Source organism: Aeromonas sp. Lyrl_2 (assembly GCF_051948815.1).
Lineage (GTDB): Bacteria > Pseudomonadota > Gammaproteobacteria > Enterobacterales > Aeromonadaceae > Aeromonas > Aeromonas veronii.
The window spans coordinates 1-115,343 of record NZ_JAYJLJ010000011.1 but is presented as its reverse complement, the minus strand read 5'-3'; the positions used below and the strand labels follow the sequence as shown (position 1 = coordinate 115,343).

Here is a 115,343-nt window from a genome sequence, read left to right as displayed (position 1 = left end):
CACAGAGATGCGGTCAACGGCGCGGGTAGAGTGCCACACCACCGCAGAGAAGAGCGCCACGAACAGCACGGACGCGAGCTTGCTGTCGATCCCCAGTATCCCCTGCAGGATGGCACCGGAGGAGGTGATATAGGCGTAGAGCAGAATACCGCCAACAAAGTAGACCGAGAGGTTGTTGAGGAGATTGAGCTTCTCCCCCAGCAGCTCGCGAGTCACGGTATTGAAGGAGACCCGCATATCGTGGTGCTGGAAGGATTCCAGCAACATCCAGCCGGAGAGGGTCATCATCACCATGGTGACGGTCAGCGCCAGCACCGACCAGAGGGTCCAGGCCCCCGCCCCCGAACTTGGCAGACCGAGCATGCCGGCCCCCACGCAGACGCTGGCAATGATGCAGGCGCCCCCCAAAATTGACGGTTTTTTCTTCATAATCCCTTCTTTTTCTGACTGATTATCTATCCGCGGTAAACAAGACCGCGGCATGATGCCAGCCTTTGCCATGAGACGCCTACCACTATCTGCCATAACCGGGCATGGCCGCCGCATAAAAAATGCCCAAAACGGGGCACTCTATAAGCGGAAATGGTGTGAAGAGGGGTTAATCCATCACCGGGATACCTGCCCTGGCTTCGGCCTGACGGGCGATGGCCTCGGTCATCCCCTGAAAAATGAAGAGGTGGAACGGCAGCATGGCGAGCCAGTAGGCCAGCCCCCAGGCGCCCTGCGGGTGCCAGTGAGCGGTGACCCGGATGCGGGTCAACCCGGACTCCTCCGGCAGGATGTTGAACTCCAGCCGCCCGACACCCGGGGCCTTCATGTTGAACAAGAGATCAAGCCTGCGCCCCTCATCCACCCCGAGGATCTGCCAGGAGTCGAGCATGTCCCCCTTCACGAAACGATCGGGATTGGTGCGGCCACGGGTGCGGGCCGGGCCGCCGATCAGATGATCCATCCATTCACGCACCACCCACAGCTCGTTCATGTAGAAGTAGCGCTGCTCACCCCCCAGCTGCTGCAACACCTGCCACACCACCTCGGGCGAGGCGAGGCAGATGGCCTCGCCGCTGGCGGTACGGTCGTAGAAGCCATATTCGGGATGGCGCCAGCGCAGGCCGAGCGGCGTCTCCTGCCCCTGCTGTTCGGCACCCAGCTTCTGCTCCAGCGCCAGACTCTCCGCCAGCGCCTCGTCGAAGCTGAGCAGAGTCTGGGGCAGCAGGGCACGCAGCGGGCCATCGTCGGCCGGAATATCGTGCTTGAGACCGCCCACCAGCGCCTTGGCCACCGGCTGCGGCACAGAGGTGACAAACTGCAGCCACCAGGCGGAGAGGCGCGGACTCAGAAACGGGATGGGAATGATGGGGCAGCGCTTGCCGATATGGGCGGCAAACTTCTGCAACTGCTGCTGATAGCTGAGCAGCTCGGGGCCGACCGCATTGAAAATGCGGCCATCCACCTCGTCGGCCTCCACCAGCCCGCCCAGATAGTGCAGCAGATTGGACAGCGCAATGGGCGGCGTGCGCGAGCGCACCCACTTTGGCGTCACCATCAGCGGCAGGTTGAACACCAGATCCCGCATCACCTCGAACGCCGCCGAACCGGGCCCGATGATGATGCCAGCGCGCAGCTCCACCGTCGGCACACCGGAGTCACGAAACAGCTCGCCGCAATGGCGGCGGGAGTTGAGATGGCGGCTGTTGCACTGCTCGGGCTGGATTGCCCCGAGATAGATGATGCGACGCACCCCTGCAGCACGAGCGGCGGCGGCGAAGTTCTTCACCCCCTGCTGCTCCAGCCGGTGAAAATCGGCCCCCGCCCCCATGGCATGCACCAGATAGAAGACTGTGTCTATGTTCGCCAGCGCAGGCAGCAGTGTGATCGGCTTGAGGCTGTCGGCGAGGCGAAACTCGACCCCCTCAGGCAAGCGGCAGGGACGGCGCGCCCCGGCAATAACCCTGTAGCCCAGGGTTTGCAGGTGAGGCACCAGATAGGAACCGATATATCCTGCCGCTCCCATCACCAGACAGTTACGCATGCGTGCAGCCCTCAGCATCATTGATGCAAGGGGCGCCAGACAGGAATCCACCATAGCCCGCCTCGCCCATCACCAGACAATTTCTCATGTAATTCTCCCTATCCTCACCGATGCAGCTTGTCAGTCAGCCAGCGTGCGCCGCGTTACCTGAAAATGTTCAGCTACAGCGCCACTATCCAGTCTTTTGCCATCCTGCCACGCCACCACCTTGCAACCTAGTACTAACCACTTCCCTGATTAGTCCGATTTGGTGTTAAGCCTTGCTCATTGGCTGGTCGATAACTGACCAGATGTATAGCGCCGAGGGCGAACGTATGCGCATCGATCACTACGACCTCCAGGGGGAGGTGCAATACCGGCAACAACAGGTCCAGAGCCGCAAGGTGCGCAACCTCGGGCCAGTGCCACCCGTCGTCAATCCACCGGAAGGCAACAACGCGGCAGTGGCCGGCGAACGCAGCAGCACCCTGACCCTCACCAGCGCCCTGACGCTGCAAACCGCGAGGCAATCCGCCGCCAGTCAGCAAGCAGCAACACCTCCCGCCCCGCCCGCAGCGGACGTCGGCAAAGAGCAGGATGGCATTCCCGACGATGGGCTGGATAACCGCCAGCGACTGATCAAGCTGATGATCGAGGCGATGCTGGGCCACGAAATCGAGCTGCCCAAGCCGATCAAACCCTCCGAAGAGGGAGGCGATGGAGTGACCCAAGGAGACGCCGCGGCTCAAGCCGCCGAGCCGGATCAACTGGTGGAGGTGACTGACACCCTGCTGCAACAGGAGCAGCTCAACGTGGTGGCATCGGCCAGCGTAGCGACTCGGGATGGTCAGACTATTCAGCTCGATCTCGGCTTTGTGCTCGACTGGCGCCAGCTGGAGGTGAGCCAGCGGCGCACCACCCTCAATGCCCTCAAAGATCCGCTGGTGCTCAGTCTGGATGGCAAGATTGCCGATCTGACCGAGGCACGGGTCACTTTCGATATCGATCAGGATGGCAAAGAGGATAGCCTGCCGGGCTTGAGTGAAGGGAGCGGCTTTGTGGCGCTGGATCGCAATGGCAACGGCACCATAGACGATGGGGGCGAGCTGTTTGGTGCACGCTCCGGCAATGGCTTCGGCGAGCTGGCAACCCTGGATGAGGATGGCAACGGGGTGCTGGATGAGGGGGATAGCCAGTTTTCAGCCCTGCAGTTCTGGCATCCCGAGCACGCCCCTATCGCTCTGGTGGAGCTGGGGATCGGCGCCATCCTGCTACGCCCCCTCGACACCCCCTTCAACCATCTGGGGGAGAGCGGCAATCAGGGGGTGCTGCGCCAATCCGGCCTCTATCTCACCGAACAGGGTAAAGGAGGCTGGGTGCAGCAGATCGATCTGCGGGTCTGAACCCCGCACCCGCATGGCAAACCCGGTCGCTGACGAGAGCTGCCAGCGACCGGCTCCGGCACCATCAACTCAGCTCGGTGGGGTCGATATCCAGACTCCAGCGCACCCTTTTGGTCTCAGGCCAGCCTTCCAGCTCCTTTACCGCCCAGTCCAGCAGTTGGGCCAGCGGTGCCCGGTTCGGCCCCTGCACCAGCAACTGCATCCGGAACTTGCCCGCCTTGCGCTCCATAAAGCCGCTGATGGGCCCCAGCACCTGAACGTGGGGATAGCGGGCGCTGAGCAGGGTATCGGCGAGGCGGGCGAGGAACAGCTGCACCTCGTCACGGCCATTGGCCTCGGCGCGGAACAGCCCCTGATAGCTGAACGGCGGCAGCCCCAACAGGCGGCGCTCTTTCAACGCCGTATCGGCGAAATGGCCATAACCGTTCTGGGTCAGATCCTGCAGCAGGGCATGTTCCGGATGGTGGCTCTGCAGCACTACCAACCCGGGTTTGCTGGCGCGACCGGCGCGGCCCGCCACCTGGGTGTAGAGCTGGGCCAGCTTCTCAGCTGCGCGAAAATCGGCGCTGAACAGGGCACCATCCACATCCAGCAGACCCACCAGCGTCACATCCGGGAAGTGGTGGCCCTTGGCCAGCATCTGGGTGCCGATCAGGATCTTGTACTTGCCCGCCTTGATGTCGCCGAGATGGGCCTCCAGCTCCCCCTTGCGACGGATGTTGTCCCGATCGATGCGCACCACCGGATATTGCGGGAACACCGTCGTGAGCAGCTGCTCCAACTGCTCGGTGCCCACTCCCGATCCGATCAGCTCGTTGCTGCCACACTCGGGGCAGTGGTGGGGCAAGGGGCGCACGCTGTCACAGTGGTGACAGTGCAGCCGTCGTCCGGCCTGATGCCAGGTGTACCAGGCATCGCAACGCTCGCAAGCGGCGCTCCAGCCGCACTGGTGGCAGATCAGAGCCGGGGCATAGCCACGGCGGTTGAGAAACAGCATCACCTGATTGCCCGCCGCCAGATGCTCCGCCATCAGCTGCTCCAACTGGGGGGAGAGCCCGGCCTGCAGCCGCACGCTCTTGATATCCAGGATCACCTGACGGGCGGTCTGGGCGTTACCGGCGCGACGGGTCAGGGTGAGATGGTGATACTTGCCGGTGCGGGCGTTGTGCAGCGTCTCCAGCGAAGGGGTGGCCGAGCCAAGCAAAATGGGAATACCGGCACGATGGGCCCGCATCACAGCCAGATCCCGCGCGTGGTAGCGAAAACCGTCCTGCTGCTTGAAGGAGCCGTCGTGCTCCTCGTCGATGATGATGATGCCGAGGTTGTGAAACGGGGTGAACACCGCGGAGCGGGTACCGATCAGGATGGCGGCGGCGCCGTCGCGGCAGGCGAGCCAGGCGTCGAGCCGTTCCCGATCGTTCATAGCAGAGTTCATCGCCACCACCGGCACGTTGAAGCGGCGCCGGAAGCGGTTGATGGTCTGCGGGGTAAGACCGATCTCCGGCACCATCACCAGCGCCTGTTTGCCCGCCTTGAGCAGGGGCTCGAGGATGCTTAAATACACCTCGGTCTTGCCAGAACCTGTGATGCCATCGAGCAGGAAGGCACCGAACTTGTTGCTCTGGCTGGTAACGGCAGAGACGGCCAATGCCTGTTCGCCGTTGAGGCGCAGCCCCTCCCCCGGCTCGAAACGGGCAGCCCAGTCACCATCGTGGCTCGGCTCCAGCGAGCGCTTCTCCAGCAGCCCCTTCTTCTCCAGCGCGGTGAGAGCTGCGCTCTGGATCTCCTCCTGCTTGAGGGCGGAAGGGGTCTGCGGCCCCTTGCGCAGCAGGGCGAGCGCTTGCTGCTGCTTGGCCGCCCGCTTGAGCTCGTTGATGTCGATAGTCATGCCCGCCTCGGTGGCAAACCAGAACTCCAGTTCACGATAAGCGGCAGGCTCCCCCTTGCGCACCAACACCGGCAGGGCGTGGGGCAGCACTTCCCCCAGCGGATGCTGATAGTAGCTGGCGCTCCAGTTCATCAGCGCCAGAATATCCGGCCCCAGCACCGGCGTCGCATCGAGTACGCGCTTGATGGGCTTGAGCTTGTTGCGGGGCACCTGGCTGTCGGCCGGATGATCAACCACCAGCCCGACCAGGGTCTGGGGACCGAAAGGGATCTCGACCCGGCAACCGGGGGCAGGTAACGGCAGGGGAGAGAGATAGTCGAAGTGACGGCGTAACGGTACCGGGACAGCGACACGAACCAGATCCAGCGTTTGGGAAGAATTCACCAGGGGTTGCCTATTTTTTCTGCGAAGCCACTTGCCTGATCTCAGGCATTTCCTATATTATTCGCAGCCTTTGAAACTGTGTTCAACAATCGTGTGGTGTCCGACAAGAGATCGGATGGCGACACGGCCTATTAATTGAGGTTGTCCATGAAAGCTGGTATCCATCCTGACTACGTAGCCATCACCGCCAAGTGCTCTTGCGGTAACGTCATCAACACTTTCTCTACCATCGGTAAAGATCTGAACCTGGACGTGTGCTCCGAGTGCCACCCGTTCTACACCGGCAAGCAGAAAGAAGTTTCTAGCGGCGGCCGCGTAGACAAGTTCAACAAGCGTTTCGGTGCGATGACCACCAAGAAGTAATTTTACTTCTGAAGAATTCTGAAAAAGGCGCCCAATGGGCGCCTTTTTTACGATCCCTGTTTTTCATCCTTCATGTTCCCACAGCCAGACGCACTCTCCCCTACTGGCCAAATCCTTTGGAACGACGCAAATAGACATACCCCTCACCCGGGCTGCCCCAGCGCGGGCTCCCTGCGTTGTCATAGGCGCGATCCAGCAATCTGACGCTATCGGGGCCAATCCAGATATGCTGCACCAGCGTCGTGGCACCGCCAAAATCGGTGGAGCAATGGCCCACCCGGGTATGACCGGCATATTCGCCGGAGGGGGTGCGGGTCAGCCAGATCTCGCAACCGTGGCGCAAGGAGAGCTGCTGCGGGGTCAGACTGTCGAGCAGGGCGGGATCATGCCAGGCACCGGCAAAATCGGTGGCACGGGGCATGGTCAGCTCTGCCATCAGGATCCTCCCGTCAGGGGCGGGTGAGAAGCGATAGATGCGCTGGCGGAAGGGACGGACGGAGCGCATGCTCAGATACTGCTCGGCATAGACCCAGCGATAGCCCTGATAGCCGGGCCAGATCTCCATCAAGCGCAGCTCGGCACTGGTAAAGCGGCTGTCGTAACTGGCCTGCTCCCGGCTCGTAAAGGCCCCGTTGAACCAGCTGAGTAGCGGCTCCATGCCGAGCTTGAGTGGGGTAGCCTGAGGCGCCGAACCTGCCAACACCAGACAGGAACAGAGCAGCCCGAATACGGCCACCAGCAACTTTGCCATCGAATCCTTCCGAATCATCATAGTGGCGGCGATTATATGAGCGAATTACCCCAATAACAGCCATTACGATCAAATCATTGCCACTCTGGTGCAAAAACCTCACAAGGATGCCAGTCCGCTCACTAAACCCGATATTTTGCCACCGCCTTGTTGAGCAGCTGGGCCTGCTCGTTGAGACCCTCGCTGGATCTCGCATTTTCCTCTGCCATGATGCTCGACTCCTGGGCGATGTCGCGGATGTTGTTGACGTTGCGGTTCACCTCGTTGGCCACCAGACTCTGCTGTTCGATGGCGGCGGCAATCTGGGTGCTCATGTCCATGATGTTGGTAACATCCTGAGTGATCTGCCCCAGCAACTCCCCTGCGGTACTGGCCTGATCCGAGCTGCGGTTGCCCTGCTCGCGGCAGGTCGCCATTACCTCGACGATGCTGCCGGTCTGTTTCTGCAGCGAGCTGATGATGCCGGCAATCTCCTGGGTCGATTTCTGGGTACGGATGGCCAGATTGCGCACCTCATCGGCCACCACCGCAAAGCCGCGCCCCTGATCCCCTGCCCTGGCTGCTTCTATAGCCGCGTTGAGGGCCAGCAGGTTGGTCTGCTCGGCAATGCCACGGATCACGTCAAGCACAGAGCCGATGGTCTCGCTCTCTTTTTGCAGCTGGCTCACCTCGCGGGATGAGCTCTCCAGATTGCCCGCCAGCGAGCGGATCTGCTCGACAGTATTCTCGACCGCAGCCCGCCCCTCCATCGCCTTGTTGTTGGTCGCCTGCGCATTGTTGGCCGCCTGCTCGGTGTTGCGGGCGATCTCTTCGATGGTGGAGCCCATCTCGGTGGACGCGGTCGCCACCATGTCGGTCTCCTGTAGCTGGCGCGCCGCCCCTTCACTGGTGCGTTTGACGTTGGCCGAGAGGTGATCCGCCGCTTCGGTCAGGGTGTGCACGCTCTGCTTCACATCGCCAATCAGGTTGCGAAACCCGCCCAGCATCACGTCGAGATTGCCTGCCAGCTGGGCCATTTCATCTGCCCCGCGCAGCTCTATCTTCAGGCGCAGGTCATTATCCTGACGAATGCGGTTGACGGTATCATTCACCTGAGTAATGGGACGGTCGATGCTGCGCCCCAGCAGCACGCTCATGATGCCGATCAGCACCACAATCACCCCGCCACAGACCAGCATCAGGCTGTTGAGGCGAGCGCTCTGCCGCTCCAGCTCAGCGACAATGTGCTGATCGACGGCGGCAAACCCCTGTTCGGTCTGATGCACCAGATCCCGCATCTGGTTACGCAGCCCTTCATCCTCTTTCAGCCCCAGTACCTGCATCCCCTGCACCAGCGCCACAAAGTCCTGCCGGTACTGCTTGCTGGCCTGCTCCAGCTTGCCGCGATCCGCCTCCGGCAAAGTGGCAAGGCTATCCTGAAAACTCTTGTGCAAGGTCTCGAAACGCTCCAGATACTGGATATCGGAGCGCAGCATAAAGTCTTTCTCCGCCCGCCTCAGTTGCAGCATGGTGATGAGCAACCCCTGCTGATCCAGCTGCTTGAGCCCATTCTCCACCTCATGCACCGCCGCCCGCAGCTTGCCATAGAGCCCCTCCTCTGGCCCCAGACCAATCTTCTGCTGCTGGGCCACCAGATCGTTGAAGGCTTTGCCATAACCGCTGATCTGCTGATCCAGTCTGGTCAGCTCCCCCTCGACGGCCGCCAGATTGTCATCAGTCACCAGCTCCCGGTTGTGCTGGTGAAAGTCAGAGAGCCCCTGATTGAAGCGCTCGACGAAGGTCATATCCTTGCGGATCAGAAAATCCTTCTCGGCCCGCCGCAGGTTGAGCATGGCGATCTCCAGCTGGTCGATATTGCGCTGAGCTTCGGTCAGGTGACGGTGCACCTGGCTGGAGTAGATAAACAGGCCGCTCAGTACCAGCATGGCAACGGCAACCAGCACGGTATTCAGGATCAACTTATGACGGATAAGCACGATGGACCTCTCGCAAACAGACAGTGAACTGCATTGAGCTTATGCAGAAAAGCGGCGACAGGTGATCTGTGCAAGGAATATTCATTGAAATGCCACACCCACTCCTTATACTGGTTGCACCTGTTTCCAGCCGTGGATTTGACACTATGGAATACAATACTTCTGAACTGTGCGACATCTATCAGGACATGGTGGATGTGCTTGAACCCATGCTCTGCTCCTTCGGCGGCCGTGCCTCTTTCGGCGGCGTCATCACCACCGTCAAATGCTTCGAATCGAATGGTCTTATCCGTGAACTCGTCAAAGAGAACGGACTGGGACGCGTCTTGCTGATCGATGGCGGTGGCTCCATGCGCCGCGCCCTGATCGACAGCGACATCGCCACCACGGCGGCCGAGAATGATTGGGAAGGGATTGTCTGCTACGGCTGCGTCCGCGAAGTCGATATTCTGGAAGATCTGGATATCGGCATTCAGGCACTGGCAGCCATTCCGGTCGGTGCCGACAGCAAGGATGTGGGGGAGACCGATCTGCCGGTCAACTTCGGTGGCGTGACCTTCCTGCCCGACGACCACTTATACGCCGATACCACTGGGGTGATCCTCTCCCCCGAGGCTCTCGATATCGAGTAAGCCACAGACAGCGTGATGACGGGAGCCTTGGCTCCCGTTTTTTTATGCCTACAACTTGCTGAAAAATGGCAAAAAAAGAGGGCCAGATAAACTGGCCCTTAACTGGAAGCAATGTGAGCAATGTCGTGCCTTCACAAGAAGTCCATCACGTTGGAACGAATGAAGTCTTTCCCGGAAAACAAGTTAACAATAATCATTCTCATTTAAGTAGGCAAGCGCTATTTGCAGAAAGTGCAAAAAAATTGACCACCGCGAAGGGTGGTCAATCTGGTCAGGCTTGCCGGGTGGCCGTTTGCAGGCTGGATAATCCGGCCTCGCCCACCAGCTTACGGCTGAGGTAGCGCAACAAGACACCGTAGAGCGGCACGAATAAACCAAGGCTTATCAGCAACTTGAATACGTAATCAACGGTTGCGATCTCGACCCAGTGCTCAGCCATGAAAGGATCTGTGGTGCGCCAGAAGGCCACACTGAAGAAAGCGATGGTATCAACCAGATTACCGAACAGGGTGGAGGCCGCAGGTGCAATCCACCACTGCTTGAGCAGACGCAGCCGGTTGAACACCACCACATCCATGAACTGCCCTACCAGATAGGCCATAAAACTGGCCAGCGCGATACGTGCCACAAACAGATTGAATTCGGCCAGATGACCAACGCCCTGGAAGCTCCCTTCGAAGAAGAGCACAGAGAGCGCATAGGAGACCGCCAGCGCAGGCAGCATCACGGTCTGGATAATCTTGCGTGCCAGACCGGCACCGAAGATCCGCACCGTCAGGTCAGTGGCCAGGAAGATAAACGGGAAGCTGAACGCGCCCCAGGTGGTATGGAAGCCAAACACGGTGATCGGCAGCTGCACCAGATAGTTGCTGCTGGCAATGATCAGGATGTGGAACAACGACAGGCGAACGAGCGCCGTTTGGTACTGCGCAGGGGTCAGATTCATCTTGTGACCTTTTTGGTTAATGGGGTTAGGGAACCCATATCGCCACCATTGGCGATAATCGAGGGGCGAGATTATACGCCCCCAAACCGATAGTTCAATCTTTATGCGATTACGCTTGTCCAGGTTGGCCAGCGGCAGAGCAGGCCTTGTGGGCGATAGTCACGCCTTGTGCTGTCTGGCGAGCCAGAGCAGCGCCTCCCGATCCGCCGGGCGCACCGCCTCCAGCCAGCAACCGCTGTAGTGTTCATACTCCAGCCGAAACTGGCTCCCTTCAAACTCCAGCAACCAGCTATGGCGGTCAGCCCCCGCATCCTGATCGAGCGGCTGCAGCTCCCACTCTCGCAACAAGTCCTGCGCCAACAGCGGGAACGTGTCCCAGTCGAGCGCCGGGCAATCCAGCGTCACCACGCCAGCTTCGCTATCTACCTGTTTGATTTGCCAACTCATTCCCTGTCTCTCAGCTACTGCAGGAGAGCTCACCACCGCAATACCATGCCGGAGTCGGGGTGGCGAGATCCTCATATTCGGGTTGTTCATCAAAGGGGCGCTGCAAGGCGGCGAACAGCCGCTCGAACGGCCGCATATCCCCTGCGTCGGCGGCGTCTATCACCTGCTGAGCCAGCGCATTGCGCAGCACATACTTGGGATTGATGGCATCCATCTGCGCCTTGCGCACGGCATCCTCGCTGCCTTCGCGCATTAGCCGCGCCCGATAGCGCTCCAGCCACGCCTGCCAACCCAGTGGTTCAGGCAACAGGACCAGCAGAGATGCGGGCCACGCCCCCTCTTGCGTCACCTCACCGAGACGGCGCAGGAACAGGTGGTAATCCACTTTGTTAGCCGCCAGCAACCGGAACAACTCGCGGAACAGCGCTGGGTCATCCTCCTCCCACACCGCCAGCCCGAGTTTGACCCGCATCAGCTCGGAGTAGTGCAGCATCAGCTGCTGCTCGTACTGGGCCAACGCCGCAGTCAATGCATCACCGTCTACATGGCCAGCCAGCGCCTGCGCCAGCTTTTGCAGATTCCAGTAACCGACCGCGGGCTGCTGATCCAGCGCGTAGCGGCCCGCCGGATCCGAGTGGTTGCAGACAAAATCGGGCACGTAGGCATCGATAAAGCCGTAGGGGCCGTAATCCAGCGTCAGGCCGAACAGCGACATGTTGTCGGTATTCATTACCCCGTGACAGAAGCCCGCCGCCTGCCATTTGGCAATCAACCGCGCGGTGCGGCGCACTACCTCGGCAAACAGTTCGGCACCACTCTCCAGTTCGGGGAAGTGGTGGCGCAGCAGATAGTCGATGAGTGGCGGGATCTTCTCTCCCTGCCCGCTCCAGGCGAAATACTCGATATGGCCGAAGCGCAGATGGCTGGGGGCGGTACGCAGCACGGTCGCCCCGGTCTCAACCTGCTCGCGATAAACGGGCTCCTGGCTGCCCACCAGCACCAGCGCCCGGGTGGTCGGTATGCCGAGGGCATGGAGCGCTTCGGAGGCTAGATATTCGCGAATGCTCGAACGCAATACAGCGCGGCCGTCGCCAAAGCGGGAAAACGGCGTCTTTCCTGCCCCCTTCAGGTGCAGATCCCAGCGCTGACCATCCGGCGCCAGCTGCTCACCCAGCAGCAGCGCGCGACCATCTCCAAGCCGGGGGCTATAACCCCCGAACTGATGGCCCGCATAGACCTGCGCTACCGGCTGCATGCCTAGCAGCACTTTTCCCTCGCCACAACAGGCGATCCAGTCAGCCTCGCTGACGCCTCCCAGCCCCAACTCATCCAGCAAAGCCCGGTTGAGATGAAGCAACCGGGGTTGCTGCAGCGGCTGGGGGGCTACAGGTTCACAGGCCCAGGGCAACTCGGTCGCAAAAGTGTTGATCAACTTCATGGTTGTGCCATTCGTCCCTGCGTATGCTCGTGTCACTCTTTATACTGCCGTCAGCCATGCTTGCGCTAACTGGCGACCATCATTTTTCAATTCAAGGAGAAGAAGATGCAAAAATGGGTATATGCCCTGCCCTTGCTGGCACTGGCGTGGGGTCATCAGGCCAAGGCTGCAGATATCGAGGCAGGCAAGGCCAAGGCGGCGGTCTGTGCTGCCTGTCACGGGGTGGAAGGCAAGGCGATGATCCCCAACTATCCCCATCTGGCGGGTCAGAATGCCGCCTATCTGGTGAAACAGTTGAAAGCGTTCAAGGATGGCACTCGCAAAGAGCCCTTGATGGACCCCTTCATGGCGCCGCTGACCGATGCGGATATCGACAATCTGGCGGCCTTCTACGCCAGCCTGAAATAACCTCGCGTCTGACCCCAAGTTCTTCCGAGCCGTGCTTGCCGTGGTCGATTAGGCTGCCTAATCGACCCTACCGGCGGCAGTAATCGATGATCAGGTCCATAAAGGCTTCACCGAAGCGTTCCAGCTTGCGGTGACCAACGCCGTTGATAGCCAGCATCTCGTCTTCGGTCATCGGCATCAGTTGAGCCATCTCAACCAGGGTCGCATCGTTGAATACCACGTAGGGCGGCACCTCTTCATCCTCGGCAATCTGCTTGCGCAGGCCGCGCAGCTCCTTGAACAGCCGTTTGTCGTAGTTGGCGTTGTCGAGCAGGCCATTGCGCTTCTCCTTGCGGCTGGAGATGGGCTGCAAGCGGGGCACCGCCAGCTCAAGCTTCACCTCGCCACGCAGCACGGGGCGGGCCGCTTCGGTCAGCTGCAGCACCAGATTGCGAGTGATGTTCTGGGTCAGCAGCCCCTTGTGGATCAGCTGGCGGATCACGCTCATCCAGTATTCGTGGCTCTGATCCTTGCCGATGCCATAGGTTGACAGCTTGTCATGGCCGTGATCCTTGATGCGCTGGTTGAGGGAACCGCGCAGCACCTCCACCACATAACCCACCCCGAAATTCTGCCCCACCCGCCAAACGCAGGAGAGCGCCTTCTGGGCATCTTCGGTACCGTCATAACTTTTGGGCGGATCGAGACAGATATCGCAGTTGCCGCACGGCTTGTCGTTGTACTCGCCGAAGTAGTTGAGCAGCACCTGACGGCGGCAGGTCTGCGCTTCGGCAAATGCGGCCATCACGTTGAGCTTGTACTGCTCCACCTGCAACTGCTGCGGGTTCTCGATGTTGTCGAGCAGACGGCGCACCCGACCGATGTCGGCGGGATCGTAGAGCAGCAGCGCCTCGGCGGGGGTGCCATCGCGCCCAGCGCGGCCGGTCTCCTGATAGTAGGATTCGATGTTCTTCGGGATGTCGTAGTGCACCACGAAGCGCACATTGGGTTTGTCGATGCCCATACCGAACGCCACCGTCGCCACCACTATCTCGATGTCGTCCTTGAGGAAGGCATCCTGGGTCTGCTGGCGCTGCTCGAGCGGCAGCCCCGCATGATAGGGCGCGGCCTTGCAGCCGTGGCGGGATAACCGCTCGGCCACCTCCTCCACCCGGTTGCGGCTGGAGCAGTAGACGATGCCGCAGTTGCCCTTCTGGCTCTGCACGTAACGCAGCAACTGCTCAGCGGCCTTGAACTTCTCCACCAGGCTGTAGCGGATATTGGGACGATCGAAGCTGGCAGTGTGGATGAAGGGATCGTTCAGCTCTAGGCGGTGCAGCATGTCGCTGCGGGTCGCCTCGTCGGCGGTGGCGGTGAGCGCTACCACCGGCACCTGTGGGAACCACTGTTTTAGCCGCCCCAGCGCCGCATACTCAGGCCGGAAATCGTGGCCCCACTGGGAGACGCAGTGCGCCTCGTCGATGGCGAACAGCCCGAGCGGCAGTTCGGCCAGCCGATCCATAAACTCGTGCTGCAGCAAGCGCTCGGGGGAGACATAGACCAGCTTGATCTCGCCGCGGCGCATGGCGGCGAAGTTCTGAATCATCTCCTCCCGACTGAGGGCCGAGTTGATGTAGACCGCCGCCACACCGTTGGCGCGCAGGCTGTCGACCTGATCCTTCATCAGGGAGATCAGTGGAGAGACCACCACCCCGAGCCCGGGCCGCAGCAGTGCCGGGATCTGGTAGCAAAGCGACTTGCCGCCACCGGTGGGCTTGAGCACCAGCGCATCGCGCCCAGCGACAATCTGCTCGATGATTTCGAGCTGGCCCGGCCGAAACTGCTGATAGCCGAAAACCGCCTGCAGCAGGGCAAGCGGACTCTCTGGCTGAGGATCTGGCAGGGTTTCGGCAATCGCGGTCATGGGCTCTCCTTTGGGGTCGCCATTCTAAAGCAGCCGCCGCCCACAATAAACCTGCCATTGCGACTGTTAAGGAACTGTTGCAGACTGGCTGGAGTTTTTACTCGGCTTTGATGACAAGGATTGGGATCAGAGAATGAAACAGATGCTCAAGAAGATGGCGCTCAGTGGCATTGCCAACCTGTTTGCCGAGAAGATGCCGTTCAACAAGCTGATCGGCATGCAGGTGACCCACTACGACTTCGACAAGGTGGAGCTGCGCATCAAGATGGATGAGAAGCTGATCGGCAACCCTTTCCACAACATCCTGCATGGCGGCGTCACCGCCACGCTGCTGGATGTGGCGGGTGGCATGATCGTCGCCGCCTCCTGCATCGACGAGCTGGAGGAGTTCTCCCCCAGTTATCTCAAGGAGCGCTTCGCCCGCCTAGGCACTATCGATCTGCGGGTGGATTACCTGCGCCCGGGGCGCGGCAACGAGTTTATTGCCACCGCCCACATCATCCGGGCCGGTAGCAAGGTCGCGGTAGCCCGGATGGAGCTGCACAACGAAGAGGGCACCCACATCGCCTTCGGCACTGGTACCTATCTGGTGGGTTGAACCAAGTTAGTGCATAAAAACCACGCGGCTAATCCACTTTTAATCATTAGATTCCTTACCCCCTCAGGCCGAACAAGGTCCATACTGATAGTCGGGATTGTGTGCAGAGGGAGGATTGCAGGCGATGAGTGCGAAACTGGCCATCAAACCATCCAGAGCCTTGTTGACACAGCTCGAGTCCATGCTCGACGAGGTGCAGACACCCGAGTGTCGCCACTGGTTGGAACAGGAGCTTGAGGGGTATTCTCTCTCCTCACCCCTGCCTTGGTATCGCATCGTTCCCTGTCGGCAACGCGGTCACTTTCTGGATCTGAAAACGGGAAAATATTTGACCTGTCACATCAACAGTCAAACGCTATGCCAACGCGATCTGGCCCAAATTCAGTTCATTTATGCCCGTGAACCCGCCGCCCACTATTTGCTGCAACGCAATTCCGGTATTGAACCCTGGCCAGAACAGCTGCTGGAAGATTATCAGGAGCAGTTGATCCCCGGCCATCTATGCCTGCAAGCCTGGCATGAGCCCGTGATTTCATTACGTGCACAACTGATGGAGGGAATAGAACATTTCATTAGTGAGTACCCCAAGCACGCGGCCTTGCTGCCTCAACACAGTTTCAAGGCTTTGCGGCATCAGCACTGGCATATCTGAGTAAGCGCCTGGCGCGCAAGGAGGGCACCATAGACAAGACCCATAGCGAGATTGCCACAATCTAGAGTGCCGGAGTCAGGATCAGACTCCACCGATGGGCCACCGAGCGGTGGCCCTTTTAATGTCAGTGGGCTTGCTTCGACCCTGCATACATCAAGTCAGATCACTTGGCCAGGTAACAGGTCAGCAGCTAATGAAAAACCTAGTAACTGGAAGGAAAATGCAAAAAGGCCGCTCTATTGAGCGGCCTTTTCAAATTTGGTCGGTGTGAGAGGATTCGAACCTCCGACCCCTTCGTCCCGAACGAAGTGCGCTACCAAGCTGCGCTACACACCGATGTCTGCGGGACGGGAATTTACCGAAAGCCCAGACCCGACACAAGCCTTTTTTGCATTTGGCAGGAAAAAAAGTGTCGTTCGCTCAACTATTCAGCACTCTTTTCATCCGTTTACCGAGCTGCAGCCAGCTGGTGACATTCCGGTAACCGGCTGTCAGGCCAGGCGCGGGGAGGCTGGCCCCAGCAGACGGCGCTGCCAATCAGCCACAGTGCCATGCTCCAGCCAGTCGGCTGCATGCTGGCGCCAGTTGGGGGAAAGGGCCGGATTCTCCAGCAACATCAGCAGATCCGCTTCATTGCGCACCTGATTGAACAGGATATCCGCCGTGCGCTTCACCGTCAGTTCGGGATAGGGTCTGTCTACCAGCTCCATGGCCGACTCCGGCGACACCATCCCCTCCTCCAGCACCCGCAGCAGCCAGCCACAACGACCATTCAGTTGCATCACCTGCGACATCTGGCCATAGCCAAAGCGCTGGTTGAGCTTGAAACAGGGGGATCTCGGCTGGCTGATCTGGATCAGCGCCTCGCCGAGTCGATAGACATCGCCAATGCAGGCTTGCGCCTCGGTCAGCCCGAGACCGGAGAGGTTCTCGCCAAAGGCGGCAGGTTGCCAGGGTGTGTGTGGCGCAGGCAAGTCCAGCGCGGTTTGCCAGGTCCGCCACCAGATATAGTGATCGGCAGGATAGTAGTGGAGCGCCCGATCCGGGCCACCGTGGTGGCGTTGGTCACACTGCTCATCCCCTTCCAGACCGGCAAAGGTACAGCGAACTGGTGTAGAGATCGGTTGCTTGTGAATAGCGCTGGTGAGGCCGGGCACCAGCTCGGTGCCACGACCGCTAAAAAGGGAGATCCGCATACTCATCCTCCAGGTTGACGAGAGTAGGCGGATCTTATCATGCCGTCAGACCACGGCCTGCATCTGGGTGGTCATGGCGATCTCGGCACGACGGCGCTTCTCCGCCCTGGCCATCAGATACCAGCTGCCGAAGGTAAAGAGCGATACCGACAGCAGGATCAGGCTGGCCACCGCGTTGATCTCGGGTTTAACCCCGAGCCGCACCGCCGAGAAGACCTCCATCGGCAAGGTGGTCGAGCCCGGGCCGGAGACGAAGCTCGCCAGCACTAGGTCATCCAGCGACAGGGCGAACGACATCATGCCACCTGCCGCCAGCGAGGGGGCGATCATCGGGATAGTGATCAGGAAGAACACCTTCCACGGCTTGGCGCCAAGATCCATCGCAGCCTCCTCGATAGAGAGATCCAGCTCCCGCAACCGCGCCGACACCACGATCGCCACGTAGGCGGTACAGAAGGTGGTGTGGGCGATCCAGATGGTCAGCATGCCCCGCTCGGCGGGCCAGCCCACCAGCTGGGCCATCGCCACGAACAGCAGCAGCAGCGACAGACCAGTGATCACCTCAGGCATCACCAGCGGCGCCGTCACCATGCCGCCGAACAAGGTGCGACCACGGAAGTGGGGAATTCGGGTCAGTACGAAGGCTGCCACCGTCCCCAGCGCCACCGCGGCGATCGCGGTGTAAAAAGCGATCTCCAGCGAGCGGAACACAGATCCGATCAGCTGCTTGTTGTCGAGCAGGCCAAAGTACCACTTGAGCGACCAACCGCCCCACACCGTCACCAGCTTAGAGGCGTTGAAGGAGTAGATCACCATGATGATCATGGGCAGGTAGATAAACAGCAGCCCCAGCCAGAGCATCAGTTTGGCAAAACCGAAACGCTTCATCATGCCTTGCCCTCCAGCTCTTTGGCCTGGTTACGGTTGAAGAGGATGATCGGAATGATCAGCACCGCCAGCATCACCACCGCCAGCGCAGAGGCAACCGGCCAGTCGCGGTTGTTGAAGAACTCCTGCCACAGCACCTTGCCGATCATCAGGGTCTCCGGGCCGCCCAGCATTTCCGGAATAACGAACTCCCCCACTACCGGAATGAACACCAGCATGCAGCCGGCGATGATGCCGTTCTTGGAGAGCGGCACCGTGATCTGCCAGAAACGGGTCAGGTTGCGCGCCCCCAGGTCGGAGGCCGCCTCCAGCAGGCTCTGATCGTGTTTGACCAGATTGGCGTAGAGCGGCAGCACCATGAAGGGCAGGTAGGAGTAAACGATGCCGATATAGACCGCCAGGTTGGTGTTGAGGATCTGCAGCGGTTCGTCGATCACCCCGATACCCAGCAAGACGCTGTTGAGCAGGCCGTTGTTACTGAGGATCCCCATCCATGCGTAGACCCGGATCAGAATGGCGGTCCAGGTCGGCATCATGATCAGCAGCAGCAGCACGGTCTGGGTCTCCTTGTTGGCCCGGGCGATGGAGTAGGCCATCGGATAGCCAATCAGCAGGCAGAGCAAAGTACTGACAAAGGCCATCTTGAGGGAGCCCAGATAGGCCGCGATATAAAGCTCATCCTCCTGCAGCAGCAGGTAGTTGCCCATGTTGAGCAGAATGGTGAGCTGATTGTCGGCCCAGCTCACCACGTCGGTGTAGGGCGGGATCGCCACATCCGCTTCCGCAAAACTGATCTTCACCACGATGACGAAGGGCAGCAGGAAGAAGAGGAACAGCCAGAAGAAGGGGATGCCAATCACCAGTCGGCGCCCCCCGACCCGCTTCAGTCGTTGCAAGAACTTCATGATTGCAGCACCACGCCGCTGTCATCTTCCCAGTAGAGGAACACCTGGTCATCCCAGGTTGGCCGCTTGCCGTGGCGTTCGGCATTGGCGATGAAAGCCTGAACGATTTTGCCCGAGGGCAGCTGGATGTGATAAACCGAGTGACCGCCCAGATAGGCGATGTCATAGACCTCACCCTTGGTCCAGTTGAAATCCGGGTGCTCGATCTCCTCCGGCTTTTGCAAACTCATCAGCAGTTTTTCCGGCCGCAGGGCGTAGGTCACCTTCTTGTTTTCGGCGCGGGAGCTGATGCCGTGGCCCACATAGATGGGCTGCTCCAGATCGGCGCAGGCGATGGTGGCGTGGTCCTGTTCATCCTCCACCAGCAGGCCGTCGAACAGGTTGACGTTGCCGATGAACTCGCACACCAGCCGACTGGCCGGAGTCTCGTAGATATCCATCGGGCTGCCGATCTGCTCGATGCAGCCGAGGTGCATGATGGCGATCCGCTCCGCCATAGTCATGGCTTCTTCCTGATCGTGGGTCACCATGACGCAGGTAACCCCGACCCGCTCGATGATCTCAACCAGCTCCAGCTGCATCTTGGAACGCAGCTTCTTGTCGAGCGCCCCCATGGGTTCATCCAGCAGCAGCAACTTGGGACGCTTGGCCAGGGAACGGGCCAGCGCCACCCGCTGGCGCTGGCCACCAGAGAGCTGATGCGGTTTGCGGCGGGCATACTGGGTCATCTGCACCAGCTTGAGCATCTCCTCCACGCGGGCATCGATCTCGGCCTTGGGCAGGCCATCCTGCTTGAGGCCAAAGGCGATGTTTTGGGCCACCGTCATATGGGGGAACAGGGCGTAGGACTGGAACATCATGTTGATGGGGCGTTCATAGGGGGGCATATCGGTGATGTCGACCCCGTCGAGGAACAGCCGCCCCTCGGTCGGGCGCTCGAAACCGGCCAGCATCCGCAGCAGAGTCGATTTGCCGGAACCGGACCCGCCGAGCAGGGCGAAAATCTCTCCCTTGTGAATATTGAGAGATACGTTATCGACCGCCAGCGTTTCGTCGAACTGCTTGCTTACCCGATCAATTTTCACCAGCACTTCTTTGCGCTGCTGACTGCCCTCGAGGGCTTTCTTGTAGGCACTGGAGGCTATCGCCATTACCAAACTCCCCAACGTGATACCGGCCTTGCGGCCGATCCATAAAAGCGATTTGGCGCCCCCGAACGGGCACCAAGGTTAGGTACCGGACTTGATCTTGGTCCAACTCCGGGTGATTAGACGCTGTACCGAGCGGGGATGTGCTTCCTGCACATAGAGTCGCTCCAGCACGGCCTGAGGGGGATAAACCTCCTCATTGTTGCGCACCGCCTCATCCATAAACTCGCCCGCCCTTGAGTTGGGATTCGCGTAGCCCACATAGTCGCTGACCTTGGCGATCACTTCGGGCTGCAGGACGTAGTTGATGAGGGCGTGCGCCTCTTTGACATTGGTGGCATCGGACGGGATCGCCATCATGTCGAACCAGAGATTGCCCCCCTCTTTCGGAATGCCGTAGGCAATTTTCACCCCCTTGCCAGCTTCATCGGCGCGGGCAGCAGCTTGCAGGATGTCGCCGGAAAAACCGGCCGCCACGCAGATGTCGCCATTGGCGAGATCGCCGATGTATTTGGAGGAGTGGAAGTAGGCCACATAGGGCCGCACCTTGAGCAGCAGCGCCTCGGCCTGCTTGATATCCCCCGTCGCATGACTGTTGGGATCGAGCCCGAGGTAGTTGAGGGCAGCAGGGATCATCTCGTCGGCAGAGTCGAGGAAGGCGACGCCGCAGCGAGAGAGTTTCGCCATGTTTTCCGGTTCGAAGATGGTGGCCCAGGAGTCAATCTTGTCGACTCCCAGCACCGCCTTGATTTTGTCGACGTTGTAGCCGATGCCGTTGGTCCCCCACAGATAGGGCACCGCGTACTGATGACCCGGATCCACCTTGTCGAGCTGCTTGAGCAGCACGGGATCCAGGTTGGCCAGATTGGGCAGCAGGGATTTATCCAGCTTCTGGAAGGCTCCCGCCTTGATCTGCTTGGCCAGGAAATTATTGGAGGGCACCACCAGATCGTAACCGGTCCGCCCCGTCAGCAACTTGCCTTCCAGGGTCTCGTTGGAGTCAAACACGTCATAGACGGTCTTGATCCCGGTCGCCTGCTGGAAATCGCTGAGGGTGGTCTCGCCGATATAGTCAGACCAGTTGTAGAAGTGCAGCACAGGGGCAGCCTGAGCCACATTCGCCAATCCCATGGTCAGCGCTATGGTTAGCAATCTGGTTGTATTCACGGTGTCAGTTCTCCTGTTTCAGTGGTTGACCGTCTGCGCATCCATTCGCGCGGCCCATCCGGATGGATGGCATCACTACCCTCCCGGCCGAACTGCGGACCGGGAGGGGCATTCGTTACTTACTTGCCGGACTTGATCTTGGTCCAGCTGCGGGTCATCAGACGCTGCACCTTGGCCGGCAGATCCGGGAAGGTGTAGATCTTCTGCAGGGTCGCCGCATCAGGGTAGATACCCGGATCGGTACGGATCGCCTCATCCACCAGCGGGGTCGCCGCCTTGTTGCCGTTCGGGAACTGCACCACGTTGGTGATATTGGCGATCACCTCCGGCTTCATCAGGTAGTTGATGAAGGTGTGGGCCGCCTCGACGTTCTTGGCATCCGCCGGAATGGCGATCATGTCAAAGAAGCTGCCTGCCCCCTCTTTCGGAATGGTGTAGGTGAGCGCGACGCCATTCTTGGCCTCGGCTGCCCGCGCCTTGGACTGCTGCAAGTCACCGGAGTAACCGACCGCGACGCAGAGGTTGCCGTTGGCCAGATCCGAGATGTACTTGGAGGAGTGGAAATAGGCGGTATAGGGACGGATGGAGAGGAACAGCTCCTCAGCCTTCTTCAGCTCGGCCGGTTTCTGGCTATCCGGTTTGAAGCCCAGATATTGCAGGGCAGCCGGCAGCATTTCGGTCGGTGAATCGAGGAAGGAGACGCCACACTCTTTCAACTTGGCCATGTTCTCCGGCTTGAACACCAGATCCCAGGAGTTGACCGGGGCATCGGCCCCCAGCACGGCTTTCACCTTCTCGGCGTTGTAGGCATAGCCGATGGTGCCCCACAGATAGGGGATGGAGTACTGGTTGCCCGGATCACTCGGCTCGAGCGCCTTGAGCAGGTCGACATCCATGTTTTGCCAGTTGGAGAGCTTGGACTTGTCCAGTTTCTGGAACACGCCCGCCTTGATCTGCTTGGCCAGGAAGGGGTTGGATGGCACCACGATGTCGTAGCCCGAGCTACCCGCCAGCAACTTGGCTTCCAGTACCTCGTTACTGTCGAACACGTCATAGACCACCTTGATCCCCGTCTCCTTCTGGAAGTTATCCAGGGTATCCGGCGCTATGTAGTCGCTCCAGTTGTAGACGTGCAGCACCTTCTCTTCAGCCATTGCTCCGGCACTTGCCATGACCAGAGCCACAGAGGCAGCGATCACTCCTGTTTTGAAAGACATCATCCTTGTCTCCTAAGCAAATTGTATGCGCATGCCAACCTGCCCGACCCACCTCAACCCTTCAGCTTTGCGGCTGTCAGATCCAGACTGCGCCTGGCCAGATCGACCAATTCATCAACCTGTTCCTCGGTGATGACCAAGGGGGGCGATATGATCATGGTATCGCCTACCGCCCTCATCACCAAGCCATTGTTAAAGCAGAACTCCCGGCAAGTCATCCCCGCATTTGCCTGAGCCGGGAAACGCCGGTTGGTCTGCTTGTCCTCAACGATTTCCAGCGCGGCGACCAATCCTTTGCCACGGGTTTCTCCCACCAGCGGATGATCGGCCAGCTCCGCCCAGCGGCGCTGCAAATAGGGGCCGATAGTATCATGCACTCGCTTAACTATGCTCTCTTTCTGCATAAGCTGGATATTGGCCACCGCCACAGCGCAAGAGACCGGATGACCCGAGTAGGTGAAGCCGTGGTTGAACTCGCCCCCCTCCTCCACCAGCCCCTTGGCAACCCGGTCGCTCACCATTACGGCGCCGAGCGGCAGATAACCGGAGGTGATCCCTTTGGCCAGACACATCAGATCCGGCTTGATGCCAAACCCTTCGCTGGCAAACCAGTGGCCGGTGCGGCCAAAGCCGCAGATCACCTCGTCGGCGATCAGCAGGATGCCGTAGTGATCGCAGATGCGCTGGATCTCCGGCCAGTAGCTGTCAGGCGGAATGATGACGCCGCCCGCCCCCTGGATCGGCTCGCCGATAAAGGCAGCCACCTTGTCCACCCCCAGCTCCAGAATCTTCTGCTCCAGCTGACGGGCCCGCTCCAGCCCGAACTCGTGGGCACTCATCCCCTGCCCCTCACCGAAGTGGTAGGGCTGATCGATGTGCACTATGCCGGGAATGGGCAGTCCGCCCTGGGCATGCATCCCCTTCATGCCACCCAGACTCGCCCCCGCCACGGTGGAGCCGTGATAGGCGTTATGGCGACTGATGATCACCTGTTTGTCAGGCTGACCCTTGCTGGCCCAGTAGTGGCGCACCATCCGCAGCACGGTATCGTTGCACTCGGAGCCGGAGCCAGTAAAGAAGACGTGGTTGAGATGGGCTGGCGTCACCTCGGCCAGCAGGGTCGCCAGCTCGATCACCGGCGGGTGAGCGGTCTGGAAGAAGAGGTTGTAGTAGGGCAACTGCTGCATCTGACGGGTAGCGGCATCCACCAGCTCCTGGCGGCCATAGCCCATATTGACGCACCACAGGCCCGCCATGCCGTCGAGAATGCGTTTTCCCTCGGAGTCTTCCAGATAGACGCCGCTGGCTTTGGTAATAATGCGCGAACCCTTCTTGTTCAGGGCCTGAAAGTCGGTAAAGGGGTGCAGGTGGTGGCTGGCATCCAGTTGTTGCCACTCACGGGTTGTCTGCTGCATTTGTTGCTCCTCGGTTCCTTCGATTTAGCAATATTCAGTCGTCAAATAGTCAGGTGCGTTGGCACGTTTGCAGCCACAGTCACTCACGGCGTGTCTGCTGCATTCGTTACTCCCCTGCGCCTTCGATTTGGCAAGATTCAGTCGTCAAACAGTCAGGTGGGTAGCCAGGTAGGCTTGCATGCTCGCAGCCACAACCACTCACAGGTGGCTGCCGCCACCTGACTCGCGTTCCGGTCTCTTCGATACAGGGATCGGGGAGGCCGACTCCGACCTCCCCGTTACAGGGGGATCAGACGTTCAGCAGCAGGAACTCCCGCTCCCAGCGACTGATCACCCCGAAGTAGGTCTCGTACTCTTTGCGTTTGACCGCAACAAAGGCGCGGGTGAAGCGCTCCCCCAGCATCTCCTTGATGGGCTCGCACTGTTCGAGATGGCTGAGCGCCTCTTCCAGCGAGCGGGGCAGGCTGTAGGGCAGGTCATAGGCGCTCGACTTCATCTCCGGCAGCGGCTCCAGCTTCTCCATCATGCCGAGATAGCCACAGGCCAGAGTGGCGGCCAGCGCCAGATAGGGGTTGGCATCGGCACCGGCGAAGCGGTTCTCCACCCGGCGGGCACTGGGATCGGAGAAGGGCACGCGCAGGCCGCAGGTGCGGTTTTCCACCCCCCACTGGACGTTGCGCGGCGCGCTCTCGCCAAAGGTGAGGCGGCGGTAGGAGTTGACGTTGGGGGCCAGCAGGGCTGTCACCGCCGGGGTGTATTTCTGCAAACCGGCGATGAAGTGCATGAACTGTTCGCTGTTGCCGCCGTTCGGGGTACCGAACAGGTTGTGGCCGTTCACATCTTCCAGACTCTGGTGGATGTGCATGGCCGACCCCGGTTCGTCGCTCATCGGCTTGGCCATGAAGGTGGCATAGATGCCGTGGCGGTGAGCGGCTTCACGCATGGTGCGCTTGAACAGGAACACCTGATCCGCCAGATCGATGGCATCACCATGCAGGAAGTTGATCTCCATCTGGGCGGCGCCGGACTCGTGGATCAGGGTATCCACCTCCAGCTCCTGCGCCTCGCAGTAGTCATACATGTCTTCAAAAATGGGGTCGAACTCGTTGACCGCATCGATGCTGAACGACTGGCGGGCGGTCTCCGGGCGGCCGTTACGACCCACCGGCGGCACCAGCGGATAGTCGGGGTCTTCGTTGCGGGTGACCAGATAGAATTCCAGCTCGGGCGCCACCACCGGCTTCCAGCCCTGCTTCTCGTAAAATGACAGAACCCGACGCAGCACGGAGCGCGGCGCGATATCGATCAGCTTGCCGTTGACGTCGAAACAGTCGTGGATCACCTGTGCAGTGGGCTCCAGCGCCCAAGGGACAAAACGGATGGTGTTGGGGTCGGGATAGAGCTGCATGTCCCGCTCCAGCGGGTCGATCATGCTGTCGTCATCCGGGTATTCACCGGTCACCGTCTGGGTGAAAATCACCTCGGGCAGACGCATGCCCCCTTCGCGCAAAAACTTGTTGGCTGGGATGATCTTGCCCCGGGCGTTGCCGGTGAAATCCGGGAACAGGCACTCCACTTCCGTGATGCGATTGCTCTCCATCCAGCCTTTGATACTGTCCATGTTAAACCCCGACTTTACGGTTGCCATTGGCAAGGGTGTCTAATATATGGAACACCCTTGTTATAAAATTGTAATCAACATCACCATAAAAGCCCGCCATCAAGGGCAATGTCAAGCGGGCGTGTTTAAAAAACTATAAATAACGGCGCATATAATGACCAAGGCGGCACCAAATACTAAACACTCAAATCCGTACGAAGCCCCCCCTCTCATCGTTGCAAAGGCGATGCCAACAGAGGGTGAAGCAGGCGCCAGATCCCGACCAATCCCCCGCAGGAACGGACCATTTTTTTGCAAGGGCGCACAATCCTTATCCTATTTGCTTTGCTTGGCTGCATTTTTTTGGTACAAGGCCCGCCCTGATTTGCACTCTCTTGCATGAAACAGGTGCAAATCGGGATACAAGGGCTTGGTCTGTAGGCAGACAGCCCCCATAAACAGGGATAATTGGGTTAGTAAACTGACTGGTAGTTAATCGTATGTGTGATTTCATGACTGAAGACCAACTGGCCTTTTACAAGGGGCAGATCGAGCGACAGATCGTCGAGCTCGAAGAGCGCCTGAACTCCCAGGCCAGCCAGGCCATCGCCACCGACACCAACGAGATGGCTGATGAAATTGACCGTGCCAGTATCGAGGAAGCCCGCCGTCTGGAGCTGAACCGCATCGAGCACGACAAGCTGCACCTGCGCAAGCTGCGGGGCGCATTGAAGCGCATCAGCGAAGGGGATTTTGGTTACTGCGAATCTTGCGGTGACGAGATCTCCCTCAAGCGGCTGCATGCCCGTCCGGAATCCCGTTTCTGCGTCGAATGCCAGAGCACCAAGGAATTTAACGATACCCACGTGTTCCGTCGCGTCGCCTGATTCTTCGAAGAACCGTCACCATTCTGGTGCAACAGACGCCAGCAAGGCAGGGCACCGCGCTCAAACCTTGCACAACGCCTCGCAGCAAGATGGTGACAAGTTCTGTTAGACTCCGGACACCTTCCGGAATCTACAGGAGAACAGAGAGTGAAATGGCTCATCAAGCTGTGTTTGTGCCTGCCACTGCTGGCACAAGCACAGGTTCTGACGGTCAAGGTCCCCAGCCGTCCCGTCAACAATCTTGACCAGGAGTACCAGTACAAGCTGCTGGAACTGGCCCTGACCCGCTCCGGGCAACCCTTTCGCATCCAGCCTGTCGAACTCGACCTCACCCAGTTCACCCTCCAGCAGCAGCTGAGCAAGGGCAAGACCATCAACGTCTTCTGGATGGGCACCTCCAGCGCACTCGAATCCTCCCTGATTGCCGTCCCCATTCCGCTGTTTCGCGGGCTGGAAGGATTCCGGCTGTCATTCATCCACGCAGATGCCCAAGAAAAGTTCAACCAGATCAATACCCTGGCTGACCTCAAACAGCTGAAGGCGGCACAAGGGGTCGGTTGGGCCGATAACAAAATTCTGGAAAATGCGGGCATCCCGACCTTCTCCGGCCGATACAGCAGCCTGTTTCGCCTTATCAACGACGGCGACAAGATCGACTTCTTCCCCCGCGCCCTGGTGGAGATCTTCGCCGAGCGCAGCGAGCTGGTGGCGCAGTATCCCAACCTCGCCATCGAGCAGCATCTGCTGATCCGCTACCCCTTCGCCCAGTTCTTCTTCGTCAGCCCCGAATCCCCCAAGCTGGCCAAGGCGATTCAGACCGGGTTGGAGCGTGCCTATGCCGATGGCAGCTTTATGAAGTTCTTCCATGACAACCCCAAGATCCGCGAAGCGCTCGCCAGCGCCAACCTCGATCAGCGGGTCACCATCGCCCTGCCCAATCCGAACATGACCCCGTTGCTAAAATCCATTCCGGCCCAATATTGGGAGTATCCACCGCAAGGATAAGCATCACGAACGCCTGACCACGAAGGTCAGGCTGCGAGAACACAGTGCGCCAGGGAGGTGCCATGAAGGGAATCCAGGAGTGGTTTGCAGAGTACGGCCAGAGTCATCGCCATCCGGTCAACGTCGCCATCCACAAGCTGGCAGTGCCGGGCATCTATCTCTGCTCGCTGGCGCTGCTCTGGTGTCTGCCACACGGGCCCTTGCCAGAGCCCCTCAACTGGGCAGCAGTGGCGGCCATTCCGGTGCTGCTGTTCTATCTGCAACTGTCGTTTTCGCTGTTCGCGGGGATGGCCGGGCTGACCGCGCTCGGGCTGGCCTTCTGCCACCAATGGCAGGGGCCGCTGTTGTGGCCAGCCGTGGCAGCGTTCGTGCTGCTCTGGATAGCCCAGTTTGTCGGCCACAAGATCGAGGGCAAGCGCCCCTCCTTCCTCGCCGACCTGCAATTTCTGCTGATAGGCCCCGCCTGGGTGCTTGCCAGCCTCTATCGTCGCCTGGGCATTCCCTATTGAGGAGTGCCGGGCCAACAGGAGAGACCATGACACATAACCACACGCGACATAATGCCCTGCGCCGCGCCCTGCCCCTGCTGCTGGGGGCCCTGTTTGCCGGCCCGGCACTGGCTGACAAGGCCGACCCGGTCGGTGAAGTGAGCACCGCCTTCAAGCTGTTTGGCCCCAACCACAAGATCCTGGTGGAGGCGTTCGACGACCCGCGCATCGACGGCGTCGCTTGCTATCTGGCTCGCCCAAAGACTGGTGGCGTCAAAGGCGGACTGGGCCTGGCGGAAGATCCCTCCCACGCCTCCCTCTCATGCCACCAGATTGGCCCCATCACCCTGCCCGAAAAGCTGAAAGCGGGAGAAGAGGTGTTCGATGTCAGCACCTCGCTGGTGTTCAAGGAGCAGAAAGTGGTGCGTTTTTACGACAAGAAACGCAATGCACTGGTTTACCTGACCTACAGCACCAAACTGGTGGATGGTTCGTACAAGAGTGCAGTCAGCGCCGTTCCCATTATGCCCTGGGGACAATAACCAGCCGGTTTGTCCGGTGATAGCTGACCCATTTTGTTGTAATTTGACGACACACACGCTGCGGAGCACATACCATGAAAGTCGCCGTATTCAGTACCAAGAGCTATGACAAAGAGCATTTCAACCAGGCCAACAGCCAGTACGGCTTCGACCTGGAGTTTTTCGATGTGCGGCTGGAGGCCAAAACGGCCCGACTGGCTCACGGCTTCCCAGTGGTGTGTCTGTTCGTCAATGACGAGGCCGACCGCGAGGTATTGACCGAATTGGCCGCCAACGGTACCCAGGTGATTGCCCTGCGCTGCGCCGGTTACAACAACGTGGATCTGGCCGCTGCCAAAGAGCTGGGGCTGAAAGTGGTGCGGGTGCCCGCCTACTCCCCCGAGGCGACTGCAGAACACGCCGTCGGCATGATGATGTGCCTCAACCGCCGCATCCATAAGGCTTATCAGCGCACCCGCGACGCCAACTTTTCGCTGGAAGGGCTGGTCGGCTTCAACATGCATGGCAAGACCGTTGGCGTCATCGGTACCGGCAAGATCGGTCTGGCCGCCCTGCGTATCCTCAAGGGCTTCGGGGTTCGCCTGCTGGTGAACGATCCTTACCAGAATCCGGCAGCCATCGAGCTGGGGGCCGAGTACGTGGATCTCGATACTCTGTTCCGCCAATCCGACATCATCAGCCTGCACTGCCCGCTGTTCAAAGAGAACTACCACCTGTTGAACAAGGAGGCGTTCGCCAAGATGAAGGACGGGGTGATGATCATCAACACCAGCCGTGGCGGCCTGCTCGACTCCAACGCGGCCATCGAGGCACTCAAGACCTCCCGTATCGGCGCGCTGGGGCTTGATGTCTACGAAGAGGAAGAGGATCTCTTCTTCTCCGACAAGTCCAACGAAGTGATCACCGATGACGTGTTCCGCCGTCTGTCCGCCTGCCACAACGTGCTGTTCACCGGCCATCAGGCATTCCTGACCCGCGAGGCGCTGCACGCCATCGCCGATACCACCCTCGGCAATATCCGCGCCATCGAGAGCCAGGGCCGCTGCGACAACGAAGTGGAATAAGGGCTCGCCCTCTCTTCGTCACGCGCCGGGTTGTGAGACCCGGCGCCTTCGGGTAGGCTAGCCCCCCTTTTTTATTCAGGAGTCTGGCGCCCATGTTTATCGGATTTGATTACGGCACCTCCAACTGTGCCGTGGCCGTGATGGAACAAGGTAGCCCCAGGCTGCTGAATCTTGGTGCATCCCGCTACCTCCCCTCCACCCTGCATGCTCCCCACCGGGATGCTATCGCCGGTCTGTTGGCCGAAGGGCTGGCCCCCGCCCAGCAGGCGGAATACCTCAAGCTGCGTGGCCCCGTGGTCACCCGCGCCCAGATGGTTCGCCGCCAGATGCGCGAAGAGGGACTGATCGACGAGCTGAGCTTTGGCGGTGCCGCGCTGGAGCGCTATCTGGAAGAGCCGGACGACGGCTACTACATCAAGTCACCGAAATCCTTTCTCGGCGCCTATGGCCTCAAGGCTCCCCAGATCGCCCTGTTTGAAGATATCGTCTGCGCCATGATGCTCCACGTTCGCCAGCAGGCGGAGCAGCAGCTCGGCGCCCCGATCCGCCAAGCGGTGATCGGCCGTCCGGTCAACTTCCAGGGTCTGGCAGGGGAGGAGAGCAACCAGCAAGCTATCGCCATCCTGACCGAGGCGGCCCGTCTGGCCGGTTTCGAGCAGGTGGAGTTCCTCTATGAACCGGTGGCCGCCGGGTTTGAATTCGAGGCGCGCCTCACCGAAGACGCCGTGGTACTGGTGGTGGATATCGGCGGCGGTACCACCGACTGCTCCATGCTGCGAATGGGCCCGAGCTACCGCGATCAGCTGGATCGCAGCGGCGATCTGCTCGGCCACAGCGGCCAGCGGATCGGCGGCAACGACTTCGATATCCGCCTGACGGTGGAGGGGATGATGCCGCTGCTCGGCATGCACGAGACCCTCAAGACCGGCAAGCCGCTGCCCCATCCGCTGTTCTGGGATGCGGCCGCCATCAACGACGTCAGCGCCCAGAGCCGCTTCTACAGCCTCGACACCGCCCGCCAGCTGCAGGATCTGCAGCTCGACAGCCAGCCCGGCAGCAAGCTGGGACGTCTGGCCAGCCTGCGGGCCCACAAGCTGAGCCACCAGCTGGTATGGCGTGCCGAGCAGGGCAAGATCGCCCTCTCGGAGCAGGAGCTCAATTGCCAGTCGCTGGCCGAGCTGGAAAAAGGGCTGGAAGCCGAACTGACCCGCGAACAGCTGGCCAACGCCTCAGCCCTGCTGCTGGAAAAAATTGGCGAGCTGATGGACGAAGCGATTGCCGCTGCCGGTGTGCAGCCGGATCGCATCTTCGTCACCGGTGGTAGCGCCCGCTCGCCGCTGATCGCCAGCTTTATCCGCCAGAAGCTCCCCTCCATCCCGCTTGAGGGGGGGGATGACTTTGGCTCGGTGGCTGCGGGTCTTGCCCGTTATGCCGAGCGGCTGTTCGCCAACTGAGCCCTGAGATAGCATAAATCGATGGCAACATCACCAGGGTGTTGCCATTAAGCGACAGTCTCTCGGGACAAGGGGCGACAGAAGCGGTCGGTCGTCCCCTCTCCCGCCCTGCTCCCGACTGCCTAAAAAGGGTATTCTTGACGCTCCCCCAACCGGAGCCCCCTCATGCCCAGATTGCCCTTTTTGCTGATCCCCCTGTTACTGCTCGCTGGCTGCAGCTCGACCGCCTTTGTTCAGCAAGATCTGCAACACCACCACTGGGTACTGAGCAAACTGGATGGCGAACCGATCAAGGCCCCCCGCGACAATCCCCCCGATTTCGAGATCGGCGAGCACTTCACCGTCAACGGCATCGCCGGTTGCAACCGCTACTTCGGTCAGGGCCATCTGGAAGATGACAAACTGTGGGTCACCAGTCTGGGCAGCACCGAAATGGCCTGCATGCCGCCGCTCGACACTATCGAACAAGCTGTACTGACCACCCTTACCGAGGGTGCGACCCTGAGCAGCACTAGTCAGAACCTGATCTTGCAGGGCAAACAGCACCGTTTGGAATACACCTTGCGCGACTGGGTGTTCTAGCGCTCACAAAGCCGCATCACAAACAGGAACATGTTGTCCGGCTGTGGCACAATATGAGGCAGAGTTCGCAACGGAGGCTGCCTCAGCCATGTCGATGGATCGCCTGTTTGACAAGATCAAACAACTCCCCACTATTCCCAAGCTGCTGCACGAGTTGATGCAGAGCTTCAACGACGAGAATGCCCGCATCGACGAGATTGCGGCCAAGATCGCCATGGATCAGGTGATCAGCGTCAAGGTGCTGCGGATGGCCAACTCGGCCGCCCTGCGCCGGGGCAACGAAGTGACCTCCATCGAACAGGCGGTGATCCGGCTCGGCTTCAACCGGCTGCGCTCCGTGGTGGTCGCCTCCGGCATCATCGGCACCTTCAAGGCCCCGCCCAGCTTCGACAAGAACAAGTTCTGGACCGAGACCTTCCAGGTCGCCACCATCGCCAAGACCCTGGCGCAGGAGGCCAAGGTGATGGATCCCGAGACCGCCTTCACCTGCGCTCTAATCCACAACATCGGCGAACTGCTTATCCAGAGCACCTTGCCGGAAGAGGCCGAGCTCATCAACATGGCGATCCAGAACGGCAGCAGCCGGGTCGAGGCCCAGCGGGAGATGCTGGGCTACGACTATGCCCAGCTCGGTGCCGAGCTGGCGCGACGCTGGAACCTCTCCGAGGCCTTCGTCGATGCCATCTCCCAACAGCTTGACCCGCTCTCCCACGATCCGGTCAGCAAGGAGGCAGTACTGATCCGCCTCGCCGTGTTTATCTCCTTCGCCTGGAACGCGGGAGTGCCTGCCCAGGCCATCATCGCCCGCTTCCCCAAACCGCTCGCCGACCAGTTGGGACTGGATCCCAAGTCGCTGGCAGGCCAGCTCGAAACACTGCATGAACAGGGTAATGCCCTCGCCGATCTTCTGACTCAATAAGCATCATGACCCATCCGTTTCTGTTTCATCCCCAGGTGGCGCCCTGGTTCAAAGAGAGCGCCGACGCACTGCAATTGACCCTTTTTAGCGAGCTGGATGCGCCGATCCGCGAGGTATGGCTGCGCCACGAGCCGGATAACGAGGAGTACCTGATCCCGATGACAGCGGTCTCCACCCGCGATCGGCTGCAGGTATGGCAGGCGACCCTGCCGCTCATCAAGGGACAGGATATCCACCTCTACAGCTTCAAATGCCTCGCCGACGAGGAGCAGTGGTGGCTGCACGGGGCGGGCGTCAGCGCGTCCATGCCGCCACGGGAACAGCATTTTCGCTTCAACAGCCTGCACCAGCCACCGGCCTGGGTGCAGGATCAGGTGTTCTACCAGATCTTCCCCGACCGCTTCTGCAACGGCGATCCGTCGCTGAGCGTCAAGCATCACGAGTACGAGTACCGTGGCAAAGCGGTGATCAGCAAGGCGTGGGGCGAGCCGGTCAGCCGTCATGAAGAGGGCCACGGCGCCTGCGAATTCTATGGCGGCGATCTGGCGGGGATCGATGCCAAGCTGCACTATCTGCAATCTCTCGGGGTAACGGCGCTCTACCTCAACCCCATCTTCGATTCGCCGAGCAACCACAAGTACGACACCCAGGACTACTTCAAGGTGGACGCCCACCTCGGCAGCAACGAGCAGTTCGCCGAGCTGACCCGCAACCTGCACCAGCGTGGCATGAAGATCATCCTCGATGCGGTGGTCAACCACACCTCTACCGAACACCCTTGGTTCTGCCCGCCACTGGGCGCCCAGAGCAACCCGGATTCGCCGTGGCGCAGCTTCTACACCTTTGATAAAGAAGGGGATTACGTCAGCTGGAAGGGCATTCGCAGCCTGCCCAAGCTCGACTTCTCCTGCGAGAAGGTGCAAGACGCCGTCTATCGGGCCGACGACGCCATCCTCCGTTACTGGATGCGCGCCCCCTACCAGATCGATGGCTGGCGCTTTGACGTCATCCACATGCTGGGCGAGCGCGGCACCGCCGAGGGCAATCGCAGTCACGTGCGCGCCATTCGCGGGGCAGTGAAGCAGGAGAACCCGGACGCCTATGTGCTCGGCGAACACTTCTTCGAGGCGAGCCAGTGGCTGCAAGGGGATCAGGAGGATGGCGCCATGAACTACTACGGCTTCGCCCATCCGATCCGCGCCTTCCTGGCGGGGCAGGATATCGCCTACCACCCCATCAAGATCAGCGCCGAAGAGCTGGATCGCTGGCTCAAGCTGGCGCGGGCCCACATCCCGTTCAAGAACCAGCTGGCCCAGTTCAACCTGCTGGACAGCCACGATACCGCCCGTTTCCTCCACCTGCTGGGTGAAGACAAGCAGCGGATGCAGCTGGCCGCCACCCTGCTGCTCACCTATATCGGCGTGCCGTCCATCTACTACGGAGATGAAGTGGGACTCTCCGGCGGCAACGATCCGGACTGCCGCCGCTGCTTCCCGTGGGATACCACAGACTGGGATCATGTGCTGCACGACCACTATCGTCGGCTGATCCAGATCCGCCGCCAGCGCCCCTCCCTGCGCCGTGGCGATATCCAGACCCTCTACGCTGGGCCCCACAGCTATGTGTTCGCCCGTACCCTGCAAAGCGATCAGGTGGTGGTGGCCTGCAACCGCCACCCGAGCGAGCCGCGCACCATCAGCCTGCCCCTGTGGCAGACCGCGAGCCCGGCCAGCCGCTTCACCGACGCCTTCAACGGCGAGAAGTTTGAAGTGGTGCAGGGCGAGGTCCAGCTGACCATTCCAGCCAACTCGGCACGGGTGCTGATCTCCAGCTGAGCGGGCAACTGACGCGCTGAAAAGCAAAACCGGAGCCCAAGGCTCCGGTTTTTTATTCCGTTCAATCCGCCATGACGTCTGGCCCCTAACCAGCCGCCATCAGTAGTTGATGCTGACGTAGGGCACTTCCGGCACCTGCCAGCGCTGCTTGAGGTAGACGGTGAGCACGAAGAAGAAGTTGGCCAGCAGGTTGGCGAAGCGATAGAGAATGGGATCGAAGGCCACCTCGCTCTCTTCCAGCCGGACCAGCAGCCGCACCACCTTCTTGCTGCCGCAGCGGCACAGATGGAGGGTGGGAATGGGCTGTGGCCCCTGTGGCAGCACAAAACCTGTGACGCTGCCGCGACTCGCCTCGTTATAGTGGTCGTAACGGGCCTTGAGCCACTCAAGATCTGCATCGAAGATCCCCAGCTTGCCGCGCACCGAGCCGTTGAGATTGTAGATAAGCCGCTGCAACGCCGCGAGATCCGCCAGCATGGGCTCGGTATCGGCATCCGGCGCAAGGTGTGACAGCACGGCCCCGACCTGACAGCAGAGCTCGTCCGTGGCGATTTCAAAATCACATTTGAACGAGGTTTCGAAGATAAAGGGGTAGCAGAGCTCGCGCTTGTCTCTTGGCTTCTTGGGGTTCATGGGGCAACCGGATTGGAGAAAAGGCCAGTTTGCCAGCCCCGGGAAGGGCTGGCAAACGGCAGCTCATTACTTGCGTTACGCGCTGTGGCTCAGGCGTTCTTACTGGTGGGCTCGGTGGAGGGCTGGAATTGGTTGATCATCCGCAGCGCCTCCAGCATCCGCTGGTTGAAGCTGGTGAAGCGATCGACCTGTACAGGTTCCCCTTCCCCTCTCGCCGCCAACACGGCCGGGGTCAGCGCCTGTTGCTGGGATGGTGGCAGCAGGCTATCCGCCTGTTTCTGCACCTGATCCAGCTTGGGCAGGTAGTCGGCAAACGGCTTGATCAAATCCTGCAGGGAGTGCGCCCCCTGATAGGTCTGGCTCAGCTTGACGCTCTGCTTGAGCTTGAGGGAGTAGGAGGCCAACTGGCTGTCATCCAGTTTCAGCTCGCCCGCCTTGTCCAGCAGATCCTCGAAGTTGCCGGAGAAGAAGCTCCCCGCCAGCTCGTCGATCCCCTTGACCAACTTGCCGATGGACTCCATCTCGTCGCTGCTGAGGTCCCCCTCCAGCGAGAAGCTGAAGCTCTGGCTCGACTTGAGGCTGAACTGGCTGCCGCTCTCGCTGGTCTGGGACTTGGTCTGCCAGCTGTCGTTGAATCGCAGCACCACCTTGTCGCCATCCTTGGTCTGGATCTCCAGATACCCCTGCTGGCGACTGGCCATCTCGGCCTGTCCCATGTCGGTCGGAGAAATCTTGCCGAAGAACTCCTTCTCGAACTCCTCGAGCCCTTTCTGGATCAGCTTGTAGCTCTGATCGATACCGGTTTTGATATCGTCGTTGTCGGTCGCCCACTTGCCGAGCTGCTTCTTCGCCTCGTCAAAGCCCTTGTCGACCCCCTTGCGGGCCTGCTCCATCATCCCGGTCAGGTCGTCGTCAGATTTGCCATCGGCCCGTGCGGCGCCAAGCCGCCCGGTCACAAACTGCAGCACGTTTTCAGCCACCGACTGGAAGTCGAACAGGGTCTCCGGGGTGATCTCCTCGGGCTCTTTCACCTTCGGCGCCTGATAGCCCTGGCCGTTGATCTCCAGCGAGAACTGCAACGCCTGCTGGATCAGCACTTGCGCCCACTTGGGCGGCTTGTGCAAGGAGACCGCCTCCTCGCTCTTGACCTGTTTCTGCTCCGCCTGTTGGGGCGATTTGGGAGAAACACCCACTCCCTTGGGTTGGGCTGCGCCCACGCCTTCGATCTGCATAATGTGTCCTCCCACCATGCCTGTAGATCAGCTATCGGCCTGACTGAACACTTCTTGACCACAAAATGCTGGACAATCTGCGGCTGGCTTTTAAAATCGGGCCCCTTTGGGTGGCCTGTTGCCTTCCCCCGATTTCGACCCGGCCCGGCCGGTGTGCATGTGAGGTATTTATGACCCAATCCCAACAGCCTTCCGCGAACGCTCCGGCGCCCAGAACCGCGGCCGACTATCAGGCCCAACTCGACGAAAAGCGGGCTTGCCTCACCGAGCTGTTTGCCGGCTTCACCCTCCCGGCGCTGGAAGTGCACAGCTCGCCGGCGGAGTACTACCGGATGCGCGCCGAATTTCGCATCTGGCACGAAGGGGATGACCTCTTCCACTGCATGTATGCCCCGGCGACCAAAGAGATCATCAAGATAGACCACTTCCCTACCGCCAGCCGCCTCATCAACCAGTTGATGCCGCTGCTGCTGGAGGGGCTGCGCCCACACCCGGTGCTGCGCCGCAAACTGTTCCAGATTGACTACCTCTCCACCCAGTCCGGCCAGATCATTGTCAGCCTGCTCTACCATCGCAAGCTGGAGAACGAGTGGCAGCAGGCCGCCGAGGCGCTGCAGGCCGATCTGCGCGCCAAGGGGTTCGAGCTGCAGCTGATTGGCCGCGCCCACAAGCAGAAGATCTGTCTGGGGGATGACTTCGTCATCGAACAGCTCAACGTGGCGGGTCGCCAGCTAACCTACAAACAGGTGGAGAACAGCTTCACCCAGCCCAACGCCGCCATCAACGAACAGATGCTGGCCTGGGCGCTGGATGTGACCAAGGGGAGCGAAGGGGACCTGCTGGAGCTCTATTGCGGCAACGGCAACTTCTCCATCGCGCTGGCGCAGAACTTCCGCAAGGTGCTGGCCACCGAAATCGCCAAGCCGAGCGTCGACTCCGCCCAGTTCAACATCGCCGCCAACGGCGTCGACAACCTGATCATCCTGCGTATGTCGGCCGAGGAGTTCACCATGGCGATGCGTGGTGAACGGGAGTTCAACCGCCTCAAGGGGATCGACCTCAAGAGCTACCAGTGCAACACCATCTTCGTCGACCCGCCCCGCGCCGGTCTCGATGATGCCACCGTCAAGCTGGTGCAGGAGTACGACAACATCCTCTACATCTCCTGCAACCCCGAGACACTGCAGGCCAACATGGCCGTGCTGGGCGAAACCCACGAAATCGCCCGTTTCGCCCTGTTCGACCAGTTCCCCTGGACCCATCATATGGAAGCCGGGGTCTATCTGCGCCGCAAGGCCGGTTGATTCAGGCAGACAGGAAAACAACAACAGGGCCGGATGGCCCTGTTTTGTTATTGACTGAACACCGGCCTCACTCCAACCGGAAGTGGCCCACGATCTCCCGCAGCCGGTCGTAGGTCTGCTGCATCGCCACGGAGCTGGCAACCGTCGCTTCGCCATTGTGGGTCAGCTGGCGGATCACTTCAGCGATGGCGTTCATGTTGCGATTGATCTCTTCGGCCACCGCGCTCTGCTGCTCCGCCGCCGTGGCGATATGGCTGATGAGATCGTTGATCTCCACCACTTCTCCGGCCATCAGATCCAGCGACTCGTTGACCCTGGTAGTGTTCTCGGCCGCCCCCTGACAGCTCTGCTTGGTGTTGCCCATGGCATCCACCACAGTTCGGGTGCCCCGCTGCAGACTGGCCAGCATGGTCTGGATCTCGGCTGTGCTCTGCTGGGTACGGGCCGCGAGGGAACGCACCTCGTCTGCCACCACCGCAAAGCCACGCCCCTGTTCCCCAGCGCGGGCCGCCTCGATGGCGGCGTTGAGGGCCAGCAGGTTGGTCTGTTCGGCAATGCTGCCGATCACCCCCAGCACAGAGCCAATCTGCTGCACATCCTGCTGCATCGCCTCGATGGAGCGAGCAGTGGCTTCCACTTCGTCCACCAGCGCCATCACGCTGGCCATGGCCTGATCCACTACCTGACGGGACTGGCTCGCCAGCTGCTGGCTCTGGCCGGTGAGCTGAGCGGTGCTGGCCGCACTCTCGGAGACGGAGACCGCGGTGCGGCTCATCTCGTTGATGGCAGTCACCACCTGCTCGGTCTCGCGCACGTGGTCCGCCAGCAGGGACTGGGCGGCGCCGGTCTGGCTGGCCAGCCCTTCTATACCACTGTTGAGCTGGCCGCTCGCCTGCCGCACCTCCCCCATCATCTCCTGCAGCCGCTCGATAAAGCGATTTATCCCGGCCGAGATCTGGCCCAGATCATCCTTGCTAGTCACCGCCAGCCGGCGGGTGAGATCGCCACTGCCGCGGGAGAGCTCCAGCACCAGATCCCGCAACGAGAGGATGGGGCGATAGGCCACGTTGAGCGCCAGCATCGCCAGCACCATCACCACGATCGCCACGCCGCACAGCGCCATGATGATCTGGCCGTTGAGAGCCCGGGTCATGGCCCGGATGTAGTCAAGATCGATGTAGCCGGTCAGGGTCCAGCTGCTGCCGCGAATATCCAGCTGGTTGGGGCGCGCTTCGCTCTCCCCCTGCGGCTTGCTGTCATAGAGGTTGTTGCCCTGACTGTCGGCCAACGAGAAGTAGCGGCCATCGCCACTCATCTTCTCCAGCAGGCTTTTGAACTCGCTCATGTCGAGGTAGTAGAGATAGGCGGAATCGGCGCCGCGCGGCACCAGAATGGTGATGACCGGCTTGCCATCCACCTGTTGCAGCGGGCTGACGGTGATCTGGTTGTTGGCGGCGGGGATCAGCTTGCGCAGCGCATCGACTTTGGCACTGTCATTGATGACCCCGTTCACATCGAAGGCCATGTCGCCGATCACCTTGACGATGTTGTGAAAGCCGGTCTCTTGCAGGGTCTTCTTGACGTTGGTCACCCCGAAGTTGAGGTTGGCGGCCAACAGGATCTTCTGATTGATGTCGCTAGCCAGCTTCTCTTTGACCAGAGTGATCTGCTCGTTGATGTTGTGGGTGGCCTGAGTGCGAATGTAGCCACTGATGAAGTGATTCACGCTGAGTCCGGCGGTGCCGATGGTGACCAGAATGGCCAGGAGCAGCAAGAGGTAGATCTTGACCTTGAATGGCATGGGTTCCCTCCAGAAGAGAGGGCTGGCAACGCCAACCCTCCCTGCCAATCGTTATTTCTTCTTGGCGTACTTCATGGAGTCCAGGGCCACCGCCAGAATGATGATGCCGCCCTTGATGATGAACTGCCAGTAAGGGCTGACGCCGATATAGGTCAAACCATAGTTGATCAGGGTGAAGATAAGTACGCCGGTAATCACACCAGCGACCGTTCCCACCCCGCCGGCAAACGACACGCCGCCCACCACGCACGCCGCGATGGCATCCAGCTCGTACATGAAGCCGAGGTTGTTGGTGGCGCTACCGATCCGGCCCGCTTCCAGCATACCGCCGAAGGCGTAGAAGACCCCCGCCAGCGCATAGATCATCACCAGATTGACCGCCACGTTGACGCCGGAGACCTTGGCCGCCTCGGGGTTGCCGCCGATGGCGAAGATGTTTTTGCCAAAGCGGGTCTTGTTCCACAGCACCCAGACGAACACGCTGGCGATGGCCGCGTAGAAGGTGAGGTACGAGAGCTTGAAGCCGCCGATCCGGATAAAGCCCTGGGCGAAGCTGGAGAAGCGGGGGTCAAACCCGGCCACCGGCGAGGCCCCTACCGAGTCAAAGTAGAGGGAGTTGATACCGTAAACGATGATCATGGTGCCCAGGGTGGTAATGAACGGGGTGACGTTCAGGTAGGCCACAATGAGACCGTTGACCAGACCAATCAGCGCCCCCACCACACACACCAGCAGGATCACCGCAGGAATGGGCACCTCCCCCAGCGTCGGGAACACCTTGTTGACGTTGGTCAGCGCCTGCAACATGGTTGCCGCGATGAGTGCCGCCAGACCGACCTGGCGACCGGCCGAGAGATCCGTCCCCTGAGTGATGATGATGCCCGCCACCCCCAGCGCGATGATGACCCGCACCGAGGACTGGGTCAGGATGTTGCTGAAGTTGGTGAGGCTCAGGAAGGAGGGCTCCTGGATCACGATGACCATGAGCAGCACCAGCAGCACCAGATAGATGGCGTTTTCCTTGAGCGCCTGCATCAGATTGAAATTTTTAGCCGACTCCATAAATGTCTTCCTGTCTCTAGAGGTACAGAGATGCCAGGCGCAGTATCTCGCTCTGGTCAGTTTCTTTGGTATTGACGATCCCGGCGACCCGGCCATTGCTCATCACCATGATCCGGTCGGTGATCCCCAGCAATTCCGGCATCTCTGACGAGATGATGATGATCCCCTTGTCCTTCTTCGCCAGCTCCAGGATGAGCTGGTAGATCTCGAACTTGGCCCCGACGTCGATGCCGCGGGTGGGCTCGTCAAGCATCAGGATCTCCGGCTGGGTCAGCAGCCAGCGGCCGATAATCACCTTCTGCTGGTTGCCCCCGGAGAGGGAACCTATCTGGGTCTGCTGGGTCGGCGTCTTGACCCGCATGGAGTCGATCACCCACTGGGTATCGCTCTTCATCTTGTTGTCGCTGAGCAGCCCCATGGAGCCTTTGTAGCTGTCCATGTTGGCGATCAGGGAGTTGAAGGCGATATCAAGCCGCGAGTAGATGCCGGTGGAGCGGCGCTCTTCCGTCACCAGCGCAAAGCCGTTGCGGATCGCTTCGTGGGCGTTGTGGTTGGCCACCTCTTTGCCGTGCAGCTTGATGCTGCCCTGGCTGCGATCGCGAATGCCGAACAGAGTCTCGACGATGTCGGTGCGCTTGGCCCCCACCAATCCGGCAATGCCGAGGATCTCCCCCTTGTGCAGGTTGAAGGTCACATCCTGAATGGAGGGCTGGTTCTTCGCCGTCAGGTGTTCGATCTCGAGGATCACCTCTTTCGGCTGGTTGGTTTTTTCAGGGAAGCGCTGGGTCAGTTCACGGCCGACCATCATGCCGATGATCTGATCCATGGTCATGCCCTTGAGCGGCTGGGTTGCCACCCACTGGCCATCCCGCAATATGGTGATCTCGTCACAGAGCTGGAAGATCTCCTCCATCTTGTGAGAGATGTAGACGATGCCGCACCCCTTATCCTTCAACTTGTTGATGATCTTGAAGAGGTGATTCACCTCTTTCTCGGTCAGCGAGGAGGTGGGTTCGTCCATGATGACGATCTTGGCATCGTAGGAAAACGCCTTGGCGATCTCGATCATCTGCATCTGGGAGACCGACAGGGTCGCGACCTTCACCTTGGGGTCGATGTCGATATCCAGCTCATCGAAGATGCGCTTGGTGTCGTCATACATCTTGCCGTGGTCGATAAACCACCCCTTGGTGGGGTAGCGGCCGAGCCACATGTTGTCCATCACGGTACGCTGCAACACCAGGTTGAGCTCCTGATGCACCATGGAGACGCCATTTTCCAGCGCCTCTTTCGAGGAGGTGAAGTTGATCTCCTGCCCCTTGAAGAAGATCTTGCCCTGATCCTTCTCGTAAATGCCGAACAGGCACTTGAGCAGTGTGGATTTTCCCGCTCCGTTCTCGCCCATCAACGCATGCACAGAATGAGGACGGACCCGTAAATTGACATTATCGAGTGCCTTGACGCCGGGAAAGCTCTTACTGACGTCAATCATCTCCAACAGCCATTCTGATTGTTGCTGTGTTGTCATATCAGCCATCACATCTGGTTGAAAAAAGGGCAAGGGGATCTCCCTTGCCCTGGAGGAGGGAATTACTCGAATTGGGACAGGTTGTCTTTATCCACACCGACGTAGGCAACACGTACTACCTTGTCGACGATATTCCACTTGGTGCCTTCACCGGCCGGTTTGCCTTCAGCCAGGTTCTTGGTCAGCTCGAAGGTGGCTTTGGCCTGGTTGGCCGCATCGTTCAGCACGGTACCTGCCATGGCACCACTCTTGACCATGGCCAGCGCTTCCGGCAGCGCATCGACGCCGAATACCGGAATGGCAGTCTTGCCCTGGGCTTTCAGCGACTCGACCGCACCCATTGCCATGCCATCGTTGTTGGCGATGACCACTTCGATCTTGTTGGCGTTGGGGCCGGAGATCCAGGCGTCCATCTTGTCTTTGGCCATCGCGGTATCCCACATACCGGTATCCATGTGCAGTTGCTCGGTCTTGACGCCGCCATCGTTCAGGGTCTTGACCACGTAGGAGGTGCGCGCTTCGGCATCCGGGTGGCCCGGCTCCCCTTTCAGCAGCACGAACTGGATCACGCCATCCTTGTTCAGATCCCACTCCGGATGGGCTTTCCAGTGTTTGGCAATCAGCTGACCCTGGATGATCCCTGACTCCTTGGAGTCGGTGCCCACGTAGTAGGCCTTGTCGTAGCTGGCCAGATCGGTAGCGCTCGGCTCCTTGTTGTAGAAGACCACCGGGATATCTTCGCCACGGGCTTTCTCAATCACCACCGGGGCCGCAGCCGGGTCTACCAGGTTGATGGCCAGCGCCTTCACCCCTTTGGCCAGCAGCACATCGATCTGGTCGTTCTGCTTGGACTGGTCGTTCTGGGAGTCGTTCATCAGCAGCTCCACCCCCGGAGTGGCTGCCGCCTCCTTCTCGATGGCTTTGCGCACGACCGCCATGAAGTTATCGTCGTATTTGTAGACGGTTACCCCGATACGGGTGTCAGCCTGGGCATTGGCTCCAGCCATCATGCCCATCAGCAGGGCGGCAACTGTGGTCAGTTTTTTCATTATGTGTGCTCCGATGTGTCTATCTGTGTTGTAGGGTGGCGAGCAATTGAGCAAGCGCCAATCAATGTAATCAGTTTGTTGTCATTTCTTCTGTGATCATGACGACAAAATGAAAACGTTTACACTCTGTTACATTGAAACTTTATATTTATTTTTCAAATACATATAAATAAAAGTCAGATTTGAGACTCAATCTTTCCCACTGCATTGAGGCTAGTCGTTACTGGTCTGTTGTCAAAATGGCGCACTGGCTCGACAGTCGCCTCCATAGCTGGCTTAACGGAGAGTGCAGCCCCAACGGTAACGATGCTCAAGCAGTTGATACTCGGGACGCACGCTCTGACTCCAGGAGTCATCGCCGCCCACCCCCATATGGGCGCCATCGAGGCAGACCCACAGCCCCTCTTCGGCCACCAGATCGCTCTGGTGACGGGCGGCGGCCAGCTGCTGCTGACTGAAGCGGCTGGCACTGAAATGGAAGCTGCCGTTCACCGTCGTGCTGCCCAGCTGCAGCTGACGAGTATCGCAGCGCAAGCCGTTGTCACTCGGGAAGATGTAAGGGGTATGCATCGCCTCCAGCGGCAAACTCCAGCGCCCCAGATCGGCGCCAAGCAGGCGATCCGGATAGTTTTCGTGCGGGCCACGCCCCAGCCATTCGGCTCGCGCTGGCACCTTGGCCAGATGAAGCAGCAGGCCGATCCGCGGCAGCGACGGCAGCACCTGTGCCAGCTCGGTCTCTATCTCGAGGCTCATGGCGCCATCGTCGGTAAAGTGATGATGCCAGTGACTCACCAGCAGCAGCTCATCACGGTGGAAGTAGCCATGACTGACCCGGATATCCCCTCCGGCGACCGCGATCCCCAGACAGCGGTGCTGCCACTGACCGAGACCACAGCCCTGCCAGCGGGCAATCCAGGAGTTGGGGTCGGCGTGATCCGCTTCGCTGGTGCCGATGTCGTTGTCGAGCGGCGCCCGATAGAAGTGATCCATGATCGGCGCCAGCAACTGCTCCTGCCCCGATTTTTGCCAACTGGTGATGCGGCCGCTCTGCTTGTCGAGCCGCCACTGGCTGTTTGCGGCGGTGATCCGCCAGCCATCCGGCTGCTCGCTCAGGGTAGCGGCAGCGACCGGCGCTGGCAGGGCAAGGGGAGTCGGCAGGGTGAACTGCTGACGGGCGACCTTGTGATCTGCCTGCGACCAGAGGGTGGCCTGGGGCTGAACGATGGCCAGATCGAGCCAGGCCAGTGAACCTGCCGCAAAGGGGGGCAACGCCTCGCTCAGGGTCAACTCGACCACCCCTTGCGGCGCCAGCGTGAGGGAGAACTCCCCCTGCTGCTGCACATGGCCGTTCTCACACAGCTGCCAGCAAAGCCGCTCGTTGTCGGTTTCCCGAAACAGGTATTCGCTCTCGATCCTCACCCGCAGCGGGGTGCGCTCAAGCAGAGTGAAGCGGAACGGTTGCTGGGCACGCTTCGCCTCGAACAGGGCTGGATGCGGAGTGCGATCCGGGAACAGCAGGCCGTTACAGCAGAACTGGCGATCGTTTTGCACATCACCAAAATCGCCGCCATAGCCCCAGTAGTGGCGACCATCGGCGGTGTATTTGTCGAGCCCCTGATCGACCCAATCCCAGACAAACCCGCCTTGCAGGCGTGGATGATCGCGAAACGCCTGCCAGTAGTGGGCGTAGCCCCCCAGGCTGTTACCCATGGCGTGGGCGTACTCGCAGAGGATCAGCGGTCGGTGCTCGCCGGGCAGGCCGATCCACTTGGCAAGCGCCCACTTTGGCACCGCTGGGAAGGGTTGATCCTGATGGGTTCTGGCATACATGGGACAGATAATGTCGGTCGCCGGGGTATCGGCCCCGCCCCCCTCATACTGCACCGGACGGCTCGGGTCGCTGCGCTTGATCCAGCCATACATGGCATCGTGGGCCGGGCCGTAACCCGACTCGTTGCCCAGCGACCAGATGATGATGGAGGGGTGGTTGAAATCCCGCGCCACCATGCGGGTCGCCCGCTCCAGAAAGGCATTGCTCCAGGCGGGATCCCGCGCCAGCCGCCCCATGGGGGTCATGCCGTGAGTCTCCAGATTCGCCTCGTCCACCACATAGAGACCGAGTCGATCGCAGAGGCGATAGAAGTCGGGGTGGTTGGGATAGTGGGAGCAGCGCACCGCATTGAAGTTGTGGCGCTTCATCAGCAGCAGATCCCGCTCCATGGTGGCGCGATCGATGGCATAACCCTTGGCAGGATGGTGTTCATGACGGTTGGCCCCGCGAACAAGCAGCGGCTGCCCGTTGACCCGCAGCAGGCCACCACGGATCTCCACCACCCGAAAGCCCACATCGCACGCCTCGCTCTCGATGGCGCGGCCCTGCTCATCGAGCAGGGTCAGGGTCAGGCGATAGAGATGGGGCGTCTCGGCGCTCCACTTGCGCGCCGCTGCCACGTCGAGCCAGAACTCGGCGCGATCGTCGTAAGCCCCTTTCTCATCAATGGCTTGGGTGCCTATCAGCTGGCGCAGGGTCACGACCCGCTCGCCACCGTCATAGAGATTGGCCTCCACCGACAGACCGGCCCCATTGGCCACCTGCAGTGCAATCTTGAGACGGCCATCCCGATAGCAGGCATCCAGCTCAGGCGTCACCCGCATATCCATCAGATGGCGGGACGGTTTGTGCAACAGGCTGACGGAGCGGAAGATCCCCGACAGCCACCACATATCCTGATCTTCCAGATAGGAGCCGTCAGACCAGCGCAGTACCAGCACCGCCAACCGGTTGCGACCGCTCTGCAGATAAGGAGTCAGATCGAATTCGGCGGGCAGCCGGCTGTCCTGGGAGTAGCCGACCCAGCGGCCGTTGCAGAAGAGGTGGAAGGCGCTGCTCACCCCGCCGAAGATGATCCGGCTCTGTCCGCTTACCAGCCAGTCGGCGGGCAGTTCGAACTCGCGGGAGTAGCAGCCAGTAGGATTGTCTGCCGGCACTCGCGGTGGATCGCAAGGAAAGGGGTACTTGATATTGGTGTAGATGGGGCCATCAGTGAGCGGCCGCGCAGCCGGATAGGCGGCATCCAGCTGCCAGTTGCCCGGCACGGTAATGGGAGTGGCATCAACCAGATCCTGCGCCAGCCAGCTCTCGGGCACCAATTCGGGAGCGGCAAAGAAGGAGAAGCGCCACTCGCCATCAAGCAAGAGACGGGAGGAAGAGGCCAGATCACCCCTGGCATCCGCTTCGCTGCGCCAGCTGAACATGGGGGTATGGGCAGTCAGACGGTTTACCGACGTAATAGCCTGAGTCTGCCAATCCTGACGCGCCACTATCTCCCTGAGCATTCACTCTCTCCCTGCTGATTGGAAAACGTATTCAGTCTAGAGAAGTATGACGCAGGGAACGGCGATCTCGCTCACACAGATGTAAACGATTACACTGATTTTGTTAAGTAAAGCGGAGTAAAAATGATTAAAAATAGGTAAAACAATAACTGTGCAAGAAACGGCCCCGAACAGGGCCGCAAAAGGGGGCTATCCGGCCCGAACCGGTGCCACCGAGTGGCGATTGATCAGGGTGGGGGTATAGATCCGGCTCTGGGTCGCGTCACTCTCCCCCGCCGCCAGCTGAATGGCCAGCTTTGCCGCCTGGGCCGCCATCAACTCGATGGGATAGCGCATGGTGGAGAGCTTGGGGCGCAAATATCTGGCATAGATGATGTCATCGAAGCCCACCACCGAAACCTCCTCCGGCACTCGCAGGCCGTTGTCCGCCAACACGGAGATGGCGCCCGCCGCCATGGCATCGTTATAGGCCACCACGGCGGTCACCTTGAGCCCCTTGGCCAACAGATTGAGCATGGCGCGCTCGCCCCCCTCCTCGTTCGGCGTGCCGCTCTCGATAAGCTCGGGATCCGCCGCCAGACCAGCCTCTGCCAACCCGTCCTGATACCCCTGCAGCCGCAAGGTGGCATCTTCGATGGCGTGATCCGAGCTGATAAAGGCGATGTGGCGGTGACCCAGCTCGATCAGATGGCGGGTTGCCGTTGCGGCCCCCAGCCGGTTGTTGAGGGCGATGCAGCGCCCCTTGATGGCAGGAATATCGCGATTGATAAGCACCATGCCGGGCACCCGCATGGCGTAGTCGCAGAGCTCCTCGTCGCTGAGCGCCTTGCTGTGCACCACCAGCGCCTCGCAGCGCTTGCCGATCAGCAGCTCGATCGCCTCGCGCTCCTGGCGCGCCTTGTGAAAACCGTTACCCATCAACAGGTGAAGATTCTGCTCGACGGCCACGCCGGAGACCCCCTTCACCAGAGCCCCGAAGAAGGGATCGGCCACGTCTCCCACTACGACGCCCATGGTATCGCAGGTCTGGCTGACCAGCGCCCGCGCGTTAGCGTTGGGGGTATAGCCCAGCTCCGTCATCGCCTTCTGGACGGCGGTGCGGGAGGCGGCACTGGCCTTGGGCGAGTTGTTCATCACCCGTGAAACCGTTGCCACCGACACATTGGCCAAACGGGCGACATCCTTGATGGTACTCATGCTGTTTTCACTTATTTCACTCTGCGACAGATTGACCATTATACCCACCAACCCCATTGAAAACAGGGGATAACGCACGATCTGGCAGAGAAGCGCTCACAAAATCGGTGTAATCGTTTACACTGTTTTGCAAGCAAGTTCACAGTTTGCAAGCCCACCCCTCGGCTAGACTGCTTGCAGCATCATTTTCAGTGGAGAGCAAGATGAAGGTTCTGGTCACCGGCGGCTGCGGATATATCGGCAGCCACACCTCTCTGGCCCTGCAAGCCGCAGGCATGACCCCGGTCGTGGTGGACAACCTCTGCAACAGCAAGCGCAGCGTGTTGACTCGAGTCGCAGCTATCAGCGGCCAGCAACCCGAGTTCTATCAAGGGGATATTCGCGATGCCGCCCTGCTGGACCGGATCTTCGCCGAGCAGCAGATCGATGCGGTGATCCACTTTGCCGCCCTCAAGGCGGTCGGCGAGTCGACTCGCATTCCACTGGATTACTACGAGAACAACCTCGGCGGCACCCTCACCCTGCTGCAGGCGATGAAGCGGGCTGGCGTGCACAATCTGGTGTTCAGCTCCTCGGCGACCGTCTACGGCGATCCCGCCACTCTGCCGATCCGCGAGGATTTCCCCCGCAGCGCTACCAACCCCTACGGTCGCTCCAAGCTGATCATCGAGGAGATCCTCGAGGATCTGCAGCTGGCCGAGCCTCAATGGAGCATGACCCTGCTGCGCTACTTCAACCCGGTCGGCGCCCACGAGTCGGGCACCATGGGGGAAGATCCCCAAGGCATTCCCAACAATCTGATGCCCTATATCACTCAGGTCGCCATCGGCCGTCGCGACTGCCTGTCGGTCTTTGGAAACGATTACCCAACTGTTGATGGCACCGGCGTGCGCGACTACATCCACGTGATGGATCTCGCCGAGGGGCACGTCAAGGCACTGCAACACTGCGTCGGCAAGGGTGGCGTGCACACCTACAACCTGGGCACCGGCCAGGGCCAGAGCGTATTGCAGCTGGTCGCCGCCTTCTCCAATGCCTGCGGCAAGCCGCTGCCGTTTCGCATCGAACCGCGTCGCCCGGGCGACATCGCCGCCTGCTGGGCCGATCCGGCCAAGGCCGAGCGGGAACTGGGCTGGCAGGCGACCCGGGACATAGACGCCATGTGCGCTGACAGCTGGCGCTGGCAGTCCGCCAACCCGAACGGTTACGAGGAGTAGGCCTGCCTGCTCCCTGTTAATAGACGACCTTATTTTTCAATACCTTATTCAGGAGAGATGATGTTCAACCCCGTCGATCATCCCCATCGCCGCTTCAACCCGCTGACCGGCCAGTATGTGCTGGTCTCCCCCCACCGGGCCAAACGCCCCTGGCAGGGGCAGGTGGAGAAGGTGAGTCAGGCCCCCAAACAGGCACATGATCCCGACTGCTTCCTCTGCGCAGGCAACACCCGGGTCACTGGCGACATCAACCCCGACTACAAGGGCACCTTCGTCTTTACCAACGACTTCGCCGCCCTGATGCAGGATACCCCGGCCGCCGATAGCGCCAGCGATCCCCTGCTGAAACTGGAAGCCGCCCGCGGCACCAGCCGGGTGATCTGCTTCTCGCCGGATCACGGCAAGACCCTGCCCGAGCTGCCGCTGCCCGCCATCGAAGGGGTGATCACCACCTGGATGGATCAGGTCACCGAGCTGTCAGCCCAGTGGGAATGGGTGCAGGTATTTGAAAACAAAGGCGCCGTCATGGGCTGCTCCAACCCGCACCCCCACGGCCAGATCTGGGGCAGCGACTTCCTGCCCAACGAGATCGCTCGCGAAGAGCAGCACCAGTGCGACTGGCTGGCCGAGCATGGTCGCCCCATGCTGCTGGAGTATGTGGAGCGGGAGCTGGCGGATCGCTCGCGCATCGTGGTGGAGACCGAGCACTGGCTCGCCGTGGTCCCCTTCTGGGCCGCCTGGCCGTTCGAAACCCTGCTGCTGCCCAAGGCGCACGTCCCCTCCATGCTCAACCTGACCCAGGCCCAGCAACAGGATCTGGCGGTGGCGCTCAAGGAGCTCACCAGCCGCTACGACAACCTGTTCGAGTGCAGCTTCCCCTACTCCATGGGCTGGCACTTTGCACCGCCCAAATCGGATTGCCCCGAGGCGTGGCAGCTGCATGCCCACTTCTATCCGCCCCTGCTGCGCTCCGCCACCGTACGCAAATTCATGGTCGGCTTCGAGATGCTGGCCGAAACCCAGCGCGACCTGACTCCGGAGCAGGCCGCCGAGCGGCTGCGCGCGCTGAGCCCCATTCACTACAACCAGACCAATCAAACCAATGAGGAGGCCCTATGACCCCGAGCCAACGCGTCAGCACCGTTTTTGCCGAGCAATTTGCCAAAGCGCCCGATCTGCTGGTGCGCGCCCCCGGCCGCGTCAACCTCATCGGTGAACATACCGACTACAACGACGGCTTCGTGCTGCCCTGCGCCATCGACTACGAGACCTGCGTCGCCATCGGCCTGCGCGATGACCGGCAAGTACAGGTGATCGCCGCCGACTACGACAACCAGCGCGACCAGTTCGACCTCGACCAGCCCATCGAGCACCACCCCAGCCAGCGCTGGAGCGACTACATCCGCGGCGTGGTGAAATATCTGCAGGAGCGCGGTTATGCCCTGCGCGGCCTCGATCTGGTGGTTTCCGGCAACGTGCCGCAGGGGGCTGGGCTCTCCTCCTCCGCCTCGCTGGAAGTGGCCATCGGTCAGGCCTTCAAGGAGGCGCTGGGGCTCACCATCACTCAGGCCGAGATCGCCCTCAACGGTCAGCAGGCGGAGAACAAGTTCGTCGGCTGCAACTGCGGCATCATGGATCAGATGATCTCCGCCAGCGGCAAAACCGACCACGCCCTGCTGCTCGACTGCCGCTCGCTGGAGACCCGCCTCATCCCCATGCCCACCGATCTGGCGGTGCTGATCGTCAACTCCAATGTGCGCCGCGGTCTGGTAGATAGCGAATACAACACCCGCCGCCAGCAGTGCGAAGCGGCCGCCCGCCACTACGGAGTCAAGGCACTGCGCGATCTCGATCTGGCGGCTCTCGAAGCGGGCAAGGCCGGACTGGATGAGGTCTGCTACCGCCGTGCGCGCCACGTGGTAGGCGACAATACCCGCACCCTGGCCGCCGCCGATGCGCTGGCGCAAGGGGATCTGGTTCGTCTCGGCGAGCTGATGGCCGATTCACACGCCGCCATGCGCGATGACTTCGAAATCACAGTGCCCGCCATCGACGGTCTGGTGGAGATCATCAAGGCCAGGATCGGCACCGAAGGCGGCGTGCGGATGACTGGCGGCGGCTTCGGCGGCTGCGTGGTCGCCCTGCTGCGCCCCGAGAAGGTGGCTGAGGTGATCGCCGCGGTTGAGGCCGAGTATCCGACCCGCTTCGGCCTCAAGGCTGACTGCTACGTCTGCTCTGCCAGCGCCGGTGCAGGCAAGCTATGAGCAGCGCCATGACGCCATTCGAACTGGAAAACGAGGAGGGGCTGCGCCTGCGCGGCCTCGACTTTGGCGCCACCCTCACCTCCCTCACCCTGCCGGTGGCGGGCAAACGGCGCGAAGTGCTGCTGGGTTGTGCCGACGACGCCTATCCCACCCAGCAGGTGTGGCTGGGTGCGGTGGCCGGGCGTTTCGCCAACCGCATCGGCGGTGCCGAGCTGGTGCGTGATGGACAGCGCTGGCCGCTGAATGCCAATCAGGCCCCCAACTGTCTGCATGGCGGGCAGGCGGGCTTTCATCGCCAGCGGTGGCAGATCAAGGAGCTGGAAGCGGATCGGGTCAAGCTGGTGTTGCTATCCCGAGCGGGAGATCAGGGCTTTCCCGGCAATCTGCGGGTAACCCTGGAGTATCGGCTTGAGCAGAGCGATCTGGTGGTCGATTTTGTGGCCAGCACAGATGCAGCGACCCCGGTCAGCCTCACCAGCCACGCCTACTTCAATCTCGATAACAACCCCAACGTCGGCGATGTGCGTGACCACCTCATCAGCATCAATGCCGACCACTTCCTGCCGACCGACCCGAGCGGTTTGCCGATCGCCATCACCCCGGTGGAGGGGGCGTTCGATCTGCGCCACCAGCGCCTGATTGGCCAGGATTGGTTGAGCCATCCCCAGCAGCAACAGGCCAAGGGGTACGATCACGCCTTTGTGCTCAACGGCCCGGCGCAGGAGTGGGCTGCTCGCGTGGTATCGGGTGACAAACAGTTGGCGATGGAGGTCTACACCAACCAGCCCTCGCTGCAGTTCTACAGCGGCAACTGGCTGGCCAATACCCCGAATCGCCAGGGTCTGGCGCACCGGGATCACGACGGCTTCTGTCTGGAGGCGCAGCAACTGCCCGACAGTCCGAACCGGCCCGAGCTGGGCGACCCCTGGCTGGTGCCGGGCGAGCGCTATCACCACCAGACGCGCTACCGTTTTATCCGCGACTGACTTAAAGGTTTCACAATTTTTCCGTAGCAGCGCCAGCCACATTCGAGCAAGATAAGCCGCCCCGAGACCCTTCCGGGGCGTTTTTGCATCAACGTAGCAAGGATTCTGTTCGATGACTGACACCTATAGCCTGCTGGTCGCCTTTATTCTGGGCGTCGTCGAGGGGCTGACCGAGTTCCTCCCCGTCTCATCCACCGGCCACATGATCATCGTCGGCCATCTGCTGGGCTTTGAAGGGCCCAAGGCTGCCACTTTCGAAGTGGTGATCCAGCTTGGATCCATCCTCGCCGTGGTCGCCGTCTTCTGGCGCCGCCTGTTTGGCCTGATTGGCATCCACTTCGGCCAGAAGCCGTCTCGGGATCACGCCACCCTGTCGCTGATCCACGTCATCCTCGGCATGATGCCCGCCATCGTGGTCGGTCTGGCCATCCACAGCTGGATCAAGGCCAACCTGTTTGGCCCACAAACCGTCATGTACGCGCTGGTCGCGGGGGGCATCCTGCTGATCATCGCCGAGAAGTTCCGCCCGGCCGTCACAGCTGAAACCCTGGATGACATCAGCTACAAGCAGGCGTTTGGCATCGGTCTGTTCCAGTGTCTGGCCCTGTGGCCCGGCTTCTCCCGCTCCGGCGCCACCATCAGTGGTGGCATGCTGATGGGGATCAGCCGTCACGCCGCCGCCGAGTTCTCTTTCATCATGGCGGTGCCCATGATGGTGGCCGCCAGCGGGCTGGATCTCTACAAGAGCCGCGATTTCCTCTCGATGGCCGACTTCCCGATGTTTGCAGTGGGCTTTATCACCGCCTTCGTGGTAGCGATGTTTGCGATCAAGACCTTCCTGACATTGATCCGCCGCATCGACTTTATCCCGTTCGCCATCTACCGCTTTATCGTGGCATTCGCCGTCTATCTGGTGTTTGTCGCCTGACCGGCAACCAGCAATCAAATGAAAAAAGGGACCAATCTGGTCCCTTTTTCTATGGCGTCATGGTACTCAGTAAAGGTGCTGGCTGATGCCATTCAGCAGCCGCGACAACCCCTTGGTGAACTGCACCGGCGCATCCTGCACCGTGTAGCAGAGGCAACCGTCCGGCGTATGCGGGCTGTGGGAGTGGCTGGCATCGCGCCAGATGAAATCCCCGGCCTGATAGAGGGTGTCGCCATCCTGAATATTGCCCGCCAGCAGCAGGGTCAGCTCATACCCCTGATGGGTGTGCTCGGGGATGCGGCCGCCCGCTTCGATGTGGAGCAAACTGGCTCGCGCCCCCATCTCGTCCAGCTGCAAACTCTGTTGACGAATGGCCCCGATATGGCGCCACTTGGGCGAACGATAACGGGCCAGCACCCGTGGCAAACGGTAGGCGTGACCGGCCACCTCCAGCTCGCCGGGCTGGGCTCGGGGCAGATCGATAACGGGTGCAGCAACCGGTTCGGGTTGCGCCAGAATATCCGCCAGCATGGCGTCGAATCCGGCGTCCAGTCCCACTTCATCCCGAGAGTCCAGCTCGGGCTCTGCTGGCGAAGCAAGATATTGCTGCGCCAGCTCCTCTTCGAATGTCTTCAGCCGGGCAGCACAATCGGGGCAGAGCTCGCAGTGAGCGGAGAGCCCGACGGCCAGCGGCAGAGGGAGCTCGTCGGCGGCGAAGGCGCGCAGCATAGGGTCGGTCGGATGGGCTTTAATCATGGCCTTGCTCCACTTGCTCTTTCAGTTTCTGTAGCGCCAGCCGGAGGCGGGACTTGATAGTGCCGAGCGGCACGCCAAGGCGCTCCGCCAGCTCCTGCTGGGAGAACTCCTGCAGATAGATGCCGCGCACCACCTGCTGTTGCGGCTCCGGCAGGGTGCCCAGATAGTGGGCCATCTGACGGGTCAGCACCGCATCCTCACCCCCGCTCAGATGCTCCTCTTCGGCCTGAAACTCCAGCACCGGCCACAGCTCCTCGGCACAGAGATCCTCCTTGCTGGCGCGACGACGGCGCAGCATGTCGAAGCACTGGTTGCGCATCACGGTGTAGATCCAGGTGGTCGGCGCCCCCTTCTCGGGGTGGTAGAGGCGCGCCTTTTGCCACACCAGCAGCATGGTCTCCTGCACCAGCTCCATGGCGTTGGCTTCGCTGCCGAGGTGGCGCAGGCCGTAGCTGCGAATGCGCGGCGCAAAGTGTTGGAACAGGCGGGCAAAAGCAGCCTTGTCGGCCTGCTCTGCCACCCTGATCAGCAGAGATTTGAGGTCGCCATCCGGGTTATCCATCACGGGCGAGGTCCTGCGTATGGTCGAGTGTGGTTGGCCAGTATATGCCATTGCGCCATCCCTTTGGTGTGCTGTCGCACATGCTGTGGTGATGACTTGTACGGCGCTGCGGCAGTGGCGGATCAGCGGGTCAGGAAAAAATCAGTGGCTGGCCACCAGTACCCCCTTGAGCAGGGCGATGGCGGGCTGATTGTCGGCGGCGGCCAGCAGCAGTTGTTTCTGTTCAGGGGGGATCGGCAACACCTCCAGCCAGCGCTGGGCCACCCAGTTGCCATCGTCCCAGCGGGGGGCGGGATAGAGGGCGGCATAGTCGGGATAGTCGGCAAACACCTCCCGCAATGCCTCGACCAGCGGTTGCTGATCGGGATGGAGCCGGCGGGGCGGCCAGGCCGTCAGCGGCGTCACCTCGCCGATACGCAGGCCATCCTGCTCCTGCCACAGATCCTCTATCTGCACCCGCTCCATCCCCTGCACCGTGATCCCCAGCATGCCGTCCGGCAGCCGGTCGAAATCGATGATGGTGACCCGGGTGGCGATGGGCAGCATGTTGCGCAGGGCGTCGGGCTGGCGAGGGTCCACCATGCAGAGGGCAAAGCCGGACTCCCCCGCCTCGGCAATCATCCGCTGGTATCTCGGTTCGAAGATCCGCAGCGGCATGACGCCGCCGGGCAGCAGGTGGGCAGATAGGGGAAACAGCGCCAGACGCATCGCAAACTCCTCGGTTGGGAACCTCTGTTGATACGCCGGGCCAGAGGGAGGAGATCATTCCCGTCAGCGGAAAGGAAAAACCCTTAACAATCAGGGGAAAATAGCCTGGACAAGCCGCTTCGATATGCAGTAGAAATGGATAAGCACCGTAATTTCCGCCCAATATTCTGGAATATGGCGCTAAACGCAGTGAAATATCCGCCCGACAGCGAGCGGCGGGTCATCCCTATAGTTTTCTCGGGCCGATGCGGGTAAAATTCACGCCCTTATATATCAGTCATTTTTCGACGCGCAACCTTGGTGGTCAGTTATGAAAGAGCATATTCATCATCTACTTGAACAAACGGTAGCCAATCTCAAGTCAGCAGGCGTCCTGCCGGCGGACCTGGAAGCCCGCGTGCAAGTAGACCGATGCAAGGAAAAAGCTCACGGCGACCTGGCTACCAACCTGGCCATGCTGCTGGCCAAACCGGCCCGCAAGAATCCCCGTGAGCTGGCAGCTGCTATCGTCGAGCACCTGCCTGCCTCCGACCTGATCGCCAAGGTCGAGATCGCCGGTCCCGGCTTCATCAACTTCTTCTTCGACCAGCGCTGGCTGGCCGGTCAGGTCGAGGCCATGGTGACCTCTGCCAACGCCAACGTACGGTTGCCCGCGCCACAAACCGTGGTGGTGGACTACTCCGCCCCCAACGTGGCCAAAGAGATGGCGGTGCACCACATTCGCTCCACCGTACTCGGTGACGTGGCGGCGCGCGCGCTGGAATTCCTCGGCCACAAAGTGATCCGCGCCAACCACATCGGCGACTGGGGCACCCAGTTCGGCATGCTGATCGCCTATCTGGAGAAGATGTCCAACGAGCACGCCAGCGACATGGCGCTCAAGGATCTGGAAGCCTTCTACACCCAGGCCAAGCGTTGCTACGACGAAGACGAAGCCTTCGCCGAGCGCGCCCGTAACTACGTGGTCAAGCTGCAGGGCGGCGACGAGTACTGCCGTACCATGTGGAAGAAGCTGGTCGACATGACCATGGAACAGAACCAGATCAACTACGACCGCCTGAATGTCTCCCTGACCAACAAGGACATCATGGGCGAGTCCATGTACAACGACATGCTGCCGGAGATCGTTGCCGACCTGAAAGCCAAGGGGCTGGCGGTCGAGAGCGAAGGCGCCACCGTTGTCTTCCTGGACGAGTTCAAGAACAAAGATGGCGAGGCCATGGGCGTCATCATCCAGAAGAGCGATGGCGGTTTCCTCTACACCACCACCGACATCGCCTGTGCCAAATACCGTTATGAAACCCTGGGCGCCGACCGTGTCATGTACTTCATCGACTCCCGTCAGCACCAGCACCTGATGCAGGCCTGGACCATCACCCGCAAGGCGGGTTATGTACCGGAATCCGTACCGCTTGAGCACCACGCCTTCGGCATGATGCTGGGCAAGGATGGTCGTCCCTACAAGACCCGTTCCGGTGGCACCGTCAAGCTGGTTGACCTGCTGAACGAGGCCGAAGAGCGCGCCGCCGCCCTGCTGGAGAGCCGCAACAGCGACCTCTCTGCCGAAGAGAAGGCCAACGTGGTCAACGCCATCGCCATGGGCGCGGTGAAGTATGCGGATCTCTCCAAAAACCGTACTACCGACTACATCTTCGACTGGGATCTGATGCTGTCGTTTGAAGGCAACACTGCCCCTTACCTGCAGTACGCCTACACCCGTATCCAGTCCATCTTCCGCAAGGCCAACATAGATGCCGAAACGCTGACCGGCAACGTGACCCTGAACGAAGAGGCCGAAGAGGTGCTGGCCCAGAAGCTGATCCAGTTCTCCGACGCGGTCAACGGCGTGGCCGACAAAGGCATGCCGCACCTGCTCTGTACCTACCTGTACGAGTTGTCCGGCAACTTCATGACCTTCTACGAAGCCTGTCCGATCAACAAGGATGGCGTGGACGAAGCGACCCGTCAGAGCCGTCTGCTGCTGTGCGCCGCCACCGCCAAGGTGCTGAAACTGGGCCTCGGCGTACTGGGCATCCATACCCTGGAGCGCATGTAATAGATGGCAACCCGGGATTATGTCGGCAGCCGCCCGCGACGTCGGGCGGGTGGCCGCAATACCAAGAAAGCGGCCCCTCGCCGCTTTCCTGTTATTCCAGTGCTGCTGGTCGTGGCACTGCTGGCAGGCTTTGGTGGTTTCCTCTACATGATCAATGGCAAGGGCAACGATGCCCCCACCATTGAGGAGCAGGTAAAGGCCAACAAGCCAAAAGCGCAGAATAACGGGCTGCCTCAGGAGAAGTGGAGCTACATCGAACGGCTTGAGAACAAGCAGGTCGATATCATAGAGCCGCCGACCCAGCCAGGTGTGCTGCCGCCACCTCCTGCCGATACCATGACCCTGCAACCGGAAAAACTGCCACAGCCGGTGCCGACCGACATTCCCCAACCGGGAACGCCCATCGGCCAGCCCAAGCCCTATCAGCCCAATCCGGCGACCACCCCTTCCACCTCGGGTGCACCGGTTGCCAGCGCGCAAGAGCAGGTGATCGACCGCAAGGCAGAACGGGAACGGATGGAGCGGGAGATCCGTGCCGAGCTGGAACGGGAGCGCGCCGAAGCGGCCAAGGCCAAAGCGGCGACCCCGCCAGCCCAGACCGCAGCCGCCGACAGCGGTCGCTACATGATGCAGTGCGCCGCCCTGCGCTCGCAGGATTCCGCAGAGTCGCTCAAGGCGCGTATCGCCTTCACCGCCGGCCTCTCTTCCAGCCTGCAGGTGATCAATGGCGCCAACGGCACCGTCTACAAGGTGATGGTGGGCCCCTTCAACGGCAAGGCGGCCGCCGACGCGGCCAACAGCAAGCTGCAGAGCTCCGGCATCAGCGGCTGCATTCCCAAGAAAGGGTAATCCGCTTACCGATGACACAGGGCCGGGTGGCAACACCCGGCCCTGTTCTTTTGGTGTCACTCGCACCCACCCTGTTTGCTACCCCGTTTATCCCGACCAAAGGCAGGGTTGAAAAGCCCGTTTGCCATCCCCATCTTTCTTGCCATGCACAGTCAGGCCGTCATTCGGCTCAAGCGAGGTAAGTAAAGTGACTACCATAGTTTCAGTTCGCCGCAACGGTCAGGTCGTCATCGGTGGCGATGGCCAGGTCTCTCTTGGCAACACCGTCATGAAGGGCAACGCCCGCAAGGTTCATCGTCTCTACAACGGCAAGGTGCTGGCCGGTTTCGCTGGCGGTACCGCCGACGCCTTCACCCTGCTCGAGCGTTTCGAAGCCAAACTGCAGGCCCACCAGGGTAATCTGGAGCGCGCCGCCGTGGCGCTGGCCAAAGATTGGCGCACCGATCGCGCCCTGCGCCGCCTCGAAGCGCTGCTGGCCGTGGCCGACGAACACAAATCCTTCATCATCACCGGTAACGGTGACGTGGTACAGCCGGAGCACGATCTCATCGCCATCGGCAGCGGCGGCAACTTCGCCCAGTCCGCCGCCATCGCGCTGCTGGAAAACACCGAGCTGGATGCCAGGACCATTGTCGAGAAGTCCCTCAAGATTGCGGGCGACATCTGCGTCTTCACCAACGGCAACCACACCATCGAAGTGCTGGACTATTCGGCGAAATAAGGCCACCAGCCAAACCCAATTTCCCAAGGGGCGGGCACTGCCCGCCCCGGATACAGGAACACCATCATGTCCGAGATGACCCCGAGAGAAATCGTCCACGAGCTGGATCGTCACATCATTGGTCAGGCCGATGCCAAGCGCGCCGTTGCCGTTGCCCTGCGCAACCGCTGGCGCCGGATGCAGCTCAACGAAGAGATGCGCCATGAAGTGACCCCGAAAAACATCCTGATGATCGGCCCGACCGGTGTCGGCAAGACCGAGATCGCCCGTCGTCTGGCCAAGCTGGCCAACGCCCCCTTCATCAAGGTGGAAGCGACCAAGTTCACCGAAGTGGGCTATGTCGGCAAGGAAGTGGACAGCATCATCCGCGATCTGACCGATGCCGCCATCAAGCTGGTGCGCGAGACCGAGATGGAGAAGATGAAATACCGCGCCGAGGAAGCCGCCGAAGAGCGCATCCTCGACGCCCTGCTGCCCAACCCGCGCAACACCTGGGGTGAGGAAGAGAAGGCCGACAACTCCAACACCCGCCAGATCTTCCGCAAGAAGCTGCGTGAAGGTCAGCTGGATGACAAGGAGATCGAGCTGGAGCTCTCCGCCTCCCCGATGGGCGTCGAAATCATGACCCCGCCGGGCATGGAAGAGATGGCCAACCAGCTGCAGGGGCTGTTCCAGAACCTGGGCCAGAACCAGAAGAAGAAGCGCAAGATCAAGGTCAAAGAGGCCATGAAGGCGCTGATCGAAGAGGAAGCGGCCCGTCTGGTCAATCCGGAAGAGCTGAAGCAGAAAGCGATCGCCGCAGTCGAGAACAACGGCATCGTCTTCCTCGACGAGATCGACAAGATCTGCAAACGCGGCGAGAGCTCAGGCCCCGATGTCTCCCGTGAAGGGGTACAACGCGACCTGCTGCCACTGGTCGAGGGCTGCACCGTCAACACCAAGCACGGCATGGTCAAGACAGACCATATCCTGTTTGTCGCCTCCGGCGCCTTCCAGATTGCCAAGCCGTCCGACCTCATCCCCGAGCTGCAGGGCCGTCTGCCGATCCGGGTCGAGCTGACCGCACTGACCACAGATGACTTCGAGCGGATCTTGACCGAACCGAACGCCTCGCTGACCGATCAGTACAAGGCGCTGATGGCCACCGAAGGGGTCAATATCGAGTTCACCAAGGATGGTATCCGCCGTCTGGCCGAAGCGGCCTGGCAGGTCAACGAGCGTACCGAGAACATCGGTGCCCGTCGTCTACACACCGTGATGGAGCGCCTGATGGAAGATATCTCCTACGACGCCTCCGAGAAGTCCGGCGAGACCTTTGTCATCGACACCGACTACGTCAACGCCCATCTCGGCCAGCTGATTGAAGACGAGGATCTGAGCCGCTTTATTCTGTAAGCGCGCCCCTCCCGATAAAACGCCTCCCTTCGCGGAGGCGTTTTTATTTCCCCGCCCCTTGCGAAAGCCCGCCGTTTTTCATCCCTGCTGAAATCTGCTCAAAAAAAGATCTATCAACTTATGTGTGATTGATTTATACATACGTATAAATCAGATCGAAAGCTGCGCAACAGGAACCAGAGAGATGAATCCAACCCGACAGAAACTGCTCGATACCGGCCTCGCCATCGCCACCGAGAAGGGGCTGCGCGGCCTGACGGTACGCGAGCTGGCGGCGGCGGCCGAGGTGAACCTCGGCTCCTTCGTCTATCACTTCGGCAACCGCGACGCCTTTATCGACGAGCTGGTTGAGCTCTGGTACGCCCCCCTCTATGACGAGCTCAAGGCGGTGGCAGCCAAAGGCTCCTACCCCTCTGCCATCGCCATGTTCGAGGCCACCATGGAGGCGCTGATCGGGCTGGTGGCGCGCCAGCGCGGCTTTATCAACCACCTGTTTGGCGATGCGCTGGCAGGCGAAGGGGCGGCCCAGCGTTTTCTGCTCAGCCTGCCGCGCCGCCATCCCCTGCTGCTGATCGAACAGGTACGGATGGCACAGGCGGAAGGTTCGCTGGTCGCGGGTCACCCGCTCCAGCTGATGATCTTCATCATGGGGTCGGTCGGCCTGCCGCTGGTGATCGCTGGCAGCGGTCGTCAGCTCGGCTGGCTGCCCGAACAGGCCGCCCCCTTTATCAGCCAGATAGACAACCCCGAGGCCGCCAGACAGCGGCTGGTATGGGCACTGCGCGGCCTGCGCCCCACCGACATGAAGAAAGGAGAAGCGGTATGAAACAACGCATCGCGATGGTAGCTCTGCTGCTGGCGGTTCTCAGTGGTTACCTCTGGTTGCAGAGCCATCCTCAAGGAGGGGCGGTATGAAGCAACGCATTGCAATCGTGGCCCTGCTGCTAACCGTTATCGGCGGCTACCTTTGGTGGCAGGGGCGCCCCGCCGACGGCTCCATCCTCTACGGCAATGTCGATATTCGCGACGTCAATCTGGCCTTTCGGGTCGGCGGCCGCGTCGATCAGGTGCTGGTCGATGAGGGGGATAGGGTAAAAGCCGGTCAACTGCTGGCCCGCCTCGATCCTGCCCCCCTCACCCACAGCCGCGACAGCGCCTGCGCCAATCTTGCTGCGCTCACTGCTGCCAACGCCTTGATCCACAAAGGCTATCGCAGCGAAGAGACCGACCGGGCCCGGGCCGCACTGGCCGCCGCCGAAGCCGCTGCGCTGGAGGCCAACCAGCAGTGGCGCCGCCAGAGCGCATTGGCCGCCACCGGCGCCATCTCCCGCGGTCAGCTCGATACCGCCCGCTCCCAGCGGGATCAGACCCAGGCGCAGGTGCGCTCCGCCCGCGAGCAGCTCGCCCAGCTCGAAACCGGCTACCGCCCGGAAGAGATTGCCCAGTCCGATGCCCAGCTGGAAGGGGCCAAAGCGACGCTCGCCAGTGCCGAACTGGCGCTGGCGGATGCCAACCTGACCGCCCCCAGCGACGGCATCATCATCAGCCGCGCCATCGAGAATGGCAGCATGGTGCAAAGCGGAGCGACCGCCTTCAACCTCTCCCTGACCGCGCCGGTCTGGGTGCGCGCCTATGTGGAGGAGCCCTGGCTCGGCCACTTCCCGAGCGGCGCCAAGGTGACCCTTACCACCGACTCGCGGCCGGATCGGCCCTATCACGGGGTGGTGGGCTTTGTCTCACCGACCGCCGAGTTCACCCCGAAATCGGTGGAGACGCCTGACTTGCGCACCCACCTCGTCTACCGGCTGCGCATCGTGGTGCAGGACCCCGACCCGGCCCTGCGCCAAGGGATGCCGGTCACCGTCAGGCTGGCGCCATGAGCTGCGCCATCTCCCTTGAGGGGCTCACCAAACGCTTTGGTGAGCGGGTCGCCCTCAACGCCATATCGGCAACCATTCCGGCTGGCGGCATCACCGGGCTGGTCGGCCCCGACGGCGCAGGCAAGAGCACTTTGCTGCGCCTGCTGGCCGGTCTGCTGATCCCCGAAGCGGGCACCATCCGGGTGCTGGGGTTGGATCCGGTGAGCGAGGGGAATCTGCTGCGCCAGCGCCTCGGCTACATGCCCCAGCAGTTCGGCCTCTACGAGGATCTCAGCGTGCTGGAGAACCTCACCCTCTACGCTGACTTGCGCGGCGTACTGGAGCCCGAACGCACGCCCACCTTTGCGCGGCTGCTCGCCTTCACCGATCTCGCTCGCTTCACCGCACGACCAGCGGGCAAGCTCTCTGGCGGGATGAAGCAGAAACTCGGGCTGGCCTGCGCCCTGCTCGGCACCCCGGATGTGCTGCTGCTCGACGAACCCGGGGTCGGGGTCGATCCCATCTCCCGCCGCGCCCTCTGGCAGATGGTGCGCGAACTGGCAAAAGGGGGGATGACGGTGCTCTGGAGTACCGCCTATCTCGACGAGGCGGAGCTGTGCGACCACGTGCTGCTGATGGCGGATGGCAAGGTGCGCACCAGCGGCACGCCAGCCGATCTGATGGGAGCCATGGCCAGCCGCTGCTGGCTGCTGGAGGCGGGGCAACTGGATGGCCGCGAGCGGCGCGCCCTGCTGCGCCGGGCACTGGCTCACCCGGCGGTGATGGATGGCGCGGTGGCGGGAGAGCGGGTTCGCCTGCTGCTGCACCCGGGCATGACGCCCCCGCCGCTGGCGGAGCTGCAATTGACCAACGGCGCCTTTCAACCGGCTCAGCCCAGGCTGGAGGATGCCTTTATCGACCTGCTCGGCGGCGGCCCCGATGGAGAGTCGAGTCTGGCAGCGGGGATGCGGGAAGCAGAACTGCCGCAGGGGGTCTCCCCCGAGGCGGTGATCGAGGCGCGCCACCTCACCAAACGCTTCGGCGATTTTGCCGCCACCGATGATGTCAGCTTTGCGGTGCGCCGCGGCGAGATCTTCGGCCTGCTCGGCCCCAACGGGGCGGGCAAGTCCACCACCTTCAAGATGGAGTGCGGCCTGCTGCGCCCGAGCGAGGGACAGGCGCTGGTGACCGGCATCGATCTGGCCCACAGCCCCTCGGCGGCACGCCAGCGCCTCGGTTACATGGCGCAGAAGTTCTCCCTCTACAAGCAACTCACCGTGGCGCAGAACCTCTCCTTCTTCGCCGGTATCTACGGCCTGTTCGGTCGCCACCAGCAGACGCGGATCGACGCTATGGTGACTGCCTTTGCCCTCGCCCCCTGGCTCGATCAGAAGGCTGAATCCCTGCCGCTCGGCCTGCGCCAGCGCTTATCGCTGGCCTGCGCCCTGCTGCACGAGCCGCCGCTGCTGTTTCTCGACGAGCCCACCTCCGGGGTCGATCCGGTAACCCGGCGCGAGTTCTGGTCTCACATCAACGCGCTGGCCGACCACGGCGTCACCGTGCTGGTCACCACCCATTTTATGGATGAGGCGGAGTATTGCGACCGCATCGCCCTCATCTATCGCGGCAAGCTGCTGGCGCTCGGCACCCCGGACGATCTCAAGGGGTTGGCCGCCAAAGAGGCGGCGACCTCTTTGCCAACCGGCTCCTTGCCGACCATGGAAGAGGCCTTTATCACGCTGGTCGAGCGGGCCAGCGAGGAGGACGCATGAGCATCAACCGTCGGCGACTGCTGGCCCTCTGCCGCAAGGAGACGCTGCAAATCGTCCGTGACCCGAGCAGCATCCTCATCGCCTTCATCATGCCGGTGGTACTGCTGGTGGTGATGGGTTACGCCATCAATCTGGATGTGGACCATTTGCGCCTCGGCATCTGGCGTACCGACAGCGGCGCCCCGGCGGTGCGGCTGGAGCAGGCCCTGCGCGGCTCTACCGCGCTGGAGATCCACAGCGGCCCGAGCAAGGAGTCCCTGCTCGCCAGTCTGGCCCGTGGCGAGATCCGCGGCCTGCTGGTGATCGACGACGGCTTCTCCCGCGCCATGGCCGGTCAGGGCAATGGTACGCCGCAGGCGCTGCTGCTGACCGACGGCTCCGAGCCCAACACTGCCAACTTCGTCACCAACTATGTGCAGGGGATCTGGCAGGGGTGGCTCGCTGGCGAGGGGGTCGCCATGCCGGTGTCGATAGAGAGCCGCGCCTGGTTCAATCCTGCGCTGGTGAGCCGCAACTTTCTGGTACCGGGCTCCATTGCGGTGGTGATGACCATCATCGGCGCCCTGCTCACCTCGCTGGTAGTGGCGCGGGAGTGGGAGCGCGGCACCATGGAGGCGCTGCTCGCCACCCCGGTCACCAAGGGGGAGCTGCTGCTCTCCAAACTGCTGCCCTACTATGGCCTCGGCATCATCGCCATGCTGCTCTGCCTGCTCTTCTCGGTGGCGGTAATGGGCGTGCCATGGCGCGGCTCCCTGCTGCTGCTCTTTCTGGTCACCAGCGTCTTTCTCGGCAGCGCGCTCGGACTCGGGCTGTTCCTCTCCACCGTGATGCGCAGCCAGTTCAATGCCGCGCAGGCAGCGCTGATCGCCGCCTTTCTGCCCGCGGTAATGCTGTCGGGCTTCGTGTTCGAGATCGCCAGCATGCCGCCGCTGCTGCGGGCCATCACCCACCTCATTCCGGCCCGTTACTTCGCAAGCTCGCTGCAGACCCTCTATCAGGCGGGCAGCGTCTTCTCGATCCTGCTGGTCAACGGTTTCTGTCTGCTGCTGCTGGCCGGTTTCTGGCTGGCCCTGACCGCCCGCAAGACGCGGCGCACTCTGGAGTAACCCATGCTGATCCGACTCTGGTGGCTGATCCGAAAAGAGCTGCAGGCCCTGATGGGCAATACCCAGGGGCGCTTTCTGCTCATCATGCCGGTGCTGCTGCAGACCGCCCTCTTCCCGTTCGCCGCCACTCTGGAGGTGACCGGCAATACGCTGGCCATCTACAACCAGGATGGCGGCGCCCAGAGCCGCGAGCTGCTGGAGCGCCTCACCCATATGCCCGCCTTCACCACCATCATCCCGGTGCAGGGCGAGGCGGGCATGACCGAGGCCATCACCGGACAGCAGGCGCTGCTCGGGCTGATTATTCCGGGTGATTTCTCCCGCCGATTGGCGCGTGGCGAACCGGCCAAGGTGCAGCTGATTATCGACGGCCGCCGCTCCAACGGCGGTCAGGTGGCGGCGGGCTACATCAGTCAGGTGATCGCCCGCTGGCAAAGTGAGGGCAAGGGCCAACCCGAGCTGGCGGTACGCAACCTCTACAACCCCAACGTCGAATTCCACTGGCATATCCTGCCAGCGCTGGTGGCCATCATCACCACCACTGGCTGCCTGATCGTCACCGCCCTCTCGGTAGCGCGGGAGCGGGAAGAGGGCACCTTCGATCAGCTGCTGGTCTCCCCCCTCACCGCAGGCTGGATCATGGCGGGCAAGGCGGTGCCCGGCATCATGGTGGCGGTGGGGCAAGGGTGTATAGTCGCGCTGGCCGCCCGTTTTGTCTTTCACCTCCCCTTTGCCGGCAGCCTCAGCCTGCTGATGGCGGGCATGGTCTGCTACGGGCTGGCACTGGCCGGAATCGGGCTCTTCATCTCGTCGTTCTGCTCGACCCAGCAGCAGGCCTTTCTCGGGGTCTTCTCCTTCACCGTACCGGCGGTGATCCTCTCGGGCTACATCTCGCCGGTGGAGAACATGCCGCAGGTGTTCCAGTGGCTGGCGGCCATCGACCCCCTTACCCACTTCATCGTGCTGCTCAAGGGGGTCTTCCTCAAAGGGTTTGACTGGTCGGCCGCCTGGCCCCTGCTCTGGCCGCTGCTCGCCATCTCCGGGGTCACCCTGTCGCTGGCGCTCACCATGTTCCGCCGCCATATCGCCTGACGCGCCGCCTTGCTCGGCTGATGCCGGTCTCGCCCAGTGCGAGATCGGCTTTTTCCGACAGAAGTTTTCACTCCCCGGCTTTTGCTAAAGCGCTCTTGCTCTCCACCATCCCTCACTCCAAGCCAGCGCAGAAATCATCAACTGGTATACCCATTTTTGTATATCTTTGAATTTTATCGAATTACCCCTGACGAGATATATAAATAGACACTTGATTTGCATCAATTGCCCGCCCCGACTGACTGGGTAGCCTAGCCCCAGAATGATGTTTTATTACTCCAAACTAGAGGCAATCATGAGCAAAGTCAGACTGGTCGTTGTGGGCAACGGCATGGTGGGGCACCGCTTCATCGAAGAGTTGATCGAGCGGGCCGACCCGGGCCGCTACGAGATCACCATTTTCGGTGCAGAACCCCGTCCCGCCTACGATCGCGTCCATCTCTCCTCCTACTTCTCCCATCACACCAGCGAAGAGCTCTCCCTCGTCAAACCCGGCTTCTACGACAAGCACGGCATCCGCCTGCTGCTCGGCGAAGCGGTGAAAAAAATCGACAGGGCCAACCGCGAAGTGCACTCCAACAAGGGCACTGTGGTCGGGTACGACAAACTGGTGCTGGCCACCGGCTCCTACCCCTGGGTACCGCCCATTGCGGGCAGTCAGCACCACGAGTGCTTCGTCTATCGCACCATCGAGGATCTGAAAGCCATTCGCAGCGCCGCCAAGAGTGGCAAGAGCGGGGTGGTGATCGGGGGCGGCCTGCTTGGCCTCGAAGCGGCCGGTGCCCTGAAGGCGCTGGGTCTCGAAACCCACGTGGTGGAGTTTGCTCCTGTGCTGATGGCCGAGCAGCTCGACGGTCAGGGCGGCCAGCTGCTGCGCCGCAAGATTGAATCCATGGGCGTGCAGGTGCACACCAGCAAGAGCACCAGCGAGCTCCTGATGCACGGCGGCGAACAGGCGAAACACCGCCTCGCCTTCGCCGACGGCAGCCAACTGGAAGTAGACGTGGTGGTCTTCTCCACCGGCATTCGCCCGCAAGACACCCTCGGCCGTTACGGTGATCTCGCCATCGCCGAGCGCGGCGGCATCGTCATCGACGATCACTGCCTCACCTCCGATCCCGACATCTATGCCATCGGCGAGTGCGCCGCCTGGCAGGGCCGCTTCTTCGGGCTGGTGGCGCCGGGCTACAAGATGGCCCAAATCACCGTCGACCATCTGCTCGGCGGCGACAGCCGCTTCGAAGGGGCAGACATGAGTGCCAAGCTGAAACTGCTCGGCGTCTCCGTCGGTTCCATCGGTGATGCCCATGGCCGCACCCCGGGCAGCCACAGCTATGTATTTCAAGACGATCAGGCTGGCGTCTACAAGAAGATCGTGGTGAGCGAAGACAGCAGCCGCCTGCTCGGCGCCGTACTGGTGGGTGACGTGGAGGATTACGGCAACCTGCTGCAGATGATGCTCAACGCCCTGCCGCTGCCGAGCCACCCGGACACCCTGATCCTGCCCGCCTACGCCGGTGCCAAGCCGACGTTGGGGGTGGATGCCCTGCCGGAGAGCGCCCAGATCTGCTCCTGTTTCGACGTCTCCAAGGGCGACATCGCTCAGGCGGTGGCCGAGGGTCACACCACGCTGGCCGCCATCAAGCAGCACACCAAGGCCGGTACCGGCTGCGGCGGCTGTGTGCCGCTCATCAGTCAGGTGCTCAACGCCGAGCTGGTGAAGCAGGGCATCGAGGTCAACAACCACCTCTGCGCCCACTTCCCCCACTCCCGTCAGGAGCTGTTCCATCTGGTCAAGGTGGAGGGGATCAAGAGCTTCGACGAGCTGCTGGCCAAGCATGGTCAGGGCTATGGCTGCGAGGTGTGCAAACCGACCGTCGGCTCCATCCTCGCCTCCTGCTGGAACGAGCATGTGCTGAGCCCGCGCAATACCCCGCTGCAGGACACCAACGACATCTTCCTCGGCAACATGCAGAAGGACGGCAGCTACTCCGTCATCCCGCGCATGGCCGGTGGCGAAGTGACCCCGGAAGGGCTGCTGGCGGTGGCCGAAGTGGCTCGCGACTACAAGCTCTACACCAAGATCACCGGCGCCCAGCGCATCGGTCTGTTCGGGGCTCAGAAGGATGACCTGCCCGCCATCTGGCGCAAGCTGCTGGCAGCCGGATTCGAGACAGGTCAGGCCTACGCCAAGGCGCTGCGTATGGCCAAGACCTGTGTCGGCAGCACCTGGTGCCGCTTCGGCGTGCAGGACAGCGTTGGCCTCGGGGTCTTCCTCGAGAACCGTTACAAGGGGATTCGCACCCCGCACAAGATGAAGTTCGGCGTCTCCGGCTGTACCCGCGAATGTGCGGAAGCCCAAGGTAAGGATGTCGGCATCATCGCCACCGACGCGGGCTGGAACCTCTATGTGGGCGGCAACGGCGGTATGAAGCCGCGCCACGCCGATCTGCTGGCGTCTGACCTCGACCGCGAGACCCTCATCAAGCTGATCGACCGTTTCATGATGTTCTACGTCACCAGCGCCGACAAACTGCAGCGCACCTCGGTCTGGCTCGGCAATCTGGAAGGGGGCGTCGACTACCTGCGCGAAGTGATCGTCGACGACAAGCTGGGGCTGGCCGAGACACTGGAGCGCGATATCCAGACCCTCATCGACAGCTACGAGTGCGAATGGTCGCGCACCCTCAACGAAGAGGAGGCGCTCAAGCGCTTCAGCCACTTCATCAACAGCGACAAGCGCGATCCGGACGTGCAGTTCGTCGCCGAGCGCGACCAGCACCGACCGGCGACTCCGGCCGAGCGCATCCCCGTCTACCAGATCGAGGTGGAGACCAAATGATGAAACTTGCCTGCCAACTCAACGACATCCTGCCGGGAACCGGTGTCTGCGCACTCATTGAAGGTCGCCAGATCGCCCTGTTCCGCCCGAACGCGGCGGCCGAGGTGTTCGCCATCGACAACCGGGATCCCTTCTTCGCCGCCAACGTGCTGTCGCGGGGCCTGATCTGCGAACACGACGGCGAGCTATGGGTCGCCAGCCCGCTCAAGAAGCAGCGCTTTCGCCTGAGCGACGGCCACTGTTTCGACAATCCCGCCATGTCGGTGCAGAGCTACCCCGTTGAAGTGCGCGACCAGCAGGTCTGGGTCGCCGTCTAAGCCGATTTCACTCTCTTTCGGGCTGCCTGTGGGCAGCCCTTTCAAGGACTCACAAGATGTACACGGAAACCATCAACAAGTGCGCCGCCAACGCGGCCCGCATCAACCGCTTCGAGCGCAGCGACAAGCTCGGCTTCTGGCTCAGCTCCGCCATGGCGGGGGCCTATGTGGGCCTCGGCATCATCCTCATCTTCACCCTCGGCAATCTGGTGGATCCCGCCATCCGGCCGCTGGTGATGGGGGCCACCTTCGGCATCGCCCTGACCCTGGTGATCATCGCTGGCTCAGAGCTGTTCACCGGCCACACCATGTTCCTCACCTTCGGGGTGAAGACAGGCAAGATCACCCTGGCCGACCTGCTGCGTATCCTGCCGCAGACCTGGGCCGGCAACCTGATTGGCTCCATCGTGGTGGCGCTCATCTACTCCTACGGCGGCAGCCTGCTGCCGGACGCGGGCAGTCTGGCCCACAAGGTGGCGCTGGCCAAGACCCAGGCACCGGCGCTGACCCTGTTTATGAAGGGTGTGCTGTGCAACTGGCTGGTCTGCCTCGCCATCTGGATGGCGCTGCGCACCGAAGGGGCCGCCCGCTTCATCGCCATCTGGTGGTGCCTGCTGGCCTTCATCGCCTCCGGCTACGAGCACTCCATCGCCAACATGACCCTGTTCGCCCTCTCCTGGTTTGGCGCCCACTCCGATGCCTACACCCTGAGCGGCATCGGCCACAACCTGCTGTGGGTGACCCTGGGCAACACCGTCTCCGGCGCCCTCTTTATGGGCCTCGGCTACTGGTATGCCACCCCCAAGGCTGAGCGCCCGGTCGCGGTGAGCGAAACCACCAGCACCGCCAACCAGACCCGAACCGCCTGATCCGGAGGCCCCATGGACTACTTGCCCATCTTTTGCCGACTCGACAACAAACCCGTGCTGCTGGTCGGCGGCGGCGAGGTAGCGGAGCGCAAGGCGCGTCTGCTGCTGGATGCCGGTGCCCACCTCACAGTCGTAGCGCCCGAGCTCGACCCTGAGCTGGCGGAACTGGCTGCCAACGGGAGCATCGAGTGGCTGGCCGGTGAATTTGCGCCGCAGCAACTGGCGGGCAAGTGGCTGGTGGTGGCCGCCACCGATCGGCGCGAGGTGAATGCGCTGGTTTACCAGAGCGCCAACCGGGCGCGGATCTTTGCCAACGTGGTGGATGACCCGAAACGCTCCAGCTTCATCATGCCGTCGATCATCGATCGCTCGCCGCTGATGGTGGCCATCTCCTCCGGCGGCAAGGCGCCTGTGCTGGCCCGGCTGCTGCGGGAAAAACTCGAAGCCCTGCTGCCGCAACATCTGGGGGCCGTGGCGACCTTTGCCGGCAGCCTGCGGGAGCGGGTCAAGGCCCGCTTTGCCAACATGGGGGAGCGGCGCCGCTTCTGGGAGCGGCTGCTCGGGGCGGATCGGCTCGGTCAGGCGCTGGCGCGGGGCGATAGCGCCTCCGCCAATCAGCTGGCCGACAACCTGTTTGCCGACGAATGCAACACCGCTGGCGAAGTAGTGCTGGTGGGAGCCGGCCCCGGCGATCCGGGCCTGCTCACCCTGCACGCCCTGCGCCAGATGCAGCAGGCCGACGTGGTGGTCTATGACCGACTGGTCTCCGACGAGGTGATGGCGCTGGTGCGCCGCGATGCCAAACGCATTTTCGTCGGCAAGCAGGCGGGCAACCACTGCGTGCCGCAGGAGGGGATCAACCAGCTCTTGCTGGAAGAGGCGCAGAAGGGGCAACGGGTAGTGCGGCTGAAGGGGGGTGACCCCTTCATCTTCGGCCGTGGCGGCGAGGAGCTGGAGACGCTGGTCGGCAGCGGCATCGGTTTTCAGGTGGTGCCCGGCATCACCGCAGCCAGCGGCTGCGCCGCCTACGCCGGCATTCCGCTCACCCACCGCGATCACGCCCAGAGCGTTCGCTTCGTCACCGCGCACGGCAAGGGGGGCGCCCGGGATCTCGACTGGCCGCTGCTGGCGAAGGACAAGCAGACGCTGGTGTTCTATATGGGGCTCTCCTCCTGCGCCACCATCCGCGAGCAATTGCTGGCCCACGGCAAGGCGGGCGACACCCCGGTGGCGCTGATCGAGCGCGGCACCCAGCCCTGCCAACGGGTTATTCGCGGCACCCTCGATGAGCTGCCCGCGCTGGCGGTGGGGGTCGAGAGTCCGGCGCTCATTATGGTGGGCTCGGTGGTCACGTTGGCCGACCGGCTCGCCTGGTTTGGCGAGGCCCCGCAGCGCCAGCGAGCCCTCGCCTGAGGGATCCTCGGCAACTCACCATGAGGCCACCAGCAGGTGGCCTCACTTTTACCCCCCTCTTCTCCCATCACGGTCATAACCTGTTGTTTTAAGTCTGGTATCCTATGGGCATTGAGCCCTTGGCTACCATCTCAGGAATTCATCCCATGTCTCTTCCCATCAAGAACAGCGCCCGGCAGCGCGCGGATGACAGATCCCGCATTCTCACCCTGCTGCTACGCGATGACGCCCTCACCGACAGCCTGCTCGACCCGCAAGCGGTGCAGGATGCAGAGCAGCGCGATCAGACCAGCGAACTCACGGCGCTGGTCAACGGGTTGCCCGCCGCCGACGTCGCCGATGCGCTGGAGTCGCTGCCGCCTGATGAACGTCATGCCCTGTGGGCACTGGTGGAGGAGGAGAAGCGCGGCCAGATCCTGGTCGAAGCGTCGGAGACGGTGTGGGACAGCCTCATCAGCGGGATGAGCGACAAGGAGCTGCTGCACGCCCTGCGTACCCTGGATATCGACGATCAGATCTATCTGGGCCAGTACCTGCCGCGCAACCTGATGGGGCGGCTGCTCACCTATATGGCCCCCGCCGACCGGGATCGGGTGCGGGAGGTGATCCGCTACGGCAAGCACACCGTCGGCGCCATGATGGACTTCGAGATCATCACCATCCGCCCCGAGGTGAGTCTGGCCACGGTGCAGCGCTATCTGCGGCTGCGCGGCAAGATCCCCGCCAACACCGACAAGCTGTTCGTCATCGATCGTCGCAACCACCTGCTGGGGGAGCTGGCCCTCACCACAGTGCTGCTGCACAAACCCGCCACTCTGGTGAGCGACGTGATGGAGCGGGATCCGGTCACCTTCGATCCGGAGGATAACGACGAAGCGGCGGCCCGCACCTTCGAGCGGGATGACCTGCTCTCCGCCGCCGTGGTGGATGGCAAGGGCAAGCTGATGGGCCGCCTCACCGTCGAAGAGGTGGTGGATCTGGTCTATGAGGAGAGTGACACCGACCTGCGCCGGATGGGGGGTATCAGCGAGGATGAAGACGTGTTCGCCCCTGTCTCCAAGGCGGTCAAGACCCGCTGGGCCTGGCTTGCCATCAACCTCTGCACCGCCTTTGTCGCCTCGCGGGTGATCGGCCTGTTCGAGCACACCATCTCCCAGCTGGTGGCGCTGGCGGCCCTGATGCCCATCGTCGCCGGGATCGGCGGCAACACCGGCAACCAGACCATCACCATGATAGTGCGGGCGCTGGCATTGCAGCACATTCAGGCGGGCAACCTCTCCTTCCTGCTGCTGCGGGAACTCGGCGTCGCCTTTATCAACGGGCTGGTGTGGGGCGGCACCATGGGCATTGCCACCTACCTGCTCTATCAGGATGCGGCGCTCGGCGCCGTGATGACCCTGGCCATGATGCTCAACCTGCTGGTGGCCGCCCTGATGGGGGTGATTATCCCCATGACCATGACCCGCCTCGGCCGCGACCCGGCAGTCGGTGCCAGCGTGATGATCACCGCCATCACCGACACTGGCGGCTTCTTTATCTTCCTCGGGCTGGCGACACTCTTCCTGCTGTAAACCGTGCGTTGAAAACAACAAGGGAGCCACTGGCTCCCTTGTTGTTTCAGGCGCGTTTGCCCACCCCTGCCGTTAGCTGCTTATCGCTTGTCAGCGGTGATCAGCAAGCCATTGGTGTCGGGGAAGCCGATGACCAGCGCCTCTTTTTTGGCATCCGTGGTAAAGGTGGTGACATAGGCAACGCTGTTATCCATCGCCCGGGCCAGAGCAGCATTCCAGAGGTTTTCGATCGGCGTGGCGGCAGCGGATTGCTTGAAGTTGCACTTGCCAAACCCAGTCATGGTCAGCTTGCTCAACCCGGCAGTGGCACTCCCCTCGCCCACCAGCGTACAACCTGCCGCCGGGAACTCGATCGCCACCGTCAGCTTGCCGCCGTTGTTGGTGGTATCCACCTTGCCCACCATGTCGCTGCTGAAGCCATCGCTGCCCGTGGCACTCCAGCTGGCCGTGGTCACCGCTTTGGTGGTCAGAGCCGTCACCGCCACATGACCGCTGAAACCGGAATAGATGGGGGAGTTGTCGGAGAACTTGGTGCCGGTTCGGGTGAAATCAAAAACCCAGCGCTTGATCTCCTTGCCCTGCAGATCGATGACCGGCTGATCCTGGAAGGTGATGAGGTTGTGGTCGTTGGTCACCGAGCTGAGCGCCGTGCTGGTGCCGAGCCGCTCGCTGTTGCGGATCAACTGCACCGGGTAGATCCCGTCTTTGTCGGCTTTCTGGTCAGCCTGACCCAGCCACTGGCTGTTGATCTCGACCTTGCCCACCTGATGATCCACCCAGACACCCCAGTACTGCACGGTTTCACCCTTCGGGTAGATCAGCGCCAGACCATCCAGATCCTTGATCATGCGCGGCGTCGCCTTGTCGCCGTCGCGGCTCATCAGATTCGCTTGGTAAAGACCCGCCTCAGGCAGAGCCAGCGGCACCCGCTTGGCAATGCTGTTGGCAGCTTTTTCGCTGTCACAGGCAGACAGGGCGGCGGCGCAGGCGATGGCCAGCAGCGCTTTGTTGTGCATTTTCATGAAGTTTTATTCCTTGCTGTCGCTTTGTAATTTTTAGATGCAATCAATCGCCGCTGAATTTAAGGGAAAGGTCATCTATCAGTCGAATGGAGATCTGTAACCAACCATTACAGCCTCGCAGGAGCGGCAGACCGCTCCGCTTGCCCCGACCGCACAGCGGTGACGACAGGGTGACTAACGGCGGAAAAGCAGCGAGGGTAGCGAACCAAAAAAACAGATTAAAATCAGAGTCATAACTCTATTAACAGGAGGGTAATTAGCCCGAATTGCCAGCCTGCTCACAATCGGATTCTTTTGCTGTCGATAGAATGCACCACGCTGGCATACCCATAACAAGAGAATCCAACAATGAAAACCACCCTCAAACTGAGCGCGGTGGCAGTTATCTTTTTGCTGTCCGGCTGTGACGACAACAACTCTCAGGCCCCCGGTGATCTCACCCTGCGGCTGATCGAAACCTCTGATATCCACTCCAACCTGCTGAGTTACGACTACTACCAGAACAAGCCGGATGCCTCGCTGGGCTTTGCCCGCACCGCAGTGCTGATCCGCAAGGCCCGCGACGAGAACGCCAACAACCTGCTGATCGACAACGGCGACCTGATCCAGGGTACCCCGCTGGCCGACTATATCCACGACCAGCAGGTCAAACAGCAGTGGCTGAGCAAGCAGACTCACCCCGCCATCAAGGCGCTCAACACCATGAGCTATGATGTCGGCAACCTGGGCAACCACGAGTTCAACTTCGGTCTCGACTTCCTCTCGGAGACCCTGAAAGGGGCCAACTACCCCTACATCAACGCCAACGTCTTCCAGGCCGATGCCTTCAGCCGTGATGGCAAGGGCGCCATCGACTGGAGCAAGCAGAAGTTCAAACCCTATGTGGTGCTGGATCGTCAGGTGAAGGATGCCAACGGCAATACCCAGACCATCAAGGTCGGGGTGCTGGGCCTGACCCCGCCCCAGATCACCCAGTGGGACAAGCGCAATCTGGAAGGCAAGGTGGTGGTGGCCGATATGGTCGAGACCGCCGAGCACTATGTACCCGAAATCCGCGCCAAGGGCGCTGACATCGTCGTGGTCGTGGCCCACACCGGCATCATCGGTGACCCGCGCGAACCCATGATGGAGAACGCCGCCCTGCCGCTGGCCAAGGTGAAAGGGGTCGATGCCCTGCTGCTGGGCCACGCCCACCGCACCTTCCCGGGCGACTACCCCAACATGACCGACGTGGACAACGAGAAAGGCACCCTGGCGGGCGTACCGACCGTGATGCCGGGCGTCTGGGGCAATCACCTCGGCATCATCGACCTGCACATGACCTGGAAAGAGGGTCGCTGGGAAGTGGCCTCCAGCCAGTCCCAGCTGCGCAAGATCGACAGCAGTGCCAGCAGCACCGAAGATCAGGCGGTGGTCGATCAGGTCATTGCCGAGCACGAGCAGGCCAACCAGTGGCTGGACGAGCCCCTCAGCAAGATCACCAAGCCAATCCACAGCTTCTTCGCGCTGGTGCAGGATGACCCCTCCATCCAGATCGTCAGCGACGCCCAGCTGTGGCATGCCAAGAAGCTGCAACAGGATGGTCAGCTCAAGGAGAAATGGCCCATCCTCTCCGCCGCCGCGCCATTCCGCGGCGGTCGCAACGGCCCGACCGACTTCACCTATGTACCGGCTGGCGATATTTCCCTGCGCAACGTGGCCGACCTCTATGTCTACCCCAACACCCTGCAGGTGGTCGCCATCAATGGCGCGACCGTACAGGAGTGGCTGGAGAAGAGCGCCGTCCAGTTCAACAAGATCGATGCCGCCAGCACCGCCACCCAGTGGCTGGTGAACGAGAAGTACCGCACCTACAACTTCGACGTGATCGACGGAGTGAACTATCAGGTCGATGTGACCAAACCCGCCCGTTACGATGTGGATGGCAACAAGGTGAGCGACAGCTATCGCATCACCAACCTCACCTATCAGGGCAAGGCAATCGACCCGGCCCAGATGTTCTACGTGGTGACCAACAACTACCGCGCCAGCGGTGGTGGCAACTTCCCGGGCATCAACGCCAAGGTGATCGTCCATGAAGATCAGTTCGAAACCCGCGAAGTGCTCTCCGAATACCTCAAGGATCTGGCAGAGAAGAATCCGGCCGGTTTCGAGCCCCCGGCAGACAACAACTGGCAGCTGGCCCCCCTGCCCGCCAATCTGGATCTGCGCATCTACAGCTCGCCACGCAGCGAGGCGCAAGCCCTGACCGGTGGCAAGCTGAACTATGTAGAGACCCTGCCACCCACCGATGCCAAACACCCCGGCTTTGGCGTCTACAAGCTGGTGCTGGCACCCTGAACCTCAGGGTTAATCCGGCAATAACCTCTGCAACCCCCTCCTGATACGAGGGGGTTTTTGATGGTGCAGGCAGAGGGTCAGCTCTTGTACGCCAGCCGCTACCCGGAGCAACTCGCGCAGCCCATTTACCCCTTCACGCCATCATCCCCCTCTATCACACCATCCAGATCCCGGCTGTTCTGTCCCATCCCGCCCATAAAAAACAGGCCCACCGAAGTGGGCCTGCTGTTATCTGTGTGACCGGGAGTATCGCGATAGAGGGCGCTACTCCCGCTCCTTCACATAGGGTGTACCAAGTGCCTTGGGTGCCACCGCGCGGCCGATAAAACCGGCCAGCAGGAACACGGTCAGGATGTAGGGCAGTGCCTCGATGGCCTGCACCGGAATGGCGAAGCCACCGATGCTCACCCCTTGCAGCCGGATAGCGACCGCATCAAGGAAGCCGAACAGCAGACAGGCGGCCATGGCATTCCAGGGACGCCACTTGCCGAACACCAGCGCCGCCAGCGCCATAAAGCCCTTGCCCGCACTCATGTTGGGGATGAACTGGGCCGTCTGGGCCACCGCCAGATAGGTGCCACCGATACCGGCCAGCAGACCGCCGATGAGGAGCGCGGTGTAGCGCATCCGCACCACAGAGATACCGGCGGTATCGACCGCTGCGGGCGCCTCACCCACCGCCCGCAGACGCAGACCGAAGCGGGTACGGAACATCACCCACCATGCCAGCGGCACGCAGGCGAAGGCCACGTACTCCAGCAGGGAGTGGCCACTCAGCAGTTCGCTGTAGAGCTGGCCGATCACCGGCACATCCCACAGCTCCTTGGCATAGGGCAGATCGATGGGGGCGAAACGGGCATCACCGGAGAGCGCCGGGGTCTGGCCACCCTGATCGAACCAGTAACGGCCCAGGGTGACGGTCAGACCGGCCGCCAGAATGTTGATGGCCATGCCGCTCACCACCTGATCACCGCGGTGGGTGATGGTGGCAAAGCCGTGCATCAGGGCGAACAGGATGGAGACACCCACCCCGGCACCCAGACCTATCCAGGCAGAACCGGAGACCGCCGCCGCCGCACCACTGGCGAACGCCGCCGCCAGCAGTTTGCCTTCCAGCGCGATGTTGACCACCCCGGAGCGCTCGCAGAACATACCCGCCATGGCCGCCAGAATGAGCGGCGGCGCGGTCCGGATGGTCGCATCCAGCATCAGGATCAGAATTTCAAACATGATCAGACTCCTTTAGCTTGTGCGGCTGAGCGGTTGGCAAACGCCAGATAAAGCTGCTCGATGCGCGGGCGCATCATGTGCTCAAGGGCGCCACAGAACAGGATCACCAGACCCTGCAACACCACCACGATGTTGCGGTCGACACCGAACTCGAAGCTGAGCTCGGCGCCCCCCTGATAGAGGAAACCGAACAGCAGGCTGGCGATGATGACGCCGACCGGATGGTTGCGCCCCATCAGCGCCACCGCGATACCGGTGAAGCCGAATCCTTCCACGAAGTTGAGCTTGATCTGGTGCAGCTCACCCTGCAGCACGTTGAGGGCGAAGAAGCCCGACAGCATGCCGGAGATGACCATGGCCAGGATCACCACCTTGGGATAGGAGATACCGGCGTAGGCGGAGGCGCTCTGGCTGGCGCCGACCGAGCGGATCTCGTAACCCCAGCGGGTGTGCCAGATAAAGACCCACACCAGCGCCGCACAGATCAGCGCCCAGAAGAAGCTGATATTGAGCGGGCTGTTGGGGATCTCCATCCCGAACAGGTTCGCCAGCCCGCTCATCTTGGGCAGCCAGCTTGCTTCGGCAAACACCTTGCTCTCGGTCGCCATCGAGCCGGGCGGCTTGAACACCTCCACCAGCAGATAGGCCATCAGCGAGGCGGCGATGAAGTTGAACATGATGGTGGTGATCACGATATGGCTGCCGCGCTTGGCTTGCAGCCAGGCCGGAATAAAGGCCCAGGCCGCACCGAACAGACCACCGGCAATGATGGAGAGCGGCAACAGCAGGGCAAACGGCAGCACATCGCCGAGCATCAGACAGACCAGACCCACACCGAGCCCGCCGATATAGGCCTGACCTTCGCCACCGATATTGAACAGACCGGCGTGGAAGGCGACCGCCACCGACAGACCGGTAAAGATAAAGCCGGTTGCGTAGTAGAGGGTGAAGCCAACCCCTTCACCTGTGCCGAACGCGCCGTACCACATGATCTTGGCGGCATCGACCGGGTTGATGTCGAGGTAGTAGAACAGAATGGCCGACACCAGGAAGGCCAGCAGGATGTTGACCGCAGACAAGACGCCTACGGAGACCCAGGCAGGAATACGTACTTGGCTCATCAGTGGGCCTCCTTGGCTACGTCATCGGGAACGATATTCGCCATCATCAGACCAATGGTGCGCTCGTCCGCCTTGGCACCATCCAGCTCGCCGACGATGCGACCGTCGGCAATGACCAGAATCCGGTCAGCGAGGCTCATGATCTCGTCCAGCTCCACCGAGACCAGCAAGACGGCCTTGCCCTTGTCGCGCATGGCGATGATCTGCTGGTGGATATACTCGATGGCGCCGATGTCGACCCCGCGGGTCGGCTGGCCGATCAACAGCACATCCGGGTCCTGCTCCACTTCACGGGCGATCACCAGCTTCTGCTGGTTGCCACCGGAGAAGTTGGCGGTCTTGTGATCGGGATGGGGCGGACGCACGTCCCACTTCTCCATCTTGGCCTGACAATCCTGCTGGATCGCCTCCTTGTTCTGCAGCCACCCCTTGTTGTATTGCGGGCGGCGGTGATAACCGAGAATGAAGGCCTCTTTCGCCTCGAAGCGGTTGATCAGCCCCATCTTGTGGCGATCTTCCGGCACATGGCCGAGGCCGTAGTTGCGCACCAGCTCCGGATCGGCCGGGTGCTCCGCGCTCACCTTGTGCACGCCGCTGCGACTGCTGATGGTGAAGCCGCCCTTGCTCGGCTTGAGAATGCCGCCAAGCAGGCTGAGCAGTTCGGACTGACCGTTGCCGGAGACCCCGGCAATGCCGACCACTTCACCGGCCCGCACCTCGAAGCTGACCGATTTGACCCGCTCCACCTTGCTGGCATCGAAGTAGCTGAGCCCTTCGATCTTCAGCTTGGCTTCACCGGGCTGGGTTGGCCCCTTGTCGACCTTGAGGCGCACCTTGCGGCCCACCATCAGCTCGGCCAGCTGCTCCTTGTCGGTATCCCTGGTGGCGACGTGGGCCACCATCTCGCCACGGCGCATGATGGAGACCTGATCGGTAATGGCCAGGATCTCCCGCAGCTTGTGGGTGATAAGGATGATGGTCGCCCCCTGATCCCGCAGCTTTTTCAGCACCTCGAACAGGTGATCCGCCTCTTGCGGGGTCAGTACCCCGGTCGGCTCGTCGAGGATCAGGATGCGGGCGCCGCGATAGAGCGCCTTGAGAATTTCGACCCGCTGTTGCAAGCCAACCGGCAGATCTTCGACCTTCTCGTGCAGCGGCACGTCGAGGCCATAGTCTCGCGCCAGTTCGCCCAGCAACTTTTCGGCTGACGCCACGCTCTGCTGAAGGTGCCAGCCGTTCTCAGCGCCGAGGATGACGTTTTCCAATACGGTGAAGTTATTGACCAGCATGAAGTGCTGGTGAACCATGCCCACGCCTGCGGCAATCGCATCTTGTGAGCCATGGGGTTTGAAAGGATTCCCGTCGATCAGCATCTCGCCTTTGTCGGCATGGTAGAAACCATAAATGATGCTCATCAGGGTGGACTTACCGGCGCCATTTTCGCCGACAATGCCGTGGATACTGCCTTTGCGAACCTTAAGGTCGATCAGCTTGTTGGCGTACACTTCGCCGAACCGCTTATCGATACCTCTTAATTCGATGGCATAGCGATCTGTCTGGTCCATGATGCAGCCCTGCGTTTCATGAAATAAGACTAAAAACCGGCCCGTGCGGGCCGGTGGTGCGTTGAGAGTCGTAGCAACTATCTAATTAGTATTTGCAGGTGTTATCGCTCATGTAGTCATGAACCTTGACCTTGCCAGCGATGATTTCAGCCTTGATGGCATCTACCTTGGCTTTCATTTCCGGGGTGATCAGCTTCTCGTTGTCCTTGTCGAGCGCCCAATCCACACCGCCTTCCGCCAGACCCAGGTTCTTGATACCCGGCTTCCACTCGCCTTTGGCAGCGTCATCCCAGGTCTGGTAAGCGGCCAGACCCACAGACTTGACCATGGAGGTCAGCATGGTGCCCGGTTGCAGGTGGTTCTGGTTGGAGTCCACACCGATGGCGAACTTGCCACTGTCCTTGGCTGCCTGATAGACACCGATACCGGTACCGCCAGCTGCGGCGTAAACCACGTCAGCGCCTTTGGCAAACTGGGACTTGGCCAGCTCGGCACCTTTGGCCGGGTCAGCAAACGCGGCCGGGGTGGAGCCCGCCATGTTCTGGAACACTTCGATCTTCGGATTGACGAACTTGGCACCCTGCTCGTAGCCGCACTGGAATTTGCGGATCAGCGGGATATCCATGCCACCCACGAAGCCGACCTTGCCGCTCTTGGAAGCGATGGCAGCCAGCGCGCCCACCAGGAAGGAACCTTCATGCTCCTTGAAGATGACGGACTGGACGTTCGGCTTGTCGACCACCATGTCGATGATGGTGAACTGGGTTTTCGGGAATTCGGTCGCAACCTTCTCTACCGCAGAACCCATGTTGAAACCGACCGCCACGATCGGGCCGTTGCCACGGCTGGCCAGACGGCGCAGACCCTGCTCGCGCTGGGCTTCGTTTTGGGGTTCAAACTCTTTGACCTTGACGCCCTTGTCCTTGTTGTAGAGCTCGACGCCGTTACGGAATACGGCTTCGTTGAATGATTTGTCATACTTGCCCGCGGTGTCATAAATGACGGCTGGCTCGGAAGCAGCCTGAGCAGAGAGAGCAGCGAGAGTGAGGGAGGCCACGGTGGCCAGCTTGAGCACTTTAGTCACGATCGTATCCTTGATTGTTATTAAGTGAGGGAACTTGCTTGCCTGTCAGAGCAGGCTATCTAGCACGCAGGCTTACTCTAAGTCAGCCCCGATGCGGGTCAAGCAAATGATAAGGGAAAAACGTTTGCGTTAACGGTTTGAATTCTAAGCAAATAACCTTATAAGCAGTTGTTTTTTAGCTGCTTTTCAGTTTTTTATGCTAACAACCAAAAGACCCAAACGACATTTCTCTTATTGTTCAGCAAGTTACTGTAAACCGTTTTCCCCTGTTATTCATCCAGCCCCCCGGCAAGCCCGTGATCCGGCTCGCAAAATCCCCACAAACCGCGCGAGCAAGGATTGGCTACAGCTGGAGACCTCCCCGTCCCGTTCTCTCTGCGCCAGCCAAAAATGGCCACATCGGCGCCCCTGCAAGCGCCCATCTCGCCCCTCCCCCCGAGTTTGGATTTGGTCTGACGGGGGGATGGCCGTATAATCCTCGCCTGTATAAATAAACAGGAGTGGTGATGGACGTTTCAACCCTGCTCGACGGGCTCAACGACAAGCAAAGAGATGCCGTTGCGGCGCCCCGCAGCAACCTGCTGGTGCTGGCCGGTGCCGGTTCGGGCAAGACCCGGGTGCTGGTGCACCGTATCGCCTGGCTGATGCAGGTGGAACGCTGTTCACCCTTCTCCATCATCGCGGTCACCTTTACCAACAAGGCGGCGGCCGAGATGCGTGGCCGGGTCGAGAAGGTGATCGGCGACGGCGTGCGCGGCATGTGGATCGGCACCTTCCACGGTATCGCCCACCGCCTGCTGCGGGCCCACCATCTGGATGCCGGCTTGCCGCAGGATTTCCAGATCCTCGACTCCGACGACCAGTACCGACTGATCCGCCGGGTGCTCAAGGCGCTCAACCTCGACGAGAAGCACTGGGCCCCCCGCGCCGTGATGGGCTACATCAACGGCAAGAAGGATGAGGGCTTGCGCCCCGGCGACATCGACCTCTATGGCGACCCCGTCACCCGTACCTATCAGCAGATCTACAAGACCTATCAGGAGACCTGCGATCGCTCCGGTCTGGTGGACTTCGCCGAGCTGCTGCTGCGCGCCCACGAACTGTGGCTCAACAAGCCGCACATCCTCGAGCACTACCGCGACCGCTTCCAGAACATCCTGGTGGACGAGTTTCAGGATACCAACGGCATCCAGTACGCCTGGCTGCGGATGCTGGCGGGCAACAGCGGCAAGGTGATGATCGTCGGCGACGATGACCAGTCCATCTACGGCTGGCGCGGCGCCAAGATCGAGAACATCCAGCGCTTCCTGACCGACTATCAGGGCGCCGATACCATCCGCCTCGAGCAGAACTACCGCTCCACCGCCAATATCCTGAAAGCCGCCAACAGCGTCATCGCCAACAACGCCGAGCGCCTTGGTAAAGAACTGTGGACCGAAGGGGCCGAGGGCGAGCCGATTTCCCTCTACGCCGCCTTCAACGAGGTGGACGAAGCGCGCTTCGTTGTCGGCCGTCTCAAGGATTGGAAGGAAAAGGGCGGCCTCCTGGCCGACTGCGCCATCCTCTACCGCTCCAACGCCCAGTCACGGGTGCTGGAAGAGGCGCTGATGCAGGACGCCATGCCCTATCGCATCTACGGCGGCCTGCGCTTCTTCGAGCGGCAAGAAATTAAAGACGCCATGGCCTACCTGCGTCTTATCAACAACCGTGGCGACGACGCCAGCTTCGAGCGGGTGGTCAACACCCCGACCCGCGGCATCGGCGATCGCACCCTCGAGATCCTGCGCGGCAACGCCCGCGATCAGGGGCTCAACCTGTGGCAATCGGCCAAGGCGCTGCTCAACGACAAGGTGCTGACCGGTCGCGCCGGCAACGCGGTGCGCGGCTTTGTCGATCTGATCGACGCGCTGGAGGAGCAGGTCTCCCTGCTGCCGCTGCACCAGCAGGCGGATATCGCCATCCAGAACTCCGGCCTCAAGGCGATGTATCTGGCGGAAAAGGGCGAGAAATCCCAGGCGCGGGTAGAGAACCTGGACGAACTGGTCACCGCCTGCCGCCAGTACCAGCGCCCGGACGAGCTGGAAGACATGAGCGATCTCTCCGCCTTCCTCGCCCACGCAGCGCTTGAGTCCGGCGAGAATCAGGCGGACGAATATGCCGACGCGGTGCAGCTGATGACCCTGCACAGCGCCAAGGGCTTGGAGTTCCCGCTGGTGCTGCTGGTCGGTGTCGAAGAGGGCATGTTCCCCAGCCAGCAATCCACCGAGGAGTCGGGCCGGCTGGAAGAGGAAAGGCGCCTGTGTTACGTCGGCATGACCCGCGCCATGGAGAAGCTCTACATCTGTTATGCCGAGAGCCGCCGTATCTACGGCCGCGAGATGTTCCACAAGCCGAGCCGCTTTATCCGCGAGATGCCCGCCGAGTGTCTGGAAGAGATCCGGCTGCGCACTCAGGTCAGCCGCCCCACCCAGTACGGCCGCTTCAGCCAGAACGAGGTGCAACAGAGCTTCGACGCCAGCGGCATCAAGCTCGGCCAGCGGGTGCTCCATCCGAAATTCGGGGAAGGAGTGGTGCTCAACTTCGAAGGGGTCGGCCAGCAGAGTCGGGTGCAGATCCAGTTCGACGACGTCGGCGCCAAGTGGCTGGTGACGGCGTATGCCAGATTGGAAGCGCTGTGATTTTTCCTGCCTTTTGATACAACCAACCCGGCTTAGGCCGGGTTGGTTTTTCCGTGACGACTTTAAATTCGCGATCGTCCGAATACGCTTCGCTAATCGAACCTATGAGCTAACTAATTTTAGCTGTTCTGTTTTAATTCTATTTACTACAAAACCAACAAATTCATTGACAATGATATCTATATCACCATCATTTTGAACATTATCTAATTCATCATCCAAATCAATTATTCGTTCTTTAAGGTCATTAAAAAGTGTTTGAGAGATAACTTGCGTAACGACAATAGAGTTTAATAAACGGTCATTCATCCTTAGATAAAAAGAGCTAAAAAAGACCGTCAAATCTCGATTTGCATGTATATATGAATCCTTTGCATTCTTCGAGAAATCCATAACAGGCTCCATTATGGATGGAATTACCACTTCCCTAAACCAATACCCTTCATTTATTTCATCAATTTTACTTCTACTAATATCCTTTCGGGTTCTGTATATAGAGTACATTGAAACAAAAACTGCAAATACAGATAAAATCTCAGACAAAGATAACAACCCAAATATTTTGTCATCTTGCTTTTCTGGTACAAAAATATTTATATCACTATTATTTACTGGTGATTCATAATTGGTGTTATATAGCATAGGTAGACTATATGTATAAGGTAAAGAAAAGCTTAAATCATAGTTTACCTTCTCAAAAGAAAAGACATTTCGAGCCTCGCCATGGGCTGAGAATGGGGCTTCAAATGTTTTCCCCTGCTTATCCATCTTATTTTCATCAATAACTAAACCTTGCTTCAAATTTATTTCACCAAGATCAACTCCTGTTGTAATTTTATTTCCATTTTTGTCAAAAAAACTGTCATCAGAAGATGTATGCTTAGGTATAACAAGGAACGATGAAATATATTCAGCACTGCAAGATGCAGTTAGTAATGGTGCAATAAATAACACTATCATCTTCATTTATATTAAACCTGAATTAGTTGTCAACCCTCGTTTAATTGCTTTTTCACACTCATCTCTGCTTATTGATGATATTTGAGATAGATCGATATGCTTAAGTATCTCCAGTGGACCACCAAAGGACTTTAGACTATCACCAAGAAGTCCTAAAAAATACGAACTGGTAATAACTTGATCATGCCTAGCGATCAGTATATATGTTTCAAACACCTGATTGGAGATACCAAAGTGAGCTTTAGCCCTATTACCATTTTTTCTACCGGTAAAAAGTGTAGAAGGGAAACTACGAAAATCTATTATTTTCATATCAATCATCATCCCTTAATGGTGTTGTGCTACCTGTGAGAGGGATTCTTATGTTAATAAGCAAACCTGGGAAATAGGCTCCATCGATTCTTGAAACATAATTACCATCAGGCAAGACACGCAAATCACCTAGCTCATTAAATGGCATTATTACTCTCTCACCACCATGTACATCTTGTACTACTTGAGATTTGAGTTTACCGTCAAATCTGATTATAACACCACCAGATATAAGGTTCATTTGAGCACAAACATCACTTCTTCCACGACGCAGCTGTAAATAGTTATTATATAGTTGTTCAAAGGTTTCTATAAGCTTGATTGTGCCCTGACCTCTTGTTGCGTCATCATCTGTATTTTTAGAACTAATATTACCCTGTAAAGCGGCAACGCTATATAGTTCTTCTTTTGTAAACCCATGCCCTAAATGATGCTCAACATATCTTTTGGCTTCTCGCTTTGCCATTGAACTATCTACTAGGGAGGTAAACGTGTCAGAAATCGACTTTCCTAAATTTGCAACCATCAACTCAAGGTACTTGACCTTTATTTCTTCTTGATTATTAACATATCCACGTACATACCATACTGGTGCGGTTGTGCCAGAATGCTCATTTGCATTATCAATTATCTCTCCTAAACATCCCTTAATGTCTCCCGCTGCACTTTCCGTTAGTTTTAATTGATGATCCCTAAGAGCTTTATTAAGATGCTCAACAAAATTTTGTGATGTAATAGATTTTAGGTCATCACTAGTTGAGCTGGCAGATTCGTGCCTGAAGCAATCCTGTTTAAAAACATGAATTTTCTCGGGTGCCATAGGTTGATGTGTACTAAATGCATCCTTTAACTCAGAGACTATACCTACCTCTGCCAAGAGCTCACTATGCTCATTGTTTTTATTTAAAATCCCATTATATTCTATAGGCATTTTCAAAAACTTACGTCTCTCCTGTATATCTTTGGCAATAAGCCCAAGCAATACCTCTGACGTTAAACAAAATTTACGTGTTTTAGTATGATCAACTGTAACTTCAACTACTTTTTTCTGTAATGAAAAGGTAATGAAACGACGAAGCCAAGAAAGCACCTCTTTAGGATTACTGAAAATACAGAAATTTTTTGGCGTTCTAATTTTATTTCCAATCGAAACAAGAGATGATTTATTTTCACAAAACTTAGTCATAAAGCTCACGAGGGAAGGCTCAGAATGCTCCTGAATTATAGAACATTGCTCTCCACAATCACTTTTAGGTGTTTTTGATTTTTTTTTCTTTGCCCTTAAATGTCTCTTCCAGCCATGGTGGAGATAGGCAATATTGTTTATATCAATGTACCTCATTAAAAAGCCACCCTTCATCAACAGAATTCAACTTGAGAAAACTTATCATATAACATAATGATTCAGATAGACACGGCGGATGCAAGAGATGAGGGCCGTAGGTTCGATTAGCGAAGCGTAATCGGACAATCGCGTGAGACGTTCGCGTTATCGGACGCTTACAACGGAACAACCCTTTAGGGGTTTACTCCAATCCCCCCACCCCATCCACCGACCCGCACCAATCCGGCGGATAGATGCCGCTCGCCACGTAACGATGGAAGGTGGAATATGGCCAATCAGCCACCCGCATGACATGACCATGCTTGAGCGGGTTGATATGGACGTAATCCATATGGCGGCGGTAATCCTGCTCATCCCGGATCAAGTGTTCCCAATAATGGCGCTGCCAGATGCCCCGCTCCCCGTGGCGTAACCGGGTCTGGCTGCGCCGCTCGTTTACCGGCAAGGCGCGGGAAAAGTGGCTTTTGATCAACCGCCAACGCAGGGGGAAATCGGTGTCCCCTTCCGGCAAAGAGAGAATGCAGTGGAGATGGTCGGGCAACACCACCCATGCGTGAATGGCGAAGGGGTGAGCCTGTTGCACCTTGGCAACACTTTGACGCAGCAGGTCGATCTGCTCCACCAGCAACCGGTTGTTGCGCCGCTCCAGCAGGTTGACGGTAAAGAACCAGGTTCCGCCGGGCCACCATGCCCGCCGCCAATTGGCCATCCTTTTCCCCTCGTTGAGACCGAAAAGCCAAGCATAGCCTTGCCTCACATCGATCGGCTTGCGGACCGTGATGGTGCGGATGTTCCATTACGAGATTGTTCGATTACGCGATCGTCCGATTACGCTTCGCTAATCGAACCTACACGATGACTCAAAGCAGCTTGAGGCGATGTAATTGATGGGTGGGTAAAGCAGAGAGGGGAACTCAGAAACCCGGCCACCAGATGGGGCGCGGCGGCCGGGTGAATTGTAAAGAGTAGGGTGACAGGGAAAGGGATCAGCCTAGTCTAATCAACTCGATGGGGGCGTAGCGCTCCCCGGAGTTTGCCAGCAGCACGCACTTCTCATGTTCCGCCTGATAGGGGGTCATATTGTCGGTGTGGGCCTCTTTCAGAAAATCGACTGCGCCAGTGGCGGCAATCATGACGCGCTGACCCTGGTTCAGCACATTGCGGTTACGGTCATAGATCTTCATTTCATTCTCCTTTTCTTGTGTCCTGGCGAATGCGCAGGCGTCTGTCCAGGACAACGGCATTCAGCCTACGCCCCTGACAAAAGGTGATTTATGTCACAGATCAACAAAGGGGCGATAAGGGACTCACAGGCTCAAAAAGCGAGCATGGCCCCTTGGCCAACGGCTGTCGCACGCAGTGGTGCAGCCCTGCCCTTTTCGTCGTGGCGGGCTCGAACCCGGCAGCGGTTGGGGTATATTGGTGGCCGATTAGCCAGTCTCATTCACTGTGGCCGCGCAAGCGGGCCGCTGTTTCAACAAGATGGAGAGTGCTCATGAATCGCGACATTACCGCCCAGTTCATCAAGATGCTGACCAACCTCGACCACTGTCTGGCCAAGGCCGAAGCCCACGCCGCGGCGAAGCAGTTCAACGTGGAGAACTTCTTCGGCGAGCGGCTGATCGTCGATATGCTGCCGCTGTCCAAGCAGGTGCTGATCTGCTGCGATTCGGCCCGCGCCGTGGTCGCCACCGCCAGCCACAGCGAACTGCCGGTGCTGGGTGATGACCCTAAAACGATCGCGGATCTGCGCGCCCATATCGGCAAGACCATCACCTATCTGCAAGGCAAGCTGGACGCGGACTACAGCCAGTACGCCAGCGGCCGTTACGTGCCCCACTGGGCGGGCGGCAAGGGGATGGATGGCCATACCTGCGTCCATGAGTACGGCATTCCCAACTTCTACTTCCACCTCACCATGGCCTACGCCCTGCTGCGCCGCGCCGGGGTCGATCTCGGCAAGCGCGACTATCTGGGCGGGCTCAACCTGCAATAAACGCTGCACGCCACAGGCGGCAAACAGATAGCAAAAGCCTGCCACGCGGCAGGCTTTTTTATATCGGGTGGTGCTGGGCTGGTGCGCAGAAAGGCTGCGCCCTAGAAGGGGCCGTTGCGCTCGCGCAGCTTGTCGGGCAGGCCGTCGTGATCCCCCAGCTCGCGTGCGGGCACGTCATCCCAGTTCAGCTTGCCGAGGGTGATGTTGCGCTCGGGGTGGACGGCGTAGTGGATGCGGTTGTCCTCCCGGTCGGTATCGCCGATGCAGAGCAGCCGGACAGTCTCTTCGGTGTTGTTGATAAAGGCGTGGGCTAGTCCGTCACCGGCCTTGAAGCCCACCGAATCCCCAGGTTGCAGCCGATAGAGCACGCCATCGAGCCAGACATCCGGCGTCCCTTCCAGCACGTGGACGAACTCGTCCTCGGTCTTTTCGGCGTGGGGCCAGCTGGTGCGATGGCCGGGTTCGACAATCTCGTGGTGAATGCCGATGCGGCTAAAGCCGAAGTGCTTGCCGAGGGCACAACCGCGCGACAGGGGCTCCTGACTGCCGGAGTAGTAGCGCGGCGTCTGCTCTTGCAGCTCGCTCCAGTGTTTGATGCAGGGGTGGCGATTCATAGCGGTTCCTTTTCCATGAGGATGCAGTCACGGGAAGGGTCATCCTGACTGTCAGAATGCGGGGAGAAAAGCAGAAATTTTCTGGTCAGATGAGCCCCTCTGACGAGGGGCTCAACAAGCAGGAATTACTTGGCCTTGACGCAAGGCAAGGGAGGAAGCTCGCCCTGTGCAGCCGTGCGGGTCATCTGGTAGTTGCCGGCAAGATCCCGATAGACACGGGTGTTCCACACCTCTCCGTTGTCGAGCTGGAACTCGATGTCGTAGTTGACCCCGGAGACCACCTGGCTGCGCACCTCGCGGATGCTCTGCAGTTTGGCGGCCGTGTTCATGCGAGCCAGCACGCTGGCCAGCGCAGCCTCTCCTTCCGCATTGGGCAACGACTGACTCTGCCAGCCACCCGCCATCGGCGCACACTCAGGCGTGGGTGACGAGATGCTGCAGGCACTCAACAGGCCAGCAACAAGGATGGGTAACAACACGCGTTTCATATCATTTTCTCCTGCCTGAAAAATGACCACCTTATCAACATCTTGCCATTATTGCAGCCCAAAAGGCTCCCGCTGCGCCCCGCTTGGACGCACCAATCGATCAGCGCCCCAGATTGTCCGCCAGCTGTTTGGCGCGGCTGGCCGCCCACTGGTCGATCATCTTCTCCATCTCCTCGGCGGTGATGGGCTCATCCTTGTGGGTGCTGTCCGGGCTCTCGCGGGCATCCATCACCCGCACCAGCAGCTTGCCGCTCCGGGAGTCGAGCAACTGGGCCATGCTGCCCACCTTGAGCAGGTAGGGCTCCTTGCCGATCACTTCGCGGGTGACGTTGATGGCTATCTTGGCTGGCAGCAGGTCACGCAGCTTGGGGTCGGGGCGGGTCAAGTCGAAGTTGGTGACGGCGGCCTGGATCCGCATCACTTTCGGGCCGGGGGCAGTGGCGATCTTGACGCCCTGCTTGATCAGCTCGCTCTGGAACTTGTCGTGGTAATAGCGGCCAATCTGGTTCTGTTCATTGGCGGTCAGCAGATACCATTGACCGTTCTCCTGCCGGATAAACTGCAGCGGATCGAGCAGCACTTCATTGTATTGGCGCAGGTCAACGCCCGGCTCCTTGTAAACGCGCTGATTGGGGTTGCTCTCGCTCTGCTGGAAGGCTGTCAGCGGGATCGCCTGCAAGCTGTGGGATACCTGATTCTTGACGGCGCAGCCACCCAGAAGGGCCGCAGCCACGGCAACCATCACGACCTTTTTCATATTTGCTCCTGCATTTTACTGTTTGTTTTTGCTGTGGATTTCGCACCACATGGCTGGAGAACCCGTGCCGGATGCCGCCAATGTCACAGAGAAATAACCTATTCATCACCTTCCCACAAGGGACAGATCAGGATTGTTCAGCTCACATCCAAGTTGTCACAATTGCGGTGCTTTTATACAGGGTCAGCCAGGGTACGAACGGCAATCTGGCGAGGGTTAGGTTGTTTAATCCAGCTAAATGGGGCTGCGAAAAGCGCTCAGTTTTTTCAAACGATGCGAGCCCGCGAGCGGCGTGAGTTGAACGGGGGAATGCCCTGGAACGGGCGATGACCGATCATCAGCCATCTTGCGCAAACTTGCCTGCCGCCGAAGAAGCGGCAGGCTCATTCATCAGTTATCGAGATCCCAGGGGCACTGCTTGACCAGCCCCTCTTTGCCGCTGGCGACGATCGCCTGCTGCACCATCCGTTTGTAGCGATTCTTGATATGGGCGGGCAACGCGGGCACCAACAGTCGCTCGTCAAACTCCGGCAGCGGGCGATCCGGCAGCATCGCCTGCTCCTGCGGGCTGAGGGGTGGCCGGGAGGCAATATTGCTGGCCGAAATGGTGGGCGTGCCCACCAGCATCTGGCGTTGCAGCGGCGCGCTCAGCAGAAAATCCACAAGCAGGTAGGCGGCCTTGAGCCGAGCGGGATCATCGCCGACATGACGGGCGATAGAGATCGCATCGAGGGCATAGATGGCCCCCTCCTGCACCATGGCGATCCGCCACAGCTGCTCGTTCTGCTTGTTGCACTCCACCAGCTCCAACCCCCAGGTGGTGGCAAAGGTCTGCTGGCGCAGATCCTCGCAGCGGTTGGCCTGATTGAACCAGAAGCCGCGACTGGCTCGCAGCCGCTGCGAGAGCTGCTGCTCCACCTCTTGCTGCAAGGTCTTGTCGGCCAGCATCTCGCCGCTGGCAAACAGGGCGGGCGACTTGCCCAGCGAGAGCAGCACCGAAAAGAGCAGCGGCTCGAACTGGTCGCAGAACTCGGCAAACTGGCCCGGCGGCGAGGTGTTGGCGAGCACCTGCCAACTGGTGGGCGCTTGCGGCACCTGCTTGCTGTCATAGGCGAGGCTGAACATGGCGTAGGAGAAGGGCACCGAGTAGTTGCGCTCCCCCTGCTTGTCATACTCGGTGTTCTTGAGGGCGGGCTTCACCTCGGCGTAGTGCTGCAGGCGACTGAAATCGATGGGGAGCAGCAGCTTGAACAGCGGCTGGTGATGGGCCTTGTAGAAGTAGCTGGTCGGCAGCACCACATCGGCGCTGCGGGTGCGCAGGGCGCGGTAGACGCTGTCGAAATCAGTTAGCAGCGGCTCGATCCGGCTGACCGTCGCCTCCACCCCATGGGCTTTGGCGTAGTCGGCAAACTGTTGTTCATAACCCGCTGGCAGATAGCCCCACTCCAGCAATTTGAGCTGAACCGGGGCCGCCAGCGCCGGGGTCATCCCCAGCAACCAGCAAAGAGGCAGTAGACGCATGGCCGGGCACTCCTGACAGGTAAACCTTGCTGGAGTATAGGCCCATGCGCCGACTCGTCAGGCCACCAGCTCGGCGCCCATGCTCGCCAGAATGGAGAGGCTGACCACCGCAAACAGCACGCCGGTCACCAGATTGAGTGGCCGCTGGACCCGCAGCAGCAGGCGCTGGGCGCGATCGGTGGAGAGGCTCCACGCCAGCAGCCCGAACCAGCAGAGGGAGATGATGAAGAGCTCGCCCACCAGCAGGCTGCGGGTTATTCCATCCACCTCTGGCGTCACCATGGCGGCCAGCAGGCCGATAAAGAACACCAGCGCCTTGGGGTTGAGCAGGTTGGTGGCAAGGCCGGTGCGTACGCCCCTGCCCCAGCCGCGCAGCTCGTTGGCGGCGCTGGCCATCAGGGTGCTGCTCTGCTGGCGAGCCGCCATCAGGGCGCCCCACCCCAACCAGCCCAGATAGAGGGCGCCGCAGCACTTGATCACCATAAACAGCAGCGGGTGACTGGCGATCAGCATGCTGATCCCGGTCAGGCTGAGGGTGGCGTGCGCCATGATCGCCAGCGAGATGCCCAGCGCGGCGCCAAGGGCGGTCGGCCGGTGCAGGCTGGTGCGCAGGATCAGGGCGAAATCGGGGCCGGGGCTGGCCAGTGCAATCAGGTGCATCAGGCCGAGGGTAACGAACAAACTGGTCAGCATAACAACTCTCGCTTTAACGACGGAGAGCCAGCATGGCGGATCAGCGGGGGGAGCGGCTTGTAAAAGATTGCATCTGGGCACGAAATTCGGCGGGTGTCAGACCGAATGCCTGGCGAAAGCCGTGGTGGAAGTGACTCTGATCGAAGAAGCCGACCGCCAGCGCCACCTCGCTCACCGCCATCCCGCTCGCCAACAGCCGCTTGCCCTGCTCCAGCCGCAGCCGTTTCAGCCAGGCGTAGGGGGTCATGCCGCTGCGCTTCTTGAACTGGCGCAGGAAGGCGAAGCGGTCGAGCCCGAGCAGCCCCGCCAGCTCTTCCAGCGAGTGGGGCTCGTCGAGGGCCGCCATCAGGTAGTCGCGCAGGAATCGCAGTTGGGGATCCGCCAGCTGGTGTACCTCGGGGGCCAGATGCAGCAGCTCCCCCAGCAGGGCGAGCAGCTGGCTCTCGATCAGCAGGCCATCGGCCTTGGGGTTGTCGAGATAGCCGTGCAGCTGGGCAAAACCCTGATAGAGGTCGGGGCGGCTCTGCAATCCCTTGTCGAAGAAGGGTTCCGGCTGCTCCGGCAGCCAGAGCGCCAGCTGCTGCGGATCGATGGCAAAGACCCGCACCTCGTACCCTTCCGGCAGCAGGCTGAGGCCGTCGTGCACCTCGTCCGGGTTAACGGTAGAGAGCACCCCGCGTACCAGATGGTGGCTATTCCCCTTGTGGATAAACTTCTGGCCACCCCGCTGCACCAGCCCGATATGGTAGTCGAGATGGACATGGCGGCCGTAGCTGAACGCCCTGTGGTGGGAGTGTGACAGCTCGACCCCCGGCAGGTGCGGGGATTGCCAGTAGCGGATAAGGGAATCGGTGGTACTCATGGCTTATAGATACACCAGAAGCGGGCCTTGGACTTGTAGATTATTGCACGCCCCCCCTCTCAACGCCCCCACAGCCGCGGGGTTGGTTCCACCAGCGAGGCGAGCGGCACCCGCTCCACCATCTGACGCATCTGTTGCACCAGCTCGGGATTGCCATCCCCCAACGACTTGTTCAGCACGATATGCACCTGCAGTGGGGTGACCGGCAGGTAGATGAGGCGGGTCGCCGCAGGGAGCTTGGCGCGAAAATGGTTGGCGGAAATATCGTTGGAGAAGAGCGCGGCATCGATGCGCCCGCGCAGCAACTTCTGCATGTTGCCATGCTCCCAGCTGAGCTGGGAGAGGGTGTCGATATGGATCTGCGGATGCTGCAACAGCGGCGGCACGATCGCCTGACTCGACCAGCCGATGGTGGTGCCGAAGAGATCTTCCTGCCGTTCGACCGAGCGAAGTCGCGATGGCACCAGTACCACCTGCACCGGCCGCAGCAGCAACAAGTGGGGGTCGATATAGCGGAAATGACGAGCACGCTCGGGACTGTAACTCAGCAGCGGGGTCAGATCGCACTCGCCGCTCTCGAGGTTGCTGAGCAGCCGCGCCACATTGAGCCCCTGCCACTCGATGGTGCGCCCGATCGCGGGTTCGATATGACGGCGAAAGTAGTCGATCACCGGCCCGGAGACCTCGCCCTGCTGATCGATGGTGACCAGCGGCGCCAGCTGGAAGACACACCCCCGCAGTGGCGCGTTGATCGCCACGGCCTGGCTGATGGTCATAAGAGGGAGAAGAAGTATCGATAGCAGTAATAACAAACGCATACCCGAACGAGAGATGCCCATAGGTGCCGACCCGATGCCCTGATAGCCATCAGCATGGCACAAGGCAAAGGGGCGGGCTATCCGCTCCCGCCGCGCTTCGACCTCTTGTGCCCCCTGCTTTCATGGCCATCGACCACCCATTTTATTGCGGTGAAAATCAATCCTTCCGCGGCTTTGATGGATTTTGGTCTCTTGAGATATAGTGCGGCCCCATTCATTAAACCGGCGGATGAGCGCCCCGCCGAACAGGTAAATTCATGAGACTGTTTTTGCTGTTGTTGTCGTTGTTTGCTGCGACTGTAAGTTCTGATGAAAAGCCGCGCCTGCCCTATTACGACTGGGGTCGCTGCCCGTTTGAAGGTTGTACCTATCAGTCGTGGACTACCAAGCAAGAGGTGATCGTCAGAGCCGTGCCATCCCTGACGGCCAAAGCGCTGTTCCGGCTACCCCGCGGCCAGCAGGTGGAAGGACTGACCGGGGTTGTCATTACCGAACAACCGGGGATCGTCGAAATACTCAGGTCGGTCAAGCTGGGCTACAACGAGGAGGGAAAAGGGCCGCTGTTGAATATGAAGGCAGGGGAAACGCTTTATATCCTCGGCGGACTGGGTGAAGGCAATAGCCTGTTCTGGTACAAGGGCAAAACCTACATTCTCGATTATGACTATGCGCGCAAAGAGATCAGATACAGCCGGTCACCGCAGAACCAGTGGTGGGTAAAAATTCGGGACAAGCAGGGGCGTGAGGGTTGGGTTGCCGAAGCCAAAAACTTCGCCCATATGGACCGTTTCGAATAGTGACAGCCAGCCCCCCGAGATCGGGGAGCTGGCCGTGGATGACTCACTGCTTAGGTTGCAGCTTCATCTCTTGCAGATACTCCAGCACCTGGGTTTTGTAGTCCGCCTGATAGGAGAACTTGGTGCTATCGCACGCCGCAATCAGGTTGACCGCGGTGCAGAACAGGGTGGCTGCCAGCAACCCCTTGCCAACCCACTGCGGGTAACGGCGGCTCCAGCGTACCAGCAACAGCAGGATCGGGAACAGGGCGTAGGGGAAGATCAGCATCAGGTGCCAGTAGTTGAAGATGATGGGCGACAGCGCCGCACTCACCAGCACCGCCAGCACCGCCGCCAGCGCATAGAGACCGAGCCAGCTTTCACCATCCACTGGCGCGCGGTCGCTGCGCAGCAGACGCGGCTTGAGTTCCCGCCACAGCTGCCAGTTGGCCTTGGCCGCCAGCAGCACAGTCGCCGAGCCTACCCCGTAAATCACCACCCGCCACAGCCAGACTGCCGCCATCTGCAGGTATTCGTGCCCAGCCAGCCAGATGAACTGGGTGTCGTTGACCAGCTTGCTGGCAAACAGCCAGGAGCCGTAACGCAGCCAGTAGAGCACTGATTTCAGCACCGGATAGACATGCACCAGCCCCCAGCCGATATAGCGCTGGCGCGCCTCGGGATCGACGTTCTGGGTAATATGGCTGTTGCTCATCACTTCCATGGCGTAGGGGATCAGGGAAGCACCGATCAGCAGGGTAGCCACCACCACCCCGCTCCAGCTCACCTTGAGAATGCGGCGCCAGAACAGATAGGTAGACATTACCGCCAGCAGCGGCCAGGAGTAGTGCAGCTGCATCGCCATGCCGATAGCCAACAGGTGGACGATCATGTGCCAGAAGGAGGCCCGCTCGCGCATATGCCAGGCCGACCAGCAGTGCATGGCCGAGAAGAGGAACAGATAGGAGGGGTTATAGAGCAGACTCTCGTACTGGAACCAGGGGTTGAGCCAGCAGAGCACCAGAAACAGCAGACGCACCCTGTCATCAAACACCTGACGGATCACCGCATCAAACAGCAGGAATCCGACCAACCGCATCGCCAGCAGCAACACCATAGGGGCATAGGGAGAATCCCACAGCAGCAGCGGCCCGCCAATCAGCCAGGCCGACAAACTCCCCGGCACATTACCCACCGCACTCGCCGCATTGCCATAGCTGAGCCAGACCCCCTCATAAGCCCCAAGGTAACCCTTGTAGAGCATCTGGGTCTGGTCGCCGGTGAGGAGTTGGTGATCGGAAAACAGCCAGGAAAGCAGCAGCCCGGCAAATATACAGGCCGCGAATAATGCGTTATGGTAGCGCCCACTAAGACCAATCATTGATCCACACCTATTGAAAAAATTGCTAACGACTTTAACAGTTGCCACCTGATTTTGCTCGTTTACGATTCACATTTTTAGTAGATTTACCAGTCAGTTATGAGACCCGCGGAGCAGTTATGACCCCACCAGTTAAAAAGTTTTTATTCATTGTTGAAGACTTGTATGGTGGTGGTGCGGAAAAGGTTCTGCTCAATACCGCATCCTTGCTAAAAGATGCCGGTGCAGATGTAACTTTGTTTACCTTGCGGGAAAAAATAGACCATACGCTACCTGACAACATTCACCCGATTAATCTTGGCATTGTCACAAAGCTGACTAAAGCCATATCCAATGTTGCGGTTGAAAAAATACAAGCATCTCTGATCTTTAAAAAAGTCAAAGAGATCTCGCCTGACGTAATTATCTCATGCTCATGTGACAAAATTACCAGACACCTGCCTGATACACTGAATATTTATTACTGGATCCACGGAAATGTCACCGGTTTTGCCAAAGACAATGCCAAAGGATATGAAAAATTCAAGCGCTTCTATAATGGCAAGAAACTGATCTGCGTATCTCGTGGCATCGCGGACGACATTTTGCAAAATGTAAAAGCTACACCCAAATCGTGTCAGGTTATCTATAATCCGTTTGATATCGAGAAAATTCAGGCGTTGGCCAATGAGCCTTTCAGCAAGCCATTCGACAAGTATTTTATCCATGTTGGCACCTTCGAAGAACGAAAACGCCACGATCGTCTCTTGCAGGCATATCAGCTAAGTGGCGTTGATACGCCACTCGTCCTGATGGGCAAAGGGGAGCGACGCCCTCACATTGAAGACATGATCGAGGAGATGAACCTTGCCAGCAAGGTGAAGATCATCGACTTTCAGAAGAACCCCTACCCCTATATCAAAGCAGCTCAGGCGCTCATCCTAACATCCGATGCTGAAGGGCTGCCAACAGTGCTTATTGAAGCACTCATCTGCCATACCCCGGTGATCAGCGTGGATTGCCCGTCTGGGCCGGCAGAGATATTGACGAAACCACTCGATAAATTTCTAATCCCGATAGAAGATATCCGTGGACTGGCCATGGCAATTACAGGTGTTGATCGAAGGCGAATTTCCATTGATTCAAACTGTTATCAACTATTTTCTAGTGAAAGTGTGACCGAACAGTTTATATCTTTATGAGAAAGAGTTGGGGAAACCCCCAACTCTCTATAGATAATCAGCCACCCATTTGTTAAATACTGTTTTAAATTCAGCAACGTTGATAAAATTTACGTCTTGTTGTGCAGACCTCGTTTCTGCGTAGATAACACTTGAGTGAGGATTATTGGGATGCCACTCCACATTTTCTGGCATCCCGAAATTATCATTGTAAATACCAAGAACAGGTTTATTCAAACCTGTTGCAATATGCACCGTTGCTGTATCCACAGACACCATACCGGCACAATGCCTTGTCTGTGCAAAGAGTGCAGCCAGAGATGGTTTCTCATGATCACTAACAACCCTGGTTGGGTCACAAACATGAGATAAAACTCGTTCAACGTCCCTCTCACGCCCAGGTGGATACAAGAGACAAATGTTGTGATTTGATGAATCAAGCATTGTGTTAATTAACGCTATAATTTTTTCAACACTGAAACAACGGGATGTCCCACTGCCATATGGATTGAAACACAACGTTTTATTACTTGGCCACCAAGAGCCAACCCTATCCTCAGCATCCTGACACGAAGGCACTATATAACTGGTATCAGGGTTAGCAATCCCCATATGCTCCAACAGCACCTTAAATTTATTAGCGAAGTGCATCCCTGCTGTTTTTTGCCCCAGCTTGATATTAATACAGTCAAGCTCATCATCGACTCCTGCTACATTTTTGCTCCCAACTTTGGAGATGAAATAAAGGTCTTTCATCTTCATCTTTTGGCTAAAATGCACAAGATAATCTACATTCCCAATTTCATTGGCTAATTTTTTGAGCTCCATATAGCCAGCCCTCTTGGGTATTTCAAAGACGCAATCAAAGTTAAAAAAATCTCTAAACAATGGCGCCATTTCAGAGCTGGTAATGACATAGACTTTCCGCTCCGGAAATTTATTTTTAATCTCCCTTGCCACCCAGGAAGAGACGATTGCATCACCAAGCTTAGCATCCCACCTAACAAAAACAGTGGCACCATGTGATGACGCTCTCACTGATGAATGACGATCAAAAAGTAAAATACCCAGCTTGCGGCGAAGGACGTCCCTCCATAATTGAAATATTTTAATCATAGCAATCACCTCCATCACTCTATATGCTGACCATAATTTCTGTCATCAATCGTCGATTGGAATAGTCCAACATCCAGACAGCACGGCTCCACACCAGCGGCACTCAATTTATTCCACTGCAGCCGTCCAGTGAGGTAATCAGCAGGCATTCTGATTGGATAAGCTATTTTCAGCAGCTTGTGAGCGCCAGCCAATGTAAGAATATATCCACCTGTCGATATAATTCCTCTTTTTGAATTTTTACTAGGTGTTAAATATTTTGCCAAACGATACCCCTCTGGCAAAGATGAGTATATTGGGAAGTGTTTCGCCTTGCCATGATGTAAAAATACAATGTCAGAGCTATTTTTATTAGTGACCTCGTTGACGATAGCTTTGAAATGCATGTGGACGTATATATCATCTTCTAAAATTACACAGCGTGGGATATCTCGCTCCACCATCACTTCATATATATTGATATGACTCATGGCACAACCGACCTCACCCAAGCTAAGATCATGACCGCAAGTCTCTCTTGCCAGATTGAAATCTACTTTCGCCAAGCGATCTGATGGTAATGATTTACCATCTACAGCATCGAAAAACTCAAAGTTAATCCCCAAATGAGACATCTGGCGCTCTACCATGGCCCGTCTGTCAGCACTACGTGTCAAACTAATAATAAATACGGGTATCATAGCTATAATAAATCCTGCTTGAGTTCATGACAAAATAAAATAAAAATCAGACTGAATGAGTATAAATACATCATGCTTTGGTGTTCAAAAGGCACATCAAAAACTGCTCCGACAGCGAATGATATAGGGATAAAGACGCCTGCAGACACAAACCCCATTTCTTTCGCAAAAAATATTGCCGGCAATATAAGTATACCTAGTAAGAAAATGAATCCTATACCACCCCGAATAACTAAAGTCTGTAAATACTGGTTGTGTGCATGCGCAAGTTCGGGGTTTAGCAACGCTTGTGGCACAAGACCCAGCTTCACTTGCTCTTGCTTTAACGCATCAAAACCTTCAGTGCCCACACCTATTAATGGCGAGTCGAGAAATCCCAACCAAGCGCTTTCCCATGCTACCGCTCTTAGCCCAAGAGATGTGCTGTAATTTCCATTCTCCATGTTTACAACATCAGAAAGTCCAGAGTCTATTCTATTTTTCACGATACTGCTGTTTAAACATAGCATTCCGAGTACTAACAACAAACCTAGCGTGATTGAAATATATTTCAGTGGTTTTGTTTTTATTTTAAACAATAAAAAACATGTAATCACAACCATGAATGCTAGCCAAACACCACGACTTTGTGAAAGATATAGTGCCCCCAGAGAGAATAATGCCGAAATGATATGAAACCATTTTTCAAGGCGATTCTCTGAGAAAGAAACCGAAAACCAAAAATTGAGAATAGCCAATGTTAGGGCTGTTTGAGAAAAAATTATCGCATTTGTAAAACCCTCTACCCTAGCGACCCCATGATTATACTGCCATATACTAATAACCCCCAAGCCAAATCCACCAAGAATAACCCCATAACAACCAGCTTTTAATAAAAAAACATTCCGTGGAATTAAAAATGTGAAAAATATGACATAAATTATGGCACGCATAATGCCATATTGATCACCATGAACTTGTCTATTTACAAATAGATAAATGGCATAGAATAATAAAACCCATATTATATGACGATTTTTAAACCCCACCGGATAACGATGGATGTAAAAAGAAACCATGCCAATTATGGATGCCACAACAATGAGGTTAGATAGATATGTTTTTCCATCAGTAAAGAAAAACATTACGCTGAATGCAAAAATCAGGGTGCATGAAAAGATCAGAAGAGCAAATCGCTCCATGCTTATGGCATTTTTTGATATCACTTTGATTTCCTGAAGACATAATTTCCGCGAATTTTGCGCCATAACCCAAACACATCTGTGCGGGGAAAGATGGCGATCCGGCGGATCTGGAAAGGGTCCTGGTGCATTGCTTTGGGGCCGCTATTGGTAGCGACGGCAAAACGATACCCGGCGGCGATAGCCTGCTCCTTGGCACTCTCGTTCATATCTCCGTAAGGGTAGGCAAACGAGAGCAACGGATGGCCAAGCAGGGCCTCCAGTTGGCGTTTATTCTCCTGAATTTCATGGGCTTGTTGTTCGGGTGTGAGCTTGCTCAAACGGGGGTGAGTCAGAGTATGACCACCAATTTCCACATGACCGCAGGCAGCCAGCACCTTGACCTGCTCACCACTCATCAATGAAACCTTGGTATCCGGATTGGTCGGATGCTCCACATCCCAACGGTTATAGCCTTCACCGGTAACCACGTACACCACGGCTTTATAACCATATTTTTCCAGCAGCGGCAGCATGCGGGTCAGGTTGTCCTGATAGCCGTCATCGGCAGTGATCATCAGGTACTTCTTGCCGTATTGCAGACGGTGGATAAAGCCTTTGTCCGCCAAATCGCGGAACGTCAGGGTTTCGTAGCCTAGCCACTTCATCAATCGCAGATGCTTCTCGAACATGGCGATCGGCATCCAGGTGCCATGCACTCCTTTCTCGCTATCCTGCTCGATAAAACGGTGGTACATGATGACCGGCATCTCGCGGCGCAGTGTTTCGACTACGGCATCCTGATAGATGGTTTCGAGGCCAGATACTACCCCCTGCAAGCCATACTCATCCTGAATGCGTTGGCGAATGGCTTCCGGCACCACCTTGCTTGCGAGGGCGGATTCGATTTCGCCCTTCAGGGCAGCAAAATCGATGGCCAGATCCTTGGGACCGATATCGCCGAAGTTGCTGGCCAGCGCTTCATCCAGATTCTGTTCAGTCACCAGACCGATGGCCTTGGCTTCGCCAATGGCAAAGGCGGGCCGGCCGCAGAGCAGCGCTTCCATCGCCACCCGACCGGCACCGATCACCAGATCACACCCCGCCAGCAGAGCAGGCACATCATCGACATAACCGACAAACTCGGCACGATCCTGAAAACGGGCAAAACGCTCGGGCACGCGGGTACCGCTGACAATCCGTACCTTGCAGGCATCCAGATCGAGTACTTCGTCGAGCAGGCGGTAGCAAAGCTCCCCCTTGGGGCCGCTCAGGCGACCTATGATGGCGATCACCGGCTTTGGGTTGTCCGGCGCCGGCACAGGCTGAAACTTGTCGGTCTCGATACCGTTTCGCAGCACCTGTACGCTCGCAGGATCGACCCCCAGATTGTCGACAATCTGATGGGCAATATCCTCACAAACGGCAACCGCCCGATAGCCGAGGGCATGAAAGGCTTTGCGGGATGCGTGTACCGGCTGACGACCATGTACCGTGGTGATCATCGGGGTGCCAGTCAGCTTGCAGGCCACATAGCTGCTCCAGCCGGAGGCGCGGGAATGAGCATGTACCAACTGGATATGGTGCTTCTTAATGAGATAGATAAGGTAGAAGACGTGCCAGAAGCGGCGCAGAATGCTGCGCTTGTTGAATCGAAGCTTGAAGACAAGACCAAGAGTCGGCTTGGTCAGGGTATCTGAAACGTAAAAAACGTTGTGACCACGCCGGGTCAGTTCGTTACCGACCGTGGTGGCATAGACCTCAGCTCCCGTTACCTCGAGCTGGGAGAGTGCCATCAATATATTCACCCTAGACCTCCGTTAACAAGACTCGAATGAAGAGAGCAACTGGAAGGATGTTTGCTCTCCCCATCTAATAATTGCTCGATCTGCCTCATACTCTCTCGGAGATTGAAAATCTTGGCTCGCTCCTTCGATAAGGAACTATATGTTGATAGCATTTTTTGATTATCAATCATTTTTCGTATTGCCAATGCAAGCGCATTTGCATCCCCGACAGGAACGAGAACACCATATTTCCCGCCATCGAGAGCTTCATTAGGCCCAGTACAATCTGTCGATACAATGGCCTTCCCCAACGCCATTGCTTCTACGAGTACAACTGGGTAACCCTCATAATGTGAGGACATAACGAATAGATCGCCATCAGCAAGATATGGATATGGATTTTCCTTGAATCCAAGTAATTTAGCACTATCACCAATATTATTAATATTGATAAATGACTCTAACCCAGCTCTATCATCACCTTCTCCCAAAATAGTAAGGTGATATTTAACCCCTGCATCAATATTTATTTTATGAGCAGCCAGTAAGATGTCGAATCCTTTTTGGGCATTGCATAGCCGTCCAATAGCAATAACTTTTATTTTCCCCTCACTCGTAATAGGCTCATGACTTTTCCGCATTATGCCTTCTATATCAACAGGATTATACACTACTTGAGTATATGGTTTTACTTCAGGATACAATTTCAACAATGCATTCTGTGCACCTTTAGAGACACAGACAATGTTATCCATTTTTTTATAAACGGTACGCTCAACTTTTCTGGAAAGAATTTGATGGCACAACAAGTCTATATGGACCCATGCTATCTTTCGAACAACAGAATTCAGGTGCGATAACAACAGAGAGCTATTCCCTTCCAAAAATGCCACACCGACATCATATCGTTCGCTAAATATGACACTGGCCAACCATTTGGTATTGACAACAAAATTCCACCAACGTTTTTTAATAGAAAATAAAATTTTCCGCTGAAACCACTCCGATGGTTCGGTCGGCAACAGAAATTTTACTGTTACATTTTGGGGAACCTGAGATAAATATACACCCTCACGCCTCAATAAAAGCAAAGTTATAGCGTACTTACTAAAATCCAAACGCTTAAGCGTTTCAATAAGGACCTTTTCGGCGCCTCCTCCGCCCAATGTTTCCATTATAAATAAAACTTTTTTCTTCATGCTTACCACATAGAAAATAATGAAAAAGCCGCCTGATTGGCGGCCATTCCGCAAGAGCGAATAATTAAGCCCGGTTGAGCCAGGCCATGTAATCCGCTACCCCTTCGGCAACGGTTTTGAACTCGGCGTCATAACCCACGCTGCGCAGCTTGGTCATGTCAGCCTGGGTGAAGCTCTGGTAGCGACCCTTGAGGTGATCCGGGAAGGGAATGTACTCGATGGAACCCTTCTGATGATGCTTGATCACCGCTTCGGCCACGTTCTGGAACGGCTCGGCACGGCCGGTACCACAGTTGAAGATGCCGGAGTGCTGCGGGTTCTGCCAGAACCAGAGGTTTACCTTGCAGACATCGTCAATATAGATGAAGTCACGCATCTGGCCACCGTTCGGGAAGCCATCGCAACCTTCGAACAGCTTGGGATTCTCGCCCTTCTTCACCTGGGTATTGAGGTGGAAGGCGACGGAAGCCATGGAGCCTTTGTGCTGTTCGCGCGGGCCGTAGACGTTGAAGTACTTGAGGCCAACAACCTGAGAGTTGATCTCCGGCATCCAGCGGCGCACGTACTGGTCAAACAGCTGCTTGGAGTAGCCGTAGACGTTGAGCGGCTGTTCGAACTTGGGATCTTCGATGAAATTGTCGTTGCGGCCACCGTAGGTCGCGGCAGAAGAGGCGTAGATAAACGGAATTTCGCGCTCGATGCAGTAGTGGAACAGATCCTTGGAGTACTCGTAGTTGACCTCCATGATGAACTTGCCGTTCCACTCGGTGGTGGCAGAGCAGGCACCTTCGTGGAAGATCACCTCGATGCCGTTGTCCCACTCTTCAAACTCGTCGCCGGAGACGATGCGCGCCTGAAACTCGTCTTTGTCCATGTAGTCAGCGATGGTCAGATCGACCAGGTTGACGAACTTGGTGCCGTCGGTCAGGTCATCAATGACCACGATATCGGTCCGTCCTTGAGCGTTCAGCTGCTTGACCAGATTGCTGCCGATAAAGCCAGCACCGCCAGTTACTACGATCATGGAGTTTGCCTCTCGTACGTTGATGGCTACATGTGACTGCTTGTTAAAGCTGTGTATAGTGAGCCAATTTGAAATTGCCGAAAAGTTTATCACGGGCCGTCCGGGGATTCGACCTTGTTCAAAACTGCCCCGAGCGGAACCTGTTGGAGGAATGAGTGATGAAAACCAGAGACAGGATCATTCACAGCGCGACCGAGCTGTTCAACGATCAGGGTGAACGCAACATCACCACCAACCACATTGCGGCGCACATGGGTATCAGCCCGGGCAACCTCTACTACCACTTCCGCAATAAAGAAGACATCATCCACTCCATCTTCGACCAGTATGCCCGTCACCTTAGCGAGAGCTTCGTGCCGACCCGCAACCGTGAAATCACCCTGCAGGATCTGATGGGCTATCTCGATGCCATCTTCTATCTGATGTGGCAATTCCGCTTCTTCTACGCCAATCTGCCGGACATCCTGAGCCGCGACGAACCGCTGCAACAGAAGTACCTCAAGGCCCAGGAGCAGATGCGTTCTTCCGTGGTCGCGCTGCTCCGGAGCCTGCGCGAAGGGGGCATTATCGATGTCAGCGATGAAGACCTGCCGGATCTGGGCCAGACCATCAAGATGGTGGTGACCTGCTGGATCCCGTTCCAGATTGCCCAGGCCCCCAACACCCGCATCACCAAACCGCTGCTCTATCAGGGCGTGTTGAAGGTGCTGTTCCTGCTGCGCCCCTATGTGCAGCCCCAGGTAGCCGGACAGATCCAGCAGCTGGAGCAACACTACCGTCAGCTGGCCCAACCAGCTGGGTGAGATCTGTTTCACATTTGTTAAATATCAGCACAATCATTTGAATTCACCGCAACAGATTGCAGTAAAATGTCGCCCTCTGTTGATACGCAGCTGAAATAGCCAATAAGGATCGAGGATGTCTAACGGATTCTATCGTCACCTGACCGAGCAACTGAACCAGGTGCAAGCTGAAGGGTTGTACAAGCAGGAGCGCATCATCACCTCCGCCCAACAGGCCAGCATCGCCGTCGGCGGTGAGCAGGTACTGAACTTCTGTGCCAACAACTATCTGGGATTGGCCAACCACCCGGATCTGATCGCTGCCGCCCATCAGGGGCTCGACAGCCACGGCTTCGGCATGGCCTCGGTGCGCTTCATCTGTGGCACCCAGGATCAGCACAAAGCGCTGGAGCAGAAGATGTCTGCCTTCCTCGGCACCGAAGATACCATCCTCTACTCCTCCTGTTTCGATGCCAATGGCGGTCTTTTTGAAACCCTGTTCGGCGCCGAAGATGCCATCATCTCCGATGCCCTCAACCACGCTTCCATCATCGACGGCGTGCGACTGTGTAAGGCCAAGCGTTATCGCTACGCCAACAACGATATGGCCGAGCTGGAAGCCCAGCTCAAGCAGGCTGACGCCGATGGCGCCCGCTTCAAGCTGATCGCCACCGACGGTGTCTTCTCCATGGATGGCGTCATCGCCGACCTCAAATCCATCTGCGATCTGGCAGACAAATACGATGCGCTGGTGATGGTGGATGACTCCCACGCCGTCGGCTTTATCGGCGAGAATGGTCGTGGCACCCACGAATATTGCGGCGTGATGGATCGGGTCGACATCATCACCGGCACCCTGGGCAAGGCGCTCGGCGGCGCATCCGGCGGCTATACCTCCGGCAAGAAAGAGGTGATCGACTGGCTGCGTCAGCGCTCCCGCCCTTACCTCTTCTCCAACTCGCTGGCCCCCTCCATCGTTGCCGCCACCATCAAGGTGATCGACATGCTGGCCGAGGGTCACGACCTGCGCGCCCGCCTGAAAGAGAACAGCCGTTACTTCCGCGAGCGGATGAGCGCCGCTGGCTTCACTCTGGCTGGCGCCGACCACGCCATCATTCCGGTGATGCTGGGGGATGCCAAACTGGCCTCCGAAATGGCAAGCCGCATGCTGGCAGCTGGCATCTATGTGGTGGGCTTCTCCTTCCCGGTCGTGCCCAAGGGCCAGGCGCGCATTCGCACCCAGATGTCTGCCGCTCACACCCGCGAGCAGCTGGACAAGGCGATCGACGCCTTTATCCGCATCGGCCGTGAACTCGGCGTTATCTGATTTGAATCAAGGGGCTGCAGCCCCTTTTTTCTGCATTCATATTGAAGGAACAGCCATGAAAGCACTCTCCAAACTGCACAAAGAGGTCGGCATCTGGATGACGGATGTACCGGCCCCCGAGCTCGGCCACAACGACCTGCTGATCAAGATCCGCAAAACCGCCATCTGCGGCACCGATATCCACATCTACAACTGGGACGAGTGGTCCCAGAAGACCATTCCGGTACCCATGGTGGTCGGCCACGAATATGTCGGCGAAGTGGTCGCCATCGGTCAGGAGGTGCGCGGCTTCGCCATCGGCGATCGGGTCTCCGGTGAAGGGCATATCACCTGCGGTCACTGCCGTAACTGCCGCGCTGGCCGCACTCACCTCTGCCGCAACACCATTGGTGTTGGCGTCAACCGCCCGGGCGCCTTTGCCGAGTATCTGGTGATTCCCGCATTCAACGCCTTCAAGCTGCCGGACAACATCCCGGACGAGCTGGCCGCCATCTTCGACCCGTTCGGCAATGCGGTGCACACCGCCCTCTCCTTCGATCTGGTGGGTGAAGATGTGCTCATCACCGGGGCAGGCCCCATCGGCATCATGGCAGCCGCCGTCTGCCGCCATGTGGGTGCGCGCCACGTGGTGATCACCGACGTCAACGAATACCGGCTGGAGCTGGCCCGCAAGATGGGCGCCACCCGCGCGGTCAACGTGGCCAAGGAGAAGCTGGCCGACGTAATGAGCGAGCTGGGCATGACCGAAGGGTTTGACGTGGGGCTGGAGATGTCCGGCGTCCCGAGCGCCTTCCAGGAGATGCTCGACAAGATGAACCACGGCGGCAAGATCGCCATGCTCGGCATTCCCCCCTCCACCATGGCCATCGACTGGAACAAGGTGATCTTCAAGGGGCTGTTTATCAAAGGGATCTATGGCCGCGAGATGTTCGAGACCTGGTACAAAATGGCCAGCCTGATCCAGTCCGGGCTGGATCTCTCCCCCATCATCACCCACAGATTCCACATCGACGAATTCCAGCAGGGGTTCGATGCGATGCGCTCCGGCCACTCCGGCAAGGTGATCCTGAGCTGGGATAAATAGGCCGTTTCACCCCTTGGTTACTCGAAACCCGGCGAATGCCGGGTTTCTTTTTATCTCCACCACCAGAATTGCCGTGATATCGCCCAAAACTTTGTACGCAGAGTGTTTAACACTTCACACACAAGCGTTTAAATGGCTGTAACTATTCGGTTATAATCCCGTCGTTTACATGGATAATAAAAGACTGCTGGGAGTATATGAGCGTGTTGAAAAAACTGAGCTATTTGCTGGCTGTCGGGATGACGGCCGCCAGCTTGTCTGGGGCAGTGCTTGCTGCCGATGAGATGTCACCGGAAGCCATTGCCGAGCGGATCAAACCAATCGGTCAGGTCTATACCGCCAAGGATCTGGAAGGTATTGCCGGCGCGAGTGCTGCTCCGGCGGCAGCCGCCTCTTCCGGTCCCCGCGATGGCGAAACGGTATACAAGGGCGCCTGCTTCGCCTGTCACGACACCGGTGCCGCCGGTGCCCCCAAACGGGGTGACAAGGCAGCCTGGGATCCTCGCATCGCCCAGGGCATTGATACTCTCAAGAAACATGCCATTGAAGGCTTTACCGGCAAGTCCGGCATGATGCCTCCGCGCGGCACCTGTGCGAACTGTAGTGATGAAGAGATTGAAAACGCCATCCACTACATGATCGACAAGCTGTAAGTATTTGAAAGGGCCGCAATTGCGGCCCTTTCAATCTATCGGCTTCCGACTACTCTTGTAAGGTAGACATATCGGGAGTTGCACATGTCGTCCCAATCCATCGAACCCCACTACTCAACTCCTCTGTTGGCGTTGGTCTCTGCCATTATGGACTTCCCGGCGCCACAAACCGCCACGTCTGACGATTACGATGCCCTGATCCAGCAGATTGACCAACTCTGCCCGCTGCAACATTTCGGCATGCTGGGCCTCTCCGATACCGGTCTGAACTGGCTTTACGCCTACAAGGTCAGCGACATCTTCAAGCAACAGCTGGGCCGTGAGCAGTCCCGCATCACCGATCAACTCACCCAGCTAGATGAAGCCGAAGGGTGGTGCGTCTTCCCCATCGAGCATGGCCAGATACAGTGGTTGCTGGCGCGTGGCACACCAGCCGACCTGCCGACCCTGCGTCTGCTGCTGGAGTGTCTGGCCAAACGGCTGACCGAAACCCAGGCGGGATCCCATCTCACCGAGCTCCCTTCACCGCTGATCCGCAAAGACCCGAACTGGAAAAAGAAAATCGAGAGCATCAGCCGCATCATGCGGCTCGCCAATACCCTGCCGGCCCAGGCGCTCTTCTCCCAACTGGAAGCGGTACTGCGTCAGATGCTCACCATCGAGGACATGTTGCTGGTCAGGCTAACCAGTCAGAAGCTGGAAAAGATCTACCCCGCCCATCCCCATCAGGGAGATGAGTTCATCAGCGGCTTGTGCCATAGCACCAGCAATCTCGAGGTGAACAGGGAGTCCCGCTACTGGCACAGCATGCCGCTGCGGCTGCAACAACAGTACTTCGCCCACTTCATCATCAGCACGGCTCAACCGCTGGAGACCGACGACAAGCTGTTTCTAGACTTCCTGCGTGGCCAGCTCACCCTGCTGCTGGAGCTGAGACGGATCCGCCAGCAGCTCAACGACATCAATACCGAAGACTCCATCAACCAGCGGCTGCAACAGCTGCGTCAGACCAACCTCAGGCTGCAAAAGCAGCTCAAGCAGCATCAGGAGCTGGAACGGCGGCTGCAATTCGATGCGCTTCACGACCCGCTGACCCAGCTGCCCAACCGCGCGCTGTTGATGAACCACCTCAACCACGCCATGACCCACTACAACCGCTACAAATCGCCGGGATTCGCGGTGATTTTTATCGATGTGGATCACTTCAAGCAGATCAATGACACCCTCGGCCACAGCGCTGGCGATCAGCTGCTCAAGGAGGTGAGCCGCCGCCTGCAGACCTGCATCCGGCAAAACGATCTGGTGGCCAGACTGGGGGGTGACGAGTTTGTCATCTATCTGGACAGCAGCAAGAGCGACGATGACATCAGCCCGGTGCTCAACCGCATTATCAGCCGTCTCTCCTACCCGTTCCGGCTACTCGGCAACGAGCTGAGCATTACCGTCAGCCTTGGGGTATCGAGCGTATCCGAGCAAACCTCAGATATCAGCCAGCTGCTCCATCAGGCCGATCTGGCCATGTATCAGGCCAAACGCAATGGTCGCAGTCGCATCGTCAGCTACTCGGATGATTGCATCAACCAGAACTGGAATTCGCCGGAAGAGATGCTGGCCAGAGCCCTGCGGGAGGGGCGTATTGTCCCCTACTTCCAGCCGGTGATCCGGCTGCAGGATAGCCGCCTGACCGGACTGGAGGTGATGGCGCGCTGGCTGACCGAGGAGGGGATTCTGAAGGATGCGTTTGACTTTATTCCGCTGGCGGAGCAGTGCGGCCTGATTCTGGAGCTGGATTACCAGATCCTGCGTCACACCTGTCAGCAACTGAAGAACTGGCTGCCAATCTCCGGGCAGAGCAAGTTCAAGGTCGCCATCAATCTGTCGGGCAAGCATCTGGTCAACCATGACCACATCATGCGCCTAATGGGAATCATCGAAGAGGAAGGGGTCGCCCCCGGCTATCTGATTTTTGAATTCAACGAGCGGGAGCTGTCGCGGCAAGATTCCGATGCGCTGGCATCCCTGCATGACCTGAGGGCCAAGGGTATCCAGATCAGCCTCGATGATTTCGGCACCGGCTTCTCCTCCCTCAACGCCTTGTTCCACTTCCCGGTGGATTACATCAAGGTGGATGACAGCTTTACCCAGAGGATGCTGCAATCGCCCAAAGATTTGGCGCTGATCCGCGCCATGCGGGATATCTGTCAGGATCTCGATTACACCCTGGTCGTCGAGGGGATCGAGAACCAGCAGCAATTGCAGAAGCTGATTGATATCGGCTGCCGGATGGGGCAAGGGCGCTATATCTCTCCACCGATGCCGGGAGCAGACATAGTGCCGCTACTGACCCCGGCCAATCCTTAGGGTTAATCCTTCTTGAACAACGCCCGCAGGTTGGCAACACCGACCTGCCCCTTCTGCTGGCGCTCCTCGGCAGTCACCTTCTTCTGGTTTTCCCATTCAAGGTCATCCTGCGGCAGCTCCAGCAGGAAGCGGCTCGGCTCTGGCCGTACCGACTCGCCGTACTGACGCCGCTCCTTGCAGAGGGTAAAGGTCAGCTCGGTCTGGGCTCGAGTAATGCCCACATAGGCGAGCCGCCGCTCCTCCTCAACGTTATCTTCATCGATGCTGGTCTGGTGGGGCAGCAAGCCCTCTTCCATCCCCACCATGTAGACATAGGGGAACTCCAACCCCTTGGAGGCATGCAGGGTCATTAACTGCACCTGATCCGCATCATCCTCCCCTTCGTTGCGCTCCATCATGTCGCGCAAGGTGAGGCGAGTGACCACCTGTGCCAACGTCATCGACTCTTCCAGCTCATCTCCTTCCAGCATCTCGGTGATCCAGCGATAGAGAGTGGAGACGTTCTGCATCCGCATCTCGGCCGCTTTCGGGCTGGGTGAGGTCTCGTAGAGCCACTCTTCGTAGTGGATCTCCTTGATCATGTCCCGCACCGCCTCCACCGGATTGCCACGCAGCGCCTGATCGCCAAGGCGTACCAGCCAATTGGTAAATGCCTGCAGGGCCACGAGGCCGCGGCCGGAGAGGTGCTGCTCGAGCCCCAGCTCGAAGCTGGCAGCAAACAGACTCTTGCCGCGCTGGTTGGCATACTGACCCAGTTTTTCGAGGGTGGTGGGGCCAATCTCGCGGCGCGGCAGGTTGACCACCCGCAGGAAGGCGGTGTCCTCATCCGGATTCACCAGCAGCTTGAGGTAGGCCATGATGTCCTTGATCTCGGTGCGGGAGAAAAACGAGGTACCGCCCGAGATACGGTAAGGAATCCGGTTGGTCATCAACGCCTTCTCGAAGATGCGCGACTGATGGTTGCCCCGATAGAGGATGGCGTAATCCTTGAACCGGGTGCGGTTCATAAACTTGTGGCCCATCATCTCGGCGGCGATCCGCTCCGCTTCGTGCTCCTCGTTCTTGGCGAACAGCACCTTGAGCTTCACCCCCTCATCCAGCTCGGAGAAGAGCGCCTTGTCATAGACGTGGGGATTGTTGGCGATCAGGATGTTGGCGCACTTGAGGATACGCCGCTTGGAGCGGTAGTTCTGCTCCAGCTTGATCAGCTTGAGGCTGGGGAAATCTTCGCTCAGCAGCACCAGATTCTGTGGCTTGGCACCGCGCCAGGAGTAGATGGACTGGTCGTCGTCCCCCACCACAGTAAAACGGGCCCGCTCGCCGACGATCTGCTTCACCAGCTCGTATTGGCTGGTGTTGGTGTCCTGATACTCATCGACCAGCAGATAGCGGATCTTGTTCTGCCAGCGCTCGCGTACCTCCTGATTGCTCTTGAGCAGCAGGGTCGGCATCACGATGAGGTCGTCAAAATCCAGCGCGTTATAGGCCACCATCTGGCGGTGATAACGTTCGTAGAGCTGGGCCATCAACACCTCTTCCGGCCCACGGGCGATGCGCATGGCGCGGGCTGGCAGGATAAGGTCGTTCTTCCAGTTGGAGATTTGGCTGATAAGGGCCGAGAGCTTGTCCTTGTCGTTGTCGAGCTCGTCTTCAGTCAACTCTTTCAGCAGCGCCAGCTGGTCGGTGTCATCGAACAGGGAGAAGTTCGCCTTGAGATTCAGGCTCTTGTGCTCCTGACGAATGATATCGAGACCCAGGGTATGGAAGGTGGAGACCATCAGCCCCCGCGCCTCCTTGCGACCCAGGGTCTGGCCGACCCGCTCCTTCATCTCCCGCGCCGCCTTGTTGGTAAAGGTGACCGCAGCGATGTTGCGCGCACTGTAGCCGCACTGCTGCACCAGATAGGCAATCTTGTTGGTGATGACGCGGGTCTTGCCCGATCCGGCACCCGCCAGCACCAGGCAAGGGCCGGAGACATACTTGACCGCTTCGTTCTGATTGGGGTTGAGCTTCATGGGCCGGATCTCTTGGCTTATGATGAGGGGCGGCATTGTACCAGAAATCACCCGACGAGCCGTACCTGCTGCACGGCAGGCAACCGCCAATCGGGCTTATCGCGCCTTGTGTTCGGGCGCTATTTTCAGGATCATGGCCGACCTTTCGAGATGATGACTTTTTCCAGATGATGAGGGGAGCATGAATCAGCAACAGCACGACCAACTGCGCAGCCAGTTTCCGGCCTTGACGCAGGAGGTAAACGGCCATCCTCTGGTCTATCTGGACAACGCCGCCACCACCCAGAAACCGCAAGCGGTACTGGATGCCATCGCTCACTACTATCGGATCGACAACGCCAACGTGCACCGTGCCGCCCACACCCTGAGTGGCCGCGCGACCCGTGCCTTCGAGGCCGCCCGCGAAACGGTCGCCCGCTTTATCAATGCGCCCCGCAGCCACGAAGTTATCTGGACCCGTGGTACCACAGAAGCGATCAATCTGGTAGCCCAGAGCTGGGGGATGAACGAACTCAAGACAGGGGACGAAATCATCCTCAGCACGCTGGAGCACCACGCCAATATCGTCCCGTGGCAGCTGGTCGCCCAGCGTACCGGCGCGGTGATCCGGGTTATCCCACTCGATAAGCGGGGCGATCTCGATCTGGCCGCCTATCACGCCATGCTGGGAGCACGCACCCGGCTGGTGAGCGTGGCCCACGTCTCCAATGCCCTCGGTACAGTCAATCCAGTCAAAGAGATAGTGGCTGCCGCCAAGGTAGTCGGCGCTCTGACCCTGATCGACGGTGCTCAGGCGGTGGTTCATCTCGACGTCGATGTGCAAGCCATCGGTTGCGACTTCTACGCCTTCTCCGGCCACAAGCTCTATGGCCCGACCGGCATCGGTGTGTTGTGGGGCCGCACCGAGCTATTGGAGCGGATGCCGCCCTGGCAAGCCGGTGGCGAGATGATCGATCGGGTCAGTTTCAGCGGCACCACCTTCAATACCCTGCCTTTCAAATTCGAGGCGGGCACCCCCCATATCGCTGGCGCTATCGGCCTCGCCGCCGCTATCGACTTTGTGATGGGGCAAGATCGGCAATGGCTTGCCCAGCATGAGCAAGCGCTGACCGACTATCTGGTCGCAGGCCTGCAACAGGTGCCGGGGTTGCGTCTAATCGGTGAACCCGGCCAACGCGTCGGTGCTGTCTCTTTCTTGCTCGACGACATCCACCCGCAAGATGCTGCTACCCTGCTCGACATGCAGGGGATCGCCCTGCGAGTCGGCCATCACTGCGCCATGCCGTTGATGGAATCGCTCGGGATCGGCGGCACCATGCGCGCCTCGCTGGCCTGCTACAACAATCGGGACGATGTCGACGCCCTGCTGGCCGCCCTGCACAAACTCAGTGACTTCTTCTAAGGCAGACAACCGAATGAGTGACCTCGCAAGCTATACCCAGATTGGCCTTGAGCCCAACGCCGACACCATCCGCCAGCAGTTTGCCGCAGCCCACGGCTGGGAGAACCAGTACCGGCTCATCATCCAGCTCGGCAAGCTGTTACCCGTGCTACCCGGCGAATGGCAGCAGGAGGAGTTTCGCCTCAAGGGGTGTGAAAGCCAGGCTTGGCTGAAGGGAGAACAAAGCGAGGATGGCTGCTGGCACTTTGCCTGTGATTCCGATGCTCGCATCGTGCGGGGCCTTATCGTCATCGTGCTGGCGGCACTCAACCACCAATCGTCTGCGGCGATCCAGGCTTTTGATATGGAAGACTATTTCAGCGAACTGGGACTTGAGAAACACTTGAGCCCGTCACGAGGTAACGGGCTCAGAGCGATCGTGCTGGCGATCCGGGAGCAGGCAGTCTAATCCGCTTTGTGCAGAGGTCGATTAGGCTTCGCCAATCGACCCTACTTCTTCATTCCCGGCCTCTTTCTCGGCACGGGCCCCCCGCTCGGCAATCTTCTTCAATACCCGGGACGCGGCAACCAGCCCAAAGGTTGCCGTCACCGGCGTCACAGCGCCAAAGCCGGAGGCGCAATCCATCTTCATGGTGCCATCGCTGGCTGCCTTGGCCTGACAGGTACCACCATTGCCATCCGGATAGCTCAGCTGCTCGGTTGAGAAGACACACTCCACCCCGAATTTGCGCGCCGGATTCTTGCTGAAGTTGTGCAACCGGCGCAGGTCGGAGCGCACCTTGGCGGCCAACGGGTCCTGAATGGTCTTGGCCAGATCGGCTACGGTGATTTGGGTCGGGTCCATCTGCCCGCCAGCACCACCCGCGACAATCACCGGGATCTTGTTGCGCTTGCAGAAGGCAATCAGCGCCACCTTGGCCTTGATCGAATCGATGGCATCCACCACATAGTCAAACTCTCGCTTGATATGTTTGGCCAAGTTGTCGGCGGTGACGAAATCATCCACCTCGATCACGTTGCAATCCGGATTGATGGCGCAAATACGCTCGGCCATCACCTCGGTCTTGAGGCGACCGACTGTGCCCTGCATAGCGTGGATCTGGCGATTGGTGTTGGTGATGCAGATATCATCCATGTCGATCAGGGTGATCTGGTTGATACCGGCGCGGGCCAGCGCCTCGGCCGCCCAGGAGCCCACGCCGCCGATCCCCACCACACAGACCTTAGCCTGGCTAAAGGAACGCAGGGCGTTCTGACCATAAAGACGGGCAATGCCCCCGAATCGCTGTAGATATTCTGCTTTCATACCACCACCTTGCTTGAGGGCGGCCATTATAGCGACAACCACCGCCAGCCGCGATGGCAGAACCGGAGAAAATCGGGAAGGAAAAACAGGGAAAACGGCAGAGAAGAGAGAATAAAAGGTCAATTATCAGACTATTTTCTGAATTACAGGCAATAAAAAACCCCGCTCGATGAGCGGGGTTCCTTGT

101 protein-coding genes and 1 tRNA gene (1 of these 102 running past the window's edge) are annotated in these 115,343 nt (G+C 59.2%); 47 read left to right on the top strand and 55 right to left on the bottom strand.

The genetic code is table 11. The features are described from left to right. Window positions 1-429: the 5' end (the start) of an aromatic amino acid transporter gene (locus VF684_RS11690; RefSeq protein ID WP_100652317.1), read on the bottom strand. 798 nt of this gene lie to the left of the window's left edge; 429 of the gene's 1,227 nt are visible here — the first part of the coding sequence; its start codon is at window positions 427-429; the stop codon falls past the left edge of the window. Between the two features lie 169 nt (window positions 430-598). Then, on the bottom strand, window positions 599-2,032 hold the full coding sequence (locus VF684_RS11685; protein WP_162516055.1) for a DUF2867 domain-containing protein: 1,434 nt from the start codon (window positions 2,030-2,032) through the stop codon (window positions 599-601). Window positions 2,033-2,322: 290 nt separating this feature from the next. Between VF684_RS11685 and VF684_RS11680 the strand changes: the two genes are divergently transcribed. After that, window positions 2,323-3,414 carry a hypothetical protein gene (locus VF684_RS11680; protein WP_162516054.1) on the top strand — a complete coding sequence of 364 codons (1,092 nt, stop codon included), beginning with the start codon at window positions 2,323-2,325 and terminating at the stop codon, window positions 3,412-3,414. Between the two features lie 64 nt (window positions 3,415-3,478). Here the strand turns inward: VF684_RS11680 and priA are convergent, their stop codons facing one another. After that, on the bottom strand, window positions 3,479-5,686 hold the full coding sequence (gene priA, locus VF684_RS11675) for a primosomal protein N' (RefSeq protein WP_139440655.1): 2,208 nt from the start codon (window positions 5,684-5,686) through the stop codon (window positions 3,479-3,481). Between the two features lie 147 nt (window positions 5,687-5,833). On the opposite strand from priA, the gene rpmE reads away from it, so the two are divergent. After that, a complete protein-coding gene (gene rpmE, locus VF684_RS11670) occupies window positions 5,834-6,049 on the top strand; it encodes a 50S ribosomal protein L31 (protein ID WP_005340673.1) in 216 nt (71 codons plus the stop codon). Window positions 6,050-6,149: 100 nt separating this feature from the next. Here the strand turns inward: rpmE and VF684_RS11665 are convergent, their stop codons facing one another. Beyond that, the gene (locus VF684_RS11665) at window positions 6,150-6,800 is read right to left on the bottom strand and encodes a chromophore lyase CpcT/CpeT (protein ID WP_139440654.1); all 651 of its coding nucleotides are present in this window, start codon (window positions 6,798-6,800) and stop codon (window positions 6,150-6,152) included. Window positions 6,801-6,922: 122 nt separating this feature from the next. After that, window positions 6,923-8,776, bottom strand: coding sequence for a methyl-accepting chemotaxis protein (locus tag VF684_RS11660; protein WP_139730590.1), 1,854 nt, complete (start codon window positions 8,774-8,776; stop codon window positions 6,923-6,925). Between the two features lie 146 nt (window positions 8,777-8,922). Here VF684_RS11660 and rraA point away from each other — a divergent pair, with 146 nt between their 5' ends. Then, window positions 8,923-9,408, top strand: coding sequence for a ribonuclease E activity regulator RraA (gene rraA / locus VF684_RS11655; protein ID WP_005340678.1), 486 nt, complete (start codon window positions 8,923-8,925; stop codon window positions 9,406-9,408). Window positions 9,409-9,679: 271 nt separating this feature from the next. Here rraA and VF684_RS11650 read toward each other — a convergent pair whose 3' ends face one another. The 3 genes from VF684_RS11650 to VF684_RS11640 form a co-directional block, all read right to left on the bottom strand. Next, a complete protein-coding gene (locus tag VF684_RS11650) occupies window positions 9,680-10,354 on the bottom strand; it encodes a 7-cyano-7-deazaguanine/7-aminomethyl-7-deazaguanine transporter (RefSeq protein WP_005340680.1) in 675 nt (224 codons plus the stop codon). A gap of 159 nt (window positions 10,355-10,513) precedes the next feature. Next, the gene (locus tag VF684_RS11645; RefSeq protein WP_139440652.1) at window positions 10,514-10,801 is read right to left on the bottom strand and encodes a DUF3630 family protein; all 288 of its coding nucleotides are present in this window, start codon (window positions 10,799-10,801) and stop codon (window positions 10,514-10,516) included. 10 nt (window positions 10,802-10,811) lie between these two features. Continuing rightward, window positions 10,812-12,239: a protein adenylyltransferase SelO gene (locus tag VF684_RS11640; protein WP_139440651.1), complete on the bottom strand. Its 1,428-nt coding sequence runs from the start codon at window positions 12,237-12,239 to the stop codon at window positions 10,812-10,814. A gap of 105 nt (window positions 12,240-12,344) precedes the next feature. Between VF684_RS11640 and VF684_RS11635 the strand changes: the two genes are divergently transcribed. Beyond that, window positions 12,345-12,647: a c-type cytochrome gene (locus tag VF684_RS11635; protein ID WP_005340687.1), complete on the top strand. Its 303-nt coding sequence runs from the start codon at window positions 12,345-12,347 to the stop codon at window positions 12,645-12,647. Between the two features lie 67 nt (window positions 12,648-12,714). Here VF684_RS11635 and recQ read toward each other — a convergent pair whose 3' ends face one another. Continuing rightward, window positions 12,715-14,550 (bottom strand): ATP-dependent DNA helicase RecQ, encoded by a 1,836-nt coding sequence (recQ, locus tag VF684_RS11630; RefSeq protein WP_042081697.1) that lies wholly within the window; start codon window positions 14,548-14,550, stop codon window positions 12,715-12,717. Window positions 14,551-14,683: 133 nt separating this feature from the next. Between recQ and VF684_RS11625 the strand changes: the two genes are divergently transcribed. Next, the gene (locus VF684_RS11625) at window positions 14,684-15,148 is read left to right on the top strand and encodes a thioesterase family protein (RefSeq protein ID WP_005355465.1); all 465 of its coding nucleotides are present in this window, start codon (window positions 14,684-14,686) and stop codon (window positions 15,146-15,148) included. 124 nt (window positions 15,149-15,272) lie between these two features. Then, window positions 15,273-15,800 carry an AbiTii domain-containing protein gene (locus VF684_RS11620; protein WP_005356927.1) on the top strand — a complete coding sequence of 176 codons (528 nt, stop codon included), beginning with the start codon at window positions 15,273-15,275 and terminating at the stop codon, window positions 15,798-15,800. 259 nt (window positions 15,801-16,059) lie between these two features. On the opposite strand, the gene VF684_RS11615 is transcribed toward VF684_RS11620, so the two are convergent. The 9 genes from VF684_RS11615 to VF684_RS11575 form a co-directional block, all read right to left on the bottom strand. After that, window positions 16,060-16,136, bottom strand: a tRNA-Pro gene (locus VF684_RS11615). A 155-nt stretch (window positions 16,137-16,291) separates the two neighbouring features. Next, complete coding sequence (locus VF684_RS11610) at window positions 16,292-16,996, bottom strand: MOSC domain-containing protein (protein ID WP_139440650.1); 705 nt, start codon at window positions 16,994-16,996, stop codon at window positions 16,292-16,294. Window positions 16,997-17,041: 45 nt separating this feature from the next. Further along, on the bottom strand, window positions 17,042-17,887 hold the full coding sequence (locus tag VF684_RS11605; protein ID WP_005355472.1) for an ABC transporter permease subunit: 846 nt from the start codon (window positions 17,885-17,887) through the stop codon (window positions 17,042-17,044). Further along, window positions 17,884-18,789 carry an ABC transporter permease subunit gene (locus VF684_RS11600; protein ID WP_005340703.1) on the bottom strand — a complete coding sequence of 302 codons (906 nt, stop codon included), beginning with the start codon at window positions 18,787-18,789 and terminating at the stop codon, window positions 17,884-17,886. Before VF684_RS11600 ends, VF684_RS11605 begins: the two co-directional genes overlap by 4 nt. Continuing rightward, window positions 18,786-19,940 (bottom strand): polyamine ABC transporter ATP-binding protein, encoded by a 1,155-nt coding sequence (gene potA, locus VF684_RS11595; protein ID WP_005340704.1) that lies wholly within the window; start codon window positions 19,938-19,940, stop codon window positions 18,786-18,788. Before potA ends, VF684_RS11600 begins: the two co-directional genes overlap by 4 nt. A 78-nt stretch (window positions 19,941-20,018) precedes the next feature. Continuing rightward, window positions 20,019-21,104: a polyamine ABC transporter substrate-binding protein gene (locus VF684_RS11590; RefSeq protein WP_127007294.1), complete on the bottom strand. Its 1,086-nt coding sequence runs from the start codon at window positions 21,102-21,104 to the stop codon at window positions 20,019-20,021. Window positions 21,105-21,223: 119 nt separating this feature from the next. Beyond that, the gene (locus VF684_RS11585; RefSeq protein ID WP_005340709.1) at window positions 21,224-22,321 is read right to left on the bottom strand and encodes an extracellular solute-binding protein; all 1,098 of its coding nucleotides are present in this window, start codon (window positions 22,319-22,321) and stop codon (window positions 21,224-21,226) included. Window positions 22,322-22,374: 53 nt separating this feature from the next. Then, the gene (locus tag VF684_RS11580) at window positions 22,375-23,736 is read right to left on the bottom strand and encodes an aspartate aminotransferase family protein (RefSeq protein WP_058056392.1); all 1,362 of its coding nucleotides are present in this window, start codon (window positions 23,734-23,736) and stop codon (window positions 22,375-22,377) included. Window positions 23,737-24,025: 289 nt separating this feature from the next. Next, on the bottom strand, window positions 24,026-25,357 hold the full coding sequence (locus tag VF684_RS11575) for a glutamine synthetase family protein (RefSeq protein ID WP_013723370.1): 1,332 nt from the start codon (window positions 25,355-25,357) through the stop codon (window positions 24,026-24,028). Between the two features lie 479 nt (window positions 25,358-25,836). Here VF684_RS11575 and VF684_RS11570 point away from each other — a divergent pair, with 479 nt between their 5' ends. The 9 genes from VF684_RS11570 (at window position 25,837) to malZ (ending at window position 34,112) form a co-directional block, all read left to right on the top strand. Continuing rightward, window positions 25,837-26,223 carry a TraR/DksA family transcriptional regulator gene (locus VF684_RS11570; RefSeq protein WP_005356952.1) on the top strand — a complete coding sequence of 129 codons (387 nt, stop codon included), beginning with the start codon at window positions 25,837-25,839 and terminating at the stop codon, window positions 26,221-26,223. A gap of 147 nt (window positions 26,224-26,370) precedes the next feature. Beyond that, window positions 26,371-27,228, top strand: coding sequence for an amino acid ABC transporter substrate-binding protein (locus tag VF684_RS11565; protein WP_139440649.1), 858 nt, complete (start codon window positions 26,371-26,373; stop codon window positions 27,226-27,228). 62 nt (window positions 27,229-27,290) lie between these two features. Beyond that, window positions 27,291-27,737 carry an Mpo1 family 2-hydroxy fatty acid dioxygenase gene (locus tag VF684_RS11560; protein WP_139440648.1) on the top strand — a complete coding sequence of 149 codons (447 nt, stop codon included), beginning with the start codon at window positions 27,291-27,293 and terminating at the stop codon, window positions 27,735-27,737. 26 nt (window positions 27,738-27,763) lie between these two features. Next, a complete protein-coding gene (locus VF684_RS11555; protein ID WP_005355485.1) occupies window positions 27,764-28,258 on the top strand; it encodes a CreA family protein in 495 nt (164 codons plus the stop codon). 74 nt (window positions 28,259-28,332) lie between these two features. After that, window positions 28,333-29,322, top strand: a complete 990-nt coding sequence (locus tag VF684_RS11550) for a 2-hydroxyacid dehydrogenase (protein WP_139440647.1) — start codon at window positions 28,333-28,335, stop codon at window positions 29,320-29,322. A gap of 92 nt (window positions 29,323-29,414) precedes the next feature. Then, window positions 29,415-30,776: a molecular chaperone gene (gene yegD, locus VF684_RS11545; RefSeq protein WP_127007290.1), complete on the top strand. Its 1,362-nt coding sequence runs from the start codon at window positions 29,415-29,417 to the stop codon at window positions 30,774-30,776. Between the two features lie 165 nt (window positions 30,777-30,941). Continuing rightward, window positions 30,942-31,358: an META domain-containing protein gene (locus tag VF684_RS11540; RefSeq protein WP_139440646.1), complete on the top strand. Its 417-nt coding sequence runs from the start codon at window positions 30,942-30,944 to the stop codon at window positions 31,356-31,358. A gap of 88 nt (window positions 31,359-31,446) precedes the next feature. Beyond that, the gene (locus VF684_RS11535; protein WP_005355498.1) at window positions 31,447-32,277 is read left to right on the top strand and encodes an HDOD domain-containing protein; all 831 of its coding nucleotides are present in this window, start codon (window positions 31,447-31,449) and stop codon (window positions 32,275-32,277) included. 5 nt (window positions 32,278-32,282) lie between these two features. Beyond that, window positions 32,283-34,112 (top strand): maltodextrin glucosidase, encoded by a 1,830-nt coding sequence (gene malZ, locus VF684_RS11530; protein ID WP_139440645.1) that lies wholly within the window; start codon window positions 32,283-32,285, stop codon window positions 34,110-34,112. 99 nt (window positions 34,113-34,211) lie between these two features. On the opposite strand, the gene VF684_RS11525 is transcribed toward malZ, so the two are convergent. Beyond that, complete coding sequence (locus VF684_RS11525) at window positions 34,212-34,745, bottom strand: cobalamin adenosyltransferase (protein WP_058059398.1); 534 nt, start codon at window positions 34,743-34,745, stop codon at window positions 34,212-34,214. Window positions 34,746-34,834: 89 nt separating this feature from the next. Then, on the bottom strand, window positions 34,835-35,977 hold the full coding sequence (locus VF684_RS11520) for a DUF5610 domain-containing protein (RefSeq protein WP_139440644.1): 1,143 nt from the start codon (window positions 35,975-35,977) through the stop codon (window positions 34,835-34,837). A gap of 170 nt (window positions 35,978-36,147) precedes the next feature. Between VF684_RS11520 and trmA the strand changes: the two genes are divergently transcribed. Further along, entirely contained in the window at window positions 36,148-37,281 is a 1,134-nt protein-coding gene (trmA, locus tag VF684_RS11515; protein ID WP_139440643.1) for a tRNA (uridine(54)-C5)-methyltransferase TrmA, read from the top strand. A gap of 67 nt (window positions 37,282-37,348) precedes the next feature. Here trmA and VF684_RS11510 read toward each other — a convergent pair whose 3' ends face one another. The 6 genes from VF684_RS11510 to VF684_RS11485 form a co-directional block, all read right to left on the bottom strand. Next, a complete protein-coding gene (locus VF684_RS11510; protein ID WP_139440642.1) occupies window positions 37,349-39,082 on the bottom strand; it encodes a methyl-accepting chemotaxis protein in 1,734 nt (577 codons plus the stop codon). 51 nt (window positions 39,083-39,133) lie between these two features. Continuing rightward, a complete protein-coding gene (mglC, locus tag VF684_RS11505) occupies window positions 39,134-40,144 on the bottom strand; it encodes a galactose/methyl galactoside ABC transporter permease MglC (RefSeq protein WP_005342585.1) in 1,011 nt (336 codons plus the stop codon). 16 nt (window positions 40,145-40,160) lie between these two features. Further along, window positions 40,161-41,681, bottom strand: coding sequence for a galactose/methyl galactoside ABC transporter ATP-binding protein MglA (gene mglA / locus VF684_RS11500; protein WP_033136359.1), 1,521 nt, complete (start codon window positions 41,679-41,681; stop codon window positions 40,161-40,163). 53 nt (window positions 41,682-41,734) lie between these two features. Then, a complete protein-coding gene (mglB, locus tag VF684_RS11495) occupies window positions 41,735-42,721 on the bottom strand; it encodes a galactose/glucose ABC transporter substrate-binding protein MglB (RefSeq protein WP_005340747.1) in 987 nt (328 codons plus the stop codon). Window positions 42,722-42,997: 276 nt separating this feature from the next. Next, a complete protein-coding gene (locus VF684_RS11490; protein WP_139440641.1) occupies window positions 42,998-46,057 on the bottom strand; it encodes a beta-galactosidase in 3,060 nt (1,019 codons plus the stop codon). A gap of 189 nt (window positions 46,058-46,246) precedes the next feature. Next, window positions 46,247-47,254: a substrate-binding domain-containing protein gene (locus VF684_RS11485; protein WP_139440640.1), complete on the bottom strand. Its 1,008-nt coding sequence runs from the start codon at window positions 47,252-47,254 to the stop codon at window positions 46,247-46,249. Window positions 47,255-47,457: 203 nt separating this feature from the next. Between VF684_RS11485 and galE the strand changes: the two genes are divergently transcribed. The 5 genes from galE to bacA all read left to right on the top strand — a co-directional run bounded on the left by galE (window position 47,458) and on the right by bacA (window position 52,649). Beyond that, entirely contained in the window at window positions 47,458-48,471 is a 1,014-nt protein-coding gene (gene galE, locus VF684_RS11480; protein ID WP_139440639.1) for a UDP-glucose 4-epimerase GalE, read from the top strand. 60 nt (window positions 48,472-48,531) lie between these two features. After that, on the top strand, window positions 48,532-49,590 hold the full coding sequence (locus VF684_RS11475) for a UDP-glucose--hexose-1-phosphate uridylyltransferase (protein WP_139440677.1): 1,059 nt from the start codon (window positions 48,532-48,534) through the stop codon (window positions 49,588-49,590). Beyond that, a complete protein-coding gene (gene galK, locus VF684_RS11470) occupies window positions 49,587-50,735 on the top strand; it encodes a galactokinase (protein ID WP_139440638.1) in 1,149 nt (382 codons plus the stop codon). Before VF684_RS11475 ends, galK begins: the two co-directional genes overlap by 4 nt. Next, a complete protein-coding gene (gene galM / locus VF684_RS11465) occupies window positions 50,732-51,721 on the top strand; it encodes a galactose-1-epimerase (RefSeq protein WP_139440637.1) in 990 nt (329 codons plus the stop codon). Before galK ends, galM begins: the two co-directional genes overlap by 4 nt. 112 nt (window positions 51,722-51,833) lie before the next feature. Further along, window positions 51,834-52,649: an undecaprenyl-diphosphate phosphatase gene (bacA, locus tag VF684_RS11460; RefSeq protein WP_021230740.1), complete on the top strand. Its 816-nt coding sequence runs from the start codon at window positions 51,834-51,836 to the stop codon at window positions 52,647-52,649. Between the two features lie 66 nt (window positions 52,650-52,715). Here bacA and VF684_RS11455 read toward each other — a convergent pair whose 3' ends face one another. The 3 genes from VF684_RS11455 to VF684_RS11445 all read right to left on the bottom strand — a co-directional run bounded on the left by VF684_RS11455 (window position 52,716) and on the right by VF684_RS11445 (window position 54,675). Further along, on the bottom strand, window positions 52,716-53,405 hold the full coding sequence (locus VF684_RS11455; protein ID WP_139440636.1) for a ChrR family anti-sigma-E factor: 690 nt from the start codon (window positions 53,403-53,405) through the stop codon (window positions 52,716-52,718). Then, on the bottom strand, window positions 53,398-53,967 hold the full coding sequence (locus tag VF684_RS11450) for a sigma-70 family RNA polymerase sigma factor (RefSeq protein WP_005355542.1): 570 nt from the start codon (window positions 53,965-53,967) through the stop codon (window positions 53,398-53,400). The genes VF684_RS11455 and VF684_RS11450 overlap by 8 nt, the downstream gene beginning before the upstream one ends. A gap of 141 nt (window positions 53,968-54,108) precedes the next feature. Continuing rightward, window positions 54,109-54,675 carry an LON peptidase substrate-binding domain-containing protein gene (locus tag VF684_RS11445; protein WP_101530424.1) on the bottom strand — a complete coding sequence of 189 codons (567 nt, stop codon included), beginning with the start codon at window positions 54,673-54,675 and terminating at the stop codon, window positions 54,109-54,111. A 310-nt stretch (window positions 54,676-54,985) separates the two neighbouring features. On the opposite strand from VF684_RS11445, the gene argS reads away from it, so the two are divergent. The 14 genes from argS to mgtE all read left to right on the top strand — a co-directional run bounded on the left by argS (window position 54,986) and on the right by mgtE (window position 72,537). Then, window positions 54,986-56,731, top strand: a complete 1,746-nt coding sequence (gene argS, locus VF684_RS11440) for an arginine--tRNA ligase (RefSeq protein ID WP_139440635.1) — start codon at window positions 54,986-54,988, stop codon at window positions 56,729-56,731. Between the two features lie 3 nt (window positions 56,732-56,734). Then, on the top strand, window positions 56,735-57,580 hold the full coding sequence (locus VF684_RS11435) for an SPOR domain-containing protein (RefSeq protein WP_005340771.1): 846 nt from the start codon (window positions 56,735-56,737) through the stop codon (window positions 57,578-57,580). Window positions 57,581-57,767: 187 nt separating this feature from the next. After that, on the top strand, window positions 57,768-58,301 hold the full coding sequence (hslV, locus tag VF684_RS11430; RefSeq protein ID WP_005340772.1) for an ATP-dependent protease subunit HslV: 534 nt from the start codon (window positions 57,768-57,770) through the stop codon (window positions 58,299-58,301). Window positions 58,302-58,367: 66 nt separating this feature from the next. Further along, the gene (gene hslU, locus VF684_RS11425; RefSeq protein ID WP_149151899.1) at window positions 58,368-59,696 is read left to right on the top strand and encodes an HslU--HslV peptidase ATPase subunit; all 1,329 of its coding nucleotides are present in this window, start codon (window positions 58,368-58,370) and stop codon (window positions 59,694-59,696) included. Window positions 59,697-59,880: 184 nt separating this feature from the next. Then, window positions 59,881-60,522 carry a TetR/AcrR family transcriptional regulator gene (locus VF684_RS11420; RefSeq protein ID WP_160880621.1) on the top strand — a complete coding sequence of 214 codons (642 nt, stop codon included), beginning with the start codon at window positions 59,881-59,883 and terminating at the stop codon, window positions 60,520-60,522. Between the two features lie 85 nt (window positions 60,523-60,607). Further along, complete coding sequence (gene hlyD / locus VF684_RS11415; protein WP_149151897.1) at window positions 60,608-61,576, top strand: secretion protein HlyD; 969 nt, start codon at window positions 60,608-60,610, stop codon at window positions 61,574-61,576. Next, on the top strand, window positions 61,573-63,327 hold the full coding sequence (locus VF684_RS11410; RefSeq protein ID WP_201914888.1) for an ATP-binding cassette domain-containing protein: 1,755 nt from the start codon (window positions 61,573-61,575) through the stop codon (window positions 63,325-63,327). Before hlyD ends, VF684_RS11410 begins: the two co-directional genes overlap by 4 nt. Next, complete coding sequence (locus VF684_RS11405; RefSeq protein WP_043821453.1) at window positions 63,324-64,433, top strand: ABC transporter permease; 1,110 nt, start codon at window positions 63,324-63,326, stop codon at window positions 64,431-64,433. Before VF684_RS11410 ends, VF684_RS11405 begins: the two co-directional genes overlap by 4 nt. A gap of 3 nt (window positions 64,434-64,436) precedes the next feature. After that, window positions 64,437-65,525, top strand: a complete 1,089-nt coding sequence (locus VF684_RS11400; protein WP_139440631.1) for an ABC transporter permease — start codon at window positions 64,437-64,439, stop codon at window positions 65,523-65,525. 295 nt (window positions 65,526-65,820) lie between these two features. Beyond that, window positions 65,821-68,367: a nitrite reductase large subunit NirB gene (nirB, locus tag VF684_RS11395; RefSeq protein ID WP_162516053.1), complete on the top strand. Its 2,547-nt coding sequence runs from the start codon at window positions 65,821-65,823 to the stop codon at window positions 68,365-68,367. Further along, complete coding sequence (nirD, locus tag VF684_RS11390) at window positions 68,367-68,684, top strand: nitrite reductase small subunit NirD (RefSeq protein ID WP_042079916.1); 318 nt, start codon at window positions 68,367-68,369, stop codon at window positions 68,682-68,684. The genes nirB and nirD overlap by 1 nt, the downstream gene beginning before the upstream one ends. 56 nt (window positions 68,685-68,740) lie before the next feature. Next, window positions 68,741-69,553, top strand: a complete 813-nt coding sequence (gene nirC, locus VF684_RS11385; protein ID WP_139440629.1) for a nitrite transporter NirC — start codon at window positions 68,741-68,743, stop codon at window positions 69,551-69,553. A gap of 12 nt (window positions 69,554-69,565) precedes the next feature. Further along, complete coding sequence (gene cysG, locus VF684_RS11380) at window positions 69,566-70,966, top strand: siroheme synthase CysG (protein ID WP_139440628.1); 1,401 nt, start codon at window positions 69,566-69,568, stop codon at window positions 70,964-70,966. Between the two features lie 146 nt (window positions 70,967-71,112). Next, window positions 71,113-72,537, top strand: a complete 1,425-nt coding sequence (mgtE, locus tag VF684_RS11375; RefSeq protein WP_111900427.1) for a magnesium transporter — start codon at window positions 71,113-71,115, stop codon at window positions 72,535-72,537. An 80-nt stretch (window positions 72,538-72,617) separates the two neighbouring features. Here the strand turns inward: mgtE and VF684_RS11370 are convergent, their stop codons facing one another. After that, complete coding sequence (locus VF684_RS11370) at window positions 72,618-73,559, bottom strand: hypothetical protein (protein WP_139440627.1); 942 nt, start codon at window positions 73,557-73,559, stop codon at window positions 72,618-72,620. Window positions 73,560-73,907: 348 nt separating this feature from the next. Between VF684_RS11370 and VF684_RS11365 the strand changes: the two genes are divergently transcribed. Then, complete coding sequence (locus VF684_RS11365; protein WP_139440626.1) at window positions 73,908-75,899, top strand: bifunctional 2',3'-cyclic-nucleotide 2'-phosphodiesterase/3'-nucleotidase; 1,992 nt, start codon at window positions 73,908-73,910, stop codon at window positions 75,897-75,899. 264 nt (window positions 75,900-76,163) lie between these two features. On the opposite strand, the gene VF684_RS11360 is transcribed toward VF684_RS11365, so the two are convergent. The 4 genes from VF684_RS11360 to VF684_RS11345 all read right to left on the bottom strand — a co-directional run bounded on the left by VF684_RS11360 (window position 76,164) and on the right by VF684_RS11345 (window position 80,899). After that, complete coding sequence (locus VF684_RS11360; protein WP_021230728.1) at window positions 76,164-77,129, bottom strand: ABC transporter permease; 966 nt, start codon at window positions 77,127-77,129, stop codon at window positions 76,164-76,166. Window positions 77,130-77,131: 2 nt separating this feature from the next. Further along, a complete protein-coding gene (locus VF684_RS11355; protein ID WP_005357011.1) occupies window positions 77,132-78,250 on the bottom strand; it encodes an ABC transporter permease in 1,119 nt (372 codons plus the stop codon). Further along, entirely contained in the window at window positions 78,250-79,815 is a 1,566-nt protein-coding gene (locus VF684_RS11350; protein WP_374862211.1) for an ABC transporter ATP-binding protein, read from the bottom strand. The genes VF684_RS11355 and VF684_RS11350 overlap by 1 nt, the downstream gene beginning before the upstream one ends. A gap of 85 nt (window positions 79,816-79,900) precedes the next feature. Then, complete coding sequence (locus tag VF684_RS11345) at window positions 79,901-80,899, bottom strand: BMP family lipoprotein (RefSeq protein WP_005340803.1); 999 nt, start codon at window positions 80,897-80,899, stop codon at window positions 79,901-79,903. 506 nt (window positions 80,900-81,405) lie between these two features. On the opposite strand from VF684_RS11345, the gene uvrD reads away from it, so the two are divergent. Beyond that, the gene (gene uvrD / locus VF684_RS11340) at window positions 81,406-83,577 is read left to right on the top strand and encodes a DNA helicase II (RefSeq protein WP_440174244.1); all 2,172 of its coding nucleotides are present in this window, start codon (window positions 81,406-81,408) and stop codon (window positions 83,575-83,577) included. A 102-nt stretch (window positions 83,578-83,679) separates the two neighbouring features. On the opposite strand, the gene VF684_RS11335 is transcribed toward uvrD, so the two are convergent. The 5 genes from VF684_RS11335 to ydfZ form a co-directional block, all read right to left on the bottom strand. Beyond that, window positions 83,680-84,543 carry a hypothetical protein gene (locus VF684_RS11335; protein ID WP_440174243.1) on the bottom strand — a complete coding sequence of 288 codons (864 nt, stop codon included), beginning with the start codon at window positions 84,541-84,543 and terminating at the stop codon, window positions 83,680-83,682. Further along, complete coding sequence (locus tag VF684_RS11330) at window positions 84,544-84,849, bottom strand: hypothetical protein (protein WP_440174242.1); 306 nt, start codon at window positions 84,847-84,849, stop codon at window positions 84,544-84,546. It abuts the gene before it with no gap. Between the two features lies 1 nt (window position 84,850). Beyond that, a complete protein-coding gene (locus VF684_RS11325; protein WP_440174240.1) occupies window positions 84,851-86,191 on the bottom strand; it encodes a hypothetical protein in 1,341 nt (446 codons plus the stop codon). 184 nt (window positions 86,192-86,375) lie between these two features. Continuing rightward, window positions 86,376-86,903: an REP-associated tyrosine transposase gene (locus VF684_RS11320; RefSeq protein WP_440174239.1), complete on the bottom strand. Its 528-nt coding sequence runs from the start codon at window positions 86,901-86,903 to the stop codon at window positions 86,376-86,378. Between the two features lie 277 nt (window positions 86,904-87,180). After that, entirely contained in the window at window positions 87,181-87,378 is a 198-nt protein-coding gene (gene ydfZ, locus VF684_RS11315; RefSeq protein ID WP_005357022.1) for a putative selenium delivery protein YdfZ, read from the bottom strand. Between the two features lie 311 nt (window positions 87,379-87,689). On the opposite strand from ydfZ, the gene VF684_RS11310 reads away from it, so the two are divergent. Continuing rightward, window positions 87,690-88,190 (top strand): DUF1993 domain-containing protein, encoded by a 501-nt coding sequence (locus tag VF684_RS11310; RefSeq protein WP_005340817.1) that lies wholly within the window; start codon window positions 87,690-87,692, stop codon window positions 88,188-88,190. Window positions 88,191-88,291: 101 nt separating this feature from the next. Here VF684_RS11310 and VF684_RS11305 read toward each other — a convergent pair whose 3' ends face one another. The 7 genes from VF684_RS11305 to VF684_RS11275 all read right to left on the bottom strand — a co-directional run bounded on the left by VF684_RS11305 (window position 88,292) and on the right by VF684_RS11275 (window position 93,901). Next, window positions 88,292-88,804 carry a cupin domain-containing protein gene (locus tag VF684_RS11305; protein ID WP_139442099.1) on the bottom strand — a complete coding sequence of 171 codons (513 nt, stop codon included), beginning with the start codon at window positions 88,802-88,804 and terminating at the stop codon, window positions 88,292-88,294. Window positions 88,805-88,929: 125 nt separating this feature from the next. Then, entirely contained in the window at window positions 88,930-89,292 is a 363-nt protein-coding gene (locus VF684_RS11300; protein WP_139442098.1) for a cystatin domain-containing protein, read from the bottom strand. 100 nt (window positions 89,293-89,392) lie between these two features. Beyond that, window positions 89,393-90,049 carry a DUF3313 domain-containing protein gene (locus VF684_RS11295; protein WP_139442097.1) on the bottom strand — a complete coding sequence of 219 codons (657 nt, stop codon included), beginning with the start codon at window positions 90,047-90,049 and terminating at the stop codon, window positions 89,393-89,395. Between the two features lie 390 nt (window positions 90,050-90,439). Further along, window positions 90,440-91,570 carry an ABC transporter substrate-binding protein gene (locus VF684_RS11290; protein WP_139442096.1) on the bottom strand — a complete coding sequence of 377 codons (1,131 nt, stop codon included), beginning with the start codon at window positions 91,568-91,570 and terminating at the stop codon, window positions 90,440-90,442. A gap of 57 nt (window positions 91,571-91,627) precedes the next feature. Continuing rightward, window positions 91,628-92,263: a LysE family translocator gene (locus VF684_RS11285; protein ID WP_139442095.1), complete on the bottom strand. Its 636-nt coding sequence runs from the start codon at window positions 92,261-92,263 to the stop codon at window positions 91,628-91,630. A gap of 40 nt (window positions 92,264-92,303) precedes the next feature. Further along, window positions 92,304-93,125, bottom strand: coding sequence for a helix-turn-helix transcriptional regulator (locus tag VF684_RS11280; RefSeq protein WP_139442094.1), 822 nt, complete (start codon window positions 93,123-93,125; stop codon window positions 92,304-92,306). A 59-nt stretch (window positions 93,126-93,184) separates the two neighbouring features. Then, entirely contained in the window at window positions 93,185-93,901 is a 717-nt protein-coding gene (locus VF684_RS11275; RefSeq protein ID WP_201998597.1) for a substrate-binding periplasmic protein, read from the bottom strand. A gap of 299 nt (window positions 93,902-94,200) precedes the next feature. Between VF684_RS11275 and VF684_RS11270 the strand changes: the two genes are divergently transcribed. Then, the gene (locus tag VF684_RS11270; protein ID WP_139442092.1) at window positions 94,201-94,740 is read left to right on the top strand and encodes a hypothetical protein; all 540 of its coding nucleotides are present in this window, start codon (window positions 94,201-94,203) and stop codon (window positions 94,738-94,740) included. A gap of 43 nt (window positions 94,741-94,783) precedes the next feature. Here the strand turns inward: VF684_RS11270 and VF684_RS11265 are convergent, their stop codons facing one another. After that, window positions 94,784-95,983: a 3-deoxy-D-manno-octulosonic acid transferase gene (locus VF684_RS11265; RefSeq protein ID WP_083243847.1), complete on the bottom strand. Its 1,200-nt coding sequence runs from the start codon at window positions 95,981-95,983 to the stop codon at window positions 94,784-94,786. A 236-nt stretch (window positions 95,984-96,219) separates the two neighbouring features. On the opposite strand from VF684_RS11265, the gene VF684_RS11260 reads away from it, so the two are divergent. Further along, window positions 96,220-97,281: a glycosyltransferase gene (locus tag VF684_RS11260; RefSeq protein WP_107683283.1), complete on the top strand. Its 1,062-nt coding sequence runs from the start codon at window positions 96,220-96,222 to the stop codon at window positions 97,279-97,281. Between the two features lie 27 nt (window positions 97,282-97,308). Here the strand turns inward: VF684_RS11260 and VF684_RS11255 are convergent, their stop codons facing one another. The 6 genes from VF684_RS11255 to rfaD all read right to left on the bottom strand — a co-directional run bounded on the left by VF684_RS11255 (window position 97,309) and on the right by rfaD (window position 104,226). Next, entirely contained in the window at window positions 97,309-98,376 is a 1,068-nt protein-coding gene (locus VF684_RS11255; protein ID WP_162516052.1) for a glycosyltransferase family 9 protein, read from the bottom strand. Between the two features lie 14 nt (window positions 98,377-98,390). Further along, complete coding sequence (locus tag VF684_RS11250) at window positions 98,391-99,056, bottom strand: glycosyltransferase family 25 protein (protein WP_021230713.1); 666 nt, start codon at window positions 99,054-99,056, stop codon at window positions 98,391-98,393. Between the two features lie 2 nt (window positions 99,057-99,058). Continuing rightward, window positions 99,059-100,237 carry an O-antigen ligase family protein gene (locus VF684_RS11245; RefSeq protein WP_440174235.1) on the bottom strand — a complete coding sequence of 393 codons (1,179 nt, stop codon included), beginning with the start codon at window positions 100,235-100,237 and terminating at the stop codon, window positions 99,059-99,061. A 20-nt stretch (window positions 100,238-100,257) separates the two neighbouring features. Continuing rightward, window positions 100,258-102,024 (bottom strand): polysaccharide deacetylase family protein, encoded by a 1,767-nt coding sequence (locus tag VF684_RS11240; protein WP_107683281.1) that lies wholly within the window; start codon window positions 102,022-102,024, stop codon window positions 100,258-100,260. Next, window positions 102,021-103,202 (bottom strand): glycosyltransferase, encoded by a 1,182-nt coding sequence (locus tag VF684_RS11235; RefSeq protein ID WP_021230710.1) that lies wholly within the window; start codon window positions 103,200-103,202, stop codon window positions 102,021-102,023. Before VF684_RS11235 ends, VF684_RS11240 begins: the two co-directional genes overlap by 4 nt. Window positions 103,203-103,266: 64 nt before the next feature. Continuing rightward, window positions 103,267-104,226 (bottom strand): ADP-glyceromanno-heptose 6-epimerase, encoded by a 960-nt coding sequence (rfaD, locus tag VF684_RS11230; RefSeq protein ID WP_040095010.1) that lies wholly within the window; start codon window positions 104,224-104,226, stop codon window positions 103,267-103,269. 158 nt (window positions 104,227-104,384) lie between these two features. Here rfaD and VF684_RS11225 point away from each other — a divergent pair, with 158 nt between their 5' ends. The 5 genes from VF684_RS11225 to VF684_RS11205 all read left to right on the top strand — a co-directional run bounded on the left by VF684_RS11225 (window position 104,385) and on the right by VF684_RS11205 (window position 110,433). After that, window positions 104,385-105,029, top strand: a complete 645-nt coding sequence (locus tag VF684_RS11225) for a TetR/AcrR family transcriptional regulator (protein WP_005340848.1) — start codon at window positions 104,385-104,387, stop codon at window positions 105,027-105,029. 115 nt (window positions 105,030-105,144) lie between these two features. Next, window positions 105,145-106,335, top strand: coding sequence for a glycine C-acetyltransferase (locus tag VF684_RS11220; RefSeq protein ID WP_005342487.1), 1,191 nt, complete (start codon window positions 105,145-105,147; stop codon window positions 106,333-106,335). A 55-nt stretch (window positions 106,336-106,390) separates the two neighbouring features. Further along, window positions 106,391-107,419 carry an L-threonine 3-dehydrogenase gene (gene tdh, locus VF684_RS11215; protein ID WP_005340852.1) on the top strand — a complete coding sequence of 343 codons (1,029 nt, stop codon included), beginning with the start codon at window positions 106,391-106,393 and terminating at the stop codon, window positions 107,417-107,419. A 197-nt stretch (window positions 107,420-107,616) separates the two neighbouring features. Then, a complete protein-coding gene (locus VF684_RS11210) occupies window positions 107,617-108,072 on the top strand; it encodes a c-type cytochrome (protein WP_019444987.1) in 456 nt (151 codons plus the stop codon). Between the two features lie 84 nt (window positions 108,073-108,156). Further along, window positions 108,157-110,433 (top strand): putative bifunctional diguanylate cyclase/phosphodiesterase, encoded by a 2,277-nt coding sequence (locus VF684_RS11205; protein ID WP_139442090.1) that lies wholly within the window; start codon window positions 108,157-108,159, stop codon window positions 110,431-110,433. Window positions 110,434-110,435: 2 nt separating this feature from the next. On the opposite strand, the gene rep is transcribed toward VF684_RS11205, so the two are convergent. Then, window positions 110,436-112,448: a DNA helicase Rep gene (gene rep, locus VF684_RS11200; RefSeq protein ID WP_139442089.1), complete on the bottom strand. Its 2,013-nt coding sequence runs from the start codon at window positions 112,446-112,448 to the stop codon at window positions 110,436-110,438. A gap of 181 nt (window positions 112,449-112,629) precedes the next feature. On the opposite strand from rep, the gene VF684_RS11195 reads away from it, so the two are divergent. Continuing rightward, the gene (locus VF684_RS11195; protein WP_139442088.1) at window positions 112,630-113,850 is read left to right on the top strand and encodes an aminotransferase class V-fold PLP-dependent enzyme; all 1,221 of its coding nucleotides are present in this window, start codon (window positions 112,630-112,632) and stop codon (window positions 113,848-113,850) included. A gap of 13 nt (window positions 113,851-113,863) precedes the next feature. Continuing rightward, complete coding sequence (locus tag VF684_RS11190) at window positions 113,864-114,298, top strand: SufE family protein (RefSeq protein WP_162516051.1); 435 nt, start codon at window positions 113,864-113,866, stop codon at window positions 114,296-114,298. Window positions 114,299-114,319: 21 nt separating this feature from the next. Here VF684_RS11190 and tcdA read toward each other — a convergent pair whose 3' ends face one another. Then, window positions 114,320-115,156 (bottom strand): tRNA cyclic N6-threonylcarbamoyladenosine(37) synthase TcdA, encoded by an 837-nt coding sequence (gene tcdA, locus VF684_RS11185; protein WP_139442086.1) that lies wholly within the window; start codon window positions 115,154-115,156, stop codon window positions 114,320-114,322. Between the last annotated feature and the right edge of the window lie 187 nt (window positions 115,157-115,343).

Bases quoted from the DNA above. Each gene is read 5' to 3' on its own strand.
- rraA (WP_005340678.1), top strand. From the start codon at position 8,923: ATGGAATACAATACTTCTGAACTGTGCGACATCTATCAGGACATGGTG.
- VF684_RS11400 (WP_139440631.1), top strand. From the start codon at position 64,437: ATGCTGATCCGACTCTGGTGGCTGATCCGAAAAGAGCTGCAGGCCCTG.
- VF684_RS11610 (WP_139440650.1), bottom strand. From the start codon at position 16,996: ATGCGGATCTCCCTTTTTAGCGGTCGTGGCACCGAGCTGGTGCCCGGC.
- hslU (WP_149151899.1), top strand. From the start codon at position 58,368: ATGTCCGAGATGACCCCGAGAGAAATCGTCCACGAGCTGGATCGTCAC.
- VF684_RS11295 (WP_139442097.1), bottom strand. From the start codon at position 90,049: ATGAAAAAGGTCGTGATGGTTGCCGTGGCTGCGGCCCTTCTGGGTGGC.
- VF684_RS11540 (WP_139440646.1), top strand. From the start codon at position 30,942: ATGCCCAGATTGCCCTTTTTGCTGATCCCCCTGTTACTGCTCGCTGGC.
- VF684_RS11255 (WP_162516052.1), bottom strand. From the start codon at position 98,376: ATGATTAAAATATTTCAATTATGGAGGGACGTCCTTCGCCGCAAGCTG.
- VF684_RS11355 (WP_005357011.1), bottom strand. From the start codon at position 78,250: ATGAGCCAAGTACGTATTCCTGCCTGGGTCTCCGTAGGCGTCTTGTCT.
- VF684_RS11585 (WP_005340709.1), bottom strand. From the start codon at position 22,321: ATGTCTTTCAAAACAGGAGTGATCGCTGCCTCTGTGGCTCTGGTCATG.
- VF684_RS11525 (WP_058059398.1), bottom strand. From the start codon at position 34,745: ATGAACCCCAAGAAGCCAAGAGACAAGCGCGAGCTCTGCTACCCCTTT.
- VF684_RS11260 (WP_107683283.1), top strand. From the start codon at position 96,220: ATGACCCCACCAGTTAAAAAGTTTTTATTCATTGTTGAAGACTTGTAT.
- hlyD (WP_149151897.1), top strand. From the start codon at position 60,608: ATGAAGCAACGCATTGCAATCGTGGCCCTGCTGCTAACCGTTATCGGC.
- VF684_RS11600 (WP_005340703.1), bottom strand. From the start codon at position 18,789: ATGAAGTTCTTGCAACGACTGAAGCGGGTCGGGGGGCGCCGACTGGTG.
- VF684_RS11555 (WP_005355485.1), top strand. From the start codon at position 27,764: ATGACACATAACCACACGCGACATAATGCCCTGCGCCGCGCCCTGCCC.
- VF684_RS11445 (WP_101530424.1), bottom strand. From the start codon at position 54,675: ATGCGTCTGGCGCTGTTTCCCCTATCTGCCCACCTGCTGCCCGGCGGC.
- VF684_RS11410 (WP_201914888.1), top strand. From the start codon at position 61,573: ATGAGCTGCGCCATCTCCCTTGAGGGGCTCACCAAACGCTTTGGTGAG.
- bacA (WP_021230740.1), top strand. From the start codon at position 51,834: ATGACTGACACCTATAGCCTGCTGGTCGCCTTTATTCTGGGCGTCGTC.
- mgtE (WP_111900427.1), top strand. From the start codon at position 71,113: ATGTCTCTTCCCATCAAGAACAGCGCCCGGCAGCGCGCGGATGACAGA.
- rpmE (WP_005340673.1), top strand. From the start codon at position 5,834: ATGAAAGCTGGTATCCATCCTGACTACGTAGCCATCACCGCCAAGTGC.
- VF684_RS11475 (WP_139440677.1), top strand. From the start codon at position 48,532: ATGTTCAACCCCGTCGATCATCCCCATCGCCGCTTCAACCCGCTGACC.
- VF684_RS11570 (WP_005356952.1), top strand. From the start codon at position 25,837: ATGTGTGATTTCATGACTGAAGACCAACTGGCCTTTTACAAGGGGCAG.
- VF684_RS11290 (WP_139442096.1), bottom strand. From the start codon at position 91,570: ATGCGTCTACTGCCTCTTTGCTGGTTGCTGGGGATGACCCCGGCGCTG.
- VF684_RS11435 (WP_005340771.1), top strand. From the start codon at position 56,735: ATGGCAACCCGGGATTATGTCGGCAGCCGCCCGCGACGTCGGGCGGGT.
- VF684_RS11265 (WP_083243847.1), bottom strand. From the start codon at position 95,983: ATGCTCTACAAGGGTTACCTTGGGGCTTATGAGGGGGTCTGGCTCAGC.
- mglB (WP_005340747.1), bottom strand. From the start codon at position 42,721: ATGAAAAAACTGACCACAGTTGCCGCCCTGCTGATGGGCATGATGGCT.
- nirD (WP_042079916.1), top strand. From the start codon at position 68,367: ATGAAACTTGCCTGCCAACTCAACGACATCCTGCCGGGAACCGGTGTC.
- VF684_RS11365 (WP_139440626.1), top strand. From the start codon at position 73,908: ATGAAAACCACCCTCAAACTGAGCGCGGTGGCAGTTATCTTTTTGCTG.
- VF684_RS11645 (WP_139440652.1), bottom strand. From the start codon at position 10,801: ATGAGTTGGCAAATCAAACAGGTAGATAGCGAAGCTGGCGTGGTGACG.
- mglA (WP_033136359.1), bottom strand. From the start codon at position 41,681: ATGGCTGATATGACAACACAGCAACAATCAGAATGGCTGTTGGAGATG.
- VF684_RS11550 (WP_139440647.1), top strand. From the start codon at position 28,333: ATGAAAGTCGCCGTATTCAGTACCAAGAGCTATGACAAAGAGCATTTC.
- VF684_RS11490 (WP_139440641.1), bottom strand. From the start codon at position 46,057: ATGCTCAGGGAGATAGTGGCGCGTCAGGATTGGCAGACTCAGGCTATT.
- VF684_RS11205 (WP_139442090.1), top strand. From the start codon at position 108,157: ATGTCGTCCCAATCCATCGAACCCCACTACTCAACTCCTCTGTTGGCG.
- tdh (WP_005340852.1), top strand. From the start codon at position 106,391: ATGAAAGCACTCTCCAAACTGCACAAAGAGGTCGGCATCTGGATGACG.
- VF684_RS11220 (WP_005342487.1), top strand. From the start codon at position 105,145: ATGTCTAACGGATTCTATCGTCACCTGACCGAGCAACTGAACCAGGTG.
- VF684_RS11360 (WP_021230728.1), bottom strand. From the start codon at position 77,129: ATGTTTGAAATTCTGATCCTGATGCTGGATGCGACCATCCGGACCGCG.
- cysG (WP_139440628.1), top strand. From the start codon at position 69,566: ATGGACTACTTGCCCATCTTTTGCCGACTCGACAACAAACCCGTGCTG.
- VF684_RS11640 (WP_139440651.1), bottom strand. From the start codon at position 12,239: ATGAAGTTGATCAACACTTTTGCGACCGAGTTGCCCTGGGCCTGTGAA.
- VF684_RS11235 (WP_021230710.1), bottom strand. From the start codon at position 103,202: ATGAAGAAAAAAGTTTTATTTATAATGGAAACATTGGGCGGAGGAGGC.
- recQ (WP_042081697.1), bottom strand. From the start codon at position 14,550: ATGACCGCGATTGCCGAAACCCTGCCAGATCCTCAGCCAGAGAGTCCG.
- galE (WP_139440639.1), top strand. From the start codon at position 47,458: ATGAAGGTTCTGGTCACCGGCGGCTGCGGATATATCGGCAGCCACACC.
- VF684_RS11320 (WP_440174239.1), bottom strand. From the start codon at position 86,903: ATGGCCAATTGGCGGCGGGCATGGTGGCCCGGCGGAACCTGGTTCTTT.
- tcdA (WP_139442086.1), bottom strand. From the start codon at position 115,156: ATGAAAGCAGAATATCTACAGCGATTCGGGGGCATTGCCCGTCTTTAT.
- VF684_RS11280 (WP_139442094.1), bottom strand. From the start codon at position 93,125: ATGAGTACCACCGATTCCCTTATCCGCTACTGGCAATCCCCGCACCTG.
- trmA (WP_139440643.1), top strand. From the start codon at position 36,148: ATGACCCAATCCCAACAGCCTTCCGCGAACGCTCCGGCGCCCAGAACC.
- VF684_RS11225 (WP_005340848.1), top strand. From the start codon at position 104,385: ATGAAAACCAGAGACAGGATCATTCACAGCGCGACCGAGCTGTTCAAC.
- potA (WP_005340704.1), bottom strand. From the start codon at position 19,940: ATGGCGATAGCCTCCAGTGCCTACAAGAAAGCCCTCGAGGGCAGTCAG.
- VF684_RS11520 (WP_139440644.1), bottom strand. From the start codon at position 35,977: ATGCAGATCGAAGGCGTGGGCGCAGCCCAACCCAAGGGAGTGGGTGTT.
- yegD (WP_127007290.1), top strand. From the start codon at position 29,415: ATGTTTATCGGATTTGATTACGGCACCTCCAACTGTGCCGTGGCCGTG.
- galK (WP_139440638.1), top strand. From the start codon at position 49,587: ATGACCCCGAGCCAACGCGTCAGCACCGTTTTTGCCGAGCAATTTGCC.
- VF684_RS11250 (WP_021230713.1), bottom strand. From the start codon at position 99,056: ATGATACCCGTATTTATTATTAGTTTGACACGTAGTGCTGACAGACGG.
- VF684_RS11335 (WP_440174243.1), bottom strand. From the start codon at position 84,543: ATGAAGATGATAGTGTTATTTATTGCACCATTACTAACTGCATCTTGC.
- VF684_RS11370 (WP_139440627.1), bottom strand. From the start codon at position 73,559: ATGAAAATGCACAACAAAGCGCTGCTGGCCATCGCCTGCGCCGCCGCC.
- VF684_RS11330 (WP_440174242.1), bottom strand. From the start codon at position 84,849: ATGAAAATAATAGATTTTCGTAGTTTCCCTTCTACACTTTTTACCGGT.
- VF684_RS11300 (WP_139442098.1), bottom strand. From the start codon at position 89,292: ATGAAACGCGTGTTGTTACCCATCCTTGTTGCTGGCCTGTTGAGTGCC.
- VF684_RS11575 (WP_013723370.1), bottom strand. From the start codon at position 25,357: ATGGACAGTATCAAAGGCTGGATGGAGAGCAATCGCATCACGGAAGTG.
- VF684_RS11210 (WP_019444987.1), top strand. From the start codon at position 107,617: ATGAGCGTGTTGAAAAAACTGAGCTATTTGCTGGCTGTCGGGATGACG.
- VF684_RS11195 (WP_139442088.1), top strand. From the start codon at position 112,630: ATGAATCAGCAACAGCACGACCAACTGCGCAGCCAGTTTCCGGCCTTG.
- ydfZ (WP_005357022.1), bottom strand. From the start codon at position 87,378: ATGAAGATCTATGACCGTAACCGCAATGTGCTGAACCAGGGTCAGCGC.
- VF684_RS11270 (WP_139442092.1), top strand. From the start codon at position 94,201: ATGAGACTGTTTTTGCTGTTGTTGTCGTTGTTTGCTGCGACTGTAAGT.
- VF684_RS11305 (WP_139442099.1), bottom strand. From the start codon at position 88,804: ATGAATCGCCACCCCTGCATCAAACACTGGAGCGAGCTGCAAGAGCAG.
- rfaD (WP_040095010.1), bottom strand. From the start codon at position 104,226: ATGATCGTAGTAACTGGCGGTGCTGGCTTTATCGGCAGCAATCTGGTC.
- VF684_RS11190 (WP_162516051.1), top strand. From the start codon at position 113,864: ATGAGTGACCTCGCAAGCTATACCCAGATTGGCCTTGAGCCCAACGCC.
- argS (WP_139440635.1), top strand. From the start codon at position 54,986: ATGAAAGAGCATATTCATCATCTACTTGAACAAACGGTAGCCAATCTC.
- VF684_RS11405 (WP_043821453.1), top strand. From the start codon at position 63,324: ATGAGCATCAACCGTCGGCGACTGCTGGCCCTCTGCCGCAAGGAGACG.
- VF684_RS11605 (WP_005355472.1), bottom strand. From the start codon at position 17,887: ATGATGAAGCGTTTCGGTTTTGCCAAACTGATGCTCTGGCTGGGGCTG.
- VF684_RS11350 (WP_374862211.1), bottom strand. From the start codon at position 79,815: ATGGACCAGACAGATCGCTATGCCATCGAATTAAGAGGTATCGATAAG.
- VF684_RS11285 (WP_139442095.1), bottom strand. From the start codon at position 92,263: ATGCTGACCAGTTTGTTCGTTACCCTCGGCCTGATGCACCTGATTGCA.
- VF684_RS11650 (WP_005340680.1), bottom strand. From the start codon at position 10,354: ATGAATCTGACCCCTGCGCAGTACCAAACGGCGCTCGTTCGCCTGTCG.
- uvrD (WP_440174244.1), top strand. From the start codon at position 81,406: ATGGACGTTTCAACCCTGCTCGACGGGCTCAACGACAAGCAAAGAGAT.
- nirB (WP_162516053.1), top strand. From the start codon at position 65,821: ATGAGCAAAGTCAGACTGGTCGTTGTGGGCAACGGCATGGTGGGGCAC.
- nirC (WP_139440629.1), top strand. From the start codon at position 68,741: ATGTACACGGAAACCATCAACAAGTGCGCCGCCAACGCGGCCCGCATC.
- galM (WP_139440637.1), top strand. From the start codon at position 50,732: ATGAGCAGCGCCATGACGCCATTCGAACTGGAAAACGAGGAGGGGCTG.
- VF684_RS11310 (WP_005340817.1), top strand. From the start codon at position 87,690: ATGAATCGCGACATTACCGCCCAGTTCATCAAGATGCTGACCAACCTC.
- VF684_RS11245 (WP_440174235.1), bottom strand. From the start codon at position 100,237: ATGGAGCGATTTGCTCTTCTGATCTTTTCATGCACCCTGATTTTTGCA.
- VF684_RS11635 (WP_005340687.1), top strand. From the start codon at position 12,345: ATGCAAAAATGGGTATATGCCCTGCCCTTGCTGGCACTGGCGTGGGGT.
- rep (WP_139442089.1), bottom strand. From the start codon at position 112,448: ATGAAGCTCAACCCCAATCAGAACGAAGCGGTCAAGTATGTCTCCGGC.
- VF684_RS11455 (WP_139440636.1), bottom strand. From the start codon at position 53,405: ATGATTAAAGCCCATCCGACCGACCCTATGCTGCGCGCCTTCGCCGCC.
- mglC (WP_005342585.1), bottom strand. From the start codon at position 40,144: ATGGAGTCGGCTAAAAATTTCAATCTGATGCAGGCGCTCAAGGAAAAC.
- VF684_RS11510 (WP_139440642.1), bottom strand. From the start codon at position 39,082: ATGCCATTCAAGGTCAAGATCTACCTCTTGCTGCTCCTGGCCATTCTG.
- VF684_RS11485 (WP_139440640.1), bottom strand. From the start codon at position 47,254: ATGAGTACCATCAAGGATGTCGCCCGTTTGGCCAATGTGTCGGTGGCA.
- VF684_RS11560 (WP_139440648.1), top strand. From the start codon at position 27,291: ATGAAGGGAATCCAGGAGTGGTTTGCAGAGTACGGCCAGAGTCATCGC.
- malZ (WP_139440645.1), top strand. From the start codon at position 32,283: ATGACCCATCCGTTTCTGTTTCATCCCCAGGTGGCGCCCTGGTTCAAA.
- VF684_RS11625 (WP_005355465.1), top strand. From the start codon at position 14,684: ATGAAACAGATGCTCAAGAAGATGGCGCTCAGTGGCATTGCCAACCTG.
- VF684_RS11275 (WP_201998597.1), bottom strand. From the start codon at position 93,901: ATGACCATCAGCCAGGCCGTGGCGATCAACGCGCCACTGCGGGGGTGT.
- VF684_RS11580 (WP_058056392.1), bottom strand. From the start codon at position 23,736: ATGCAGCAGACAACCCGTGAGTGGCAACAACTGGATGCCAGCCACCAC.
- VF684_RS11450 (WP_005355542.1), bottom strand. From the start codon at position 53,967: ATGGATAACCCGGATGGCGACCTCAAATCTCTGCTGATCAGGGTGGCA.
- VF684_RS11620 (WP_005356927.1), top strand. From the start codon at position 15,273: ATGAGTGCGAAACTGGCCATCAAACCATCCAGAGCCTTGTTGACACAG.
- VF684_RS11325 (WP_440174240.1), bottom strand. From the start codon at position 86,191: ATGAGGTACATTGATATAAACAATATTGCCTATCTCCACCATGGCTGG.
- VF684_RS11420 (WP_160880621.1), top strand. From the start codon at position 59,881: ATGAATCCAACCCGACAGAAACTGCTCGATACCGGCCTCGCCATCGCC.
- VF684_RS11665 (WP_139440654.1), bottom strand. From the start codon at position 6,800: ATGGCAAAGTTGCTGGTGGCCGTATTCGGGCTGCTCTGTTCCTGTCTG.
- VF684_RS11535 (WP_005355498.1), top strand. From the start codon at position 31,447: ATGTCGATGGATCGCCTGTTTGACAAGATCAAACAACTCCCCACTATT.
- VF684_RS11685 (WP_162516055.1), bottom strand. From the start codon at position 2,032: ATGCGTAACTGTCTGGTGATGGGAGCGGCAGGATATATCGGTTCCTAT.
- VF684_RS11680 (WP_162516054.1), top strand. From the start codon at position 2,323: ATGTATAGCGCCGAGGGCGAACGTATGCGCATCGATCACTACGACCTC.